This is a genomic window from Massilia sp. 01N417 (assembly GCF_056399645.1).
Map to the genome: position 1 here is coordinate 1 of NZ_JBFTRS010000017.1, position 110,323 is coordinate 110,323.

Sequence of the window (110,323 nt, forward strand, 5' to 3'; positions counted from 1 at the left end):
CGCCGCGGCGGCGCGGCTCGCGCGCCGGCGCGGCGGCGGCAGGCATGTCGCCCGGCTGCTCGCCCTGGGTCTCCGCCGCCAGCTCGTCGCTGCGCTCCGGCGTGCCGCCATCCAGTGCCGCCGCTTCCGCCGGAATCTGAATCTGCTCGGCTTCCTGCATGCTGCCGAGTGCCTCGATGGCCTGGGCGCTGCGGTAGACATAGGTGCCCGACTTCTCGTCGCGGCCGAACTCGAACAGGCCGCGGGTCTGCGCTTCCTCGAGCAGGTTGCCGAAGGTGCGGAAGCCGTAATAGGTTTCGGAGAAATCCGGACGGCGGCGCTTCAGGGTGTCCTTCAGCAGCGAGGCCCAGATCTTGCCGGCGTCGCCGCGCTCGGAGACCAGGGCGTCGAAGGTCTCGACCACCATCTCCAGGGCCTGCAGCTTGCGCGCCTCCATCTCTTCCTTCTTGCGGTTGCTCTCGTCGGAAGGACGGCGGCCGCCTTGCGATTGCGAAGCGGGCTGGCTCTTGCGCTCGTCGCGCTTGGCGGCGGCGCGGCGCACTTCGCGCACCAGGTCGTCGTAGAAGATGAATTCGTCGCAGTTGGCGACCAGCAGGTCGGAGGTCGAATTCTTGACGCCGACGCCGATCACCTTCTTGGCGTTCTCGCGCAGCTTGGACACCAGCGGCGAAAAGTCGGAGTCGCCGGACACGATCACGAAGGTGTTCACGTGCGACTTGGTGTAGCAGAGGTCGAGCGCGTCCACCACCAGGCGGATGTCCGCCGAATTCTTGCCCGACTGGCGGACGTGGGGAATCTCGATCAGCTCGAAGTTCGCTTCATGCATGGTGGCCTTGAAGCCCTTGTAGCGGTCCCAGTCGCAATAGGCTTTCTTGACCACGATGCTGCCCTTGAGCAGCAGGCGTTCGAGGACGGGCTTGATGTCGAATTTCTCGTAATTCGCATCGCGCACGCCGAGTGCGACGTTCTCGAAGTCGCAGAACACCGCCATGCTGATGTTTTCTGAAGATGAAGCCATGTGTGTTGTTGAATTGTGTTGGTGGACAAGCTATCCGCCGGATTATACGCAACAACAGCAAATCCCCCTCAGCTCGCACGACTGGACAGCAGGCAGGAGGCGTAAGGACTGGTGAAGGGCGTGGCGCGGCCATCCGCTTCCCAGCGCGAACGGGTGATGGAGCCGATGTCGGCGCCGTAGACGTGGATGCTGACCGAGGTGCCGTCGGCCAGGGCATTCGATACGCGATGTATATCACCGATGCTGGGTGATACGAGATCGATATCACCGGCTTCCAGCTCATGCACCTGGCCGGCGACCAGCGGCCCGCCCGGCCGGGCCGGCAGGCTGAACTCCTCGCAGCGCTCCCGCCCCCGCAGCACGCCGACCATGCCCCACACCGTGTGATTGTGGATGGGCGTGCCCTGCCCCGGCCCCCACACCATCGCCGACACCGAGAAGCGCGCTGCCGGATCGAGGTGCAGCAGGTGGATGCGGTAGCTGGCCGGGTCGGGCTCGGTGAGGGCGGCGGGCAGCCAGTCGTCGTGCGCGATCAGGCCGGCCAGCAGGGTGCGGCCGTCGCGGAAGATCGTGGCCTCGCCGGCGCCGCCGTCGACCAGCCCTTCGAGGCCGCCGACGAAGGCCGCCAGCGGATGCGGAAGCCGCGCGTTCACGACAGCCTCTCGATGGTGGCGTGATCGGGCTCGCCGCCGAAGAAGCGGTCGAGGCAGGCCTGGAAGATCGCCTCGTCCGGGGCGACGTCGGCGAACAGGGTCATGCTGGAGTGGAATTTCATGTTGTCGGGCTCGCCGAAGATCTGGTCGACATCGCGATCCTCGTGCATCGCGACCGCGGAGGCGCACTCGCGCAGGCGCTTGCCCAGCACCGGGTGGGCCAGGTAGGCCGCGGCCTCGTCGGCGGAGCGGATCGCGTAGCGCTGCGCCATCTCGCTGCGCCCCAGCCCTTGCAGTTGCGGGAAGATGAACCACATCCAGTGGCTGCGCTTGCGTCCGGCGCGCAGTTCGGCGAGCGCGGTGGCGTAGACGTCGCGCTGGGCGTCCACGAAGCGTTGCAGGTCGTCGTCGGTGTCCATGCTGCTTTCCTCCTCGCGGTCATGCTACTACACTGGCGGCACCATGAAACCCGAACACCTGCAACTCCTCCTCGTCCGCGAAATGCCCTTCGGTAAATACCAGGGCAAGAAGATCGCGGACCTTCCCGGCCACTACCTCGCCTGGTTCGCGCGCGAGGGCTTTCCCCGCGGCGAGCTGGGCGAGCTGCTCGAACTGATGTACGAGATCGATCACAACGCCTTGCGCGGCCTGCTCGACCCATTAAAACGCTGACAATCGAATTTTTCGATCATAAGCCGCAAAACTACTCGTTTTTCTTCCCGATGCGGCCTCGCTATACTGGCTTCCATCGAGAACACACACAGGGAGCAAATCATGATCGAAATTCGCAAAAGTGAAGACCGCGGCGACGCCAACCACGGCTGGCTGAAATCGAAGCACAGCTTTTCCTTCGCCGACTACCACGATCCGCGCCACATGGGCTTCGGCCCGCTGCGCGTGATCAACGAAGACCGCGTCGCCGCCGGCGCCGGCTTCGGCACCCACGGCCACCGCGACATGGAGATCATCTCCTACGTGCTGGACGGCGCGCTGGAGCACAAGGACAGCATGGGCACCGGTTCGGTGCTGCACTACGGCGACGTCCAGCGCATGAGCGCCGGCAGCGGCGTGCGGCACAGCGAGTTCAACGGTTCGAAGACGGAGCCGGTGCACTTCCTGCAGATCTGGATCCAGCCGAGCGTGCAGGGCATCCCGCCGAGCTACGAAGAGAAACACTTCGACCAGGCCGAGAAACTGGGCAGGCTGCGCCTGATCGCCTCCAGCGACGGCCGCGAAGGCTCGGTGCTGATCCACCAGGACGCCTCGCTGTACGCGGCCATCCTGAACGGCGGGGACAAGCTGGAACACGCGCTGCAGCGCGGACGCCTCGGCTACGTGCACGTGATCCGCGGCCAGGTCGAGGTGAACGGCGTGGCCTTGAAAGGCGGCGACGCCGTCAAGATCGGCGACGAGGACAGCATCGGCTTCGCGAACGCCGACGCCGCCGAACTGCTGCTGTTCGACCTGCCGCGCTAAGCCCGGCCTGCCAACGGTAGTCGCACGCAGGCCACACAGCGGCGTCCGGAAAGGACTTGTTGCTCCCGGCTCGGTATAGAATCGAGCCTCAGAGCAACTTTCCTGCCCCTTTCATGAGCGCACAACCCACCGTCCTGGTCGTCGAGGACGACGTCCACATCGCCCACGTCCTCACCTTCATGCTGGAACGCCAGGGCTACCTGGTGACCCACGTCGCCGACGGCCGCGCCGCAAGCGCGCACGTGACCGGCAATCCGGCGCCGGACCTGGTGCTGCTGGACGTGATGCTGCCCTATGTGGACGGGTTCGAGATCGTGGGCCTGATCCGCGCCCAGGCCGGCTGGCAGGAAACCCCGGTCATCATGCTGACCGCCAAGAACACCGAGCGCGATACCGTGCGCGCCCTGGATGCCGGCGCGGACGACTTCATCATCAAGCCCTTCCAGCCCCAGGAACTGCTGGCCCGCCTGCGCCGCTTCCTCAAGACCGCGGCCTGACGGCGCGGCCTTCCGGTGACCCTTCCCACGCTTGCGATCGCGCCCGGCATCGGCGCGCCTTCCGACCCGATCCTGGCGGCGGCCTTCTGGACCGGCATCGCCGCCCTGCTGCTGACCCTCCTGCTCGGCCTGCAGATCGTGCGCCTGCGCGTCTCGCTGCGCGCCCGGGAGCGGCGCCGCGCACGTACGCTGGCGCGCTGGCGGCCGGTGCTGAACGCCGCCATCGTCGGCGACAGCCCGCGGGAGCTGCCGCCCCTGCTCGCCTCCGAACGCCTGCACTTCATCAAGCTGTGGGTGCACCTGCACGCCTCGCTGCGCGGCGAGGCCGGCGCCGCCCTCAACGCCATCGCGCGCCGCCTCGGCCTCGACACCGAAGCGCGCGCGATGCTGGGCCGGCGTGCCCGCACCGAACGCCTGCTGGCGACGCTGATGCTGGGCCACCTGGGCGACCGCGAGGCCTGGCCCCAGCTGCTGCGCCTGGCCGGAATGGACGACCCGACCCTGTCGCTGACCGCGCTGTGGGCGCTGGTGCGGATCGATCCGCAAGCCGCCGCCGAATACCTCACCCCGCTCTTCGTGGAACGCGAGGACTGGGCCATGTCGCACGTGGCCGGCATCCTGCAGCAGGCCGGCACGCCGGTGGCGGCGGTGCTGGCCGGGATGCTGCCGCGCCTCGGCGCCGAGCGCCTGCCGCGCGCCCTGCGCATCGCCGAAGCCCTGCGGGTCGAGCTGCCGGCCACGACCCTGGCCGCCGCGCTGGCCAGCGAGTCCATCGCCGTGGTCACCGCCGCCCTGCGCATCGTCAACACGCCGCTGCTGCAGGACCAGGTGCGCGCCCTGCTGGCGCACGCCGACTGGCAAGTGCGGGTGCAGGCCGCCAAGGCCCTCGGCCGCATCGGCGACCGCAGCGACGTCGAACGCCTGGTGGCCCTGCTGGCCGACCGCGAATGGTGGGTGCGCTACCGCGCCGCCCAGGCCCTGGCCGGGCTGCCCTGGCTGAAGCGCGCCGACCTCGACGCTCTGCGCGCCTCGCTGGAAGACCGCTACGCGGCCGACATGCTGGCCCAGGTGGTGGCCGAGCAGGATGCCGCCGATGCGAAGCAGGCCACGCCGGCCGGCGCGGCAATGGAGGGCGCATGAATACCCACCACCTGCTGATCCAGTTCGTCACCTGGTTCGTGCTGTGCTACTTCATCCTGCTGAACGGCGGCTACCTGCTCCTCAACCTGCTGTCGCTGCGCACCCTGCACCGCAAGGGCCAGGAAGAGATGCTGGACGACCTGCCGCGCGCCTATTCCGGCCTCGAGCCGCCGGTCAGCATCCTGGTGCCGGCGTATAACGAGGAGGCGAGCATCGCCGCCTCGGTGCGCTCGATGCTGCAGCTGACCTATTCCGAATACGAGGTCGTGGTGGTCAACGACGGCTCGAAGGACGGCACCCTGGACGTGCTGAAGCGCGAGTTCGGCCTGCTGCCTTTCCCGGAAGCCTACCGCCGCCAGATTCCGACCAAGGAGATCCGCGCGATCTACCGCTCGACGCGCTTCCCGAACCTGCGCGTGATCGACAAGTTCAACGGCGGCAAGGCCGACTCCCTGAATGCCGGCATCAATGCCGCGCGCTATCCGCTGTTCTGCGGCGTCGACGCCGACTCGGTCCTGCAGCGCGACAGCCTGGAACGCGTGACCCAGCCTTTCCTGCGCGACCCGACCGTGGTCGCCACCGGCGGCACCATCCGCATCGCCAACGGCTGCGAAGTCAGCGGCGGCTTCCTGACGAAAGTAGGCTTGCCGCGCAATCCCTGGGCCCTGTTCCAGGTGGTCGAATACCTGCGCGCCTTCCTGTTCGGGCGCCTCGGCTGGTCGGCCGTGAACGGCATGCTGATCATCTCCGGCGCCTTCGGCGTGTTCCGCAAGGATGCCGTGGTCAGCGTCGGCGGCTACCGCCCCGACACCATCGGCGAGGACATGGAACTGATCGTGCGCCTGCACCGCCTGCTGCGTGCGCGGCGCCAGCCCTACCGCATCGAATTCGTGCCCGACCCCGTGTGCTGGACCGAAGCGCCGGAAGACTTCAAGACCCTGAAGAACCAGCGGATCCGCTGGCAGCGCGGCCTGGCCGAGAGCCTGAACGCCAACTGGGGCCTGATGTTCTCGCGCAACGGCGGCGTGCCCGGCTGGCTGGCCTTCCCGTTCATGCTGCTGTTCGAGTGGCTGGGGCCCCTGGTCGAGGTGGGCGGCTACCTGTTCATGATCGTCTCCTTCCTGACCGGCGACATCTCCTGGCAAGCCTTCTCGACCTTCATGTTCGTGGCGATCGGGCTGGGCATCCTGCTGTCCGCCTCCGGCCTGCTGCTGGAAGAGATGTCCTTCCACATCTACCCGCGCGGCAAGCAGCTGCTGGCCCTGGGCGTGGTGGTGCTGGTCGAGAACCTCGGCTACCGCCAGCTGAACACCTGGTGGCGCCTGGTCGGCCTGTTCCGCTGGGCGATGCAGAAGGAGGCGACCTGGGGCGCCATGGCGCGCAAGGGCAGCTTCGCGGACAAGCCGTGAGCGCGCGCGCCCTGCTGCTGTCCCTGTCCGTGATGAGCGCCCCCGCCCACGCCGCCTGGCTGCACCTGTGCCCGCAAGGCGCCGCAGCGGCCGCCGCGCCGCCGGCCGCGCCATTCGCCGATACTGTCGGCGGCGACGGTGCGCGCCTGCGCTGGCAGGCCGACAGCCAGGCCGAACGCCCCGGCTGCACCAGCACCGCGCTGCCGCCCGGCGCCAGGGTCGAGACCCTGTTCCCGCTCGGCCCCGCCGAAGAGATCGAGCGCACCGTCCTGCTGCACGGCCGCGTGCGCGAAGGCCGCTTCGCCGTCAGCGAGCACGTGCTGCCCTCTTCCCGTCCCGGCGTCCCGAAACCCGGCATCATGCCGCTGCGCGCCAACCTGCTGGAGCGCATGCAGGCGCGCGCCTTCGGGGTCGAGGAGCGGGTCCGCATGAAACTCGAGGGCGGGCGGCTGACGGTCGACTGCGGCGCCGGCACCCGGCCGGCCGGGATCCTGCTCAGCGGTCCCTGGTTCCTGCCGCGCGCCCGCCTGCGCCTGGCGGCCGCGTATGCGGGCGGCGCCGGCTTTTCGCTGCAGGCGGCCGACGGTGCCCGCGCCGCGCGCGAAACCGCATTGAACCTGGGCGAACTGCCCGCGCAGCCGGCCGCCGGCGCGCGGCAAGCCTTCACGCCGGCGCTGCCGGACACCCTGGACCGCGCAAGCTGGAAGCACTTCGTCCTGCAATGTCCGGCCCAGGCCTCCAGCCTGGCGCTGGACTCCCTGTCCATCGAACCCGATCCGGCGCCGGGAGCCCGGCCGGCGGCGCGCTCGACCTGGGTGTGGAAGGCGGCCGACTGGCGCGAGCATGGCGCCGCGCTGCTGGACTGGGCCGCGGCGCAGCGGGTGCGCGAGCTCTTCATCACCGTGCCGTTCAGGAAGGAGGCGGTCCAGGAACCGGCGCGCCTTGCCGCCTTCGTGCGCAGCGCAAGCGCGCGCGGCATCCGCGTGCTGAGCGTGGACGGCGACCCGCACATGGTGCTGCCCGCGCAGCAGCCGGCGCTGGCGCGCATGGTGCACGCTTACACGAGCTACAACGCCGGCGTCGAACCGGCCGCGCGCCTGGCCGGCCTGCAGTTCGACGTCGAGCCCTATCTACTGCCCGAGTACGGCGCCGGCAAGGTCGACTGGGACGCCCGCTACCTGGCGATGGCGCACACCCTGCGCGAGGCGGCCGGCAGCCTGCACCTGGAACTGGTGGTGCCCTTCTGGTGGGATGGCAAGACCGCCCTGCTGGACGGCCTGGCGCCCCTGGCCGACGCCCTCGCCGTGATGGACTACCGCACCGATCCGGCCCAGGTGCGCGAATTCGCCATGCCCTTCCTCGACTGGGGGGCGCGCCATGGCAGGCAGGTGCGCATCGCGCTGGAAGCCGGCGAAATCGCCGCCGAAACCCAGCGCCGCTATGTGCGTACGCGGGCGGGCGAAGCGGCCGACCTGCTGCGCCTGACGGCAGGCGGTCAGCAGGTGCTGGCCCTGCTGCGCGAACCGGTGGCCGCGGCGGCGGGCGCCGAGGGGTTCCGCCTGCAATCGACCCGCGAGATCGACGGCAGCGCCACCAGCTTCCATCGAGATAAACAATCCCTGCTGCGCCTGCTGCCCGCGCTGGAATCCGACTTCAGCGCCTGGGATGAGGCCTTCGGCGGCATCGCCCTGCACGAGCTGCGTTGACCTTGCGTCAAATCATCGCGCGGGTATTTACACCCTGAAAACAACGCTTCCCACTGTTTATAGAACACCATCTTCTTTCCGTGTATTATTAATTTCCGGTAATAAATACAACCCAGATCACGCCAAGGAGAGGCTCATGACGTTCCGGAAAATCAAGCAGGCCTGCATGACGATGGCCCTGGTGCTGGCCTGCCTGCCGGCCACGCAGGCGGTCGCGGGTCCGCTGGACGAAGCCAGGGCGCGCGCCCACCTCGACGCCGTCGCCGCCGGCGACCTCGAGGCCCTGATGAAGGACTATCCCGAGGATGCCTATATGGAGTGGGTCGGCGGACCGCTCGACGGCCGCTACCGCGGCAAGGAAGCGATCCGCGCCGTCTGGCAGAAATTCATCGCGGTCAACGAAGGCAAGCCGCGTCCCGCCACATTCGGCAAGCTGAGCGCCTTCGCCAATCCGAAGGGCGCCTCGGTCCAGCAGCGCGCCGACTACGGCGGCAAGCTGCCGCTCAAGGTCCTGCACGTCCTGACCTACCGCGAAGGCGAACTCACCACCGAACTCTGGCAGATCGCGCCTGCCATGCAGCTCGACCAATAAGGACGCCGATGGTCCTGCGCGCGTCCCTGCCGGCCCTGCTGCTCGTCCTCGGCTTGCCGCTGGGATCGAGCGCGGCCGGCGCCACCCTGGACGCGCGGGTCGCGACGCCGGCCGGCAAGCCGGTGCTCGACGCCGTCGTGGTGCTCGAGCCGCTCGCCGGCGCCGGGCCGGCGGCCAGGAACCGCCCGCATGCCGTGATCGAGCAGCGCGGCGCCGAATTTTCTCCCTGGGTGACGGTCGTCCAGACCGGCACCGCGGTCGACTTCCCGAACAACGACACGGTCCGCCACCACGTCTACTCCTTCTCCCAGCCCAAGCGCTTCGAGATCAAGCTCTATGCCGGCAAGCCGGGCCAGCCGATCACCTTCGACAAACCGGGCGAGGTCGTCATCGGCTGCAATATCCACGACTGGATGGAAGCCTATGTGCTGGTGGTGGAGTCGCCGTATTTCGGCAAGACCGGGCCGGACGGCCAGGTCCGCATCGCCAACCTGCCGGCCGGGCGCTACCGCCTGCAGCTCTGGCATCCGCTGCAAAAGGCGCAGGCGGCCGCCAGCGAGATCGAGCTCGCCGCCGCACCGGCCAGGCTGAACCTGATGCTGGACGCGCGGGCGCGCGAGCCCAAGCCGCACACGGCGGTCGACCAGGACAGTTACTGAAACAAGGGAAGCATCGTTCATGGGTCTCAGCTCGCTCCAGCGCCGCATCGTCCTCGTGTTCGTGGGCCTGCTGGTGCTCGTCATGGGCCTGGTGCTGACCCTGGTGCGCGAGAGCAGCGCGCGCATCGTCGGCAGCGAAGGCAGCAACAGCCTGGTGGTCGGCGCCAAGGTGTTCCAGCGCCTGCTCGACCAGAACCAGCGCCAGCTGGAGACGGCGGCCAGCGTGCTGTCCGCCGACTTCGCCTTCCGCGAAGCGATCGCGACCCAGGACCAGCCCACCATGCGTTCGGTGATCCGCAACCACGGCCAGCGCATCCACGCCCAGGTCATGATGGTGGCCGACACCGACGGCGCGCTGATCGCCAGCTCCCAGCGCGAAACCGCCGCCGGCGATGCCTTCCCCTTCCCCGACCTGCTGGCGGAAGCCGAATCGAGCGGGCGCAGCGCGGGCTTCCGCCAGATGCGCAACGGCCAGCTCTACCAGGTGGTGCTGGTGCCGATCATGGCGCCGCGCCGCATCGCCTGGGTGGCGATGGCTTTCCGGGTCGACGACGGCTGGGCGCGCGACATGGCCGAGGTCACCGGTCTGGCCGTGCACGTGGTGCGCTTCGGCGCGCGCGGCCCGGTCCTGCTGGCCTCGTCCTTCGACGCGAAGCAGCGCGCCGCGCTGAGCCTGAACCGCTTGCCGGCGGCCGGCCAGCAGGCCCTGCTCGACGTCGGCGACGAAACCTGGCGCACCATGCGCCTGCCGCTGGACGGCGCCATGCAGGCCGTGCTGCAGCTGCCGGTATCGTCAGTGGAAGCACCGTTCAGCCAGTTGCTGCAGCGCCTGCTGTGGGTGGTCGGCATCGCGATCCTGGTGTTCGCACTGGGCAGCATCACGCTGGCGCGGCGCATCGTCAAGCCGCTCGAAGAACTGTCGGAGGCCGCGCACCGCATCGCCCAGGGCGACTACGGCCAGGCGCTGCCGGCCCTGCCGCAGGACGAGATCGGCCGGCTGGCCACCAGCTTCGCCCATATGCGCGACGGCATCGCCAGCCGCGAGGAGCGCATCGTGCGCCTGGCCTACGTGGACGGCCTGACCGACCTGCCGAACCGCACCCGCTTCCTCGAGACCTTCGCCCGCCTGCCGGCCGGCAGCTCGCGCGCGGTGGCGGTGCTCAACATCGACCGCTTCGCCATGATCAACAACGCGCTCGGCTACCAGGTCGGCGACCGCCTGTTGCGCGAGGTCGGCGAGCGCATCTCGACGCTGGCGCCGCCGCCGCTGATGGTGGCGCGGCTGTGGGGCGACCACTTCGCCTTCCTGCTCGAGATCGAGACCGAGGATTGCGCACGCGCCTTTGCCGGCGCCGTGCTGGAGCAGCTGCAGGATCCGATCACCTTGGACGGCCAGCGCCTCGACATCGGCGGCAGCATCGGCATCGCCCTGTATCCGCAGGACGGTACGGACGCGGGCACCCTGCTGCGGCGCGCCGAGCTGGCGCTGGCGGCGGCCAAGCGGCGCCGCTCCGGCCTGGCCTTCGCCCACGAGGCGGGCGCGGAGCCGGCGCCGGAGCAGCTGTCCCTGATCGGCGACATGCGCGCCGCGATGGCGAAGGGCGAATTCCTGCTCGCCTACCAGCCCAAGCTGGACCTGGAAAGCGGACGCGTCAATGCCGCCGAAGCCCTGCTGCGCTGGCGCCGTCCGGGCAGCGGCATGGTCCCGCCGGGCAGCTTCATCCCCTTCGCCGAGCAGACCGGCTTCATCCGCGAGATCACGCCCTGGGTGCTGGACGCCGCCATCCGCCAGCTGGCGCAGTGGCAGGCGCAGGGACTGGACATCGCGGTCTCGGCCAACCTGTCGACCCTCGACCTGCTGGATCCGGAACTGCCGCGGCGCGTGAAGGCCCTGCTCGAGTTCCACCGCGTGCCGCCGGCGCGCCTGTGCCTGGAGATCACCGAAAGCGCCCTGATGGACGAGCCGGCGCTGGCCCTGTCCCACCTGAACGCGCTGGCGGCGCTCGGGGTGAAACTCTCGATCGACGACTACGGCGTCGGCCAGGCCTCGCTGGCCTACCTGAAAAGCCTGCCGGTGAACGAACTGAAGCTTGACCGCAGCTTCGTCACCGCGATCGCCGACTCGCCGCGCAACGCCGCCATCGTGAAGTCGACCATCATGCTCAGCCACGCGCTGGGGCTGTCGGTGGTGGCGGAAGGCGTCGAGACCGCCGAGGAGCTGGACTGGCTGCGCGCCAACGGCTGCGACGTCGGCCAGGGCTACCGCATTTCGAAGCCCATCATGGCCGCGGAGCTGGCGGACTGGATGGCCGCATACGATCGGGACACGGGCTTGCGGATCGCCGGCTGATGTCCTGGCGCGGGGTTGGAAGCGTGCATCGACGAGACCCGGCACTGACAAGCAGCTCATGAAAATTCATGATTTTTGGTTAGCATTTTTTTCCGCTCGGCAATAAAATAGATGTTCAGCGCGGGGCTGCCAACAGGATAAAACCATGAATTTACAACTGCCGAACGATATTTACATCAGCGTCCTCGCCGAAATCGATTCCATCCTGAGGACCCTGCACGAAATACAATCCGACAAGCACGTTGCCAAGGCAAAGGAAAAAGCTGTCGAGATCTTCAGCAAGCTCAGCGACGAGCTGAAATCGGATATTCAATCGCTGAGCCAGCACGCCGAATGGGAAACCTTCACCATCGCGTTTTATGGCGAGACCAATGCCGGCAAGTCGACCATCATCGAGACGATGCGCATCCTGCTGCAGGAACCCGGCAAACTGGCGGAACAGCAGGAATTCAGGGCATTGCAGGAAAAATACGGCATCAGCGCGGAACGTCTCGCGGAATTGCGTGCGGCCGTCGAGGAAGCCGACAATACCTGCGCGAGGTGTCAAGGCAGCCTCGACCAGCTGGAGCAGGCATACCAGGAGCGCGCCCAGGGTTTGCGCGACAAATTGCAGGCCTTGCAGCAGGCTATCCGGATTCACAAGGAGCAGGCATCGCTGTGGCAAAAGGTGGTCGATCTCTTCGTCACGCTGCCGGAGCAAAAACAAAGTGCCGCGCTGGAAGCGGAACTGCAAGGGGTGGAAGCGGAACGGCTGCAACAGCAGACGCCGCTGAAACAGGAATACATCGCGGCACAGCAGGCGCATGGCGCCCGCAAACAATCGCTCCAGGAAGCGGAAGCGGCCTTGTCGCACCTGGCCAGCCATGCCGACGGCGCCATCATCGGTGACGGCCACCCCGATTTCACGCTGAAAACGACGTCCTACAAGTTCGACAGTGGAGAAGAGTCGTTTGCCCTCCTCGACATCCCGGGCATCGAGGGCAAGGAACCGAAGGTGCTGGACGCCATCTGGGCCGGCGTCCAGAAGGCGCACGCCGTCTTCTATGTGACGAACAAGGCCGCGGCACCCCAGAAAGGGGACGAAGACCGCCCGGGTACGCTGGAAAAAATCCGGCAGCACCTTGGCGCGCAGACCGAAGTCTGGACCATCTATAACAAACGCGTCACCAATCCGATCCAGCTGGCCCAGGACGAGCTGATCAGCGAAGACGAGCGGGCCAGCCTGCGCGAACTGGATCGCCGGATGGCGGAGGTACTCGCCGACAAATATCGCGGCACGGTGAGCTTGAGCGCGTATCCGGCCTTTCTTGCGGCGTCGACCTGCCTGCTGCCCGACTCGCAAAGCGCCGGCAATAAAACGAAGTTCATGAAAAAACTCAGCCAGCAGGACCTGCTGCGAAAATCCGGGGTATCGGGTTTTCATGAACTGCTGGCCAGGAACCTGGTCAAGGATCACAAGGCCAAGATTACCCGCTCGAATTTCAACAAGGCGAATCTGGTCGTGCGCGCCAGCACCGAGCAGGTGACATCGACCCTGCGGGATTCCTTCAAGCCGCTGGCGAAGGAATTACAAAAGGATGCGGATCAGGCGCAATTGCAACTGGATACCGCCCTTGACGCACTCAAGACCCGGCTGGAATCCCAGGGAGAGAATGCGATCTCCGAGTTTACGAATACGGTGCGCAAGAAGATCTACGACAAGATCGACGGCGATATCGGCAACGATGATTTCAAGGATGCCTTCGAACGCCTGATCAGGCAGCAGCAGACGGTCCTGGTCGACAAGCTGCCAGCGATCATGCAAAACGAAGTCAATAAATTCCAGAAACAGATCGGCGACATCGTCGAGCGCTTCCAGGCTTTCGCCGCCGAGCTGCTCGATGCCTACGGCAACATCCGCATTTCCGGCCTGGGCGGCTCATTCGACCTGAAGATCGACATCGACAATGGCATCAACCTGCCGGGCTTGCTGGGCGCGGTGGTCGGCGGCGTCTTGCTGTTCTGGACGCCCGCCGGCTGGGCCGTCCTGGCAATCGGCGCGGTAACCGTATTGGTGGGCGCCGTGAAGTCGGTGATCGGTTTCTTCAGTGCCGATTACAAGAAATCGCAGCAGCGCAAGACTGCCGACTCCAATCTGGAACGCATTACCGACAAGATGCGCGAATCACTGCGCGAAAGCCTCGGCTCCGCCCTCCCGCAACTGGAACCGAAGGTCGAAGCGCTGAAGGCAGCCCTCGACATGCCTGCCGCCCAGATCGGCGACATCGTCAAGATTCTCGCCCAATCCGAACGTCAACTGAAAAAACTGTCTCACACCATCGAAACCGCAGGGGCCTTGTAATGGATAACACGCTGGACGCGTTTAAAGCACAACAATCGAAATCTCTGGAAGTATTAAGGAAGCTGCAGGAATTCCTGCAGGAAGGCGCACAGGTTGGCGTTCCAATCGATCCCAGCCTGAAACAAAAGCTCGATGGCGCCGTGCAGGCGGTCGCCGGAGAAAAACTGAAGGTCGCGCTGGTCGGTGGCTATTCGGACGGCAAGACCTCGATCGCCGCCGCATGGATGGAAAAGCTGGACAAGTCCACCATGAACATCAGCCATCAGGAGTCGTCCAACGAAGTGCGCATCTACGATGTCGGTTCCGATTTCGTGCTGATCGATACCCCCGGCCTGTTCGGCTTCAAGGAGCAGGTCAATGCGGAAACCAACGCGATCGAGAAGTACAAGGACATCACGAAAAAATACGTCAGCGAAGCGCACCTGATCCTGTATGTGATGGACCCGACCAATCCGATCAAGCAAAGCCACCAAGATGACCTGGCATGGCTATTCCGGACCCTGAACCTGCTGCCGCGGACGGTATTCGTCCTGAGCCGCTTCGACGAAGTAGCGGACGTCGAGGACGAAGCCGAGTACAAGCGGACCCTGGCCATCAAACAGGCCAATGTCGCGGGCCGCCTGACCGAGCTGATCGCGCTGCAGCCGCAGGAGACGGCGGCACTGTCGATCGTCGGTGTGGCCGCCAATCCTTTTGACATGGGCACCGCACACTGGCTCGCCAATCTCGAACAGTTCAAGGCCCTGTCGCATATTGCTTCGCTGCAGGCGGCGACCACGCAAAAAATCGCCGCCAACGGCGGTGCGCTGGCCATCGTGCAGGAAGCCAAGAACAGCGTCATCCGCGACGTGTTGTCGAAACAGCTGCCGGTCGCGATTGCGAATGACGAAAGGATCGCCGTCGAGGTCGACAAGCTCGAGAGCATGAGCACGCGCCTGAGGAAGCAGCTGGTCGGCGCCAAATCCCAGATTACCGATGTGCGCGGCAGCCTGCGTGGGTTCGTCGTGGATTACTTCGCGGACCTGATCCTCCAGGCAAAGGGCGTCAACATGGATACCTTTTCCGATTTCTTCGAGCGCGAAGTCGGGAGCGAAGGCATCATGGTGTCCACGCGCCTGCAGAACGAGTTCGAACGCCAGCTGAAATCCGTGACCCAGGAAATCAGCAACATGAAGATCGGCTTCGATGCCGAGATCAACCATTTCAATTCCACCATCAAGCAATTCGGCAAGCAAGGTCTGGACTACCTGGTCAAGAGCAAGGTCATCAATAACACGACCGTGCTGGCCACGCGCGACGGCGTCGTCACCGCGGCCAAGTACATTGGCCTCGACCTCGGCAAGATGCTGAAATTCAAGCCGTGGGGCGCGACGAATCTTGCGAAAGGCGTCAACGGCGCCCTCGCCGTGGTCGGCCTCGCACTGGAAGCCTGGGACAGCTGGGAGCAGGCCGAGCGTCGCAAGGAATTCCAGAAGGCCATGGTCAAGATGATCGAGAACTTCGAATTGCAGCGCCAGGAGCTGGTCGCGCTGATCGATGGCGAAAAATTCACCGAACAGTTCTTCGCAAGCTACATCGAGCTGCAACGCGATGTCGCGGAAGTCCAGAAGGACGTGGAAGCCCAGCGCGAGCAGCGTTCACGCTTTCGTGCCTGGCGCGAAAGGGGCGAAGCTATCGACGTCGAGTTCGCGGAAGTCGTCAGCTAGATAGCGGCTGGCCGGTGCGTTCGGCCAGGATGCTGTTGAGGCGGTGGCGCTGGTACAGTATCTCGCGCGCCTGGATCTCGATGTCGGTCGCCATGCCCTGGGAGCCGCCATGCGGCTGGTGGATCATGATGCGGGCGTTCGGCAAGGCATAGCGCTTGCCGGTGGCGCTGGCCGCGAGCAGGAAGGAAGCCATGCTGGCGGCGAAGCCCGTGCACAGGGTCGACACGTCCGGCTTGACGAACTGCATCGTGTCGTAGACCGCCATGCCGGCGTACACCGAGCCGCCCGGCGAATTGATGTAGAGCGAGATATCCTTGTCGGGATTGTCCGATTCCAGGAACAGCAACTGGGCGACGATCAGGTTGGCCGACTGCTCGGTCACCTCGCCGACCAGGAAGATCACGCGCTCCTTCAGCAGGCAGGAATAGATGTCGAAGGCCCGTTCGCCGCGCCCGGTCTGTTCGACGACGGTGGGCACCAGCCCGAGTCCCTGTGGAAAATGTGCAGCCATGACGGTCCTTTCGCGCCAGAATGGAATCGAGGCTCGATTCACTGTCCGCCTGACGCCTGCCGAGGGCGCCGCGTGACGGCAATAAAAATATGCCGCCTCCCTGTCACATCCGGGCGGCGCCAGGCGTCAGGCAGCACCAGCACCGCGACAGGAGACCCGCCATGCCCTGCCCTACCGATACCGACGTCCGCCTCTTTGAACAGTTGCGCCCGCGCCTGACGGCGATCAGCCGCCGCATCGTCGGCAGCGAAGCCGAGGCCGAGGACGTCGTGCAGGACTGCTTCCTGAAATGGCATGGCGCCGAGCGTGCAAGCCTGGCGACGCCGGCGGCCTGGCTGACCACCGTCGTGCAGCACCAGTCGATCGACCGCCTGCGCAGGCGCGCCCGGGACGAGGTGGCGGCGCACGCCGCGATGCAACTCATCCCCGCGGCGCCCGTCGCGCTGCCGGAAGACGGCTTGCTGCGGGATGCCGAACTGGCCGGCGCGCTGGCCCGCCTGCTGGCCTGCCTGACGCCGCCCGAGCGCCTGGCGCTGGTGCTGCGCGAAGCCTTCGACTGCGAACATGCGGACATCGCGGCGGCGCTCGGCACGACGGCGGTGAACGCCCGCCAGTACCTGGCCCGCGCGCGCAAGCGCCTGCGCCGCATCGAGGACGGGGTAGCGCCGGACGAAAAGCTGTGCCGTGAACTGGTGCGCCGCTTCCAGGCCGCGATCAACGGCCGGGACCTGCCGGCGATGGCGAGCCTGCTGGCGGCGGAGCAGCCGGTGTCGGTGCGCGAGGCGCCGGCCAACGATGCCTCCTATGCGCGGGCGCTGGCCGCCTGAGTCCCCGACCGCGGCGTCCATTACAATGGGCGCCCGCTTTCATCCGCCGACAATGCCATGACCGCACGTATCCATATCGCCGCCGCCCTGCTCCTGAACGCCGAAGGAAAAACGCTATTGGTGCGCAAGCGCGGCACCGGCGCCTTCATGCAGCCCGGCGGGAAGATCGAAGCGGGCGAGCGTCCCGAAGACGCGCTCGGCAGGGAATTGAAGGAGGAACTGGATATCGATGCCGATATCGCACGGGCGCGCTTTCTCGGACGTTTCAGCGCGCCGGCCGCGAATGAGCCGGGCTTCGAGGTCTGCTGCGAGCTGTATGAAATCCTGGTGGACGCGGCTGTCGTGCCCGCGGCCGAGATCGAGGAGGCGGTCTGGGTCGATGCCGATTCCGCGACGGCGCGCGAACTCGCCCCGCTGACCCGCGATCACGTGCTGCCCCTGTACCGGCAAAGGCTAGCCGAGCGCCCGGGCCTCGATACGGTCGAATAGTCCGGGATAGCGCAGCACGAGATCGTCCTCGTCCACGTCCAGTCCGGCCTGGAAGTCGCTGCCGATCCCTTCGTACAGGACGCGGCCCGGCGCGATGCGGGTATAGGCCTGCCGCGCCCGCGTGCACGCCATCTCGGGAATATGCACGTACGCCACCTCGATCAGCGTGCGCCGAGCGAGCGCGCCGCCGAGGCGGCGCAGGGGCAAGGTATTGGTGAAGCAGCTGGCGGTCAGGTCGACGTCGATGGCGCCGTCGAGCGCTTCGACCGGCTGGCCGGCGCCGTCGGTCCAGCGGCCCTGCCCGTCGCCCAGCAACACCAGCCGCCCGCCGCCGAGGCTTTCCACGCCCAGCCGGCGCACGCGCCAGCCGGCATCGCAGAGGATCTCGTAGCGGACGGCGTAGGGCTCGCCGAAGCGCTCACCGATGATCATCCCTTCCGCGCGCACGCCGGCGTCGTCCACGCGCAGCAGCAGGTGTTCGAGGCCGTCGCCCTCGACGGCCTTCCAGCGGACTACCCGGGGCGGCTCAGGCGAGCGCATAGGCGACGGTCAGTGCGACTTCGCCACCTGCCTGTAAAAGGCTGTCGAGGATCATCGTGTCGGACTCGTTCAAGAAGGGGACCGATGACAACTTAGCACGAACGCATGGCGCGGACACTTAAGCCGTCGTTAAAGCCGGCAGCTCCAGGAAGAAACTGGTCCCCTCGCCTTCCACGCTCTCGAAGCGGATGCGCCCGCCGTGCTCCTCGACGATGGTCTTGCAGATGTTCAGCCCCAGCCCGGTGCCGCCCTTCTGGCGCGAGTCGGCCGAATCGGCCTGGGCGAAGCGCAGGAAGATGCGCTCGCGGAAGGCTGCCGGAATGCCGGCCCCATGGTCGATCACGGCGATCTTCAGCATCCCGCCGGCGCGCTCCAGGCGGGTCAGCACTTCGCCGCCCGGCGCGGAAAACTTGATCGCGTTGGACAGCAGATTGGTCAGCACCTGGGTGAGGCGGTCGCGGTCGACCTCCGCGCGCAGGCCCTGCGCATCGCCGGCCGCCTCGACGGCCAGCCGCACCCCGGCCTGGGAAGCGAAGCTGTCCATCGCCGCCACCGCGCCCTCGACTACCGGCGCCACCGGCTGCGCCTCGAAGCGGTAGTCCATCTGCCCCGCTTCCATCTTCTGGATGTCGAGCACGTCGCCGATCAGGCGCACCAGGCGCTCGGAGCTGGCGCAGGCGACGCCGACCAGGCCTTGCGCATCCGCCGGCAGCTCGCCCGCCATGCCGTCCTTCAGCAGCGACAGCGAGGCGCTGATCGCGGTCAGCGGCGTGCGCAGCTCGTGCGAGACGGTGGAGATGAACTCGTTCTTCATGCGCTCGACCTGCTTGCGCTCCGAGACGTCGTGCAGGAACACGCTGAAGAACACGCCCTCGCCGGTGCCGACCAGGCCGACCGTCATCTCGGCCGTGATCTCGGCGCCGTCGCGCCGCACCAGGTTGCGCTCGACGCGGTGGCCGAGCAGCGCGAGCTCGCCGGTCTCGCGGAAATGCTGGAGGGCCCGCTGCGCGCTGGACCGATGGCGCTCCGGGATCGCCAGCTCGGCCAGCATCCGGCCGACGGCTTCCTGGCGGGTCCAGCCCAGCATGTCCCTGGCGGCCGAGTTCCAGTCGGTGATGCGGCCGTCGAGGTCGACGCTGATGAAGGCGTCCTGGGCGGTCTCGATGATGTTGACGATGCGCTGCTGGCTGGCGCGCACCGTGCTCAGGGCCTGTTCCAGCTCGCGGGTGCGCTGCTCGACCCGCAGTTCGAGGGTGGCGTTCAAGTCTTCCAGCTCGCCCCGCCGCCGGACCAGGTCGGCCACCAGCGCGTTCAGGGTGCCGGACAGGGTCTCGACTTCCTCGTAGCCGCCGCGGCCCGGACTGATGGTCACGGGTTCGCCCTCGCGGATGCCGCGCGCCGAACGCGCCAGCTCGTCCAGCGGGCGGGTGATGCGGCGCGCCACCAGCACGCCGGCCATCGAGCACAGGCCCGCCAGCAGGATGCCGGCGGTCAGGCCGTATTCGCTCAGGCGGCGTACCGGCGCGTAGGCGTCGTCGACGTTCTGGCGCACCAGCACGGTCCAGCCGAGGCCGGGATATTCGGCATAGCCGTGGCCGCGCGCGAAGCCGACCAGGTAGGAAACGCCGTCCGGCCACTTCTCGACCAGGTAGCCGTCCTCCTTCTGAAGCTGCGCCGACCGCAGGCTGTCCAGCGACAGGGTCTTGCCCTGCCAGCCCTCGGGACCGAGCAGGACCACGCCCTTGGCGTCGACGATCAGTGCCTCGACCTGGCGCCGCGCGGCGATCGGCGCGATCACCGAGCGCTCGACGTCGCGCGCCCATTGCCAGGACAGGTGCACGCCCAGCACGCCCTCGGCGCGGCCGGCATCGTCCCGCACCGGAAAGGCGACGTCGACGAAGCGCCAGGGTTCCTGCTGCTGCGGCAGGAACTTGGCCAGCAGCACGGCCTCGTGCACGTCGCCGGCGTGCACGCCCTCCAGGGCGTTGGCGAACCACGGACGCTTCGATACGTCCGCCCCCTCCAGCAGGCCCCTGGCCGCCACCTGTACCTTGCCGTCCATGCCGGCCACGCCGATCCAGCTGTAGTAGCCGTAGCTGTCCTGGAGCTGGTTCAGGGTCTCGCGGCGCCGCGTCAAGGGGGTCTCCGGGCGCAGGCCGCGGCGCTGCGCCAGCAGGTGCACTTCGCGATAGCGTTCGTACATGCCGCGCTCGAGCTTGTCGGAGGTCTGCAGCGCCAGCTCGGCCAGGCTGTGGCCGATGTTGGACTTGACCTGTTCGGTATTCCTGCGTTCGATGACGGTGACGAGCAGCACCGACAGGGCCACGGTCAGCAGGGTGAAGGCGAGCGCCAGCCAGGCGCCCAGGCGGCGCGGCAGCAGATTGCGGGGAAAGGAGCGTGAGGACGGCATCGGGATCATCGGGGAAAAGGCCGCCGCCAGCGTAGCACACGATGATGCCCTACGGACACAATGTGAACGTGGGTAAACATCCGGCGCCACACGGCCATGTCGGATTTCCGCTAAACTTCAGGTTTAGTTGCGAATAAACCGCAGGTTTATTTTTGCTAAACCTTAGGTTGATCGCATCAATCGTTATCGCTTCAGGAACCAGCCATGCAAGACAACGCCGCCGCTTCGTCCAACCTCGTCGACTACGTCACGTCGTGCACCCTGCCGACGCCGTGGGCGCAGTTCACGCTGCACGCCTTCGTCGAGCATGCCACCGGCAAGGAACACCTGGCGATGACGCTGGGCGACCTGTCCACGAGTGAAGCGCCGCTGATGCGCATCCACTCGGAGTGCCTGACCGGCGACGTGATGTTCTCGCAACGCTGCGATTGCGGCGCCCAGCTCGAAGGCGCGCTGAAGAAGATCGCCGCCGAAGGCCGCGGCATCCTGCTCTACCTGCGCCAGGAAGGCCGCGGCATCGGCCTGGTGAACAAGATCCGCGCCTACCGCCTGCAGGAAGCCGGCGCCGACACGGTCGAAGCCAACCTGCAGCTGGGCTTCCACGCCGACGCCCGCAACTACGAACTGGTGCAGCCGATGCTGGCCCACTTCGGCATCGAGGCGGTGCGCCTGATGACCAACAACCCGCGCAAGATCGACGCCCTGACCAAGCTCGGCTTCGACGTCGCCGAACGCGTGCCGCTGCTGGTGAACCGTAATGCCTTCAATAACAGCTACCTGAATACCAAGCAGGCGAAGCTGGGGCATATGATGACGCCGGCGGCCGAGCCGGTTCTCGACGGCGAACTGTAAACGTCGTTCCCGCCTTCGCGGGAACGGCGGCTAGCTAGCGCTAGCCGCCCCCATCTTCTGGCAAGATGAACTCCAGTCATCTTGCCAGCGACGAATGGAATGCGCCCGCTCCCGCTTGTCACCCTCTTGTGCCTGCTCTGCGCCATTGCCGGCGCCGCGCCCGTTGCGCAGAAGAGCGCTTCGACGGGCGCCGCCGCCAAGCAGGCGCCGCAACCGCCGCTGGTGATCCCTCCCGCCACGCCGCCCGCCACCACGCCGCCCGCGCCCCTTCCCGGCGAAACCGACGAAACCGCGGCCCTGCCGCCGCCCTCCACCGCCGCCCAGGACCTGTACTCGGCCGCCAAGTCCGACCTGCTGCAGATCCGCATGCTGCTGAAGAACGGCCGCAGCCAGTCCTCGGTCGGCTCGGGCTTCCTGGTCGGCACCGGAAGGCTGGTGCTGACGAATTACCACGTGGTGTCGCAGATGGCGCTCGACCCCGACGTCTATATCGGCGAGTACGTCGATACCGACGGCAAGACCGGCCCGGTCGAGCTGCTGGCGGTCGACGTGCTGCACGACCTGGCGGTGGTGCGCGTGAACCGCGACGGCACCGGCTTCTTCCAGGTGCCCGATCATCCGGTCAGGCTGACCCAGGGCCAGTATCTGTACTCGCTGGGGAATCCCCTCGACCTCGGCTTCGCGATCTCGGAGGGCGCCTACAACGGCGTGGTCACGCGCAGCTTCTACGACCAGCTGATCTTCACGGGGCCGATCAACTCCGGCATGAGCGGCGGCCCCAGCGTGACGGCGTCCGGCACCGTGGCCGGGATCAACGTCTCGAAGCGCCGCGACGGCGAGTCGGTCAGCTTCCTGGTGCCGGTGCGCTTCGCCCAGGAGCTGCTGCGCAAGGTCGCCGCGCAGCCGCACCCGCCGAAAGACTTCAATCCGCTGATCGCCCAGCAGCTGCTGGCCCACCAGCGCGAGATGATCGACCGCCTGCTGGCCGAGCCGCTGTCGATCAAGACCATGGGCCCCTACCACGTGCCGGTGCGCGAATCGCAGCAGCTGCGCTGCTGGGGGCGCACCAACTTCCGCCTCGAAGCCGAATTCAGCGGCGATTCCGTCAGCTGCGCGATGGAGGTGGCGGTCTACGTCTCCGATTCCCAGCAGACCGGGCATGTGTCGATGTCCCACCTCTACCTGCGTTCGGCCGGCATGCATCCGCTGCAGTTCGCGGCGCTGGCCAGCACCCGCTTCCGGGTCGACCGCATCGGCGCCTCGCGCGACGTGCGCCTGACCCGCCCGTCCTGCACCGAGCAGTTCGTGCACACGGCCAGCCTACCGCTGCGCGCCGTCACCTGCGTGCGCGCCTACCGCAAGTTCGCCGGGCTGTACAACTTCACCCTGCTCACCGCCAGCACCGACGACGGCCAGGCCAGCCTGCAGAGCCGCCTCGACCTGGCCGGCGTCTCCTACGAGAACGGCATGCGCGCCACCCGCGCCTTCCTGTCCTCGCTGGGACGGACCCAGCCGCGGAAGCCGGCGCGATGAGCGGCCCCTGGTATATCGAAACCCTGGCGCGCAACGGCGACGTGCTGCAGCGCCACTGCGTGGACGCGCTGCCGATCCGGATCGGCCGCGGCTACGATAACGAGCTGATTCTCGACGACGACTACGTGGCCGCCAGCCACGCGCGCATCGAACTGGACGATGCCGGGCGCCTGGTGCTGCGCGACCTCGGCAGCAGGAACGGCCTGAACCATCGCGGCAAGCGGCTGCAGGAGGTGGTGCTGTCCGAGGATACCGTGGTGCGCATCGGCCATACCTCGCTGCGGGTGCGGGCGGCGAGTTTTCCGGTGGCACCGGAACTCGAGGATCGCACCTTCCACCGCTGGGAGGGCGCGCTGCCCGGCAGCGCCGGCATCCTGCTGGCCGGCGCCTGCGCCCTGTTCGCGCGCTGGCTCAGCGACACCCAATACTTCGAATTCGCGCGCTATTTCGAGGCGCTGGCATGGGGCGTCGGCGCGGCCCTGCTGTGGGCCGGCATGTGGGCCTTCGCCAACCGCCTGTTCGGGCGCCATGCGCGCCTGGGCCGCCACCTGTTCGTGTTCGGCTGCGGGCTGACCGCGCTGAGCCTGCTGGCGATGCTGTTCGCCAGCGCCGCCTATGCCTTCTCGGCCGAGTTCTTCACCCGCTATGCCTCGCACGCGGCGACCTTGCTGGTGGCCGGCATGCTCTATTTCCACCTGTGCACCGTCAATCCGCAGAACCGGCTGCGCTACCGCTGGATCGCCGCCGGCCTGGCGGTGCTGGGCTCCGGCCTGATCCTGACCTACAACCTGCAGCGCACCGGACGCCTGTCGGACGAGCTCTACATGGCGGTGCTGATGCCGCCCGGGCTGCGGGTCAGCCGCGACCACGGCATCGACGAATTCATGCGCGAGGTCGAAGGCATGAAGGCGCCGCTCGACCGCAGCCGCGGACGCAAGCCGGGAGAAGACGAACTGGAAAATTAATTCCAGTATCCTGGATTTTGACAATCAGGCAAGGATGGCAGATGATTTCGGCATGCTGATTCCTCGCCGCAATCTCGTCTTCGTCCTGGCCTGGACCCTGTTCTGGGTCCTGATGGTGCTGGTGGCCGTCCAGGACTTCCAGCGCAACGAACACAGCCCCGAGCTGTGGAAGCCGGTGTTGTGGGAAGGTTCGTCCGCACTGGTGGCGACCGTCCTGATACTCCTGCAGCTGCGCTTCAGCCGCCGCGACGACGAGCTGCTCGGCAGTCCCGGGCGCTGGTTCGCGCGCCAGGCGCTATGGCTGCCGGTGTGGTGGATCGTCTTCACGCCCTTCGCCTTCGGCATCCGCCACGCCGTGTACGCGCTGATGGGCGACACCTACTACCATGATCCGTGGCCGCGCCTGTTCGTCTACGAGTCGATGAAGATCTCGATCTTCGCCGGCCTGTTCACGGCGGTACGCTTCGGCATCAAGTCCTACCTGGCCCTGGTCGAAGCCGAGCTGCGCGCGCAGCGGGCGATCGCCCTCCAGCAGCAGGCCCAGCTGCAGCGCCTGGCCCAGCAGATGCAGCCCCACTTCCTGTTCAATGCGCTGAATACGGTGTCGTCGCTGATGCACGTTGACGTCGACAAGGCCGACGCCACCCTCCAGCAACTGGCGGAGATGCTGCGCGCCACCCTCGCCCTCGGCGAGGCGCACGAGGCGCCGCTGCGGGCCGAGCTGGCGATCGCACAGAGCTATGCCGGCGTGATGGCGGAGCGCTTTGCCGGCCGGGTCGAGATCGGCTGGCGCATCGACGATGCCCTGCTGGCCCAGCCGCTGCCGGTGATGAGCCTGCAGCCGCTGCTGGAAAACGTGTTCAAGCACACGGTCGAAAAGCGCCGCGGCCTGACCCGCATCGAGGTCTCGGCCCAGCGCGAGCAGGATGCGCTGGTGCTGCGGGTGGACGACGACGGCCGCCTCGGCGCGCCTGCCGCGGCGGGCGGCGGCATCGGCCTGTCCAACCTGCGGGCCCGGCTGGCAGCGCTGTACGGCACGCGCGCTTCGCTGGACCTGGCCGCCCGCGACGGCGGCGGGGTACGCGCCGAGCTGAGGGTGCCATGCTGAGGTTCGCATGCGCATCCTGATCGTCGACGACGAAAAGCCGGCGCGCGACAAGCTGCGCCGCCTGCTGGCCCAGGAAGCGGGCATTGCCGCGATCGAGGAAGCGCCGGACGGCTTCGACGCCCTGGGACGCATCGAGGCCTTCAAACCGGATGCCCTGTTCCTCGACATCGCCATGCCCGAGCTGTCCGGCATCGAACTGGCAGCCTCGCTGCCGGAACCGGCACCGGCCATCGTCTTCGTGACCGCCTACGACGAGTATGCGCTGCGCGCCTTCGACGCCGGCGCCATCGACTACCTGCTCAAGCCCTACGATGCGGCCCGCCTGGCGCGCGCCGTACGGCGCCTGCGGGAACGCATCGCCGCGCCAAGGGCCCAGGCCTTGCCGGCCCTGCCCTTGCAACAACTACTGGTATCGGAGCGCGGCGCCACGCGCGTGGTACCGGTGGCCGAGATCGGCTGGATCGAAAGTGCGGACAACTACGTGGCGCTGCACACGCCGTCCGGCAGCCCGCTGCTGCGCCAGACCCTGGCCGGCCTGGCCGAACGGCTGGAGCCGGCCTTCCTGCGCTGCCACCGGCGCGCCGCCGTTCAGCTGGCGTGGATCGAGCGGGTGGTTCCGCTCGACAAGGGAGATTGCGAACTGGTGCTGCGCGGCGGCGCCCGCGTGCCCTGCAGCCGCCAGTACCGCGCCGCCGTGATGGAAAGGCTGGGCGCGGTGACTGGGGCCTGCACCGGGGGCTAATCCCGCTCAGTGCGTCGTTGCGCCGCGCTGGGTCTGGCTGCCGCCCTGGGCGCCGGGCTGGACATGCTGCTGGCTACCCGGGGCATTGCCCGGCCCGCCCTGGCCGCCGGCGCCGGCCTGGGATGAGGAAGCGGCGCCGTTGCCCACGTGCGTGAAGGGATCGGAGAACTGGCGCACGGTTTCCTGCTGGGCGCGCAGGCCGCGCTCGGTCTGCTCGGTGGCGTCGCGCGCCACCTCGTCGGCCAGGGCGCGCGCGGTACGGGTGGTATTCTGGACGTGCTGCTCGGTTACCCGTGCCAGTTCGACCTGGGCGTCGGCCGCCAGGCGGGTAATGTGCTGCTGGTAGGCGCGCAGCTTGTCGCTGGTCGGCTGGGCGCGCGATGTGGCGGCGCTCAGCAGCTCGGTCTGGCGGTCGGCGCTGAGCATATGCTTGCCGGCCAGCGTGGTTTCCTCGATCATGGTCTGCATCAGCTGGATGTTCAGGTCGCACATCTGCTGGAAGGAGCGGAACAGCGACTTCGACATATCGTTCAGGAATGCGGTCTGGGCGTCGACGTGGGTTTTCACTGCCGGGGCGACGGTTTGCGGAAATGGATACATGCCTTGCCTCGCTTTCAGGTTGAGTGGTTTGAAAAGTCTGAAGCTAGAAGACTAAAGACGCGGCGGCATCCGCGTTTGATTTGAACTAAACGTGCCGGACTTGAATTCAGGAGGACGAGCCCGGCCCGGCCTGGGGCTTGGAAGCCGGCAACTCCTTGCCGCAATCTTTGCAGAAACGGGCGCCCGCTTCGTGGCCGCTGCTGCCGCAGGCCTCGCATGTGCGCGTCGCCAGCAGGCGCGCCGGCCCCATCCTGCGGTCGCCGCGGCGCGCCGAGATCTCGGCCGTCACGATGCCGGTCGGCACCGCCAGGATGCCCCAGCCCAGCAGCATCATGAAGGAAGCGATCGCCTTGCCCAGCTGGGTATGCGGTGTGATGTCGCCGTAGCCGACCGTGGTCATGGTCACGGTGGCCCAGTACATCGCCACCGGAATGCTGGTGTAGCCGTTCTTCGGCCCCTCGACCACGTACATGACGGTGCCGAGGATCAGGATCGCCATCAGCACCACCGACAGGAAGACCAGGATCTTGCGGCGGCTGGCGGACAGCGCCTCGCCCAGGCGCGTGTACTCCTCGATGTAGAGCGTCAGCTTGAAGATGCGGAAGACACGCAGCAGGCGCAGGATGCGGATGTCGAGGAAGAGATTGCTGCCCGGCAGCAGCAGCGAGAAATAGGTCGGCAGCACGGCCAGCAGGTCGATCACGCCGTAGAACCCGGCCGCATAGCGCCAGGGCCGCTGCACGCAGACGAGGCGCGCCAGGTACTCGACGCTGAACAGCAGGGTGAAGGCCCACTCGACCAGGTTCAGGCTGTGGCCGTACTCGCGGTGCAGGCCCGGCACGCTGTCCAGCACCACGGCCAGGATGCTGAGCATGATCGCGAACACCAGCGCAATGTCGAAGCGGCGCCCGGCGGCGGTGTCGGCCTCGAAGATGACGTCGAACATGCGCCGCCGCAGGCCGGACGGCGGCTTGCCGTAGGAATCCGGAACCTGCGAGACGTAGGGCTTGTCGGCGCGCTGTTCCGGCGTCACTTTGAGGGCGGCCCCTTCAGCTCGATCATGTTCCCTTCCGGGTCGTGCAGGTAGATCGAAGGCCCTTCGCCTTCGGCGCCGAAGCGCGATTCGACGGGGCCGGCCTCGACCCCGTGCGCCGCCAGGTGGGCGCGGATCGCGGCTTCGTCGAAGGGCTCGACGCGGAAGCAGATGTGGTCGACGTTGCGCCCTTCGCGCCCCGGCGCGGCGCCGCCCATGCGGCCCAGTTTGCCGTCCACCGGGACCAGGTCCAGCATGGCGCTGCCGGCGCGCAGCTGCACCAGGCCGATATCAATCTGGCGCCGCACTTCGCGACAGCCGAGCACCTCGCCGTAGAAGCGCTGCACGCGCGCCAGGTCGACCACGCGCAGCACCACGTGGTCGATCTCGCGGATCGCGATCGGGCCCTTCGTCTCCATGTCAGTCGGCATGGCGCTCGACCCAGGTGGCGAAGCATTCCATGAACTGCTGCAGGAAGCCGTGCAGCGATTCGTCGGTGAGCTTGTCGCCGTCGAACTTGTTGCCGATGCCGCCGATATAGGCCTCCGGCTGCTGCATGCAGGGCATGTTGAGGAACACCAGGGACTGGCGCAAGGCGTGGTTGGCGCCGAAGCCGCCCATCGCTCCTGGCGAATTGCTGACCACGGCGCAGGGCTTGCCGTTCCAGGCCGCCTTGCCATAGGGGCGCGAGCCGACGTCGATGGCATTCTTCAGCACCGCGGGCAGCGAGCGGTTGTACTCGGGCGTACAGAACAGCACGCCGTCGGCCTCGCGGATGCGGTCGCGGAACTCGGTCCAGGCCGGCGGCGGCGCCTCGGTCTCGTCATCCTGGTTGTACATCGGAAGCTGGGAGATGTCGACGATCTCCAGCTCCAGCGTGGGCGGGGCCGCCAGCATCAGGCTCTTGGCGAGCTTGCGGGTGAACGATTCCTTGCGCAGGCTGCCTACCAGTACTGCGATCTTTCGCGTTGCCATGGGGTTCCTTTGTGCGGATGAACGATGCTATACGGTACACGAGTGTAAGGACTTTTGCATCCGCACGGCACGTTCCCCGGTTCAGGGCGCCAGGCGCAGCACCGCGTTCTCGCTCATCACGTAGACGGTACCATCGGCGTCCGCCGCAAGCGCATCCACCGGACCGAGGCTGCCCGGCATGCCGAGCCGGACTCCGGACCATTCCGTGCTGCCGGCGACGACGCTTTCGGCGCCGGCGGGCGTGATCCGGCTCACGATGTACGGCGTGCTCTGGTTGCCGGCCGCGCCGCCGAAGGCTTCGGCCACATACAGGTTGCCGGCGCGGTCGACGGTGATCGCCGTGGGCGTCCTGGCGACGCTGCCGGCCGGCGCGGCGCGCACCAGCGTCGGCTTGCCGTCCCTGCCGATCCGGCTCACGGCGCCGCCGGCCCTGGCGACCCAGACGTTGCCGTCCTTGTCGGCATACCACGCCCTGCCCGCGTAGACGCCCTCGGGGAGAGTGACGACGCTGCCCTCCGCGCCGATCCTGCGCTGCACGACCTGTGGACCCAGCGCTTCGGTGGCGGGGTTGTGGTAGACCTGGTCTTCGAGGTAGACATTGCCCAGGCCGTCCATGATCAGCTTGTTCGGCGCGAAGAAGGTGGCACTGGCGCCAAGCCCGTCGACCAGGGTCTTCGAGCCGCCAGCCTGCCCGGCGAGGAGATGCGCGACGCCGCCGGCGTCGATGCGGCTGACGACGCCGTTCGACACGGCCAGCCTGCTGCCGTCGACGGCCAGGCCGGCGCCGTAGTACACGGTCCCCTCGACGGCACCCTGCGGTTGCGGCAGGGTGCTGACGCTGCCCGTGCGGCTCACCTTGCGGATGCGGTCGCTCTCTCCCACGAAGACATTGCCCTGGGCATCGGCCACGAGTTCGTAGGCAGGCTCATGGAAACCGCGCGGCGGCGGGATCAGCACGGAAGCCAGACCGAAGCGCGCAGCCCCGCCTTCGCCGTCGACATTGGCGATGTTGGCGGCGCGACCGGCCAGGGTGCTGACCTCCGCTGCCGGCGTAATGCGGCGGATCGTCTGGTTGCCGACCTTCCCGCCGGCGTAGGCGTAGCTGGTATCGCCGACGTACAGGTTGCCGGCGCCATCGGCCACCAGGTTGCTCAGGATCCCCTGGGGAGCCATGCAGAAGCGCGCCGTATCGCCCTTGCCGTCGCTGCTGCCGAAGCTGCCCGTCTTGCCGGCGAAGTCGGTCACGGCGCCGTCCGTGCCGACGCGGCGGATGCTGCAGCCGCCGCTTCTGTCGGCCACGTAGACGTTGCCGGCGGCGTCGGCGGCGATGCCGCCGGCCTCGATGAAATACGCGGGAGCGGACTGGCCGGCGGCCCTGACATCCGGCGTCGTCACCTCGCCGGCCGGCGACACCTTCCGCAAGCGCCCGATGTCGAGCACATGGATGTTGCCTGCGCGGTCGACCGCGACCTTCGACGGTCCCCTGAAATGGGCCGCCGCCCCGCTGCCGTCGGCCATGTCGTCACTGGTCCCCGGGGTGCCGGCCAGGGTCGTCACGACGCCGGCGGGCGTGACCTTGCGCAAGGTGGTGTTGCCGGTATCGGCAACGACCAGGTTGCCGGCGCCGTCGATCGCCATGCCGGCCGCTCGCCCGAAGCGTGCATTCGCGCCGCTGCCGTCGGCGTAACCCGGCAGGAGCGAGCCGGCCAGCAGGCTGCGCTCCCCCGCCGGGGTGGTCTTGTAGACGGCCGTCTCGCTCAGCTCGTAGCGATTGCCCGCGCCGTCGAATACCATCGCGACCACGTCCTGCGGCAAGGATTGTCCCTTGAGGGTCGCGACCGCGCCGGTAGCGATGTCCACGGTCCGCAGCGCCCGGCTGTCGGCAACATACAACAGGCCGGCAGGACCCATGGCAATGATGTTGGGATTCTGGAAGCGTCCATCCGTGCCGTCGAGGTTGCCCGGGCCGCCCGTCGCGCCGGCCAGCAGGCTCAGGCCCCTGGCCGCCTGGACCGGGGCGGGACCCGGCGCGGGGCTGCCGCTGCCGCTGCCGCCACCGCCACCGCCGCCGCAGGCCGTCAGGGCAAGCGTGAGCGCGAACAGCGCCGAACGGGTATGCAGACGCAGCATGGGGACTCCTCGATGAGTTTGTTCCGAATCCCCGAGCATATCAGCGCGAGGTGGCGGCAAAACTCAAGGAATGTCACCCAGGGCGATTCAGGCGGCACGCGCCTGCCGCTGCGGCACCGACCACATCTTGAAAGCGCGCTCGATCAGCAAGGTCTCCCGGGTATCCAGCACGCTGTCCGCATGGACGATGTCGAGCATGGCCTTCATGACCGACATCCGCAGGGCCGTATCCTGGAGTTCGCCCAGCAGGGCGTCGAGCAGGTGGACGTCGATCTCGACCTCTTCGCTGCAGCGCCGGGCGGCGGTCGCGAGCAGGTCTTCGCAAAGCTCGCGCACCACGCCGTCGAAATCGTCTTCGGCGATTCCCACCTGCTGCAGGATGCCCGAGCGGTGCATGGCCTTCAGTTCCGAGGGCGCCATGTGGCCGTCGACGATCATGGTCAGGGCCAGCAGCCTGGAAATCGCCTTCGGACTGTCGGTGGGATAGGAACGCATGGTTGAGACTCCTCAAATAATGGAGCCATCAGACTAACGCCTTATCGCCAAAACTAAAACCGAAGAAATATTGATGTATATTCAGGTTTTTTCGAAGTCAAATCCGCCGGCGCCGATATTCGTCAAGGAAGGACTCGGTTTCGCGCGTGGTCAGCACCTTGACCGCATCGCCATGATGGGCGTACAGGTAAGGCGCGCCGCCCATGCGGTCGGTCAGCTTGGCGCGGATCAGGAAGCGGGTCCCGACCGGGTAGAGCTCGGGGTCGCGCAGCGCGCGCGAGCAATGCACCCGCGTCGAGGTCGCGTAGGCCTGCCCCGCCATCGGCCGGATGTGCAGCGCCCCGGTGCGCGGGTCCATCGCCGATTCGACCGCGACCTCGCGGTAGGCCCAGGGATCGCGCGCCATCTCAGGCCTTCGCCGCGGCCGCGGCGACGCTATGCACGGCCGCCTCGCGGATCGGCAGGTTGACGAGGGCGGCGGCCAGCGCCAGCAGGATGTCGGCGTACCACATCCAGGAGTAATCGCCGAACTCGACGAAGGCCAGTCCGCCCAGCCAGGCACCGAAGAAGCCGCCGATCTGGTGCGACAGCAGGGTCAGGCCGAACAGGGTGGACAGGTAGCGCATGCCGAACAGCTTGCCGACCAGGCCGGCCGTCGGCGGCACCGTCGCCAGCCACGAGAAGCCGAGCGCCGCCGCGAAGATGTAGAAGGTCAGCGCAGTCTTCGGCGCCAGCAGGTAGAGGCCGATGATGACGGCGCGCCCGCCATAGATCGCGGCCAGCAGCCACTTCATGCGGTAGCGCTGGCCCAGCGCCCCGGCGACCAGCGAACCGGCGATGTTGAACAGGCCGATCAGACCCAGTGCGGTGGCGGACACGCCGGCCGGCAGGCCGCACAGCGCGACCTCGCCCGGCAGGTGGGTGACCAGGAAGGCGATGTGGAAGCCGCAGGTGAAGAAGCCGGCGTGCAGGCAGAGATAGCTCTTGTCGCGCATGGCTTCGCGCACCTGGCGGCCCAGCGAGGTCTCGTCGACGGCGGCGCCGGCTTTTGCGCCCGGTGCCGGCGCGCGCCCGCGCACGAGGGCGGCCAGCGGAATGGTCAGCAAGGTGGTGGCGGCCAGCGAGATCATCGCCACCACCCAGCCGCTGGCCTGGATCACGAGCTGCACCAGCGGCGAGAACACGAACTGGCCGAAGGAGCCGCCCGCATTGATGAAGCCGGCGGCGAAGGGCCGGCGCTCGGGCGGCAGGCGCTGGGCGGTGGCGCCGATCAGGATCGAGAAACTGCCGGCCCCCGCCCCGGCCGCCGACAGCACGCCCAGGGTCAGCATCAGTCCCCACTCCGAGGACACGAAGGGCGTGGCGGCCAGGCCCGCGGCCAGCATCACGCCGCCCAGCACGATCACGCGCGCCGGGCCCCATTTGTCGGCCACGGCGCCGAAGATCGGCTGCGAAGCGCCCCACATGAACTGGCCGACCGCCATCGCCAGGCTGATCGAGGCGACGCCAAGGCCGGTGGAGGTGTTGATCGGGGAAAGGAAGAGACCGGTGGTCAGGCGCGCCGCCATCGTGATCATCAGGATCGCACTGGCGGACAGGATGAGCAGCCACGCGGCGCGCGGCGTCATCGGGGTCTGGCTGGTCATCTCGGCTCCCTTGTTGTCGTTTGGATTCGACAGTGTCGCATGATGCGATGGAAGCTGCAGAGGATGCCCTGGAAATGTCATGCCGGGCAATGCCCGGCACGACGATCACATCTTGACCAGCAAAGCCGTAGCCTGCGCCGCCATCCCCTCTTCCCGCCCCAGGAATCCGAGCTTCTCGTTGGTCTTGGCCTTGATGTTGACCTGCTGCGGCGACACGCCCAGGTCCTCTGCAATGCGCGAGACCATCTGCGGGATGTGCGGCGCCATTTTCGGTTGCTGGGCGATGATGGTGGCGTCGATGTTGCCGATGGTGTAGCCGGTGGCGAGCACGCGCGAGGCCACTTCGCGCAGCAGGGTGCGCGAATCGGCGCCGGCGAACATCGGATCGGTGTCCGGGAAGTGCTTGCCGATGTCGCCGAGGGCGGCGGCGCCCAGCAGGGAATCGATGATCGCGTGCAGCAGCACGTCGGCATCCGAATGGCCCAGCAGGCCGAGCCGGTGCGGGATGGTGACGCCGCCGACGATCAGCTTGCGGCCCTCGACCAGGGCGTGGCAGTCATAGCCGGTCCCGATACGGAACGGCGGAGTTGGGTTATACGATGCAAGAGCCATGGTGTTCACACGAGTTCAGGTTGGGACACTGCCAGGTACAGCTCGGCAATCCGGATATCGTCCGGCAGCGTCACTTTCAGGTTGCGGGGATGCCCTTCGACCAACTTGGGGGTCAATCCCAGCGCTTCAACCGCACTGGCGTCATCGGTAATCGTATTTGGATCGGCAGCGGCGGCCAGCGCCTCGCGCAGCAGCTGGAAGCGGAACATCTGCGGGGTCTGGGCCAGCCACAGGCCGTTGCGCGGGATGGTGCCGCAGGCTTCGCCGTCGATGCAGCGCTTGACCGTGTCGACCACCGGCAGGCCCAGCAGGCCGCCGACCGGGTGCTCGCCGGTACTCGTGATCAGCTTCTCGATCAGCTCGGCGGTCAGGCCCGGGCGGGCGGCGTCATGCACCAGCACCCAGTCGGTCGGCGCCAGGGTGTTGGCCAGCACGGCCAGGCCGTTGCGCACCGACTCCATGCGGCTCGCGCCACCGCAGCGCAGGACGGTCACGCCATGGCTCGGGGCAACCGCATCGATATACGGGTCGTCCGGGCTCACCACGACGAAGGTATGGGCGATCAGGTCGCTCGACAGGAAGGCGTCGAGGGTATGCCGCAGCATCGGCTTGCCGCCGATCTTGATGTACTGCTTGGGGTTGCCCGCGCCCATGCGGGCGCCGACGCCCGCGGCGGGAATTAAGGCAAAGTAACGTGGTGCTTGAGTCATTTATGAGCTTGTTGATGAAGGCGATCGTCTTGTCGATCCAATAAGAGACTGTACCTCACCTTGGCAAACTTTGCTGAGACGCGCGTACTCGCGCGGGCTGTCGATGCCTGCCTGCAGCGCCCTGGCCTTGCCCATCTCGCGCTTGATGAAAGGCATCCAGCGCCCGTCCAGTTCAGCCTGCACGCGGGCCAGGGCCTGGCCGTGCAAGGCATACACGGGACGGCCGTCGAAACGCCGCCCGAGCGTTTCGCGTACCCTGCCTTCCACTTTCGGCAGGTAATCGACGTAGGCCTTGAGATGACGCATTTCGTGCGCAAGTATCTCGCGATATGCACAAGTGCCCGGGGCGAACTCGCTGCCCACGTAGATCACGATCGGCAGGTAGGACAGGCTCACGCCGACCTGGGGCAGCAGGCATTCCTCGCCGGTGTCCGGGTCGCTGACGATGGCGCCTTCGACGCTGATCGCGACCCGCGACTCGGCGCGGGTCAGGCCCAGCACGTAGTCGCCCACGCGTTCCGGCTTGATCCGGGTGAGGCTGCGGTAGGACAGGCTGCTGTCGACCCGGTAGCCGTCGTCGTGGGCCTCGACGCTGACGCCGGGGCGCCGCACTTCGCTGTCCAGCCCCAGTTGCCGGGCTTCGCAGCGCGCCTCGAAAGGCGTGCGCGCCGCCGCGTCACCGGCCGCGAACAGGATGAGCAACGGCAGGCACAGCGGCAGGCACGGCGCCAGTCTCGCCATCTCAGGTAGGTGTCCAGGTGCCGGCGGCGTATTTCTCCAGCCAGAAGGTACCGATGATGGTTTTCACGTCCGTGATCTCGCCCTTGCGCACCATTTCCAGCAGCTCGGGAATGGTGGCGGTGAAGAGTTCGATGAATTCACCCTCGTCCAGCTTGGCCGTGCCCTCGGTCAGGCCGCGCGCCAGGAAGATCTCGAGATGCTCGTCCGAATAGGCGATCGCGTTGTGGATGGTGCAGACGAAGTTCCACTCGGTGGCCGTGTAGCCGGTCTCTTCTTCGAGCTCGCGCTTGGCGCACGCCAGCGCTTCTTCGCCCGGGTCGATCTTCCCGGCCGGGAATTCGATGAAGACGCGGTCGTTCGGGTAGCGGTACTGGCGCTCCAGCAGCACGCGGCCGTCGGCCAGCAGCGGCAGGATCACGACGGCGCCGGGATGGCGGATGAACTCGCGCTTGCTTTCAGAACCGTCGGGCAGCCTGATGCGGTCGCGGGAGACTTTGAGGAAGTGGCCATCGTAGGCGAGCTCGCCATCGATGCGGGTTTCTCTCAGGTGGGAATCCATGGTTGATGCTCCGGTGATGCTTGATTGGTCGGCAAGCACCGGCGCCATGGACGCGGGTGCTCAGCTGCGGCGCTTGCGCAGGTAACGGGCGACGAAACCGGGGAAGGCCAGCACGACGAACATGCAGCCCGAGATTGCATAGAATTCCCAGGTTTGCGGAAAGGTATTGCCGATCCGGGATTCCAGCACATGGGCGAGTCCGCCGACGACGAAGTATAAGACAAACAACTCGAGAAGGCGCACGACGAAGAATTTCGTGTGCGCCCTGCCCTGCGCGGGCTTCATGGGAATGAAGCCGAACACGCTCTCGTTCAGGAAAGGCAGGTTGGCGAACGCGATCGCGACCGCGATCACCAACCAGGTTGCCAGGGACAGGTCCACAGGCGCTTACGAACCCAGGGTCTGGGTCATGGCGTTGAGGCAGGCGCTCAGCAGGCCGTTCGGCATCACGCCCAGCAGCACCACCAGCACGCCGTTCAGCGACAGGGCCACGCGCATGTCGAGCGGGGTCGAGATCGGCGAAGCGTCCACCACCTCGTCGAACCAGATGGTCTTGACGACGCGCAGGTAGTAGAAGGCGCCGATCAGCGAGAACAGCACGGCGACGATCGCCAGCCAGTACTGGCCGTTGGCCACGACCGACTGCAGGACTGCCCACTTGGCCATGAAGCCCATCATCGGCGGCACGCCGGCCAGCGAGAACATCAGCAGGGTCATGATGACCGCGTACCACGGGCTGCGCTTGGCCAGGCCCTTGAAGTCGGCGATTTCTTCCGCTTCGAAGCCCGAACGCGCCAGCATCATCACCAGGCCGAAAGTGCCGAGGGTGGTCAGCACGTAGGTGATGCTGTAGTACATGGCGGCGCTGTAGGCCGGGGCCGCGTTGGCGGCGCTGCCGTTGTTGACACCGGCCATCATGGCCAGCAGCACGAAGCCGAGCTGGGCGATGGTCGAGTAGGCCAGCATACGCTTGATGTTCGACTGCGCGATCGCGGTCAGGTTACCCACGGCCAGCGACAGCACGGCCAGCACCAGCAGCATCTGCTGCCAGTCGACCGCCATCGGCAGCAGGCCTTCGACCAGGATGCGGATCATCATCGCGAACGAAGCCAGCTTCGGCGCGGCGCCCAGCAGCAGGGTCACGGCGGTCGGCGAGCCCTGGTAGACGTCCGGCACCCACATGTGGAAGGGAACGGCGCCCAGCTTGAAGGCCATGCCGGCAACGATGAAGACCAGGCCGAACACCAGGATGGTGTGGTTGGCGGCGCCGGCGGCGGTCAGCTTGGCGATGGTGGTGATGTCCAGCGAACCGGTGGCACCGTAGACCATCGAGATACCGTAGAGCATGAAGCCCGAGGCCAGCGAACCCAGGATGAAGTACTTCATCGCGGCTTCGGTCGAGGTCGCGTGATCGCGGCGCAGCGCCACCAGGGCGTACAGCGACAGCGACATCATTTCCAGGCCAAGGTAGATCGGCAGCATGTTATTACCGGAGATCATGATCATCTGGCCCAGCATGGTGAACAGCGCGAGCACGTAGAACTCGCCGCCCATGTTACCGGACATCATGCCGCGGTCGCCGGTGTACTGGCGCGAGTACACCAGGGTGATGCCGACGGCCAGGTAGGTGAACAGCTTCAGCAGGTTCGCCATCGGATCCGACACGAACATGTTGAAGAAGGTGTAGGTCGTGGTGCCGGCGCTGAAGTCGGTCCAGGTGATCGCCGCGCAGCCCACCAGGGTGAGCAGCGACAGGATGTAGGTCAGGTTGCGCTTCCCTTCCTTCAGGAACATGTCGATCAGGAGGATCGCACAGGCGGCAATCACCAGGAAGATTTCCGCGGCGAGCGGCGCCATGTTGATGGACGCCACCGATACAGTGTTGTTAATCATCGGATTCATATCGTTGTAATTTCCTGCTCAATGCATCGGCAGCTTGCTGACCGACACGTGCTGCAGCAGGTCGGCCACCGACACTTGCAGCGAATCGGTGAACGGTGCCGGATACAGGCCCATGTAGATGGTCAGGATCGCCAGCACGCCCAGCATGAAGAACTCACGGCCGTTCAGGTCGGTCAGTTCGGCCACGTGCTTGTTGCCGATCTTGCCGAACACGACGCGCTTGACCATCCACAGCGAGTAGGCTGCGCCCAGGATCAGGGCGGTGGCGGCCAGCAGGCCGGTCCAGAAGTTGAACTGGACGGCGCCCAGGATGACCATGAATTCGCCCACGAAGCCCGAGGTCGCCGGCAGGCCGCAGTTGGCCATCGCGAACAGGACCGAGAAGGCGGCGAACTTCGGCATGCGGTTCACGACGCCGCCGTAGTCGGCGATTTCACGCGAGTGCATGCGGTCGTACAGCACGCCGATGCACAGGAACATGGCGCCCGACACGAAGCCGTGCGAGATCATCTGCACGATACCGCCCTGCACGCCGATCTCGTTGAAGATGAAGAAGCCGAGGGTGACGAAGCCCATGTGGGCGATCGACGAGTAAGCGACCAGCTTCTTCATGTCCTTCTGGACCATGGCGACCAGGCCGATGTAGATCACGGCGGTCAGCGACAGCACGATGATCAGCGGGGCCAGGTAGTGCGAGGCGTCCGGTGCGATCGGCAGCGAGAATCGCAGGAAGCCGTAGCCGCCCAGCTTCAGCATGATCGCGGCCAGCACCACGGAACCGCCGGTCGGGGCTTCCACGTGGGCGTCCGGCAGCCAGGTGTGGACCGGGAACATCGGCACCTTGACGGCGAAGGCCATCAGGAAGGCCAGGAAGATCAGGACCTGTTCCTTCATGTCCAGCGGCAACTGGTGCCATGCCAGGATGTCGAACGAACCGCCCGACTTGTTGTACAGGTAGATGATCGCGATCAGGGTCAGCAGCGAACCGAAGAAGGTGTACAGGAAGAACTTGAATGCCGCGTACACCCGGTTCGGGCCGCCGAACACGCCGATGATGATGTACATCGGGATCAGGGTGGCTTCGAAGAAGAAGTAGAACAGCAGGCCGTCCAGCGAGACGAACACGCCGATCATCAGGCCCGACAGCATCAGGAAGGAACCCATGTACTGGGCCACGCGTTCCTCGATCACCTGCCATGCGGAGATGACGACGATGATGGTGATGAAGGCGGTCAGCGGCACGAACCAGAGGCTCAGGCCGTCGATGCCCAGGTAGTACTGGATGTTGAAGCGCGCGATCCAGGCCGCCTTCTCGACGAACTGGGGACCGTGGGCGGTATTGCTGAAGCTCGACATCAGCGGGATGGTCGGCAGGAAGCTGACCACCGCGCCGATCAGCGACAGCACGCGGGTGAAGCCCGCCTTGCTGTCACGGCCGACGGCCAGCACGATCATGCCGAAGATGATCGGTAGCCAGACCGACAGGCTCAGGTACGGAGGAAATGTGGAAATCGTGGACTGCATCTTGTTTTTCTCTCTGTTTAAGCGCGCCAGAACGGGAAGAAGTACAGCAGCGTACCCAGCACGCCCAGGATCATCACGAACGCGTAGTGGTAGATATAACCGGTCTGGAACGTGCGGACGACGGTCGAGAACCAGCCCACCAGCTTGGCGGAACCGTTGACGACCAGGCCGTCGATCAGCACGCGGTCACCCACCTGCCACAGGGCCTTGCCCACGCCGCGGGCGCCACCGGCGAACACCACCTCGTTGAACTTGTCCATGTAGTACTTGTTGTCCAGCAGGGTGTGGATCGGGCGCAGTTTGTCGTAGAACCAGGCCGGCACGCGCGGATTGATCATGTAGCAGTAGTAGGCGGCAACCACGCCGGCCAGCGCCAGCCAGAACGGCAGCGAGGTGAAGCCGTGCAGGGCCATCTGCAGCGGGCCGTGGAATTCTTCGGCCAGCTTTTCCATCGCCGGGTGACGCTCGGCGTTGATCGTGATGACCTTGTCGAAGAAGCCGCCGTACAGCATCGGCTTGATCGCGAAGAAACCGATGATGACCGACGGGATCGCCAGCAGGATCAGCGGCAGGGTCACCACCAGCGGCGACTCGTGCGGCTTCTGGCCCGGGGCCAGGCCGTGGTGGCCGTGATCGTCTTCCTCTTCTTCCTCGTGGTGGGCGGTGGCTTCGTGCAGCGCGGTCGGATCCTTGCCTTCCGCACTGTGGTTGTCGGCGTGGTGGGCATGGTCGTCGTGGTGGTCATGCGCATGGGCCTTGCCGAAACGTTCTTCGCCGTGGAACACCAGGAAGTACATGCGGAAGGAGTAGAAGGCGGTGATGAACACGCCGGCGATGACCGCGAAGTAGGCGAAGCCCGAACCCCACAGGTGGGACTCGTGCACGGCCTCGATGATCGAGTCCTTCGAATAGAAACCGGCGAAGAACGGGGTACCGATCAGGGCCAGCGAACCGAGCAGCGAAGTGATCCAGGTGATCGGCATGTACTTGCGCAGGCCGCCCATGTTGCGCATGTCCTGGTCGTGGTGCATGCCGATGATGACCGAACCGGCGCCGAGGAACAGCAGGGCCTTGAAGAAGGCGTGGGTCATCAGGTGGAACACGGCCACGTTATAGGCCGACACGCCCAGCGCGACGGTCATGTAGCCCAGCTGGGAAAGCGTGGAATACGCAACGACGCGCTTGATGTCGTTCTGGATGATGCCCAGGAAGCCCATGAACAGCGCGGTGATCGAACCGATGACGATGATGAAGGACAGCGCAGTGTCCGACAGCTCGAACAGCGGCGACATGCGCGACACCATGAAGATACCGGCGGTAACCATGGTGGCGGCGTGGATCAGCGCCGAGATCGGGGTCGGGCCTTCCATCGAGTCCGGCAGCCAGACGTGCAGCGGGAACTGCGCCGACTTGCCCATCGCGCCGATGAACAGGCAGATGCAGGCGGCGGTCAGCAGCGGCCAGCCGAGGCCGGGCACGGTCATGCCGGCCAGGTCGTGGGCCTTGGCGAAGGTTTCGCCGTAGTTCATCGTGCCGGTGGCGGCCAGCAGCAGGCCGATGCCGAGGATGAAGCCGAAGTCACCGACGCGGTTGACCAGGAAGGCCTTCATGTTCGCGAAGATGGCGGTCGGACGGGTGTACCAGAAGCCGATCAGCAGATACGAGACCAGGCCCACCGCTTCCCAGCCGAAGAACAGCTGCAGGAAGTTGTTCGACATGACCAGCATCAGCATCGAGAAGGTGAACAGCGAGATGTACGAGAAGAAGCGGTTGTAGCCTTCGTCCTCGGCCATGTAGCCGATCGTGTAGATGTGGACCATCAGCGACACCGAGGTCACCACGCACATCATCATTGCCGACAGCGCGTCGATCTGGAAACCGACCGTCATCTTCATGCTGCCGATGGTCATCCAGGTGTAGACGTCGCCGTTGAAGGTCGCGCCGCCGAGGACGTCCATCAGGGTCATGATCGAGATGACCATGGCGATGAACACGCCGGCGATGGTCGCGGTATGCGACACCTTGCGACCGACCACGTTCCCGAAGAACTTGGTGCCGAGCAGGCCGGCGATCGCCGAGCCCGCGAGCGGTGCGAGTGGCACCGCCAGCAAGAGGTTAGGGTTAATTGGCCCCGTCATTTTCTATAGCCTTATGTCTTGTTTATCGAGGAGTTCACAGACCAAACCGCTTAGCCCTTCAGGCTGTCGAGGTCTTCCACGTTGATCGTGTCCAGGTTACGGAACAGGACCACCAGGATCGCCAGGCCGATCGCCGATTCGGCGGCCGCGACAGTCAGGATGAAGAACACGAAGATCTGGCCTGCCGCGTCTCCCAGATAATGCGAGAAGGCGACGAAGTTCAGGTTCACTGCCAGCAGCATCAGTTCGATGGCCATCAGCAGGATGATGATGTTCTTACGGTTCAGGAAAATACCGACCACCGAGATCGCGAACAGGATCGCGCCCAGGATCAGGTAGTGAGCGAGCGACAGAGTCATGGAGCCTCCTTCTTGGCTTCTGCGGCGGCCACTGCGGCTGCATCGATCGCCTTCTGGTTCACCGTCTGCATCTTGACGATGCGCAGACGGTCGTTACGCTTGACGCTGACGGCCAGGGCCGGGTCGATGGCCTTGGTGTCCTTGCGCTTGCGCAGGGTCAGCGCCACGGCGGCGATGATCGCGACCAGCAGGATCAGGCCGGCGATCTCGAAACCGTAGATGTACTGGGTATAGATCAGCTTGCCCAATTCCTTGGTGCCGCCGATGTGGCCGACGGCGGACTCGAGCGGCGCTTCCGAGGTGCCCAGGAAGCCGCGCCACAGGACGGCGGCCATCTCCAGCACGACCAGCGCGCCGATGCCCGAGGCCAGGGGCAGGTAGCCCCAGAAGCCTTCGCGCATGCGGTCGACGTTAATGTCGAGCATCATGACGACGAACAGGAACAGCACCATGACGGCGCCGACGTAGACCAGCACCAGCACGATGGCCAGGAACTCGGCCTTCAGCAGCATCCAGATGCCGGCAGCGTTGAAGAACGCGAGCACCAGGAACAGCGCGGCGTGAACCGGGTTCTTGGCGGTAATGACGCGCAGCCCGGCGATGACCATGATCGCCGAGAACACGTAGAAAAGAACAGTTGTGAATTCCATGACTTACGCAGGAGCCCTCTTGTTATTAGCGCGATTAACGATATTTGGCATCGGCGGCGCGTGCGGCGGCGATGTCATTCTCGTAGCGGTCACCCACGGCCAGGAGCATTTCCTTGGTGTAGTACAGGTCGCCACGCTTTTCGCCGTGGTATTCCAGCACCTGGGTTTCGACGATCGAATCGACCGGGCAGGATTCTTCGCAGAAGCCGCAGAAGATGCACTTGGTCAGGTCGATGTCGTAGCGCGTGGTGCGGCGGGTGCCGTCCTCGCGCTGCGCCGATTCGATCGTGATCGCCATTGCCGGGCACACCGCTTCGCACAGCTTGCAGGCGATGCAGCGCTCTTCCCCGTTGGGGTAGCGGCGCAGCGCGTGCAGGCCGCGGAACCGCGGCGAGATCGGGGTCTTTTCTTCCGGGTACTGCACGGTGATCTTGCGCGACAGCGCATACTTACCGGTCAGGGCCAGGCCCTTGAATAGCTCGGTCAGCATCAGGCTGCCGAAAAAGTCTTTTACTCGAGTCATTTCAGCGCTTCCTTACTTCCAAATGTTCCAAGGCGTCTGCATCACGGCAGCGACCAGGACCAGCCATACCAGAGTCAGCGGGATGAACACTTTCCAGCCCAGGCGCATGATCTGGTCATAGCGGTAACGCGGGAAGGTACCGCGGACCCAGATGAACAGCGACACGACCAGGAAGGCTTTCGCGAACAGCCAGAAGAAGCCGCCCAGCGCGCCGAACTCCAGGAAGGAGAACGGTGCCGCCCAGCCGCCCAGGAACATGATCGACGCCAGCGTGGCCACCAGGATCATGTTGGCGTATTCGGCCAGCATGAACATCGCGTAGGACATGCCCGAGTACTCGACCATGTGGCCGGCCACGATTTCCGATTCGCCTTCCACCACGTCGAAGGGGTGGCGGTTGCACTCGGCCAGGCCGGAAGTGAGGTAGATGACGAACAGCGGCAGCAGCGGCAGCCAGTTCCACGACAGGAAGCTCAGGCCCATGCCGGCGAAGTGGCCGCGGGTCTGGGCGCCGACGATGTCGGAGAAGTTCAGCGAACCGGACACCATCAGGATCACGACCATCACGAAACCCATCGGGATCTCGTAGGAGATCATCTGGGCCGAGGCGCGCATCGCGCCCATGAACGAGTACTTCGAGTTCGAGGCCCAGCCGGCGATGATGATGCCGTACACCTCCATCGAAGTGATCGCCAGCAGCAGCAGCAGGCCGGCGTTGACGTTGGCCAGAGCGGCTTGCGGACCGAAGGGAATCACCGCCCACGCGGCCAGCGCCGGCATGATGGTCATGATCGGACCGATCACGAACAGCGACGAGTTGGCCTTGGCCGGGATGACGATTTCCTTGAGCAGCAGCTTGACGCCGTCGGCGAGCGGCTGCAGCAATCCGATCGGGCCGACGCGGTTCGGGCCGACGCGGATCTGGATCCAGCCGATCAGCTTGCGCTCCCACAGCGTCAGGTAAGCCACCAGGCCCATCAGCGGGGCAACGATGACGACGATCTTGAGCAGCGTCCAGGCAAAGGTCCAGACAGTCGGACCTACCAGGCTTTCGCCGCCTGCGTAGAAACTATTGAGTACATCAGGCATCGACATTTTTATTAAGCCTTTTCAATCGAAATCGGACCGAACATGGCGCCCAGCGACGAGGTCAGCTGGTGAGCCGCGGCCACGCGCACGACGTTCGCCGGCAGGCGCACATCGACGGCGGCGACCAGGGTCGCACTGCCCTCCCCTTGCTGCACGGTGACCATGTCGCCGGCCTGCACGCCCAGCACTTCGGCCAGCTTGGCCGAGATGGTGGCCAGCGGTGCCTGGGCGTCGGCGGTGCGCAGCAGCGGTTCCGAACGGCGCGCGATGGCGTCGGCGAAGTAGATCGGCACGTCGGCCAGGCGCTCCAGCTTCAGCTCGCCGTCCTTGACGTCGGCATACTTGGCCGGCACCGGCGCCAGCTTGGCGACGTTGTTCAGCCTGGCCGACAGGTCGACGTCCTTGCCGCCCAGCGCTTCGTCGCGGATCGACTCCGAGTTCTCGTAGTCGAAGCCCGACAGGCCCAGCAGGTTGCCCAGCACGCGCAGCACTTTCCAGGCCGGGCGGGTCTCGCCCAGCGGCTTGACGGTGCCGTTGAAGCTCTGTGCGCGGCCTTCGCAGTTGACGAAGGTACCGGCGGTCTCGCTGAACGGCGAGATCGGCAGCAGCACGTCGGCGTAGTCCATGCCGTGCTTGAAGGCCGACATCGCGACGACCATCTCGGCGCCCTGCAGGGCCTTGATGGCTTGCTGCGGGTTGGCGGCGTCCAGTTCCGGCTCGGCGTTCAGCAGCACATAGGCTTTCTTCGGCTGGGCGAACAGGTTCGCGGCATTGTTCGAGATAGCGTTCACGAGGTAGCCGCCGACGGTGTTGGCGGCGTCGACGAAGTAGCCGAACTTGGCGCCGGTCTGCTCGGCGATCCACTGGGCCACGGCGTGCAGCTTCGAGGCTTCCGGATGCTGCATGGCGGCGTTACCCAGCAGGACGGCGCCCGGCAGGTCCGCGGCGTTTTCCACGACCAGGGTGGCGGCGATGGCCTTCACGGCAGCCGACACTTCGATGCCTTCGAAACCGGCCGGGGCCTGGACACCCTTGGCGGCGGCGACAGCAACGGCGATTTCCGACAGCGCAGCCAGCCAGTCCGACGGCGCGGCAATGATGCGGCCGTGGGTCGGGATCAGGTTGTCGTCGTCCGAACCGTGGACGATCGACAGCTTGGCGCCCGACTTGACGGCGGCGCGCAGGCGGGTCGCGGCCAGCGGGTGGTCCTTGCGCAGGAAGGAACCGACGACCAGCACGCGCTTGAGCGTCGACAGTTCGGCGATCGGCATGCCCAGGTGCGGCACAAAGTTGGAACCAGCGGCGCCGTCCAGGGTAAAGTCGGTCTGGCGCAGGCGGAAGTCGACGTTCTCGATGCCGAAGCCGCGCATGGCTTTCTGCAGCAGGAACAGTTCTTCGACGGTCGAGTGCGGGGTCGCGACGGCGGCGATGTTGTCGGCGCCATGCTCGTGACGGATGTTACGCAGGCCGTGGGCGACGTACTCGAGGGCGGTCTGCCAGTCGGTGTCGATCCACTTGCCGTCCTGCTTGATCATCGGGTTGACCAGGCGCTCGGCGTTGTCCAGCGATTCGTAGGCGAAGCGGTCCTTGTCCGACAGCCAGCACTCGTTGATGTTCTCGTTTTCCAGCGGCAGCACGCGCATCACCTTGCCGCCCTTGACCTGGACGATCAGGTTGGTGCCCAGCGAGTCGTGCGGCGACACCGAACGGCGGCGCTGCAGTTCCCACGGACGCGCCGAGTAGCGGAACGGCTTCGAGGTCAGCGCGCCGACCGGGCACAGGTCGATCATGTTGCCCGACACTTCGGAGTCGACGGTCTTGCCGACGAAGGTGGTGATCTCCGAGTGCTCGCCGCGGCCGACCATGCCGAATTCCATCACGCCGGCCACTTCCTGGCCGAAGCGCACGCAACGGGTGCACTGGATGCAGCGGCTCATCTCTTCCATCGAGATCAGCGGACCGGCTTCCTTCGGAGTCACGACGCGCTTTTCTTCGCTGTAGCGCGAGCCGCTCTTGCCGTAGCCGACGGCCAGGTCCTGCAGCTGGCATTCGCCGCCCTGGTCGCAGATCGGGCAATCCAGCGGGTGGTTAATCAGCAGGAATTCCATCACGGACTTCTGTGCCTGCACCGCCTTGTCGCTGTGGGTGCGCACGATCATGCCGGGCGAAACCGGGGTCGCGCAAGCCGGCATCGGCTTCGGCGCCTTCTCGACTTCCACCAGGCACATGCGGCAGTTCGCTGCGATCGACAGTTTCTTGTGATAGCAGAAGTGCGGGATATAGGTTCCCAGTTTGTTCGCGGCGTCCATCACCATGGAACCTGGTGGGACTTCTACTTTCTTGCCGTCTAATTCAATTTCAACCATTTGATCGTTACCTGACCTGGTTTAAAGGTATGCGGGCACGAGGCAGTGCTTGTGCTCGATGTGATATTCGAATTCCTCGCGGAAGTTCTTGATCATCGCTTCCACCGGCATCGCCGCGGCGTCGCCCAGCGCGCAGATGGTGCGGCCCTTGATGTTGAAGGCGATGTTGTTCAGCAGATCCATGTCTTCCGGACGGCCCTGGCCGTGCTCGATACGGTGGACCATGCGGTACATCCAGCCGGTGCCTTCACGGCACGGGGTGCACTGGCCGCACGATTCCTCGTAGTAGAAGTAGGACAGGCGCAGCAGCGACTTGACCATGCAGCGGGTCTCGTCCATGACGATCACGGCGCCCGAACCCAGCATCGAACCGGCCTTGGCGATCGAGTCGTAGTCCAGGTCGGTGTCCATCATGACGTCGCCGCGGATCACCGGAGCGGACGAACCGCCGGGGATGACGGCCTTGATCTTCTTGCCTCCGCGCATGCCGCCGGCCAGCTCCATCAGCTTGGCGAACGGGGTGCCCAGCGGGACTTCGTAGTTGCCCGGACGCTCGACGTCGCCCGAGATGGAGAAGATCTTGGTGCCGCCGTTGTTCGGCTTGCCGAGGCCCATGTAGTTCTCGGCGCCCATGTTCAGGATGAACGGAACGGCTGCGAAGGTCTCGGTGTTGTTGATGGTGGTCGGCTTGCCGTACAGGCCGAACGAGGCCGGGAACGGCGGCTTGAAGCGCGGCTGGCCCTTCTTGCCTTCCAGCGACTCCAGCAGCGCGGTTTCTTCGCCGCAGATGTAGGCGCCGTAGCCGTGGTGGGCGTGCAGCTGGAACGAGAACTGCGAACCCATGATGTTATCGCCCAGGAAGCCGGCGGCGCGCGCCTCTTCCAGCGCCTCTTCGAAGCGCAGGTATTCCTGGAAGATCTCGCCGTGGATGTAGTTGTAGCCCACGGTGATGCCCATCGCGTAGGCGCCGATGGCCATGCCTTCGATCAGCGCGTGCGGGTTGTAGCGGATGATGTCGCGGTCCTTGAACGTGCCCGGCTCGCCTTCGTCGGTGTTGCAGACGAGGTATTTCTGGCCCGGGAACTGGCGCGGCATGAAGCTCCACTTCAGGCCGGTCGGGAAACCCGCGCCGCCGCGGCCGCGCAGGCCGGAAGTCTTCAGGTCGGCAATGATCTGCTCGGGGGTGATGCCCTCTTCCAGGATCTTGCGCAGGGCCGAGTAGCCGCCACGCTTGACGTAGTCGGCCAGGTGCCAGTTGTCGCCGTTCAGATCCTTCAGGATCAGCGGATTGATGTGGCGGTCGTGCAGGCTGGTCATTTGTTCAGTTCCTCCAGCAGGGCGTCGATCTTCTCGTCGCTCATGAACGAGCACATGCGGTGGTTATTCACCAGCATGACGGGGGCGTCGCCGCAGGCGCCCATGCACTCGCCTTCCAGCAGGGTGAACTGGCCGTCTTCGGTGGTGCCGCGGTAGTCGATGCCCAGGGCATCCTTGATGCGCTGGCCGGCGCGCTCGCCGCCCGACAGGGCGCAAGGCAGGTTGGTGCACACGGTGATCTTGTGCTTGCCGACCGGCTTCAGGTTGTACATGTTGTAGAAAGTCGCGACTTCTTGCACGGCGATGGCGGGCATGCCGATGTAGTCGGCGATTTCCTGCATCGTTTCAGGCGCCAGCCATCCCTTTTCGACTTGTGCGTGGGCCAGCGCGGCCATCACGGCCGATTGACGCTGGTCGGCCGGGTATTTCGCCAGCTCGCGGTCAATTTTTTGTAAGCACTGCTCAGATAACATTTTTTCTCTTCCTTATCGACCGGATCAGCGGTCAATCGAACCGAACACGATGTCCTGCGTACCGATGATGGTCACGGCGTCGGCAATCATGTGGCCGCGCGCCATTTCATCCAGGCTCTGCAGGTGCACATAGTCCGGGGTACGGATCTTCAGGCGGTACGGCTTGTTGGCGCCGTCCGACACGATGTAGATGCCGAACTCGCCCTTCGGATGCTCGATGCCGGTGTAGACCTCGCCCGGCGGCACGTGGAAGCCTTCGGAGAACAGCTTGAAGTGGTGGATCAGCGATTCCATGTTCGACTTCATGTCGACGCGCGACGGCGGCGCGATCTTGTTATTGTCGATCATGACCGGACCCGGGTTCGCCTTCAGCCAGGCGACGCACTGCTTGACGATGCGGTTCGACTGGCGCAGCTCTTCGACGCGGACCAGGTAGCGGTCGTAGGAGTCGCCGTTGGTGCCGACCGGGACGTCGAATTCCACCTTGTCGTAGGCGGCGTACGGCTGGACCTTGCGCAGGTCCCAGGCGATGCCCGAGCCGCGCAGCATCGGGCCCGAGAAGCCCATGCCCTTCGCGTCTTCCGGGGTCACCACGCCGATGCCGACGGTACGCTGTTTCCAGATACGGTTGTCGGTCAGCAGGGTCTCGTATTCATCGACATAGCCGTCGAAGCGCTTGGTGAAGCCTTCGATGAAGTCGAGCACCGAACCCTGGCGGATTTCGTTCAGCTCGTCCACGGCGCGCTGGTTGCGCACCAGCGACGGCTTGTGCTTCGGCATTTCGTCCGGCAGGTCGCGGTACACGCCGCCCGGGCGGTAGTAGGCCGCATGCATGCGCGCGCCCGACACCGCTTCATAGACGTCGAACAGGTCTTCGCGGTCGCGGAAGGCGTACAGGAAGGGACCCATGGCGCCGATGTCCAGCGCGTGCGCGCCCAGCCACATCAGGTGGTTCAGGATGCGGGTGATCTCGTCGAACATGGTGCGGATGTACTGCGCGCGGATCGGGGCTTCGATGCCCAGCAGCTTCTCGATCGCCAGCACGTAGCCGTGCTCGTTGCACATCATCGACACGTAGTCGAGGCGGTCCATGTACGGCACCGACTGCAGGTAGGTGCGGGTTTCCGCCAGCTTCTCGGTGCCGCGGTGCAGCAGGCCGATGTGCGGGTCGGCGCGCTGGATGACCTCGCCGTCCAGTTCCAGCACGAGGCGCAGCACGCCGTGCGCTGCCGGGTGCTGCGGACCAAAGTTCAGGGTGTAATTCTTAAGCTCAGCCATTATTTCATCCCGTAGGTTTCTTCGCGGATCACGCGCGGAATGTTTTCACGCGGCTCGATCGTCACGGGTTGGTAGATCACGCGCTTCTGCTCGGGGTCGTAGCGCATCTCGACGTAACCCGAAATCGGGAAGTCCTTGCGGAACGGGTGGCCGATGAAGCCATAGTCGGTCAGGATGCGGCGCAGGTCGCCGTGACCTTCGAACAGGATGCCGTACAGGTCGAACGCTTCGCGCTCGAACCAGTTGGCGTTGCGCCAGATGCCGGTGATCGACTGGACCAGGGGCATTTCGTCGTCCGGGCAGAACACGCGGACGCGCACGCGCCAGTTGTGCTCGATCGACAGCAGGTGCACCACCACCGCGAAGCGCAGGCCATCCCAGGTGCCTTCGCCATAGTTCAGGTAGTCGACGCCGCAGAGGTCGATCATTTCTTCGAACGCGAGCGATTTATCGTCGCGCAGGGTCTGCATCGCCGACAGGTAGTCGGCGGCCTTGACTACCACGGTTACTTCGCCGAGAGCCGACGAAATGGCGGCGCGCTCGCCGAGCGCATTCTTCAGGGCGAGCTCAAGGACTTCGAGTTTTGTCGTCATGGTGTTAGCTGCTTGGTTTTATCGCGCGATGGTGTTGGTGCGCTTGATCTTGTTCTGGAGCTGGATGATGCCGTACAGCAGGGCTTCAGCGGTCGGAGGGCAGCCCGGGACGTAGACGTCGACCGGCACGATGCGGTCGCAGCCGCGGACGACCGAATAGGAGTAGTGGTAGTAGCCGCCGCCGTTGGCGCAGGAACCCATCGAGATGACCCAGCGCGGCTCGGCCATCTGGTCGTAGACCTTGCGCAGTGCCGGCGCCATCTTGTTGCACAGGGTGCCGGCGACGATCATCACGTCGGACTGGCGCGGGGACGGGCGGAACACAACACCGAAGCGGTCGAGGTCGTAACGGGCGGCGCCCGCGTGCATCATTTCGACCGCGCAGCATGCGAGACCGAACGTCATCGGCCACATCGAACCGGTACGGGCCCAGTTGATCAGCTTATCGGCTGTGGTGGTAACAAAACCTTCGTTTAAAACGCCTTCAATAGCCATGGCTTATTCCCAATCAAGGGCACCTTTCTTCCAGATGTACCAGAAACCGACAACGAATTCGGCGATGAAGACCATCATCGTGACGAACGCCGGCCAGCCCAGGTCGCGAATCGAGACGCCCCATGGGAAGAAGAATGCCGTTTCCAGATCAAACAAAATAAACAGGATCGCGACCAGGTAGTACCGGACGTCGAATTTCATGCGCGCATCTTCGAATGCTTCGAAACCGCATTCGTACGGCGACAGCTTGGCAGCGTCGGGACGGTGCGGCGCAATGATGCGGCCGAGGACTTGCGGAGCGACGCCAACGCCGATACCGACAAGAAGGAACAAAAGGACGGGGAAGTAATTCTCGAGGTTCACAGCAGAAAAGCCTTATTGAACGATCGGTTGATAAAACACTGCATTTGTCTGCAGCACCGCATCGCGCAATCCTGGCTTTTTGCCTACCACCAGGATCGTACGACCGAAGACCCTGGGATGTTTTCCAGGATCCTCAGAGATCCTCGTAAAAAAGCCAGCTAGTGCAGGAGCGGAGCCCGTGCGCCCTAGCTGGCTTCTGTATCTTGGTGCCGACGGCGAGACTCGAACTCGCACAGCTTGCGCCACTACCCCCTCAAGATAGCGTGTCTACCAATTTCACCACGTCGGCTGGAGACCAGTATTCTACCCTGCCTTAGCACCTTCTTCAATGCTCAAATTGCGCTAGCACAAGGAATTTTACTGTTTTTTCTCTACTGCATTTTCGCTGTATTCACAGCCTGGCGGGTCGAGAAGCCGCCAGGGCTTGCTGGCGGAAAGAACCCACCGATACTACACCACCCCGCGCAAGCCTGCACGGAGCGGTCCGCTTTTGCCGGGCGGACCGGAAGCCTGCTTATTTGGATGGAGCCGGGGCCGGCGCGGCCGCCGGGACGTCCTGGGTCGCGGCCGGCGCCGGAGTAGCCGGAGCCGGTGCCGTGTTCGGCACGGCATTGCCGGCATTGTTTGCAGGCGCAGTCGCCGGAACGGTCGCGTGTTCCATCACCCCGCCGCCGATGCTGGCTGCCGGACGGTTGGTACCGAAGTAGGCCAGGGTCAGGGTCGAGGCGAAGAAGATCGCTGCGGCCACTGCGGTCGACTTCGACAGGAAGTTGGACGAGCCGCTGGCGCCGAACAGGCTGCCGGACGCGCCGGAGCCGAAGGCGGCGCCCATGTCGGCGCCCTTACCGTGCTGGACGAGCACGAGACCGATGATGGCCAGCGCGGACACGACCTGCAGAACAACGATCAGATTGAACAACACGTTCATTATTATTCCATTCCAAGGTTAACTACGTTGCAAATTCTATTCTGGCGGCATGCTCAGGTCGCGTGAATAATAGCCAGAAAATCCTGCGCCTTCAACGCCGCCCCGCCAATCAGTCCGCCGTCGATGTCGGGCTGGGACAGCAGTTCGCGCGCATTCTCCGGCTTCATGCTGCCGCCGTACAGGATGGCCACGCCATCCGCCGCATCGCCGTTACGTACCCGCAATTGCTCGCGCAGCCGCGCATGCACTTCCTGCGCCATGTCCGGCGTCGCGGTCCTGCCGGTACCGATCGCCCACACGGGTTCGTAGGCAACCACGATCTTCGCCACCGCTTCAGCCGGCAGCAGTTCCAGCACCGCATCGAGCTGGGCGCCGACCACGTCGAAGGTCTGCCCCGCTTCGCGCTGCTCCAGCGTTTCGCCGACGCAGACGATCGGGATCAACCCCTCCTTCAGCGCCGCCTGCGCCTTGCGCGCCACCAGTTCGCTGCTCTCGCCATGGTAGGCGCGGCGCTCCGAGTGGCCGACGATCACGTAGCGGCAGGCGAAGTCGGACAGCATCTTCGCGCACACTTCGCCCGTATAGGCGCCGCCTTCATATGCGGACACATCCTGCGCACCCCAGGCGATGGCACTGCCTGCAAGCGTGTCTTCGCACTGTTGCAGATAGGGTGCCGGCACGCACACGGCGACCGCCGCCTTCGCATCGCCGAGTCCCGCGGCGATATCCGCCAACAAGGCCGCATTGACCACACGGCTGCCGTTCATCTTCCAGTTACCTACGATGAGCTTGGGCCGCATCAAAACCTCACGGTCAAATAACCCGCTATTTTAGCGGTCGTTGAATGGACGGTCAAACGAAGGCTGACCAAATGCTTGTCATTCATGGTGTTTTCCAAAGTTGTGGGTATTCGTTTCCTCGGTGGCGGGCGCCAGGTCAGGCGGGCGCCACCTGCAGCATGATCTTGCCGACGTGGGCGCTGCTCTCCATCAGGGCATGGGCCTGGGCGGCCTGCTCGAGCGGGAAGCTGCGGTGGATCACCGGCCTGATCTTGCCGGCCTCGATCAGCGGCCAGACGCGTTCGCGCAACTCGCGTGCGATCCGGGCCTTGAAGGCCACCGGGCGCGGACGCAGGGTCGAGCCGGTAATCGTCAGCCGGCGGCGCAGCACCTGGCCGAGGTCGACCTCGGTGCGCGCGCCGCCCAGCAGCGCGATCAGGGCGATGCGGCCGTCGTCGGCCAGGCAGGCGATCTCGCGCTTGATGTAGTCGCCGCCGACCATGTCGAGCACGACGTCGACGCCCTTCCCGCCGGTCAGTTCCTTGACCACGGCCGAGAAATCCTCGGTTTTATAGTTGACGGCGCGCTCGGCGCCGAGCTGCTCGCAGGCGCGGCATTTGTCTTCGCTGCCGGCGGTGGCGAACACGCGATGGCCCATGGCGGTCGCGAGCTGGATCGCGGTGACGCCGATGCCCGAACTGCCCCCCTGCACCAGCAGGGTCTCGCCCGGCTGCAGGGCGGCGCGCTGGAACACATTGCTCCAGACGGTAAAGAAGGTTTCGGGCAGCGAGGCCGCTTCCAGCGGACTCAGTCCCTTCGGCACCGGCAGGCATTGCTCGAGCGGGGCCGCGCAGTATTCGGCATAGCCGCCGCCCTGCACCAGGGCGCACACCAGGTCGCCCTTCCTGAAGCCGCTGTCGCCGAGTTCGCCGTCGACGATCTCGCCGGCCACTTCGAGGCCAGGCAGGTCGGATGCGCCGGGCGGCACCGGATACTGGCCGAGGCGCTGAAACACGTCGGGACGGTTGACGCCGGCCGCGATCACGCGGATCAGGATTTCGCCGGCCTTCAGCACGGGCAGCGGACGCTCGCAGGGTTGCAGCACCTCGGGCGAGCCGGGCTGGGTAATTTCGATAGCGCGCATGGGAGACTCCTGTGCGGATAGGCCTGTTAAACAAGTGGCAATTGTACGCCACCGGCAAGCTGCGACCAAGCGAACTGCCGCCCGGAAATTGCTGATACCGTTATCATTGCGCAACTTAATGCTCAGGCGCGGCGAGAATGCAACGCGGGTTGGCGCCAGCTCAAGGAAAGCCACGGAGCGTCGAGCTGTCCGTGCAGTCGATAGAGGATAGACCTCGGTAAACAACGTCGTCCCCGCGAAGGCGGGGACCCAAGCCTGCAAGCGTTTCGACAGCGCTCGCAGAACTCGGGTCCCCGCCTGCGCGGGGACGACGGGGTGCTACTACTTGGTGCTGCTGCTAATTACTTCTTGTTGTCATTCTTGTGGCTCTGCGAGCCAGCCTTCGCATGCTGCTCGGACGAGCCGCCGCGGGTGCCGCCGCCGCTGCCACCGCTGCCGCCGCCGCTCTGCTGGCTGCCGCCGCCCTGGCTCTGCTGGCTGCCGTCGTTCTTGTGGCTCATGGAGCCGGCACGGCGGGCTTCTTCCGAGTTGAACTCGTGGGCATTGCCCGAAGCGTGTGCTGCCTTGCCGCCTTCCGAAGCGATTTCACGCTGTTTCTGCGGATCCATCGATGCGAAGCCGCGGTTGCTGGTGTCGCTCTGGTTGTTGCCCTTGTTGCCGCCGCCTTGATTGTTCGATGCCATGGTTGCCTCCGATAATAGTGGGTTATGCACCAGCCCGTTCGAAAACTGGCTGAGACGAGTACATGGTAGACACCATGCACCTGCCCGCCCACCACGAAAGCCCCATGGCTTTGTAGGATCAGGCCTTCAAGCTACGTCAGTCTGGTCTTTGCACCAGAAAGCAACTCAGGAATTGTTGCTGCCGGTTCTGGACTGGGTCGGCAAGGGGGTGCCGGGCTTCCAGTTGCGCGACAGCGCCTGCGCTTCCTCGACCTGCTCCTGAGTCATCTGGCGCGCGATCAGGGCGCGCTGCTCGGTGGCGCTGCGGTGGCCGTTGGCGGCCGCCAGGTTCCACAGCATGTAGGCGATGACGAGGTCCTGGGGCATGCCGGCCACGTGGTAGCGGTACATCAGGCCGAGCGCGTGCTGGGCGTCCGGGTGGCCCTGCTCGGCGGCCTTGCGGAACCAGGTCACCGCCAGCTTCTGGTCCACGGGCACCGCGTTGCCGGTGTAGTACATCGCACCGATCACGTACTGGGCGTCGGCCTTGCCCTGCTGGGCCGCCTTGTAGTGCCAGGCGAAGGCCTGCTTGTAGTCGCGCTGCACGCCGCGGCCCATGTAGTACATCAGGCCCAGCAAATGCTGCGCATCCGCGTCGCCCGCCTTGGCGAGCGGCGTGATTTCCTTCAACGCCAGCGCATAGTTGCGGGCGTTGTAGGCGTTGGCGCCTTCCGTGAAGCCTGCCATCGCACTGCTGTGCAGCCCCAGGGCCAGCAGGATGGCAACGATGTGTTTTCTCATTGTCTCGTTCGGAACGGTATTCTTATTGTATTGTTGTCCTACTTCCAGCTCACCTTGCCCAGGCCGTCGACCGCCACCTTGCGGTTCAGGGGCTTGCCGTACACCGTCACCGAGCCCATGCCGGACAGGTTCAGGCTGGCGTTCTGGTGCGCCGTGACGCTGGCGTTGCCGAGGCCGGACAGGTCGACGTTGACGCTGTCGGCGACGAATTCCTTCGCATCCAGGCTGCCCAGGCCACCGAGGTCGGCCTTCAGCCACCTGGCGCGCCCGTTCAGGGTCACGAAACCGGCGCCGCGCAGGTTCAGGTCGACGCCCTCGCCGTTCAGGCTGGTCAGGTTCATGCTGCCGATGCCACCCAGGCTGGCCGTCACCATCCTGTAGTTACAGGAGATGCGCATCGATCCGGCGCCATCCAGGCTCAGTTCCAGCTCGTCGCCGGAGAAGCCGGAGACGTCGGTCGAGCCCAGGCTCTCGGAACTCACCTCGCGCAGCGCCGGCAGGGTCAGCTCGGCGTGCAGGGAACCGAGGCGCACGCGGCCGTGGATGTCGGTATCGATGTTCAGCGTGTCGCCGCTCTGCACCGTCACGGTCTTGGCCAGCCAGCGCGGATCGCCGCTCAGGGTCAGGGTGGCCGTGCTGCCCTGCCTGATCCGCAGGTCGACCGCGCCGTCGAGCTTCACGCGCACCACGCGCGCATCGATGGGGCGGGTCTCGGTGGCGACCTCGGGCGCTGCCTGTGCTACACCGAAACAGGCAACAATACCCGCGGCCGCCATGCCGAGCTTAAAAACCTTGTTCATCCAGTTCTCCGAATCCATGTTCTTGTTGCGCAAGCGTACCGCGCTCGATGAAATTGTGCCACTTCGACAATTTTCAAGTTGGCATCACACATGGTCAGAGTAAAGGCCCGGCGCGTCCATGCCCACGGGATTGCGACGAACTGCAGAAAGCGAGGCCCGAGCGACACGATGGCGGGCATGACATGCAGACCGGAGACGCGGCGGAACCGGTCATTATGCGCCGCCCCGCCGCGAAAAACTGTACGCATTTGTCATCGAATCGTCTCCGCATTTAGTTGCCACCCAAACAAAAAGTTACTTATTTGCATGACATTGCGTTAATATGGGCCGCTGCCTGGATACGATCCGGACAGAAAGACGCAGTTTCGAGTTCAGCCCAAACCAGAGGTTATCAATGCGCATGCGCCTATTACCCGCCCTGCTGGCCGGGGTGTCGCTGTCGCTGTCCGCGTACGCCGCGAACAGCGACCAGTGGACCCTGCCGGTCAACGTCAAGAAGCTCGACAACGGCCTGACGGTCGTCGTCTCCGAAGACCACAGCTCGCCGACCGTCGGCGTATCGGTCGTCTACCACGTCGGCATGCGCCTGGAGCCGCGCAACCGCACCGGCTTCGCCCACCTGTTCGAACACCTGATGTTCCAGGGCACGCCGAATTCGCCGAAGGGCGTGTTCGACCGCACCATCACCGGCGGCGGCGGCCGCAACAACGGCTCGACCCGTCCGGACTTCACCAACTACATCGAGACCGCGCCGGTGTCCTCGCTCGAGCCCATCCTGTGGCTGGAAGCGGACCGCATGAAGACCCTCGACTTCAACCCGGCCACGCTGAAGAACCAGCAGGACGTGGTGAAGGAAGAGATCCGCGTGAACGTGAAGAACCAGCCTTACGGCGGCTTCAACTGGATCGACATCAGCAAGCTGGCCTTCAACAAGTGGGAGAACAACCACGACGGCTACGGCAGCTTCGAAGACCTCGAAGGCGCCAGCCTGGACGACGTGCGCGGCTTCCACCGCGACTACTACGGCCCGAACAACGCGGTGCTGGCGATCGCCGGCGACGTCACGCCGGCCCAGGGCTTCGCGCTGGCCCAGAAATACTTCGGCGGCATCGCCAGGCGCCCGACCCCGAAAGCCACCGACTTCTCGGAAGGCCTGAACACCCAGGAAAAACGCATCGAGCAGAGCGACGCCCTGGCCCAGGTGCCGGCCGTGGCCGCCGCCTGGAAAGTACCGGCCCGCGGCACGGCCGACCAGGCCCCGATGGCCGTACTGGCCGAACTGCTGGCCGGCGGCGACGCCTCGCTGTTCTACCAGGGCATGGTGAAGGGCCGCGAGATCGCGCTGAACATCTCCGGCGGCTTCGGCCTGACCGGGCCGTTCGAGTACGACGGCCCGACCCTGTTCACCGTCACCGGCCTGTACAAGCCGAACAGCAGCGCCGACGCCATGCTGGCCGCCATGGACGAGGAGATCGCCAAGGTCGCCAGGGATGGCGTCGACGAAGCCACCCTGAAGCGCGTCAAGACCAGCATGCTGGCCGACTGGAACAACGGTCTCGAAAACATCCTGAGCCGCGCCGACACCCTGGCCAAGCTGCAGACCCTGTGGGGCGACGCCAACGTGGTCAACAAGGTGCCGGGCTGGATCGAAGGCGTGACGTCGAAGGATGTCCAGCGCGTTGCCGCCACCTACCTGGTGAAGGCCAACCGCACCGTGATCGACCGCCGGCCGGTGGCGAAGCCCGCACCGGCGGCCGCGCCGCAGCCGGCCAACAAGGCCGTCACCACCCCGGCCCCAACCGACAAGAAATAAGGAGAGCACGATGAAAAAACTGATGCTCATTTCCGCCATCTCGATGGCGTTTGCAAGCCCGGCCTTCGCCGCCGACGCCGCCGCCCCGGCCAGGCCGGCCGGCATGCCCGCCTACGCCAAGGACAAACCGCTGCCCTCGCCGCACATCGCCAAGAAGACCCTGGCCAACGGCCTGCAGGTCTGGGTGGTGCCGCGCAACGGCGTGCCGCGCGTCGACATGGTGCTGGCCGTGCGCGGCGCCGGCTTCATCGCCGACGATGCCGCCCACCCGGGCTTCGCCAACATGATGGCGGGCCTGCTGAACGAAGGCACCGCCAGGCACGATTCGCGCGCCATCGCCGAACTGGCCCAGGGCCTGGGCGGCTCGGTTGGCGGCGGCGCCAGCGCCGACGGCATCACCGTCAGCGCCAACGCCCTGGCTTCGCAGGCCGGTCCCATGATGCAGCTGCTGGCCGAAGTCGCCCGCACGCCATCCTTCCCGGCCAAGGAAGTGGCGCTGGCCAAAGCCAACGCGCTGCAGTCCCTGCGCGTACAGGAAACCCAGCCGCGCTTCCGCGCCGAGCGCGCCGTCAACCGCGCGGTATTCGGCGAGCACCCCTACGGCCACACCACGCCGACCGTCGAAGGCATCAATTCGGTCGACGAGGCGCTGCTGCGCACCGAGCACGCCAAGCGCTTCCGTCCCGACCAGGCGCTGCTGGTGATCACGGGCCGCATCAAGGAAGCCGACGCCATGAAGCTGGCCCAGCAAGCCTTCGGCGACTGGAAGGCCGAAGGCCCGGCCCCGGCGGCAAGCGCAAAAGCGCCGGATGCCGCCAAGCCGGTCCACATCCTGCTGGAACGTCCGGGCAGCGTGCAGTCGACCATCCGCGTGGCCGGCTCCGGCATCGCCGCCACCGCCGGCGACCAGGTGCCGCTGCGCCTGGCCAGCACCATCCTCGGCGGCGGCTTCTCGAGCCGCGTCAACATCAACCTGCGCGAGGAAAAGGGCTACACCTACGGCGCCTCGGCCGGCGCGCGCATGATGCGCGAAGGCGGCAGCATCGTCGGCGGCGCCGACGTGCGCAACGAAGTCACCGGCGCGGCCCTGACCGAGTACTTCAACGAGTACAAGCGCATCGGCGGCGAGCTGATCTCGCCGCAGGAAATGGAGATGCACAAGCGCTACGTGGCCGGCGGCTACGTGCTGTCCAACCAGATGCAGCGCGCGGTGGCCGCCACCCTGGCGATGAACTGGCTGGTCGGCCTGCCGCCCGAGTTCCTGTCCCAGTACGTGCCGCTGATCCAGAAGGTCACGCCGGAACAGGTGCGCGACGTCTCGAAGAAGTACTTCGCCCCGGAAAACCAGTCGATCGTGGTGGTCGGCGACAGCAAGTCCGTGGGTGAGCAGCTGAAGGCCTTCGGCGACTTCACCGTCACCGACAAGTGATGGGCCGCTGAGCCGTCGCAAGGACGAGCAAAAGCCTCCCGGGTGCGAGCCCGGGAGGCTTTTTTCATCCGCGGATCACTTCTTGGCCGACTGCTTGCTGCCGCCGCTCGACGACTGCCTGGTCTCGCCGTGCTCGGCGCGCTGCTTGTTGACGATGCGCGAGGCGACTTCTTCCTCGCGGCCGGGATAGCGGTGTTCCTTCTTGAACTCGGTCTCGAGCTTCTTGTACTCGCGCTCGCGTTTCGGGCTGGCTCCCTTGGGCATGATGGCCTCCGTGTGGCAGGTTGATGCCGCCAGAATAGTCCCGCGATGCGCGCAGTTCGGTGCGATGACGAACGTAACGCGCGGGCACGTTCAATCAGCCTTGCAAGGCCTTTTCGAGGTCGTCCAGCTCCGCCGGTTTCACCAGGTGCGCATCGAAACCCGCCTCCTGCGCCTTGCGGCGGTCTTCCGGCGAACCGTAGCCGGTGTGGGCCACCAGCCGGATCGACTTCAGCGCCGGGTGCTGCTTGAGCATGCGCGCCACCTCGTAGCCGTCGACCGTCGGCAGGCCGATGTCGAGCACGATCACGTCCGGGCGCAGCGCCGAAGCCAGCTCGACGATGCCGGTGGCGTCGGCCGTGGTATGGGCTTCGTAGCCCATCTCGGCCAGCAGGAAGGCCATCATCTCCATGGCGTCGACATTATCGTCGACCAGCAGCACGCGGCGGCCCTTCTGCACCGCCTGCCCGCCCTCCTCCGCGGCCGGCGCGGCCTGTTCCGGCATCGAGGTGCGCAGCACCGGCAGCTCGACCGTGAAGGTGCTGCCCATGCCGATCCCGGGGCTGCTGGCCGTCAGGCGTCCGCCGTGCATCTCGAGCAGGCGCGAGACCAGCGACAGGCCGATCCCCAGCCCTTCCGGCGCGCGGTCCGGCGGCACGGCGGCCTGGGCGAACATGCCGAAGATGCGCGGCAGGTTGTCGTCGGCGATGCCGATGCCGTTGTCCTGCACCGCGATGCGCACGGTATCGCCGTCCAGCTGGACCTCGACGTGGATCAGGCCGCCCTTGGGCGTGAACTTGGCGGCGTTGTGCAGCAGGTTGCCCATCGACTGGGCCAGGCGCACCGGATCGCCCGAGACCCAGATCTGGCGCTCGGGCTGGGCCACCTCGAGGCGGTGCTCGCGCGCCGCGATCAGCGGGCCGGCGGTCTCGATCGCCTGCGCGATCACGCCCTTGATGTCGACTTCTTCCTTGCGCAGCGCGATCTTGCCTTCCGAGATACGCGCCACGTCCAGCAGATCGTCGACCAGGTGGGCCAGGTGGTCGACCTGGCGCGTGATGACTTCGCGCGCGCGCGCCTGGCGCTCGGCCGCGCCGGCGCCGGTGGAACCCAGCAGCGCGGCCGCATTGCGGATCGGCGACAAGGGATTGCGCAGCTCGTGCGCCAGGGTCGCCAGGAATTCGTTCTTGTTGCTGTCGGCCGCGCGCAGCAGGCTTTCCATCTCCTTGCGCCGTGTGATGTCGCTGGTGACGCGCGCCACGCGGTAGACCTGGTCGCGGGCGTCGCGCACCGGGAACAGGCGGTCGCGCACCCAGCGCAGCGAACCGTCTTCCGGCATGATGCGGAATTCGGCCTCGTAATGCGGCTTGTGCTGCAGGCCGCGCCACAGGCCATCGATATGGCCGCGGTCGTCGGGATGCACGGCGTCCATCCAGCTGCCCGGCTCGCGTTCCAGCGACTCGATGCTGCGGCCCCAGATCGCCGGATAGGCCGGGCTCACGTATTCGAGCACCCCCTCGGGCACCGAGAACATCCAGAACACGTCCTCGATATTGTCGGTCAGCTGGCGGAAGCGCTCCTCGCTGTCGCGCAGTGCGCTCTGGGTGCGGCGCATGCGCAGCAGCGCGTTGACGTTGGCGATCAGCTCGTCGGCTTCGATCGGCGCCGCCAGGTAGTTGTCGGCGCCGCCCTCCAGGCCGCGGATCTTGTCGGCGCGCCCGGTCAGCGCGGCAGAGGTCTGCAGCACCAGCACCATGGCGCTGTCGGGGTCGACCTTGATGCGGCGGCAAACCTCGATGCCGTTGATGTCGGGGAGCTTGACGTCCAGCAGGACCAGCGCAATCCCGCCGCGCTTGACGGCCGCCAGCGCGTCGGTGCCGTTGGTGGCTTCGACGACCTCGAAGCCGGCGCTCTGCAGGATCCGCGTCTTGGCGTAGCGGGCGCCGTCGTTGTCGTCGACATTCAGGATCAGGGTGGAGTTCGTCATCGTCTATCCATCTATGTGCGGGAAGCGCCACGGCAGTACCAGGCTGAAGGTGGATCCCTCGCCGACCCGGCTTTCCACTTCGACCCTACCGCCGAGCAGTTCGGCCAGCTTGCGGCACAGCGGCAGGCCGAGGCCCGTGCCCTTGCTGCGGCGTTGCAGCGGGTGTTCGATCTGGCTGAATTCCTCGAAGATCAGCTGCAGGTTGTCCGGGCCGATGCCGATCCCGGTGTCGGTCACCGCGAAGGTGATGGTATCGCGTTCCAGGTCCCGGACCGCGCGTACGCGGACCTCTCCCTGTTCCGTGAACTTGAGGGCGTTCGAGATGAAGTTGCGCAGCACCTGGGCAATCTTGCCCTCGTCCGATTCGAAGGGTTCGTCGAAGTCCGGTGTCTCGAATACCAGCTCGACCCTGGACTCGTCGACCAGCGGCCGCAGCATGCCCTTGAGCGCGCGGAACAGGTTGTCCGCCACCACCGGCGCCAGCAGCAATTCGACCTTGCCGGCCTCGATCTTGGCCAGGTCGAGCAGGTCGTTGACCAGCTCGGACAGGTCGTTGGCGGCCTTCTCGATGAACCTCACCTGGCGTTCCTGTTCCGGCGTCAGGTCGCCGTCCAGGCGGGCCAGCAGCAGCTGGGACAGGGCGCGGATCGAGGACAGCGGCGTACGCAGCTCGTGGCTGGTGTTCGACAGGAAGCGCGACTTCATTTCGTCGGCCTTGCGCAGGCGCTCGGCCTTGTCCTCGATCTCGGCGTACAGCGCGACGATGCCGCGGTTGGTGTCCTCCAGCTCGCGGGTCAGCTCGAGCAGGTCTTCCTGGCGCTCGCGCAGCTCGGCCAGCGTGGCCACCAGTTCCTGGTTCTGCTGGTGCACCTCGAGGTAGCTGTTGGCGACCGGACTGTCCTTGGCGAGCTGGGCGCCCAGCTCCGCCAGCCGGGCCGCGTCGACCCAGGCCTGGGCCGGCAATGCCTTGCTCATCGTGACGATCGGGACGCCCTGCGCGTCCGTCTCGATCGCGCATTCGTCCATCAGGCGGTGCGCCGTCACCACGGCGTCGTCCGGCAGGTCCGCGCCGACGGCGGCAGCGCCGGCCGCGATCGTCATCTCGAGACTCTGGCGGCTGCCACGGTAAGCCACCTGGAACGAGGCGCGCCCGCCGAACGCGATCTGGCAGGCGCCGCGCGCCACTTCCGATATGGCGGTGGCGATGCGCACCTGGTCCTGCTGCGAAAAGCCGAGCAGTGCCGACAGCTGGCGCGCGCGCTGGCGCACCAGCACCACGTCCTGGTCGGCGGACAGGCTGACGCTGAGGATGCGCTGGGTACTCATGTGTGTTCTCCCCGGCGCCGGCCGACCAGCACCATGGCGTCGTCGCGGCGGCGGATGAAGTCGCGCATCAGAATGCCGGCCACCAGCGCCGGCGTGCGCGCGTAGAGGCCGGGATAGTCGTTCAGGTCCCACTGGGTCTGCACACCGTCCGAATGCAGGATCACGATCGCACCCGGCGGGCAGTCGGCCGCGAACTCCTGCACCTTGCGCATATTGGCGCCGACGATGCCGTTGTGCGATACCAGCGCGCGCCGCGCGGCGCCGTCGTGGACCACGCAGCTGACGTTGCCGATGCCGGCGAAGCGCACGTCGTTGCCGCTGTAGTCGATGCGCGCCACCGACAGCGCCGCGCCGCGCGTGATGCGCAGCGCCTCGTGGGCCGTGTGCAGCACCTCGGACGGCGCCGAGGATGGCCGGCGTTCGAGGGCATGCACGGCCGCGCGCGCGGCCTTGGCGGCTTCCGGACCGTGGCCCAGGCCGTCGACCCCGAGCAGGGTGGCGCCGTCGGGGTCGCAGCTCACGGCCCAGCCGTCGCCGCAGGCTTCCTCGCCGCTCATCGGCACGCACAGCGCGCCGACCTCGACCCCGCAGGGACGCGGCGGCGGACTGCCGCGCCACAGGCGCATGAAGAAGGCGGCGCCGCGGCCGGGCATCGACCAGACGTCGAACTCGTCCGACTGGCGCTGCAGCGCGCCCAGGCCGGTGCCGGCCGTGCCGGCGGTGGACACGCCGTCGCGCAAGCTGCTGGAAAAGTCGTGGATGCCGGGACCGTCGTCGACCGCCAGCACGTCGATGCCGGCCATCTCCACGCCCGACTGCGCGCGCATGAGGTAGAGGGTGCCCTCGCCCGCATGCTTGAGGATATTGGTACCGGCCTCGGTGACCACGATCGCCAGCCGGCCGGCCTGGACCTCGTCGAAGGCCAGCTCGTCGGCCAGCTTCTGGCCTGCGCGGCGGGCGGCGGCGATGTCACTGGCGTGGTTGATCGGGAAGACGAGCTGCGGTAACAGTGAACTGATCAGCGTTTCCATTTGACGACAGACACTGCGGTGCCCTCTCCTGCGCGGGAATCGATTGCGAACTCGTCGACCAGGCGTTTCGAACCGCCCAGTCCGAGGCCCAGGCCGCCGCCGGTCGTGAAACCGTCGCGCAGCGCCTGGTCGAGGTCGGGAATGCCCGGCCCATTATCCACGAAGATCAGGCCGATCCCAAGCTTGAAACCGTCTTCCAGCGCGTCGAGGTGGACTTCGCCGCCACCGCCGTACTTGATCGTGTTGCGCGCCAGTTCGCTGGCGGCCGTCACCAGCTTGGTCTGGTCGACCAGCGACAGCGCGATCGCCACCGCGCGCTCGCGCACCTGCTTGCGCAAGCCCACCACGTCCTCGTCGGATCGCAGCGGAAGCGTGGTGCGCGCGGTACGCAGCCGGCTGTCGCGCTCCAGGAGCGCGGTCTCGAAAGTCACTGCGTGATTGAGAGCTGCGCTCATCAAAAGTGCGTCTTTCCTAACAGGGTCATGCCCTTTTCCACGTTGAGTGCCGTCTTCACGCCGTGCAGGGTCAGGCCCAGCTCCACCAGCGTGATCGCCACCGCCGGCTGCATGCCGACCACCACGGTCTGGGCGTCCAGCACGCGCGCCATCGCGGCGGTATTGCTGATCATGCGTCCGATGAAGGAGTCGACCAGGTCCAGCGCCGAGATGTCGATCAGCACGCCCTTCGCATTATCGCGCACGATGCGCTCGGTCAGGTCGTCCTGCAAGGTCATCGCGAGGCGGTCATGCATGTCGACCTGGATCGTCACCAGCAGCAGGTCGCCCATGCGGAGAATCGGGATGCGTTCCATGGGGATCTCAGCCCTTCTTCACGATCGAGGTGCCGGTGCGCTCGAGCGCCACCACGAAGGCGTCCGCCAGGCTGGCCTTGGTGGTCACGTCTTCCAGGTTGACGCCGAGGTGGACGATGGTCTGGGCGATCTGCGGGCGGATGCCGCTGATGATGCAGTCGGCGCCCATCAGGCGGGCCGCGGCGATGGTCTTCATCAGGTGCTGGGCGACCAGGGTGTCGACGGTCGGCACGCCGGTGATGTCGATGATCGCGATGGCGGCGCCGGTGTCGACGATCTTCTGCAGGATGTTTTCCATGACCACCTGGGTGCGCGCCGAATCCAGGGTGCCGATCAGCGGCAGCGCCAGGATGCCGTTCCACAGCTTGACCACCGGGGTCGACAGCTCCAGCAGTTCCTGCTGCTGGCGCACGATGATCTGGTCGCGGGCACGCTGGAACACCTCGATGGTGTACAGGCCGAATTTGTCGAGCAGCGAGCTGATGGTCCAGGAAGCGTTGGCCAGGGCCGCCGGGTCGTTGGCGAAGCCCGCGTTCAGGCGTGCGAACAGCGGCTGCTTGAGCGAAAAAATAAAGGTTGCGGTCTCGCTCGGGGTCGAGCCGTTCTTGGCGCGGGAGGCGGAGATCTCGGCCAGCAGGTCGCGCACCTCGTCCCAGGAACGATGCTCGATATTGTTCAGCTCGCCGCCGCGGGTGGCGTTGCTGAAGGCGGTCAGGAATTGCTGGCAGTGCCTGCGCAGCTGCTCTTTCGAGACCACGTTGGAGCGGACCGTCAGCGCTTCCAGCTGCGCCATCCACTCGGCCCCGATCTCGGCCTCGTGTTCCTGGATGAGCTGGCTGATGCGGGTCGCGTAGTCCTGGGTGGTCATCATTGGTTCCTTTGGTTTTGGAAGGTGAGTAAGGCCCTTTGGATGTTGTAACTAGGGCCATTCTGTTAAATAAATGACTAACTATACCATTCCTTGCCTTCACGACACGACACGATTGCGTACCGAATCGGGTGGCGCGCCCGAGGGTGCTACAGTCGAGCGTGCCTGACGATACGAGCGGCTTCTGCAGGCCTTATTTTTTCAATCGGACAATATAGATGAGCCTACAAAATCTGCTGGAAATCGGCAGCCTCGACGAGGCCAGCCCCAATCGCGAGAATATCCAGCGCCTGCTGGCGGCGGCCGAGCGCAACCTGGACGATGCCGGCGTCACCGCCATCAGCAACGAAAACCGCTTCGACGCCGCCTACAAGTGCGTCATGCAATGCGCCATCGCCGGCCTGCTGGCGAACGGCTACCGCACCTCGACCAGCAAGCCCGGACATCACCAGACCGCGATCCAGTCCCTGCCGGTCGCCATCGGCCTCGACCAGGGCATCATGGTAGAACTCGACGATCTGCGGCAGCTGCGCAACTGCGACGACTACGAAGGCGCTCCCGTCAGCGCCGGCGCGGTCGAGGACGCCCGGGCGCAGGCGAAGGCGCTGCTCGCGCACCTCAAGAGCTGGCTCGGGACGCATCATCCGGAACTGGCTTGAACATATGAAAAAACCGCCAGGCTCACGCACTGGCGGTTTTCATGTGGCAGGCCGCCGGAGCGGCCGGGAGAGCACGCAGATTACTGCGCCGCACCCGCCGCCGCGTCATCCGCGGCAGCAGCCTTCATCGACAGCTTCAGACGGCCGCGCTCGTCGGTCTCGAGGACCTTCACGCGCACTTGCTGGCCTTCCTTCAGGTAGTCGGCCACGGCGTTGACGCGCTCGTTGGCGATCTGCGAGATGTGCAGCAGGCCGTCCTTGCCCGGCATGACCTGCACGATGGCGCCGAAGTCCAGCAGCTTCAGCACGGTGCCGTCGTAGGTCTTGCCCACTTCGACCGATGCGGTCAGCTCTTCGATGCGGCGCTTGGCTTCCTGGCCGGCGGCGGCGTCGACCGACGCGATGGTCACGATGCCTTCGTCGGTGATGTCGATCTGGGTGCCGGTTTCTTCGGTCAGCGCGCGGATCACTGCGCCGCCCTTGCCGATCACGTCACGGATCTTTTCCGGGTTGATGCGGATGGTGATCAGGCGCGGTGCGAAGTCCGACAGCTCGGTCTTCACGGTCGGCATGGCCTTCTGCATCTCGGCCAGGATGTGCTGGCGGCCGTCCTTGGCTTGCGCCAGCGCCACCTGCATGATTTCCTTGGTGATGCCCTGGATCTTGATGTCCATCTGCAGCGCGGTGATGCCGTTGGCGGTACCGGCCACCTTGAAGTCCATGTCGCCCAGGTGGTCTTCATCGCCCAGGATGTCGGTCAGGACTGCGAACTTGCCGCCTTCCTTGATCAGGCCCATGGCGATGCCGGCCACGTGGGCCTTCATCGGCACGCCGGCGTCCATCAGCGCCAGGCAGCCGCCGCAGACGGATGCCATCGACGACGAACCGTTCGACTCGGTGATTTCCGAGACCAGGCGCACCGAGTAGCTGAACTCTTCCGGCGACGGCAGTGCGGCGACCAGCGCGCGCTTGGCCAGGCGGCCGTGGCCGATTTCGCGGCGCTTCGGGGTGCCAACACGGCCGGTTTCGCCGGTGGCGAACGGAGGCATGTTGTAGTGCATCATGAAGTCGTCGGTGTACTCGCCCATCAGCGCGTCGATCTTCTGGCTGTCGCGGCCGGTGCCGAGGGTGGCGATCACCAGCGCCTGGGTTTCACCGCGGGTGAACAGGGCCGAACCGTGGGTACGCGGCAGGACGCTGGTGCGGATCGAGATCGGACGCACGGTGCGGGTGTCGCGGCCGTCGATACGCGGCTCGCCGTCCAGGATCTGCGAACGCACGACCTTGGCTTCCATGTCGAACAGGATGTTGCCGACTTCGGCCGCATCGGCTTCGATGCCCTGCTCCGCCAGACCGGCCATCACTTCGCCCGACAGCGACTTCAGCTTCTGCTGGCGCGCCGATTTTTCGCGGGTCTGGTAGGCGTCGCGGACCTTGGCTTCAGCCAGCTGGGCCACTTGTGCGATCAGGGTTTCGTTCTTCGGTGCCGGCGCCCACTCGACTTCCGGCTTGCCGCCTTCTTCGACCAGGGCGTGGATGGCGTCGATCACGGCCTTCATCTGCTCGTGGCCGTAGACGACCGCGCCCAGCATGATTTCTTCCGACAGTTGCTGGGCTTCGGATTCGACCATCAGCACGGCGTGTTCGGTACCGGCGACGACCAGGTCCATCTGCGAGGTCTTCAGCTGGGTGGTGGTCGGGTTCAGGATGTACTGGCCGTTGGCGTAGCCGACGCGGGCGGCGCCGATCGGGCCGCTGAACGGGATGCCGGCCACGCACAGGGCGGCCGAGGCGCCGATCATCGACGGGATGTCCGGATCGATCTCGGGATTCACGGACAGCACGTGGATGATGACCTGGACTTCGTTCAGGTAACCTTCCGGGAACAGCGGGCGGATCGGACGGTCGATCAGGCGCGACGTCAGGGTCTCCTTCTCCGACGGACGGCCTTCGCGCTTGAAGAAGCCGCCCGGGATCTTGCCGGCGGCGTAGCTCTTCTCGATGTAGTCGACCGTCAGGGGGAAGAAGTCCTGGCCCGGCTTGGCGTCTTTCTTCGCCACCACGGTTGCCAGGACGACGGTGTCCTCGACCGACACGACGACGGCGCCGGAAGCCTGGCGAGCGATCTCGCCGGTTTCCAGGGTCACGGTATGGTCGCCGTACTGGAAGGTTTTCGTAACTTTGTTAAACATGGGTAATCCCTTTCTATTTGCCGACAGATTTTCAGGCGCTGTCGTTCACCTCACCACGGGCTATCCGGCTTCGATAGCCTTTACTGCAAGTCAGTTGGCGTTTCGCCAAAAGAAAAAACAAAATGCCTGCGGCAGCCGAACTGACGCAGGCATTTCGTGATCAAGCCGATTGGCTCAATGCGCAGATTACTTACGCAGACCGAGCTTGGCGATCAGATCGCGGTAACGGTTCAGGTCTTTGTTCTTCAGGTAAGCCAGCAGGCTCTTACGACGGTTGACCATCATGATCAGGCCGCGGCGCGAGTGGTGGTCTTTCTTGTGTTCCTTGAAGTGGCCGTTCAGTTCGTTGATGCGTGCGGTCAGCAGTGCAACCTGGACTTCCGGGGAGCCGGTGTCTTTGTCGCCACGTGCGTTGTCCGCGATGATGGCGGCCTTGTTGATGTGTTCTACGGTCATGATGTTACCTTTCACATGCGGTGCAAGAGTCGGAACCCAGCGCACCGTGAGTTGTTAAGAAACCTGGCTTCGAAAGCCAAGACCGGGAAGTATAGGGGAAAAAGTCGGGTGAAGCCAGAAATTCTTCGGCTTCGCTATACAATGTCGGGGACCGGCATTGCCGTTTTGGCATGCCTCACGGACTTTGAATGCATACACCGATGACGAAAACCCTCACAACCGCCGCCACCCTCGCACTGATCCTGTCGCTCTCCGCCTGCGCCCCGATGATCCGCCGGACGCCCGCCGTCGGCGCGCCACTGGCCGAAGTCACGGCCAAGCTCGGCAAGCCGGATGCCGTCTACCCCGACCCGGCCGGCGGCCAGGTGCTCGAATACCGCGGCCAGCCGATGGGCCAGTTCCAGCACATGGCGCGCATCGGCGCCGACGGCAAGCTGATCTCCTACGAGCAGGTGCTCACCAGCGAGAACTTCGACAGGATCGAGGTCGGCCGCTGGAACCGCGACGACGTCCTGCGCAACTTCGGCCGCCCGGCCGAGGTCGTGCGCTCGCGCCTGGAGGAAGGCGAGATCTGGTCCTATCGCTACAAGGAAAAAGGCGTATGGAACTCGGTGATGAACGTGGACTTCAATGCGCGCGGCACGGTGCTGCGCGTGTTCAACAGCCCGGACCCGCTGCTCGACGACCGCTACAAGGGTCTGTGAGCGCCGGCAGCACTTTTTACGAGGAGGCTGGCAATGAACCATCCGATCAGGACGATCACGCTGGCGGCGGCGCTCGCATTCTCCCTGTCCGCCTGCGCCCCGCTGTTCCGCCAGCCGCCGCCCGCCGGCGCGCCGCTGGCCGAGGTCACGGCCGCGCTGGGCCAGCCTGCCGCCAGCTACCCGGAACCGGACGGCGGCCAGGTGCTGGAGTACCGCGGCCAGCCGATGGGCCAGTTCCAGCACATGGCGCGCATCGGGCCGGACGGCCGCCTGCTCTCCTACGAGCAGGTGCTGACCAGCGAGAATTTCGCCAGGGTAAAGGTCGACCAATGGACCAAGGACGACATCCTGCGCAACTTCGGCCGCCCGGCCGAGATCTCGCGTGTCGCCTTCCACAACTACGAAGTCTGGTCCTACCGCTACAAGGAGGCCGGCGTGTGGAATTCGATGATGAACGTCCACTTCGACGAGCAAGGTGTCGTGCGGCAGATGCTGAACGGGCCGGATCCGATGTACGACGACCGCTTCCGGCACCGCTGAGTTCTTAAGGCCGCGTTAAGCGGACGGTGAGGATGTGTGACAAAGTGGCCCGCCGCGGCCGCTATACTTTTTCTGCATGAACCTTGCCTACAACACAGCCGCCACCGACCGCCGCCTGGGGCTGCTGCTGACAGCCTTCGTGCACCTGGCGCTCCTTGTCGGCTGGCAGGCCTTGCGCACGCTGCCGGCGCCAGCCCGCCAGGACGATGAGACGCGCAGCCGCACCGTGTGGATTCCGTTGCCGAGACCGCGGCCGGCGACGGCGCCGGCACTGAAGGACGAGGACGCCGCGCCGCGCAAGGAAGCGCCCGCACGACATCCCCGTCCCGCCGCCCCCGCCGCCCCCGCCATCACCGTGCCGCCCTTGCCGGCAAACCCGCCGGCCGCGGCGCCGGCAGACAAGCCAGCGCCGCCATCCGGCACGAGCGCCGAGGCGCCATCCCAGCCCGCCGCAACGAAGCCGGGCGCCGAACAGATCATGGAACGCGCCAGGCGCGACATCGGCGGCATCGACAAGGCGCTGCGCAAGGAAAACCGGCCGTATATCGGCGCCCCGCTGGACAGTCCGCAGATCCGCATGCGCAGGAAGATGGAAGAAGCGGCCGCGCTGGCGCCCGGCAGGATCTGGGAAGCGCCGAAGGTGGAATCGCTGGTCAACGATACCGGCGACGGCGCACGCCGCTCGCGCGTCATCACCGGCAACGGCACCTACTGCATCACGGAACGCTCGCCCGCCACCAGCATCGACATGATCGAAAAGCACGGCAAGCAGCGGATTACCAGCTGCCCGCAGCACGAGCAGCCGGCGACGCAGCAGGAGTGGCGCACGCTGCGGGACTAGGCCGGCAGGCCAAGCTTACTCGTCGTCGAAATCCTCGGCCAGGTTCTTCCAGCCGCGGCTCTTGGCGAAGGCGGCGAACTCCTCCGGCGCCTCGAGCACGATCAGGCGGCTTTCCTGCAGGCCGGGATCGCTGAGGCCGAAGTCCGGCCCCTTGTAGCCGACCGCGCGCAGGCGGTCGACGATCTGGCGCAGCAGCACCGGATCCTTGTGGGCCCCCGGCTCGAGCTGGGCCTTGAACTCCACGTACACGTCGATGATCCCGTAACCCTCGTCGAAGATGCGGATCGCCTTCACGTCGAGGGTACGGCCGTTGCCGTCCTTGGCCTGGAAAGGGCCGGACAGCTCAATGTCGGAATCGGTAGTCATGGCTTCAGCATACCATCGGACGCCCGGATCAGCGCCGCTCGCTCGGATCGATCGGCTCTTCCTCGGTCTGCACGATGCTGACCGGCTTGCCCTTGGCCAGGCGCCACAGGTACACGGCATAGCCGGACAGGCCGTACAGCACGAACAGCGGCCACAGCACCTTGGGCGGGTCGATCGCCAGCAGGGCCAGTCCCAGCGCCACCAGGAACACCACGATGAAGGGCACCGACTTGCGGAAATTGACGTCCTTGAAGCTGTAGAAGGGCACATTGGTGACCATGGTGAGGCCGGCGAACAAGGCGATGCACCAGGAGATCCAGTCGGCCTGGCGCGGACTGATGTTGATCTCGGGATCGGTCATCATCATCACGAAGCCGACCACCAGGGCCGCCGCGGCCGGGCTGGGCAGGCCCTGGAAGAAGCGCTTGTCGACGACTTCGATATTGGTATTGAAGCGGGCCAGGCGCAGCGCGGCGCCGGCGCAGTAGACGAAAGCGGCGATCCAGCCCAGCTTGCCCAGGCCGCGCAGCGACCATTCGTAGATCACCAGGGCCGGCGCGGCGCCGAAGGACACCATGTCGGACAGCGAATCGTACTGGGCGCCGAATTCCGACTGGGTGTTCGTCAGGCGCGCCACGCGGCCGTCCAGGCCGTCGAGGACCATGGCGATGAACACGGCCCAGCAGGCCTGGTCGAAGCGCTGGTTCATCGCCATTACGATGGCGTAGAAACCGCCGAACAGGGCGGCGGTCGTGAAGGCGTTCGGCAGCAGGTAGATGCCGCGCCGCGGACGCGCCACCGCGTCCATCTTGCGCGGAGCGCGGCTGAAGCGGCTGAAACGGCCGAAGCGTGAGGTCTTGGGTGCGCCGCTCTTTCTGCGGCGTGGGAGTGTTGGCATAAGTATTGTTATTCGGTAACAGCGCGCGCGGGCGCGGACCACGCCATTATATGGCCGCGCACGGGTGTTAGCGAACCGATACGCTTACCGGAATTTCACCTTGCCCACCAGGCGCATCTGCAGACGGGTCTCGCCCGGCTCGAAGCTGGGCTCCGGCATGTCGGCGGCTTCCGCGTGCTTGGCGCGCATCATCGCCATCGGCGCGGCGGCGACGTCGCCCTGCCCGCCCACGTAATTGCCGCTGCCTTCGAAGTCGACGGTGTCGATCACGGCGTCGTTGACGTTGCGTCCCATCGCACGCGCGATCGAAGCGACGCGCTCGTTCAGGTTGCGGTAGGTGGCGGCGATGCGCTCGTCGTCCAGCTTACGGGTCAGTTCCGGGCTCAGGTGATAGTCGATGTTGGTAATGCCCAGCACCTTCTGGGCCGCGGCGGCGGTCTTCGGCAGGTTGTCGAGGTTGCGGGTCTTCACTTCCAGGTACTGGCCGACGCGCCAGCCGATCGGCACGCGGCGCGCCGCCTGCTGGTTGGCCATCGGACGCGGCGTGTCCGGCACTTCCGGGTACACCGGATAGCTGTAGTAATTGACGGTCTTGAGCTCCGCACGCGGATCCTCGCGGCGCACGATCTCGGTGCCCTGCTTCATCTTCTGGTTCACGCGGGCGGTGGCGGCGGCGCGGTCCTTGTCCTGCTCTTCGACCGAGAAGGTGACGGTGGCTTCGTCATTGGCATGACGGACTTCGCCGTAGGCGGGGACGATGACCAGGGTGCCGCTGGTGGTCGCGACCATGGCGGGTGCGCTTTGGGCCTGGGCGTTCAGGGCCGGGACGCTTGCCAGTGCGATGCTGATGGCGAGGATGAGGGGGGACGGACGCATTGTTGTTCTCCTGATTGGTTACAGGCGGAACGATAGCGTGTTTTGGGGCGGGTGCGTATTTATGTAATGGAATATTGCAAACGGTTGCAATTCATTACTGTCGTTGATGCAAACATTACCGTCATTCCCGCTTTCGCGGGAATGACGTAAGCGGCCGAGCTTAGTTCTTCGACTGATCCACCAGCTTGTTCTTGGCAATCCACGGCATCATCGCGCGCAGCTTGCTGCCCACCTGCTCGATCTGGTGCTCGGCGTTCAGGCGGCGGCGCGAGATCAGGGTCGGGGCGCCGGCCTTGTTCTCGAGGATGAAGGACTTGGCATACTCGCCGGTCTGGATGTCCTTCAGGCACTGGCGCATCGCGTTCTTGGTGTCTTCGGTCACGATGCGCGGGCCGGTCACGTATTCGCCGTATTCCGCGTTGTTCGAGATCGAGTAGTTCATGTTGGCGATGCCGCCTTCGTAGATCAGGTCGACGATCAGCTTCAGCTCGTGCAGGCACTCGAAATAGGCCATTTCCGGCGCGTAGCCGGCTTCGGTCAGGGTCTCGAAACCGGCCTTGATCAGCTCGACGGCGCCGCCGCACAGCACGGCCTGCTCGCCGAACAGGTCGGTCTCGGTCTCTTCGCGGAAGTTGGTCTCGATGATGCCGGCACGGCCGCCGCCGTTGGCCATCGCATACGACAGCGCGATGTCGCGCGCCGCGCCCGATTTATCCTGGTAGACGGCGACCAGGTGCGGCACGCCGCCACCCTGGGTGTAGGTGCCGCGCACGGTGTGGCCCGGGGCCTTCGGTGCGACCATGATCACGTCGAGGTCGGCGCGCGGCACCACCTGCCCATAATGCACGTTGAAGCCGTGGGCGAAGGCCAGCACGGCGCCCTGCTTGGCGTTCGGCTCGACGTTTTCCTTGTAGACCTGGGCGATGTTCTCGTCCGGCAGCAGGATCATGATGACGTCGGCGGCCTTGACTGCCTCGTTGACTTCGGCGACCTTCAGGCCGGCCTGCTCGACCTTGGTCCAGGAAGCGCCGCCGCGGCGCAGGCCGACGGTGACGTTGACGCCGGATTCCGACAGGTTCTGGGCGTGGGCGTGACCTTGCGAGCCGTAGCCGATGATGGCGACGTTCTTGCCTTTGATGAGGGAGAGGTCGCAGTCTTTGTCGTAGAAAACTTTCATTTTTGTGTCCTGTGTTTTGGTGTGTGGTGTGTGGTGCGTGGGCACGGGGTGCCCACGCTACCGCAGGGTGGGCGGCCTCCGCCCACGCCTTGACGTTCAAACTTTCAAAATCCGCTCGCCGCGGCCGATGCCGGAACCGCCGGTACGCACGGTCTCGAGGATGGAAGCGCGGTCGATGGCGTCGATGAAGGCGTCGAGTTTGCTCTTGGCGCCGGTCAGCTCGATCGTGTAGGTCTTCTCGGTCACGTCGATGATGCGGCCGCGGAAGATGTCGGCGGTGCGCTTCATCTCTTCGCGCTCCTTGCCGACCGCCCTCACCTTGATCAGCATGAGCTCGCGCTCGATGTGCTGGCCTTCGGTCAGGTCGACCACCTTCACCACCTCGATCAGGCGGTTCAGGTGCTTGGTGATCTGCTCGATGATGTCGTCGGAGCCGGTGGTCACGATGGTCATGCGCGACAGCGTCGGATCTTCGGTCGGCGCCACGGTCAGCGTCTCGATGTTGTAGCCGCGTGCGGAGAACAGGCCGACCACGCGCGACAGGGCGCCCGCTTCGTTCTCGAGCAGGACGGAAATAATGTGGCGCATTACAGGTCCTCCGAACTCAGCAGCATTTCCGACAAACCCTTGCCCGTCTTGACCATCGGCCAGACGTTCTCGCTGCGGTCGGTGATGAAGTTCATGAACACCAGGCGGTCCTTCATGGCAAAGGCGTCGCGCAGGGCTCCTTCGACGTCGCCCGGCTTCTCGATGCGCATGCCGACGTGGCCATAGGCCTCGGCGAGCTTCTCGAAATCCGGCAGCGCATCCATGTACGACTCGGCATAGCGCGAGTTGTAGTCGAGTTCCTGCCACTGGCGCACCATGCCCAGGAAGCGGTTGTTCAGGAGGATGATCTTTGGCGTCAGGTGGTACTGCTTGCAGGTCGCCAGTTCCTGGATGTTCATCTGGATCGAGCCTTCGCCGGTGATGCAGGCGACGGTGGAACCGGGGTTCGCCATCTGCACGCCCATCGCGTACGGCAGGCCCACGCCCATGGTGCCGAGACCGCCCGAGTTGATCCAGCGGCGCGGCTGGTTGAACGGGTAGTACTGGGCAGCCCACATCTGGTGCTGGCCGACGTCGGAGGTGACGAAGGCGTCGCCGCCGGTCACCTGCCACAGGGTCTCGACCACCGATTGCGGCTTGATGACCTCGTCGGACGGCGTGTAGCGCAGGCATTCGCGCGAGCGCCATTCGCCGATCTGGCCCCACCACTTCTGCAGCGCCTGTTCGTTCGGCCGGCCCGCGCCCGGGGTCTGCTCGGCGGCGTCGAGCTGGGACAGCAGCTCGACCAGCACGTCCTTGACGTTGCCGACGATGGGAATGTCGACCTTCACCCGCTTCGAGATCGAGGACGGGTCGATGTCGATGTGGATGATCTTGCGCGGGTTGCTGGCGAAGTGTTTCGGGTTGCCGATCACGCGGTCGTCGAAGCGGGCGCCGATCGCGATCAGGACGTCGCAATGCTGCATCGCCATGTTCGCTTCATAGGTGCCGTGCATGCCCGGCATGCCGACGAAGTGGCCGCTGGAGGCGCGGTAGGCGCCCAGGCCCATCAGCGTATTGGTGACCGGATAGCCGAGCTTGTCGACCAGGCGGTTCAGCTCGTTCGAGGCGTTCGCCAGGATCACGCCGCCGCCGGTGTAGATCATCGGGCGCTCGGCGGACAGCAGCAGCTGCACGGCCTTGCGGATCTGGCCCGCATGGCCCTTGTCGACCGGCTTGTACGAGCGCATCTCGATCTCGCGAGGATACTCGTACAGGGCCTTCTGCATGCTGATGTCCTTCGGGATATCGACCAGCACGGGACCGGGACGGCCGGTACGGGCGATATAGAAGGCCTTCTTGATCGTCGAGGCGACGTCGCGCACGTCCTTGACGAGGAAGTTGTGCTTGACCACCGGCCGGGTGATGCCGACCGTGTCGCATTCCTGGAACGCGTCCTGGCCGATCGCGTGGGTCGGCACCTGGCCGGAAATCACCACCATCGGGATCGAGTCCATATAGGCGGTCGAGAGGCCGGTGACGGCATTCGTGACGCCCGGACCGGACGTGACGAGGGCCACGCCGACCTGGTTCGAACTGCGCGAATAGGCGTCGGCCGCATGGATGGCCGCCTGTTCGTGGCGTACCAGGATGTGCTGGAATTTGTCCTGCTTGAAGATGGCGTCGTAGATATACAGGACCGCGCCGCCCGGATAGCCGAAGACGTGTTTCACGCCCTCCTCCGCCAGACAACGGACCAGTATCTCAGCGCCCGTGATGGGAACTGCCGAATCGTGACTCATTACGTTTCCTTTCAAGACCCATAGGGAGATTGATCGGATGCTCGTTCCTGACGAGATACGTGTCACGCAACAGTGCTCATGCTTCCCTTCTTCCTGCGGTCACGTCGATCTTTCAGCCACCCGTAGATGACTTACGAACCGGCGCTGGGCGCAAACTCGTTCAGCGTGAGTTTCTGTGTGCGGAATGCGTGTCTCTCGCGCTTTTGGCGCGGGTTGGAGCAAACTGCCTACATGTGAAAGCGCGTCATGCGGGAGCGGCCTTGTGTGCCGGTCCTGCCTGACCGTGGGCTTCGGGGTTGCAAAGCGTTAGTTACATTACTGCGTTGCACCATTCTGGTCAAGTTAAAAAAGGATTTTATTTTTCGAAATGTTTATGTGGACGCGCGCGTGAAACGTTGCCGTGCTGACGTCAACCCTCCCGCACCCGGCAATACAAGCGAGCCCGGCATGACCAGTTGCTGACTTGTCTTGAAAAGACGCCACGCAATGAGTTTATGCGATGCACATTGCGTCGATCATTCCTTTGCTGGCGATCTATCGTGTGCCCCGACGCAATCGGAATCGAGCAGAAGTAGCACTCGTTTGTCATGCCAGCATTACAGCTTTTATGTGAAGCCAAAGATGACAGATCCATTGCGTCGCTTGAAAGATCCCACAATCAATGAGGACGGTAGCCTCAGTGTGCGCACGGTCCTGACACCGACCAGTTTCAAAACCCGCGGCCTGGTGTACAAAGGTTCGAACAAGGTTGTTCCAGTCATATTTATTCCAGGAACGATGGGAACGAATCTGCGTGTCAGGCGCGATGTGAAGCTGCCGCCGGCTTACCCGCTCAAGCCGGGAGAGCCGGCCTGGCGGCCGCCGAACAATGATGCGGCTGCTTTGCTGTATGCGAGCGACTGGAAGAAGCGAAGCCCGAGAGTGCGCCAGCTCATCCTGCATCCAGACCAACTGGAAGTCGACGACACGGGCGACCTGGACATCCCGCACTGCCATCTCGAGCAGAGCGTCATGCGCGAGCGCGGCTGGGGCGAGATCTTCAACGGTTCGTACGGCAACCTGCTGTTCGAACTGCAGAGTCACCTTGAAATGACCTTCCGCTTCGACGCGCTCAACCAGCGGCACATCCGGACCCGCTGGAAGGAAGTCATGCAGGCCATGCAGAGCGAGCCGCTGCGCCGCTGGGGCGTGCGCTCGGTAGCGCCATTGACGGAAAGCGAACTCGAAAAATATGCCGGGTACCAGTACCCGATCTACGCCTGCGGCTACAACTGGCTGCAGTCGTGCGGGGAATCGGCCAGGCGTCTCGAGCGGCGGATCGACGAGATCATCACGTGGTGGCGGACCCGCAAGCATGCATGCGAGAAGGTGATCCTCGTTACCCACTCGATGGGCGGCCTGGTCGGACGTGCCTGCGCCAAGCGCATTCCGGACAAGATCCTGGGTGTGATCCACGGCGTCATGCCGGCCCTGGGTGCGCCCCTGGTCTACCGCCGCCTGGCATGCGGCACGGAGTGCGACAACCCGGCGAACGATGGAATCGACAACTACAAGGCCGGCAAATTCGCCGACATCGCCGGCAGGCGGCCCGAGGATACGACGCCTGTGTTGTCGGTTGCGCCGGGTGCGCTGGAACTGTTGCCCAACAAACTTTACCCACGGCCCTGGCTGCACGTGCGGGTGGCCCGGCATCCTGCCCCCGGCGCGCGGCGAGAGAACCCCACTGATTGCCTGAGCCTGCCGAACGAATCGCAGCCGAATCCTTACGATCTCTACCGCGACACGACATCATGGTACAGGCTGATCAATCCTGCCCTGGCCAACCCTGCCGATCTGTACCAGGACTTGTCTGGCGGTGTTGGAAAAAGAGTCAGTGACGCCATCGACACCGCAGAAAAATTTCACGACTGGCTCGCGGATTACTACCATCCCACAAGCTTTGCCTTTTACGGCGCCGACAAGGCACATCCTGCATATGGCCGGATCCGCTGGGTGGCCCATGAGCCGTCCAACGGGTCGCATGGACCAGTGACGGTGTCGAATATTCGGACAGCAAATTATCTGGCCCATGCGCCGGACGGTGCCCGGACCGTACAGGTCGAAGGCAAACGCCCCCTCACCTTCTCGGTCGAGCGACAGGAATCGGCCGGCGACGACACGGTAGCGCAACAGTCTGGCGCAGGCCCGGACGGCAAGGTCCGCCAGTTGTTCGCCACCCAGGGCTACCGCCACCAGGAAAGCTACAAGAATCACGACGCCGTCCTGTTGACCTGCTATTGCATCGCCAAAGTCGTCCAGGAACTCGGAAAGAATGGATAAAGCGGACAACAAGACGCATCCATTGATCGGTGTCCTGGCGGCACTCTACGGGATTTATCTTCTTTACGGCATAGGGAATGCAATGATGGACCGCTATTCTGTGGCAAAACTGACGCAACAGATGAAGACAGCCTGCGTCGGCAGGTTCCTGATCGATCTGCCGCAGTCCATGGATTTTTCCTACAGTCGCGCATACATAAAAGGATTCTGGGTAAGCGCCCAGGTGGAAACCCGGCAGCAGTTTGAAGCGCGGGTCCTGGCAAGACAAAAAGAAATCGAAGCCGAGCCAAATGCGCTTGGCCAGAAGAATCTGGAGGCCGCAGAGGATTATCAAAACAATGGCTTTACCGGGAAGCTCTTCCGTTTTGGGCGAGATTTGACGAAAGGCGAAGAAAACGGCAAACCGGCGGACTGGATCAACGTAAAACTGGAAGGCTACGTTCACGCCAAGGGAACGAGCTTTGACTTCATCGCCGATGGTTACGACCCCAGCAAGATCGGTAAGCTCCCAATTCTTCTCGACAAGCTCCGCTTGGTTCCGGCGAATGAGATACCCATTGCCGCCGGATTCTGCCTTGGTCCCGGCATGTTGCTGGACCCTTTACCGGCTGACTACACCGAAGGCGTGGCGATGTTTGCCGGCTTCAAGGATCATCCGGATCTGGCCCTGGCCTTGAATACCCGCGCAGGAACACAACCGGACAAGGAGGGACGCCTCGAGCGCGATTCCGCTGTCGATGCGGAAATGCCCTTGTGGCAGAAGCCGCTCATGAACAAATTAAGAAAGGGCAAGCGAAACATCAACGGGATCGAAGGCGATGAGGTGGCAGAAAAATGGACTGAACTGAATTTTGTAAATACCTTCGGTTTCAACTGGGAAGTGAACGGCACAAGCGACAACGTCTTCGTCCCCTTCATGCACCTGGAAATGTCGACCGGCCATCCCGTCAATGCTGGCGCGCGTCCGGTCAACAGCTTCCTGGGCGAAGAAGCGCTGACTCAGTTATGGGACAAGATTTCGTCCAGCGTCCGGGTGCGTCCCACCAGCGCCGCGCCGGCGACCAAAGGCACGCCCCTGGCAAGCGGGCCAGGCAAGGCCCCATGATCGTGGCGCCCCTTGCAGGCTCTCACATGTAGCTGCTTCTCGTGCCGTCTCCCTAGGCGATCCCGTTCATGCCGAACGCGCGGCATCCCGGCCGCTCGCGCAGGCGCGCCGCATACGCCGCGATGGCGGGATAATCGGGGCGCGCCATCGGCGTCATCAGCCAGCGGTTGGTGGACAGTCCCAGCACCACGTCGGCCAGCGTGAAATCCGGGCCGGCGGCAAAGGCGCCGGTCTTGTCGAGCTGGCGTTCGAGGATGCCCATGTGCCGGTTCCATTGCGCGATGCCGGCCTCGACCTGGGCCGTATCGGCATGGGCCGGGCTGTTGCGCACCAGGGCCATGAAAGCATAGCGCCAGGCGTTGTTGAGATCGGTCGCCTGCCAGTCCATCCACTGCTCGACCCTGGCCCGCGCCGCCGGTTCCGCCGGCAGCAGCGCCCCGTTCCTGCCGTAGTGACCGGCCAGGTAGCGGCAGATCGTGTTCGATTCCCACAGGACCAGGTCTGCATCGACGATCACCGGCACCATGGCATTCGGGTTCATGGCGAGGAATTCCGCCTGCTGGGTGGACTGGAAACCGCTGCCCCAGTCTTCGCGGACGAATGGCAGATCCAGTTCGGCACAGGTCCACAAGACCTTGCGAACATTGATCGAGCTTGCCTTACCCAGGACGCGCAGTGTGTTCATTCTTCTATTTTACAGTGCGCTCAGCCGTATTTTTTGCTAGCATTCGAAGGTTTTCCGACCCTTCATCGCATGGCCACTGACAAAGAACTAAACGACTTCCTCGAGAGTGTCGAGCGGCGCGCCTTCAAGCAGGCTGCGTACGCGGTCCGCAAGGACGAGGCAGCGCTGGACATCGTTCAGGACGCCATGATCAAGCTGGCCGAGAAATACGGCGACAAGCCGCTGGCCGAACTGCCGATGCTGTTCCAGCGCATCCTGCAGAACACCATCCTCGATTATTTCCGCCGCGAGAAGGTCCGCAACACCTGGATCAGTCTCTTCGGAAGCCTCGGGCGGCGGGACGAGGACGATGAAGACTTTGATATACTCGCCTCTTACGAGGCCGAGGAAGGGACCGCCGCCGCCGAGTCGAGCGCGGACCAGGTCGAACGCGCGGAAACCCTGCGCCTGATCGACGAAGAGATACAAAAGCTCCCGGCGCGTCAACGGGAAGCCTTCCTCATGCGTTACTGGCAGGACATGGACGTGGCCGAAACGGCCGAAGCGATGGGGTGCTCCGAGGGCAGTGTCAAAACACATTGTTCTCGCGCTACGCACGCCCTGCAGAAAGCCCTGGGGGCCAAGGGAATTAAACTATGAACACCGACGACATCAACCTGGCGTACAAAATCCGCCACGCGCTGAACGAAAACCTCGATAACCTGCCGGCCTCGACCACCGATCGGCTGGCGGCTGCACGCGCCCTTGCCCTGTCGCGCAAGAAGGCCGACGCGCAGGCGCCGGTTCGCGTCCAGGAGAAGCGTCCGCTGTTCGATGTCCGCTCGCTGTTCTCGATGCAATGGGTGGCGCGCGCCGCCGTGGTCGCCCCGCTGCTGGCGATGGTGGCCGGCATGGTCGGCGTCTACCACGTCGAGCGCGAGCAGCGCGTGGCCGAGCTGGCCGACCTGGACGCCGCCGTGCTGTCCGACGACCTGCCGCTCACCGCCTACACCGACCACGGCTTCAACGCCTACCTGGCCCAGCAACAGCAGCAAGCGCCGCAACGCGCACAGTAAGGCCCAGCTTTGATGACGGCAAACAAGGGTAAAGTCGCTGCCGCCGGCGCCGCCGCCGCATTCGCCGCCATCGTGCTGCTGTTCAGCCAGCAGCACGAGCGGTTCGGCACGGCGGACGCGGGCAACGCGACGCCTGCGACCGGCGCCACCGCCCATCCCGCCAAGCCCGAGACGGTCAACACCCACAAGACCGGCGACAAGCCGCTGTGGCGTTCGCTGACCCCGGCCCAGCAGGTGGCATTGCAACCGCTTCAGGGCGAATGGGACCAAATGGACAGCGTGCGCAAGCAGAAATGGCTGCAGCTGGCCAACCGCTTTTCCAGCATGAAACCGGAAGAGCAGCAGCGCGTCCATGATCGCATGCGCGAATGGGCCAAGCTCACGCCTGCCCAGCGCGAACTGGCGCGCGAAACCTATGCGCGTGCGCGCAAGATCGCGCCCGAACAGAAGACCGCGAGCTGGGAAAGCTACCAGCAACTGCCCGAAGACCAGAAGAAGAAACTGGCCGCCTCGGCCGCCGGTCGCAAGTCGACCTCGGTGGTGCCGAGCCAGACCAGCGGCAAGGCCGTGGCGCCGCTCGGCCAGGGCGCGACCTCCTGCCCTGCCGGCACCGTCAAGAACGCCGTCTCCGCGACCCCGCCCTGCGTGGCGGTGCCGGCGACGCCGCCGCAGCCGGTGCCCGCACCGGTGACGCCGCAACCGGCCCAGCCCGCCCAGCCGGCCAATCCGCCCCAGCAGGAAAAGCCGGTGCCGGCCAACTGGGGCATTACTCCGAACAACGCCTGAGTCCAGCTTCGAGCCCGATCCGATGAGCGACACCGCCAGCAGCACCCCGACCGTCAAGCGCCGCCTGATCGTCATGGTCTACGAGACCTTCCTCCTGCTGGCCGTCGAGATGCTGGCCGTCGCCCTCTACCTGCTCGTCACGCGCAACAGCCACGCGCCGCTGGCCCAGCACGGCCTCAAGCTCTTCCTGTTCCTGGTGACCGGCGCCTACTTCGTCTGGTGCTGGACCGACAGCGGCCATACGCTGGCGATGAAGACCTGGCGCCTGCGCCTCACCAGCGCCGGCCATGCCCGCGTGCCGCTGCGTACCGCCGTGCTGCGCTACCTGCTGGCCTGGGGCTGGTTCCTGCCGGCGCTGGTGGTCTGCGCCGCCTTCGGCCTGCACAGCAAGACCGACATCTCGGCCGCGCTCGCCGTCGGCGTCGTCGCCTGGGCCCTCACGGCTTTCCTCGACAAGGATCGCCAGTTCCTGCACGACCGCCTGGCCGGCACCCGCCTGGTGCAGCTGCCGAAGGCGAACGCCAAGCCGGCCGCCGATGCGGCCCAGGCCGCGGGCGCTTAAAACTTCTCGCTGTCTTTCAAATAGCGCCACTGCCCCAGCGGGAGGCTGCTGAGCGCCACGCGGCCGATGCGCAGGCGGCGCAATGCCGTTACCTGCAGGCCCACTGCCCCGCACAGGGCCTCGATCTGGCCCGGCACGATGCCCTTGCCGGCGAAGCGCAGCCGCGCCTCGCTCTGCCAGCTGGCCTTGATCGGCGCGTTCGGGCGGCCGCCCCTGTTCAGGCGCGCCAGGCCGTCCTCGGCGATGGCGCCGCTGACCTCGGCCACGTATTCCTGTTCGATGCGGTCGCCGTCTTCGCCCAGCTTGCGCAGCACGCGCCAATCCTGGCTGAACACGACCAGGCCGCTGGCCATGGCTTCCAGCGGCATCGCCGGGGTCAGCTTGGTGAGGTGGCGCTTGAGCACGCGCTGGCCCTTCCCGGCGTCGAACACGGTGTCCAGCTGCAGGGAATCCAGCGCCGCCTTGCCGTGCAGGCCGGCCGGCTTGTGCAGCAGGATGGTGACCGGCGGCGGCTCGACCGGCGTCGCGCCCGGCAGCAGGTCGACCTGCTGGGCGGGCGTGACGCGGGTGGCCGGGTCGTCGACCGTTTCACCGTCGACGCTGACCCAGCCGCCGGCGATGTAGCGCTCGGCCTCCCCGCGCGAGCAGGCAAGGATTTCGGCCACGCGCTTGGCGAGGCGGATGCCTTCTTCTTCGCTCATCGGAAGAAGTCCTTGAAGGCGGCGATGGTCTTTTGCACGTCTTCCTTGCTGATGTCCAGGTGGGTCACCAGGCGGGTGTGGGCGCCGATCGAGGCGCGGATGCCGTTACGCGCGAGGTGCTCGCGCAGCCCGGCCACGGCGGCTTCCGGAATCTCGACGTAGAAGATATTGGTCTGCGGCGCGGTGACGCGCAGTTGCTCGATCCCGGCCAGGCCGCTCGAGAGGTCGGCGGCATTCTGGTGGTCGTCCGCCAGGCGCTCGACGTTGTGCTCGAGCGCGTACTGGGCCGCGGCGGCGATCACGCCGGCCTGGCGCATGCCGCCGCCCAGCATCTTGCGCCAGCGCTTGCCCTGCTCGATGAAGGCCTTTGGGCCCAGCAGCACCGAGCCGACCGGCGCGCCCAGGCCCTTCGACAGGCAGACCGAGACGGTGTCGAAGCCTTCCACGGCGGCGCGCAGGCTGATGCCGTTCTTGACGGCGGCATTGCAGACGCGGGCGCCGTCCAGGTGGGTGGCGAGGCCCTTGTCGTGGGCCAGCCTGGTTGCGGCGAGCACGTAATCCTGGGGCAGCACGCGGCCGCCGATGGTGTTCTCCAGCGCCAGCAGGCGCGTGCGCGCGAAGTGCAGGTCGTCCGGCTTGATGTAGGCCGCGATGTCGGCCAAGGCGATCGAGCCGTCCGGCTGGTTGGCGATCGGCTGCGGCTGGATACTGCCCAGCACCGCGGCGCCGCCGCCTTCGTACTTGTAGGTGTGCGCCTCCTGGCCGACCAGGTATTCGTCGCCGCGGCCGCAGTGGGTCATCAGCGCGATCAGGTTGGTCTGGGTGCCCGAGGCTGCGAACAGGCCGGCCTCGTAGCCGAACAGCTCGGCCGCGAAGTCCTGCAGGCGGTTGACGGTCGGATCGTCGGCGTACACGTCGTCGCCGACCGGGGCGGCGGCCATGGCGGCGCGCATGCTTGCTCCCGGTTGGGTGACGGTGTCGCTGCGCAGGTCGATCCAGTGTTCGTGTCGGTCGCTCATGAGTCTCTGGCTATCAGTCGTTGGTGGAGACGGCGGGTTCGCCGGAATAGAAGCGCTGGGCCATCTCTTCCAGGCCCACTTCGGCCAGCACCTGCTGCAGGCGCTCGGCGGGCCGCTTGCGCGGCAGGTTTTTATACGTGGCGACGATCAGCTCGTTCTTCATCGAGTGCTCCCAGCCCACCAGCTCCGTCACCGTCACCTGGTAGCCGTGCGCCTCCAGCTGCAGGCAGCGCAGCACGTTGGTGATCTGGCTGCCGAATTCGCGGGTGTGGATCGGGTGGCGCCAGATCTCGGTCAGCGCGCTGCGGCCCAGGTCCTTGCCCTTGTTCTTGCGCAGCACGGACGCCACTTCGGCCTGGCAGCAGGGCACCAGCACGATGTGCCTGGCCTTCTTCTTCAACGCGAAGTCGATCGCGTCGTCGGTCGCCGTATTACAGGCGTGCAGCGCGGTGACCACGTCGATGGTCGCCGGCAGCTTGCTCGATTCGGTCGACTCGGCCACCGACAGGTTCAGGAAGGACATGCCCTCGAAGCCCAGGCGCGTCGCCAGCTCGGTGGATTTCTGCACCAGCTCCTCGCGGGTCTCGATGCCGTAGATGTGGCCGCCCTCTCCCGCCGCCTTGCCCTTGAACAGCAGGTCGTACAGGATGAAGCCGAGGTAAGACTTGCCGGCGCCGTGGTCGACCAGGCTCACGCCGTGCTTGCTCTCGCCCTGCGCAGCGGCGCCCTGCTTTTCCAGCACGTCGTCGACCAGCGGCTCGATGAACTGGACCAGGTGGTAGACCTGCTTGAGCTTGCGGCGGCTGTCCTGATTCAGCTTGCCGTCGCGGGTAAGGATGTGCAGCTCCTTGAGCAGTTCGATCGACTGCCCGGGCTTGACCTCGGGAAGGAGTTCATACACGGTCGGCGCCGGTTTCTTGGCTGCGCCGTCTTTTTTACTTTGCTTCATCTATCCAGGCCGTTTGTATGGCTTCCAGCACGCGTTCGCCGCCGCGCGCGTGGTCGTCGTCGAAGCCTTCCAGCCCGACGATCCAGTTGTGCAGGTCCACGAAGCGCACCGAGCTCGGGTCGACATCCGGGTACTTCTCGTACAAGGCCTCGGCGATGGCGGTGACGTCGGTCCACTTCATGGCAATCTCCAGTTCAGGCGATCAGTGATTCTCGGCGGCGTGGTTGATCGTGTATTTCGGGATCTCGACCACCAGGTCCTCATCGGCGATGATGGCCTGGCAGGACAGGCGCGAATTCGGCTCCAGGCCCCAGGCCTTGTCCAGCATGTCCTCTTCCTTTTCTTCCTGCTCGTTCAGCGAGTCGAAACCTTCGCGCACGATCACGTGGCAGGTGGTGCAGGCGCACACGCGGTCGCAGGCGTGCTCGATCTCGATGTCGTTTTCCAGCAGCGTGTCGCAGATCGACTTGCCGCTCTGGCCGTCGAGCACGGCGCCTTCGGGGCAGAAGACGGGATGGGGGAGGATGACGATTTGTGGCACTTCTTTTACCTCGTTTGTTTTATTGCTTAACGTGGGCACGGGGTGCCCACGCTCCATCAGACCTGATCCAGCGTTTTACCAGCCAGCACCTTGCGCACGCTCTTGTCCATGCGTCGTGCAGCGAATTCCTCGGTGCCGTGAGCCAGCGCCTGCACCGCCTCGTGCAGCTTGTTCTGGCGCTCGTCGACGCCGAGCGCCTCGTCGGCCGAGCGGGCCAGCGCGTCGCGCACGCCCTGCTCCAGGCTGGCGACCGCGGCGCGTTCGTCGTCGTCCAGCAGGTCGGCATCGGCTTCCAGCGCCGACTGGGTGGCCAGCAGGATGCGCTCGGCCTCGACCTGTTCTTCGCGCAGCGCGCGCGCCACCATGTCGACTTGCGCCGAGTTGTACGAATCCTGCAGCATGCGCGCGACTTCGTCATCGCCCAGGCCGTAGGACGGCTTGACGGTGATGTGCGCCTCGACGCCTGAGCGGGTCTCGCGCGCCGACACCGACAGCAGGCCATCGGCATCGACCTGGTAGGTCACGCGGATGCGCGCCGCGCCGGCCGCCATCGGCGGAATGCCGCGCAGCTCGAAGCGCGCCAGCGAACGGCAGTCGGACACCAGCTCGCGCTCGCCCTGCACCACGTGCACGGCGAGGGCCGTCTGGCCATCCTTGAAGGTCGTGAACTCCTGCGCGCGGGCACAGGGAATCGTCGAGTTGCGCGGGATGATCTTCTCGACCAGGCCGCCCATGGTCTCGATACCCAGCGACAGCGGGATCACGTCCAGCAGCAGCCAGTCGTCGCCCGCCGCGCGGTTACCGGCCAGCAGGTTCGCCTGGATCGCGGCGCCCAGCGCCACCACCTTGTCCGGGTCGATGTTTGCGTGCGGGATGGTCTTGAAGAAGTCGCCCACCGCGCGCCGCACATGCGGCATGCGGGTCGCGCCGCCCACCATCACCACGCCGTCGACGTCTTCGACGCTGACGTTCGCATCGCGCATGGCCTTGCGCACCGCGTTCATGGTCTTGGCGATCAGCGGCTGGGTGATCTCGGCGAAGGTCTTCGCGCTCACCAATACCTGCACGATCTCGCCCGACTTCAGGATCGCCTCGACAGTCGTCTCTTCGTTGGTCGACAGCAGTTCCTTGGCCTGGCGCGCCTTGACCATCAGGGTCGCGGTGTCTTCGTCCGACAGCGGCGCGAGGCCGGCCTGCTGGGTGATGTGGCAGAACAGGCGCTGGTCGAAGTCGTCGCCGCCCAGGGCCGAATCGCCGCCGGTCGACAGCACTTCGAACACGCCTTTCGAGAGCTTGAGGATCGAGATGTCGAAGGTGCCGCCGCCCAGGTCGTAGACCGCGAACACGCCTTCCTTGCCGTGGTCCAGGCCATAGGCGATGGCGGCCGCGGTCGGCTCGGACAGCAGGCGCAGCACGTTCAGGCCGGCCAACTGGGCCGCATCCTTGGTTGCCTGGCGCTGGGCGTCGTCGAAATAGGCCGGCACGGTGATCACGGCGCCGACCAGTTCGTCGCCGAGGGCGTCTTCGGCGGTCTGGCGCAGGGTCGCCAGGATCTGCGCCGAGACTTCCACCGGGCTTTTCACGCCGGCCACGGTCTTGATCTTGACCATGCCGTGACCGCTCTCGCGGTCACCATCGACGAAGTCGTACGGCAGGTTCTCGACGTGCGCGATGTCCTTCAGGCCGCGGCCCATGAAGCGCTTCACGGAGACGATGGTGTTCTTCGGATCGGTGGTGCGGGCCGCCATCGCTTTGTAGCCGATGTTGGCGTGGCCGTTCGGCAGGTAGCGCACGATCGATGGCAGCAGCGCGCGGCCGTCTTCGTCGCTCAGCACTTCGGGAATGCTGGAGCGGACGGTGGCGACGAGGGAGTTGGTGGTGCCCAGATCGATGCCCACCGCCAGCCGGTGCTGGTGCGGTGCGGTCGACATGCCGGGTTCGGAAATCTGCAGTAGTGCCATGGTCGTGTTACCTGTTTGTTTTTATGTACCGCGCTGCGCTGGCCTGCCGGGCCACTTGGTGGGCACGGTGTGCCCACCCTACGACCCGCGACGTTTGCGGTAGGGTGGGCACACCGTGCCCACGTTATGATTCGAGCGCCTCGAAGGCATAATGCAATTCGTCGGCGAATTTATCGAGGAACATCAGCGCGCGCACGCCCTGCGCGGCCTGGGCGTAGTCGCCGGCGTCGAGCAGCTTGCCGACCTGGGCCAGCCGGCTCTTCTTCTCGCTGCGTACCTGGGCATCCAGCTCGTCCAGCGCCTCGGCATCCTTGCTTGCTCTCGCATCGCCGAGGGCCTCGCGCAATTCCATCTGCTGCATCAGGAAGTCCATCGGCATCGCCGTGTTGGACTCGGTCTGCAGGTCGACGCCGTTCAGCTCGCACAGGTAGCGCGCGCGCAGCATCGGCTTGCGCAGGGTCTGGTAAGCCTCGTTGGCGCGGGTCGCCCACTGCATCGCGACGCGCTTCTCGGCATCGCTGGCGTTGACGAAGCGGTCCGGGTGGACGCGGCCCTGGACTTCGCGGTAGGCCGCATCCAGGGCGTCCATGTCGACGTCGAACCTGGCCGGGAGTTGGAACAGCTCGAAGTGGTTCTGCATCGCGGGTCTGCTTGCCTCAGATGCGGAAGGATTCGCCGCAGCCGCAGTTGTCCTTGACGTTCGGGTTATTGAAGCGGAAGCCTTCGTTCAGGCCTTCGCGCGCGAAGTCCAGTTCGGTGCCGTCGATGTAGGGCAGGCTCTTCGGATCGACGAAGACCTTCACGCCATGCGATTCGAAGATGTTGTCTTCATTCGCCGGCTCGTCGACGTACTCCAGCTTGTAGGCCAGGCCGGAGCAGCCGGTCGTGCGCACACCGAAACGCAAGCCGACGCCCTTGCCCCGGCGTTCGAGGTAACGGGTGATGTGCTTCGCGGCTTTTTCGGTCAGGGTGATTGCCATATCGAGTTTCTCCAGCTTGATTCGTTGCTACGGTTTGCTGCACGTAGGGTAGGCTCGACGAGCCCACGCACGACGTTCGCGCGTTATCGGCGTCACACGTGGACACGATGTGCCCACCCTACGAATTACGCCGCTTTTTCTTCGGCTGCGTGCTTGTGCTTATAATCGGCCACGGCGGCCTTGATCGCATCCTCCGCCAGGATCGAGCAATGGATCTTCACCGGCGGCAGCGCCAGTTCTTCGGCGATCTGGGTGTTCTTGATGGCCAGCGCTTCGTCCAGCGACTTGCCCTTCACCCATTCGGTCACCAGCGAGCTCGAAGCGATCGCCGAACCGCAGCCGTAGGTCTTGAACTTCGCGTCTTCGATCACGCCGGCTTCGTTGACCTTGATCTGCAGCTTCATCACGTCGCCGCAGGCCGGGGCCCCGACCATGCCGGTGCCGACGTCGTCGGAGTTCTTGTCGAACGAGCCGACGTTGCGCGGGTTTTCGTAGTGGTCCAGAACTTTGTCCGAGTATGCCATGTCAGTGCTCCTTGAATTCGTATGCGTAAATTAGTGGGCGGCCCACTGGATCGTGTTCAGGTCGATGCCATCCTTGTGCATCTCCCACAGCGGCGACAGTTCGCGCAGCTTGCCGACTTTTTCCTTCAGCAGCTTGACGGCGAAGTCGATGTCTTCCTCGGTCGTGAAGCGGCCGATGGTGAAGCGGATCGAGCTGTGTGCCAGTTCGTCGCTGCGGCCCAGTGCGCGCAGCACGTAGGACGGTTCCAGCGAAGCCGAGGTGCAGGCCGAGCCCGACGACACCGCCAGGTCCTTGACCGCCATGATCAGCGATTCGCCTTCGACGAAGTTGAAGGACACGTTCAGGTTGTGCGGCACGCGGTGTTCCATGTCGCCGTTGATGTAGACCTCTTCGATCTCCATCAGGCCCTTGGCCAGGCGGTCGCGCAGCGCCTTGATGCGTGCGAGTTCGCTGTCCATCTCTTCCTTGGCGATGCGGAAGGCTTCGCCCATGCCGACGATCTGGTGCGGCGCCAGGGTGCCCGAACGCAGGCCGCGCTCGTGGCCGCCGCCGTGCATCTGCGCTTCCAGGCGCACGCGCGGCTTGCGGCGCACGTACAGGGCGCCGATGCCTTTCGGACCGTAGGTCTTGTGCGCGGAAAAGCTCATCAGGTCGACCTTCAGCTCTTCCAGGTTGATCTCGACCTTGCCGGTGGCTTGCGCGGCGTCGCTGTGGAAGATGATGCCCTTCTTGCGGCACAGTTCACCGATTTCCTTGATCGGCTGGATCACGCCGATCTCGTTATTCACCAGCATGACGGAAACGATGATGGTGTCCGGACGGATCGCGGCTTCCAGTTGCTCGATCGAGACCAGGCCGTTGTCCTGCGGCTCCAGGTAGGTCGCCTCGAAACCGACGCGCTCCAGTTCGCGCACGGTGTCCAGCACGGCCTTGTGTTCGGTCTTGACGGTGATGATGTGCTTGCCCTTGCTCTTGTAGAACTGGGCGGCGCCCTTCAGGGCCAGGTTGTTCGATTCGGTCGCGCCCGAGGTCCAGATGATCTCGCGCGGATCGGCGCCGACCAGGGCGGCGACATCGGCGCGCGCTTTCTCGACGGCCGCTTCGGCGCTCCAGCCGTAGGCGTGGCTGCGCGAGGCCGGATTACCGAACTGCTCGCGCAGGAACGGGATCATGGCGTCGGCGACGCGCGGATCGATCGGCGTGGTCGCCGAATAGTCCATGTAGATCGGGAAATGCGGTGCAGTCTGGAAGCTCTGCTCGATTTTTTTGTCCAGGGGCGCGTTCATCAGTTCACTCCAATATGCTTTGCTTCGGTATTGTCCGGCGACGCGTGGCGGTGCATTACCACCACGTTCTGTTCCTTCGATTCTTTTTGTTTCTGCTGCTCGACCAGGTCATGCAGGGTGACCGAATCGAGGTAGTCGACCATCTTCGCGTTCAGCGTGGCCCAGAGTTCATGGGTCATGCAGCGCGTGCCGCTGGCGGCATCGGCGCCGTGGCAGTTTTCTTTGCCGCCGCACTGGGTCGCATCGAGCGGCTCGTCGACGGCGATGATGATGTCGGCCACGGTCACCTTGTCGGCGCTGCGCGCCAGGCTGTAGCCGCCGCCCGGGCCGCGCACCGACTCGACGATCTCGTGCCGGCGCAGCTTGCCGAACAGCTGCTCCAGATAGGACAGCGAAATGGCCTGGCGCTGGCTGATGCCCGACAGCGTGACGGGACCATTACCCTGGCGCAGGGCAAGATCGATCATCGCGGTAACAGCAAAACGGCCTTTGGTGGTCAGACGCATCACAACCCCGGGTTGGTATCCAAACAGTGTTAAAATCTTGCTTCTCTTCAACGCCTCAAGTTCGCTTCCCGCGTTAGCAAGAACAAAAACCTGATTAGTTGATTGATTTAGTCAAGTATAGCGCATTCGGCAGGCTTTGTCTTGGCACCCCCAAAACCGCCCCACCCCCAAAAATTCGGGGTCAGAGCACTTTTTCTGACAAAGGCTCTCAGGCAATCCCGCCTCGTGCTCCAGGCACTTCCCACCTGATACCGGCGCAAGCGCGCAACAGCAGTTCGACGGAACAATTGTTCGAAAAAGTGCTCTGACCCCGAATTAGGGGTGCAGCAGCTGCATCGGGCCGAACAGCTTGTGCATGCCTTGGTGGCCGATGAAGCTCAGGTTGTAGGGGTGCTCGGCGTGGATCTGGGGGAAGCCTTCGGTTTCCGGTACTTTCTTCAGTTGCTCGGCGATCTTGCCCCACAGGACCAGGGTCGGCTTCGACTCGCACTGCCCCAGTGCGGCGAAGACGGCGCGCTGGAACGGTAGCCAGGCGCGGGCGTCAGCCACCGGGGCGACGTGCTTGCGGAAGACCAGCGAGGCGTTCAGCAGCAGGAAGCCCTGCGCGACCAGCTTGTCCTGCAGCTGCGGCAGCGTCTGGATGAATGCCCCTTCGCGGGCCGCCCTGGCGATCGGCGCCAGGGCCGCGCCGCCGGTGTCGTCGATGTTCAGCCGGCCGTCGGCCACCAGCAGCATCTTCATGAAGTTGCGCAGCGAGGTCGCGCGGTTGACCGGCTTCGACAGGCCGGTATCGGACCACAGCTCGCCCACCGCCCCGTCCATGAAACACACGCCGGTCGCGCTTTCCGGGCGCGGATACGGCCCCTCCCCCACCAGCACGTAGCGCACCTGCGCCAGCGGCAGGGAAAACGCCGCGAACAGCCGGCCGCCGTTCGGCAGGTAGTCGTCGCCGGCGAGCGCCGGCAGGTAGGCCGGATCGGCTTCCATCATGGCGCGCAGGCCGGCTTCCAGGTGCGGCCGCCACGACGGGTCGGCAAGGTCGAGGGCAGCGAGGATGGGTGCGGGGATGGGTGCGGGGACGGCGGTATGCGGCATGGCTGGCCTGGCAAGCTGAAAAGGGCTCAGATTGTAGCTTTTTTTTACCGGCTGTTCCGCGCGTCAAAGTGGCGTCCGGGTTTCGCAAATCGGTGCATCATCGGCAGCATTTCGCAACCCGAGGAGAACTCCATGCAAACGATCCAGGATGTGATGACCCGCGACGTGCAAAGCATCTCGCCGCAGGAAACGATACAGCGCGCCGCCCAGATGATGGATGAGCTGAACGTCGGCTCGATCCCGGTGCTCGACGGCCAGAAGCTGGTCGGCATGATCACCGACCGCGACATCACCGTGCGCGCCACCGCCGCCGGCCAGGCGCCGGGCAGCACCCGCGTCGGCGACGTGATGAGCACCGACGTGCGCACCTGCTCGCCGGACCAGACCGTCGACGAAGTGCTGGGCCAGATGGGCGACGTGCAGATCCGCCGCGTGCCGGTGGTCGACCAGGCCTCGCACGAGGTGATCGGGATCGTGTCGTTGGGGGATATGGCGACCAAGCACTCGGCCGGCATCGATCACGCCCTGGAAGAGGTGTCGAGGCCGTCGGCGCCGGACCGCTCGAGAGCCGGATCGCAGACCCGGCACTGAGCCGTCGATCGCCGGCCGGTGCGGGATTACTCCGCGTCCGGCTGGTTCGAAGGATGCGCCGCCACGAAGGCGGGAATCTCCGCGCACAGCGCATTGATGCGCGAGATGTTCGGATAGATCGAGACATCGATGCCGTTGCGCTGCGCATTGAAGACCTGCGGCACCAGGAAGCAGTCGGCGATGGTCGGCTTGTGGCCATGGCATAGCGGGCCGGCGCTGGGGTCGCGCGCCAGGTGTTTTTCGAGCACCTCGAGGCCGCTCACCAGCCAGTGGCGGTACCACTCGTTCTTCTGCTCTTCGGACAAGCCGAGATCGTGCTTCAGGTAGCGCAGCACGCGCAGGTTGTTCACGGGATGGATGTCGCAGGCGATGATCTGGGCCAGTTCGCGCACCCGGGCCCGCTCGGTGGCGTCCTTCGGCATGATCGGCATCTTCGGATGGGCGTCTTCGAGGTACTCGAGGATGGCCATCGATTGCGTCAGCGTGATGTAGTCGTCCTGGAACGCCGGCACCAGGCCGCTCGGATTGATGGCGCGGTACTGCTCCTGCAGCTGTTCGCCGCCGCCGCGCAGCAGATGCACCGGGATAGCATCGTACTGCAGCCCCTTCAGATTCAGCGCGATACGCACCCTGTAGGCGGCCGAGCTGCGAAAATAGGTATAGAGCTTCATTCCTTCCTCCCGTGATAGTGGGCGACCTCCTGGTCGATCGCCCCGAAAATGCTCGCGCCGGCCGCATCCTGCATCTCGATGCGGACCGTGTCGCCAAAGCGCAGGAACGACGTCTGCGGCGCGCCCTGTTCGATCGTTTCATACATGCGCAGCTCGGCCAGGCAGCAGTAGCCGACACCGCCGTTGGCGATGCTCGAGCCGTGCAGGCCGCCCTGCTTGTTCGACACCGTGCCGGAGCCGATGATGCTGCCGGCCGCCAGCTCGCGCGTCTTCGCGGCATGCGCGACCAGCTGGGCAAAGCTGAAGGTCATGTCCTCGCCCGCGTTCGGGCGGCCGAAGGGCTGGCCGTTCAGGGTCACCAGCAGCGGCAGGCACAGTTTGCTGTCGCGCCAGGCCTCGCCCAGCTCGTCCGGCGTCACGGCCACCGGCGAAAAGGCGCTGGCCGGCTTCGACTGGAAGAAGCCGAAGCCCTTTTCCAGCTCCTTCGGGATCAGGTTGCGCAGCGAGACGTCGTTCACCAGCATCACCAGGCGGATCGCCTGCGCCGCCTGCGCCAGGCTCGCGCCCATCGGCACGTCGCCGGTGACGACCGCAACTTCGGCTTCCAGGTCGACGCCCCAGTCCTCGGACAGCACCGCGATCGGATCGCAGGGGCCGACGAAGGAGTCGGAGCCGCCCTGGTACATCAGCGGATCGTTGTAGAAGGACGGCGGCACCTCGGCGCCGCGGGCCTTGCGCACCAGCTCGACGTGGTTGATGTAGGCCGAGCCGTCGGCCCACTGGTAGGCGCGCGGCAGCGGCGATGCGCATTCCTCTTCCAGGAACGAGACGGCGTCCCGGGCCGTGCCCTGGTTCAGGGCTTCGTACACCTGCTGCAGTCGCGGGGCAACGCGCTCCCAGTCGTCCAGCGCGGCCTGCAGGGTGGGGGCGATGCCGGGAACGGCCTGGCAGGTGACGAGATCACGGCTGACGACGACCAGAGTGCCGTCGCGACCGCCGGCTTTCAGAGTGGCAAATTTCATGAGATTCCTCAGCGACAAATATTGCCGTAATTAAAAATGAAAACGTACTATCATACAAACAATATTTTTCGGCCTATTTATCGGACTATCTGATGAATCCCACCCTACGCCAGATGCGTGCCTTCGTCGCCGTGGCCAAGACTGGTAACTTTACGCTTGCTGCTCAATACATGCACGTGACACAGTCAGCTTTGTCCGGTTTGATCAAGGAACTGGAACAAACACTTGGCGCGAGGGTGATTGATCGCAGTACGCGTCGAATCGCACTGACGGAAATGGGCAAGGAGCTCTACCCCCTATTCAGCCAGATGATCGACGATCTCGACCGTGCGCTTGCTAACGTTGCGGATCATACACAACTCAGGAAGGGTATCGTACGGGTTGCCGCGCCCCAGCTGATGGCCTGCACCCTGCTGCCCCAGGCGATTGCCGCCTGGCGTGTGCGCCACCCAGAAATCAAGGTCAGCCTGGCCGACAGCGGAGTCGAACAGGTCGGCGCGCGGGTGCTGTCCGGCGAGGTCGATTGCGGCATCGGCCCCGAGCGCGACGACACCCCGGAACTCGAAGCGCGGCCGCTGCTCGAGATGCCTTTCGAGGCGGTGCTGCCGCCCGGCCATCCGCTCGAGAGCCGCGAGCAGCTGGCCTGGAACGACCTGGCCGGCTATCCCTTCATTTCGCTGCGCGGCCAGTTCACCGAGCGCCTGCTGGCGGACATGGGCGAGTCCCTGCGCGAAGCGACCCTGAAGCCCGAGCACGAAGTGACCTTCATGACGACCGCGCTGGCGATGGTGGCGGCCGGCCTCGGCGTGACGATCTGCATGCCCTATGCCTCGGCGCTGGTGCGGCGCCACGGCCTGCTGACCCGGCCGCTGGCCGAGCCGGTGCTGACGCGCCGCTTCTTCATCTATACGCGCGGACAGCGCTCGCTGTCGCCGGCCGCCGAAGCCTTCGTCGCCTTCTTCCTCGATTACGTCGGCGAGGGCTTGCCCCGGTAAGCGCTAGAATAGCGGGATGTCCCATAACACCATCGACATCAACCGGGCCATGAAGCGCTTCGACAGCCACGCCAGCGTGTGGCTGTTCGGCTATGGCTCGCTGATCTTCAAGGCCGACTTCCCCTTCATCGAACGTCGTCCGGCCCACATCGCCGGCTGGACCCGGCGCTTCTGGCAAGGCTCGCACGACCACCGCGGCACCGAGACGGCGCCCGGCCGCGTCGTGACCCTGGTGCCGGAAGCCGGCGCGCTCTGCCACGGCATGGCCTACCTGGTCACGCCGGAGGAATTCGCCCACCTCGACTACCGCGAAAAGAACGGCTACCTGCGCCTGGCGACAAGCATCCATTTCGAGGACGGCGGCGCGGCCGAGGGCCTGGTCTACATCGCGACGCAGGAGAACGCGGCCTATCTGGGCCCGGCCAGCGAACGCGAGATCGCGCGCCAGATCGCCGGCGCGCGCGGACCGAGCGGCCCCAACAGCGAGTACCTGCTGGAGCTGGCCAAAGCCCTGCGCGAGCTGGGCAAGCCCGACGAACACGTGTTCGAGATCGAGCGCCACCTGGAAGCCTTCCAGGGCTGATCCTGCGCCCCGGTTTCGGCGCCTGTGGTCTAATCGCCGCATGCAATCAGCACCGACACCGCCGCCGTCAAGCGCCGAACTCGACGAGGACACCCTCGCCTTCGTGCGCCGGGTATTCGGCTTCGCCCGCGCCGGCGAAGCCGCCGAACTCGCCACCCTGCTGGACCAGGGCCTGCCGCCGAACCTGCGCAACGAGCGCGGCGACAGCCTGCTGATGCTGGCCTGCTACCACGGCCACCACGATGCCGCCAGGGTCCTGCTGGAGCACGGCGCCGATCCGGAGATCATGAACGATGCCGGCCAGGCCCCGCTGCACGGCGCCGCCTTCAAGGGGGATCTGCGCATCGCCGCCCTGCTGCTCGACCATGGCGCCGAGGTCGACGCCGCCGGCCCGAACGGCAAGACGGCGCTGATGTTCGCCGCCATGTTCAACCGCACCGACATCGCCCGCCTGCTGCTGGCGCGCGGCGCCGATCCCTTCCGCCTGGACGCCGACGGCAATGCCATGCTCGACGCGGCGCGCAAGATGGGGGCGGTGGACACCATGGAGCTGATGGCCGCGGTCACCAACGAACGCTAGCGCTGATCAGGCGGCAGGCATCGGACAGATGCGGTCGCGCCCGCCCTGCTTGGCCTCGTACAGCATGGCGTCCGCCCGCAGGAACAGCGCGTTTTCCGTCTGGCAGGCCGGATAGGCAGCCATCCCGCCGCTGAAGGAAAAGCGCCGCACGTCGCCCGGACGCACCTCGAAAGGCAGCAGACCGAAGGCCTGGCGCATCGCATTCAGCCGGTGCCAGCCGCGCTCCGGCGTGCAATCCCAGAACACGATCACGAATTCCTCGCCGCCGAAACGGCTGAGCAGGTCGCGCTCGCCCAAGTGGGACGCCAGGCAGACCGCCAGGCGCTTGATGACGATGTCGCCAAAATAATGGCCCCAGGTATCGTTGATGGTCTTGAACTTGTCGATGTCGATCACGCCGAAGGCCAGCGGGCACGCCTCGCGCGCCGCCTGGCGGATCAGTTCCTGGGCCTTCTTCTGCAGGCCGACCTTGTTCAGCAGGCCGGTCGCGCGGTCCTTGCTGATCAGGTCCTTGCTGATGCGGATCTTGCTGGCCCGGTTGACCAGCTGGGCGCACAGCAGCGCAGGGTCGCCGGCCGGCAGCACCGCGTCGAAGCCGTTCGCCAGGGCACGCTGCATCAGGGCGGCGTCCGGCTGGCGCTGCAGCAGGACGATCTCGCGCACCGGGTCGGCTTCGATGTTTTTCTTGAGTACGCGCGCCAGAGAATCGGTGCGCGCGAACTCGGCATCGCCGACCAGCACCAGGTCGGGCTGCAGCTCGCGCACCCGCAGGTGCAGGGTCTGGGCCTGGTCGTGCGGGATCAGCTCGATGCGCGCCTGGCGCAGGCAATCTTCGTCGACTCCGCCGGCTTCGCCCAGGTGGAGCAGACGCACCAGCTCGCCGCGCTTCTGCTGGACGAAGAGATTGAACAGCTTGTCGACCAGCACGTCGTTGGCGATCGGCTTTTCGGCATAGGCCAGGCAGTGGGAGTCGACCAGTTTTTGCTGCAGCAGGTAGCGGCCGCCCTGGCGCGAGCTCTGCAGGTAGACGTATTCGCGCCCCGGCGGCAGGCGCTGCAGCAGCTCGCCGAGCATCAGGGTCTTGCGGCTGTCCTGCATGTCGGCCTGCATATTGTGCAGGGCGTCGAGGTCGATCACGAACAGGCCGTTGCCGGCATCGCACTCCACCGCCGCCACGAACTCGCTGACTTCGCTGAAGAAAGCCATGTCAAAGTCGTATTTGTGGGCGTGAAGCCGCAACTCGGCAGCGTTGTCCTTGATGAAGAAATTCTGCGACAACAACAGCGCACGGTATTTGTAGAGCGGGACGTTGCTTGGCATTGGGCGAAGGTCGGCGGTTGCATGAATTGCATTTCAAACATACCGCGAACTGGCCCGGCTTGCTGCAAAAAGAGAAACTTTTTTTACTGCAAGTATCCACGCATGGCGCGGCAACAACAACTGGTTTATGCGTGGTGGGTAGATGTTGTCTGGCTGAGGTATTTCGGCTTGACCTCGGCGGACAGGTGCACGTGGCGCGCACCGGCGCGCAGCCCGGCGCCGAGGATGGCTTTGAGGAAGCGGCTTAGACCACACCCTCGATCACCCGGCGCACCTGCAGCGCGCGTTCCTCGACACTGCCGCTCACCAGGGTATAGGGAATGCCGCGCGCCGCCAGGTCCTTCAGGACCAGCTGGTGGATGCGCCCGCGCCAGGCTTCGTTCTCGCGCGCGGCCTGCTCCTCATAGGGAATGTCGTCGGCGCAGACGAAGGTATGGGCGTAGCGCTCGCGGCATTCGTCGGCGCAGCGCAGCAGCTCGGGCGGGACCGGCTCGCTGACCTGGCCGAACTCCAGGCCCAGCAGCAAGGTAGTCAGGGCGTTCGTATCGACGAACAGGTAGCGCCTGGCGTAGGGCATCTGCTCGTCCTCGGCCTCGCGGTGGCGCAGGGCGATGTCGACATAATCGCCGGCATCCAGCTGGCCTTCCTTGTCTTCCCAGATGTAGCGGCCGATCTCGGGCACGGCGACGCTGCCGTACTGGCGCGCCAGGTATTCGCACAAGGTCGACTTGCCGGTCGATTCCGCACCGACGAATACCACCCGCCTGATCCGGCCTGCTGCGCTGCCCTGCTCTTCCATATGAATCCCGTGATCGTAGTGAATTACTTGCATCCCAGAAAGATGCGAGGCGCCATCCTAACTCAAAACAGGTCCATCTGCGGGCTCGCCCTGGTCTTCCCGCCCTGCGTCTTGCCGCCTGCCTCGCCCGCCGGCGCGCCGCCGAACAGGTCGAGCTGGGTGACTTCCTCGTCGCGGCGCTGGCAGGCCGCGGCCGAGGGCACCACCAGCGGGCGGCGGAACTGGGTGCCGTCCATCTTGCTGAAGCGGCCATTGAAGCCGTCCATGCCGAGCCGCTTGACGGCCTTGGTGAAGCGCTGGCGGATCAGGTCGGCCCACACGCCTTCGCCCGTCATGCGCTTGCCGAAATCGCTATCGTATTCCTTGCCGCCGCGCATATCTTTCATGCGATTCAGGACACGTTGAGCCCGGTCTGGAAAATGAGCGTACAACCATTGATGAAACAGCGGGTTGACTTCCCACGGCATGCGCAGCACGACATAGTGGGCGCCGACCGCGCCGGCATCCCTGGCGGCCTCGAGGATGCGCTCGATCTCCGGTTCCGTGATGAAGGGAATGATGGGCGCCACGCTGACGCTGACCGGGATGCCGGCTTCGGTGAGCGTGCGGATCGCGCGCAGGCGGCGTGCCGGCGCGGCCGCGCGCGGCTCGAGGGTGCGCGCGATCTCGCCATCGAGGGTCGTGATCGTGATCGCGGCCGCCGCCAGGCCCTTCTCCGCCATCGGCGCGATCAGGTCGATGTCGCGCTCGATCAGCGCCGACTTGGTGATCAGCCCATAGGGGTGGTTGCACTCGGCCAGCACCTGCAGCACTTCGCGGGTGATGCCGCGTTCGCGCTCGCAGGGTTGATAGGCGTCCGTGTTGACGCCGATGGCAATGCTTTCGGGCACGTAGCCGGGACGGGCCAGTTCGCGGCGCAGCAGGTCGGCCGCATTCACCTTGGCGAAGATGCGGCTTTCGAAGTCGAGGCCGGGCGACAGGCCGAGATAGCTGTGCGAGGGACGTGCGAAGCAATAGATGCAGCCGTGCTCGCATCCCCGGTAGGGATTCAGCGAGACATTGAAGGGAATGTCCGGCGATGCATTGCGGGTCAGGATGGTTTTGGCGAACTCATCCGTGACGATGGTCTTCGGCGCGGCCGGTCCTTCATCCTTCAGCCCCGGGACCGTCCAGCCGTCGTCGAAACGCTCGCGGCCGTGGACTTCGTAACGGCCCTGGAGGTTCGACACGGCGCCACGGCCCTTGTGCGGCGCGAGCGGCCGCGGGGGGATCATGACCTGGCCTTGCAATTCCACGTCTTCTGCCCAAGCTTGTTGGCGATTCACTATGGCGCTCCCGAGTACTGTATGGATATACAGTATCGTACACCCGCTTTACTGTTGGTTCAAGCGCGAAATAGACGGGATTGTTGTTCCACAAACCGATCGAATCCGTCGAGCAAGGAACTGTAGTGTCCGGGCCGGTTTTCAAGGCGGGACAGCGCATGCACGGCCGCTTCCAGCGACGACAACTGGTCCGGCGCATGGGCCTTGCGAATCCGATAAGCCGAGGGCGGGAGTTCCTGCAGGGCCAGGCGCGGCAGGCCCTGCAGCGCAGGGTTCAGGTAGAGCATCTTGCGGCTCTTGCGCCAGGTGGCGTCGAGCAGCACCAGGCGCAGCGCCTCCGGCTGCGCCAGCCCGGTGGGATCGAGCGGCGGCGGCGCCGGCAGGCCGAGCGCGGCTTCGCCGGGAGTGTGCGGGTACAGCAGCAGCGGCCGGCGTCCGCCCGCATGCAGCGCCGCCTCCAGTTCGGCGGCGGGAAAAGCCTCGCCGACCAGCAGCCGGCTCGACGGCAGGGACAGGTGCAGCAGCCGCGCGCTGTTCTTGGCGTGATGCACCTCGAGCGGATGTTGCAGGACCAGCAGCTCGACGCGGCTGGCGAGCGGCGTCGCGAAGCCGCAGATGCAGGCGCTCTGCGCGCGCAGGCAGGCGGCGCAGGTGGCGCGCCGGGAAGCTGGAGAGGTCATGGGCGGCGATTGTACTCTCCGCCCGTCCGACGAAAAATCAAAAACTGCCGCCCACCCGCTCCCCGCGCGGCGGCATATTGTCCGGCACCGGTACCGGCGGATCGTCCTTGCGCAGGGGCTTGAGCGCCCCGCTCCACCGCACCACCTGGTCGAGCATGGTCTCGACCGCGCGCTCGTGGTGCTCGGCCGGGTTGAAGGTCGTGAAATTCTCGAAGTCGGTGAACAGCGACAGCATCACCTGGGCGCGCACGTCGGCCACCATCAGCTCGCCCATCACCAGGCGCAGGTTCTCGATCGCGCGCGCGCCGCCCGCGCTGCCGTAGCCGACGAAGCCGGCCGCCTTGTTGTTCCACTCCTTGTACAGGTAGTCGATGGCGTTCTTCAGCGCGCCGGACGTCCCATGGTTGTACTCCGGCGTGACGAACACGAAGCCGTCGAACTCGGCGATCTTCGCCGCCCAGGCCTTCGTATGCGGCTGCGAATACTGGCCCATCGACGGCGGCACCGGCTCGTCCAGCAGCGGCAGACCGAAGTCCGCGATGTCGACCAGTTCGAAGGCGGCGTCGCCGCGCGTGGCAGCGCATTCCATCACCCAGCGCGCCACGTCGAGCGCCTTGCGGCCGGGCCGGGTGCTGCCCACGATGATTCCCACATTGATCATGCTCCCCTCCATCCATACGGTTGATGATTCATGGTGCCACGCGCCAGCCTCCCCCCAGCGCCCGGTACAGGTCCACGTGCGCCGCCAGCCAGCTGGCGCGCAGCTGCAGCACGGCGGTTTCGGCGCTGAAGGCGTTGCGCTGGGCATCCAGCTCTTCCAGGTAGGAGGAATAGCCGTTGCGGTAGCGGTTGTGGGCGATGCGCAGGGCCTCGGCGGTGGCCACCCGGCGCGCCTCGGTCTGGTCGAGCTGCTCGCGCAGGCGCTGCACCGCCGCCAGCGCGTTCTCGGTCTCGGCGAAGGCATTGCGCACCACCGATTCGTAGGCGAACACGGCGCGGTCGCGCAGCGAGGCCGAGATCTCGGCCTGGGCGCGCAGGCGGCCGGCGTCGAACAGCGGCGCCAGCACGCTGCCGCCCACGCTCCACAGGGTGGTGCCGCCGCCCAGCAGGCCGGGCAGGTCGTGCGCATAGCTGCCCACCGAGGCCGTCAGGCGCAGCGAGGGCAGCATCTGGTCGCGCGCGGCGGCCAGGCTGGCGTCGGCGGCGGCGATGGTCGCTTCCGCCTGGGCGATGTCGGGCCGGCGCCGCAGCAGTTCGGACGGCAGGCCCGGCGCGATGCCCGGCGCCCGCAGCGCGGCCAGGCCGGCGCCGCGCGCCACCGGTCCCGGGTTGGCGCCGGCCAGCAGGGCCAGGGCATTCTCCTGCTGGGTGATCGAGCGTTCCAGCTGGGGCACCACGGCGGCGGTGGCGCGGTACTCGGCCTCGGCCTGGGACAGCTCCAGGCGCGAGCTGTAGCCGACCTCGAACTGGCGCTTCGCCAGCGCCAGCGACTGCTCGCGCGAGGCCAGGGTCTGCCTCGCCAGCGCCAGCTGGGCATCCAGGCCGCGCAGGTTCAGGTAGCCGGACGCGGTACTGGCCGCCACCGACAGCGCGGTCGCCTCGGCCGCCGCCTGCTGGGCCGCGTAATCGAAGCGCGCCGCCCGGGTCGCGGCCTCCAGCCGGCCCCAGGGATCGAACTCGTAGGCCGCCTGCACATTGCCGGTGACGCTGGTGGTCTCGATCGGCGTGCCGAAGGGGCCGATACTGCGCGCCCGGGTCGGCCCCACGCCGACCGACAGGTTCGGGGCCAGGGCCGAGCGCGCCACCTGGATGCGGGCCTGGTATTCCTGCAGGCGCGAGCGCGCGGTGCGGAGGTCGCCGTTGCGCGCCAGCGCCTGGGCCACCAGGGCGTCCAGCGCCGGGTCGCCGAAGGCCCGCCACCATTCCTGCTCGACGGCGGCGTTCGGCCCCACCTGCAAGGGCGTGCGCCAGGCCGCCGGCACCTCCAGCGAGGGCGCCGGCCGGTCCTGCACCGGGATGCGGCAGCCGGCCAGCAGCAGGATCGCCGCGCCGAAGGCGAACGATGCACGCACTGCCCGCCTCATCGCTGCTGCCCTTTCGGCGCGGCGGCGGGGGCGCCGGTATCGATGCTGGCCACCACCGACATGCCAGGCCGCAGGCGCGCCGCCAGTTCCTGGTTGGGGTCGATGCTGATCCGCACCGGGATGCGCTGGGCGATCTTGACGAAGTTGCCGGTCGCGTTGTCCGGCGTGATCACCGAGAACTCGGAGCCGGTGGCCGGCGAGATCTGCTCGACGTGGCCGCGCATCTTCGCGTGGTTGAGGGCGTCGACGGTGAAGGCGACAGGCTGGCCCAGGCGCACGTCGGCCATCTGCGTTTCCTTCATGTTGGCCACCACCCACATGGTCTGCGGCACCAGGGCGGTCAATTGGGCGCCGGCGTTGACGAAGGCGCCCAGGCGCACCGTCACCTGGCCGAGCTGGCCGTCGCGCGGGGCCAGGATGCGGGTGTTGGCGAGGTCGATCTCGGCCAGGCGCACGGCCGCCTCGGCGTTGGCCACCGCCGCTTCCAGCGAGGCGCGGTTGACGTCCACGGTCTTCAGGTTCTGGCGCGAGATCTCGAGCGCGGCGCGCGACTGCGCGGCCTGCGCCACCGCCTGGGCGTGGGCGGCGCGGGCGGCGTCGCGCTCGCGCGCCGACAGCGAACCGTCGGCGGCCAGTTCCTCGACCCGGCGCAGGTCGGCCTGGGCGCGCTGGGCCTGGGCCGCCGCATTCGCCACCGCCGCCTGGTTCTGGGAGATGGTGGCGCGCGCACTCTGCTGGTTCTGGGCGAAGTTGGCGAGCGCCGCGCGCTGGCTCGCCAGCTGGGCGCGCGCCTGCTCCAGGCGCTGGTTGTAGATGCGGTCGTCGATGCGCATCAGCAGCTGGCCCTGGCGCACATGCTGGAAGTCCTGGACGTCGACCTCGACGATGTAGCCGGACAGCTGCGGGCTGATGATGGTCACCTGCCCGCGCACGGTGGCGTTCTCGGTGCTCTGGATGGTGCTGCGGAAAGGCGGCAGGTCCCAGGCGTACAGCACGATCAGCACACCGATCAGGGCGATCAGCGCGAACAGGGCGCCGCTGACGATCACGTGGCGGTTCGATTTCTCCTGGGTAGGGCTGCTGGTGGTCTCGGCCATGGCGTTGTCGTCTTCAAATGATCATATCGGGCGGATGGTGCCGTCGGCGGTCGGCTCGGGCGGCTCGCCGGCGGCGTTGGCGATCGGCGAGTCGGTCGCATTGTCGGGCGCAGTGGGCGGCGGCGGCGGCGCGGCGGCGTGCGGCGGCACCATGTAGGTCAGCCACAACGCGCGTCCGAAGATCCAGGCGGCCAGCAGCGCGGCGAGGATGGAGATCGCCAGGAACACGTCGTTGTAGGCGAGGATGTTGGCTTCGCGGGTGGCGGTCTGGCTCAGCACCGCAATGCCTTGCCGGGTGCGCGAGGAGGGATCGGCCAGCACCCGTCCATAGGCCGCCGCACCCTGCTGGATGCGGGCCGCCACCAGCGGATCGAGGCTGCTGAGCTCATCGGCCAGGTTCGAGGAATGGAATTTTTCGCGCATCACCTGCCAGGTGCCGAGCAAGGCGGAGCCGAGCAGGCCGCCGAGGTTCTGGGTCAGGCCGAACAGCACCGAGAAGGTGATCAGGTTGGCCGGATTCGTGATCACCGTACCCAGCAGGGTGAGCAGCAGCGGTCCGAGGAAGAACACGCCGCCGAAGGCCAGCAGGCCCTGGCTGACGTACATCTCTTCCGGCCGCGTCAGGCTGGTCGCGTGCGAGTCGATCCAGGCCCCCATGGCCATGATCAGGAGGGCAACCACCTGGGGCGCCATCAGGTGCCTGGGGTTGTAGACCAGCGCCGACATGCCGATGCCGAGCAGGGTGCAGGCCAGCACCACCAGGAACAGGGTCTGCAGCTGGTCGTTGTTCAGGCCGACCATGCGCAGGAAGCCGACCGCGCCGATGCTCTGCTCGGAGAGCACCACGCGCACCAGCACCATCGCGATGAACAGGCGCGCGATCATGCCGTTGGTCAGCCAGCGCAGGTTCAGCAGCGGGTTCTTGCGGTTGTGCTCGACGGCGACGGCCGCCAGCAGCAGGACGATAGCCACCGCCAGCGCCACGCCGACCCAGGGCTCCTGGGTCCACCACAGTACCCGTCCGAAGGTGAGGGCCGCGCACAGCAGCGCCATGCCGGGCGCGAACAGCGCGAAGGTGAGGAAATCGGTCGGCCGGAAGGCACGGAAGCGGTCGCCCGGCGGCAGCTTGAGCCACAGCACGGCGCCCAGGGTGACCAGGGTCAGGCCCAGCTCGAACAGGTAGAGGCCGCGCCACTCGGCCACTTCCAGCAGCCGGGTCGAGAACAGGTAGGCGATCGGTTGCGCCAGCTGCGAGATGCCGGTCGAGATGATGATGCCGCGCGGCCGCCACTCCTTCCTGAAGGACTGCAGCGTGTAGTACAGGCCCAGGGTGGACAGCGCGGCGCCGACCATGCCGTGCGCCGCCCGCACCGCGATCGCCGAGCCGAGGTCGTTCACGAACAGGTGGGCGAAGGTCACCAGCGCATACAGCACCAGGAAGAATTCGGTGAAGGCGCGCAGGCCGAACTGCTGGCGGAACTTCACCAGCAGCAAGTTCATCGAGACATTGGTCATGACGTAGGCGGTCGGCAGCCAGTTGGTCTCGGCGGCAAAGGCGCCCAACGCGCCCTGCAGGTTGACCAGGTTGACCGTCACCAGAGCATTGCCGAGGCCGCCGGTCAGGGTGACCAGGGTGCCGACCAGGAAATAGGCGATGCGACGCGGCGTGGAATGCCTGGGGAAGGACGGACCGCCCGGCATGGTCGGCCGTTCGTCCGGGTGCCATTCGCGCGGCGCATATTTATCGCTCATGCACTCTCCAGCACCTGCTGCCACTGCTCGAGCACGTTCACGGCCATCGCCACCTCGCCGGGGTTGAGATGCGCCAGCGCCTCGCGCCGCATGGCGTCGGCGTGTTCCCTGAGCTTGTCTTCCATCTCCCGGCCCTCCTGCGTGAGCACGACCAGCTTGACCCGCCGGTCCTGCTGGCTCGGAACCCGCTCGATCAGCCCGGCGGCGGTCAGGCGGTCGATGGTCGTGACGAGGGTCGCGCCATCGACGCCGAGCTGCTGCGCCAGCGCCGTCTGCGAGGGTCCTGGCGCCTCGTGCTCGCCGACGCCGCGTCGAAGCTCCGCCAGCGCGGCGATCGCGCTCCAGCCGGCCACCGTCAGGCCGTAAGGCTTCAACTGGCGTTCCAGCGCCTTGTTCCATGCGCGTCCGCCGCCTTGCAGCGCCTGGGTGAACAGTTCGCCGAGGCGGTCGTTAAGCCGTTCATCGAAAGTAACCATGGGGCCACCCAATCGTTGGACATTCTAATTATCTGCCTATTCTGACAAATCTGGCCACACACAAAGATTTAATGCGCGAATTGGTTATTCGGATATTGCTCTGAGAAATTACAGTGCTTAGAATCAATTTATTCCCCTAAGCAATTGGTTCTTGCCGGATGCATCCGTAAGGCCGCCGTTCCAGAGTTTTCCATGTTTAGAGTACGCGCTTCTGTTCGCCACCTTACCTCCGCGCTGATCATCGGCCTGGCCATGCTGCCTGGATTTTCCGTCGAGCAGGAGTTGCAACTCGACTACCGGATCAACGAGCACATCATCCTGATCCCGGCCGGCAAGAATCACCAGGCGCGTCTGGAAACGACGGTGTTCTCGCCGAACGGTCCGGGCCCCTTCCCCCTGATCATCATCAACCACGGCAAGGATCCGGGCCACCCGAACCTGCAGCCGCGCGACCGCTTCTATCACATGGCCCATGCCTTCGTTTCGCGCGGCTACGCGGTGATGGTGCCGATGCGCCAGGGCTTCGCCAACTCGACCGGCCGCTACCGCGACCGCGGCTGCGACATGACGGCCAACGGCTACATCCAGGCCGAGGACATCCGGGACACCCTGGAATACGCCCGCGAGCAGAAGTGGATCGACGCCGACCGCATCGTGGTGGCCGGCCAGTCCTACGGCGGCCTCGCGACCATGGCGCTGGGCACCCAGGAACTGCCGGGCGTGCGCGGCCTGATCAATTTTGCCGGCGGCCTGCGCGACGACAGCAACGGCTGCGGCTGGCGCTCGGCCCTGGTCTCGGCCTTTGCCGAATACGGTTCGCAGAACAAGATTCCGAGTCTGTGGATGTACGGCCAGAACGATTCGCTGTTCGGCCCGGAACTGGTGGCGCGCATGCACGACGCCTTCGAGCAGGCCGGCGGCAAGGCCCAGCTGGTCGAGTACGCGCCGTTCAAGCGCGATGCGCACGGCATGCTGGCCAGCCGCGACGGCGAGAAAGTCTGGCTGGCCGACACCATGCAGTTCCTGGACCGCGTCGGCATGCCGACCAAGGTGCTCTACAAGGTGCCCGAGCCGCCGATGCCGCAGGCGACCAATTTCGCCAGCATCGAGGACGTCGAGGCCGTGCCTTTCCTCAGCGAGAACGGCAAGCGCGCCTATGCGGAATACCTGACCAAGATGACCCCGCGCGCCTTCGCGGTGTCGCCGAGCGGCGCCTGGTGCTGGGCCGAGGAAGGCGAAGCGCCGGAAGCGCGCGCCCTGGCCACCTGCTCGGCCAAGAGCGACAAGCCGTGCCGCCTGTACTCCGTCGACGAGCACGTGGTGTGGAATCCGGACCTGGCCGAGAAGGCCGCGGTGACGGCGTCGAATACGCCGGTGCCGGCGACGGATGGCGCCGGGACGGCGCAGTTGGGTGGGACTGCGGCAGTGACCAACTGATTTCCTGACCGTCATTCCCCGCACTGGCTTACGTCGTCCCCGCGCAGGCGGGGATCCAAGTTCTGCGTGCGCTAACGAAACGCAAACAAACTTGGGTCCCCGCCTTCGTGGGGAAGACGGGTCAAATCTCCGGGCCTGGATTTGGTACCGCGCAAACCCCGTGCCCGATACCAATTCGACAATGTAGCGTCCGCCACCCACGAGGGGAGAGCTACATGCAGTCGTTCAACACATCAAGCGCCCGAGCGCTGCTGGCCCTGGCCTGCCTGCTGGGCAGTGCAACGGCCGGGGCCGCCAACAACCATCCCGTCGTACTGGTGCACGGCTTCCTCGGCTTCGGGCCGGATACCTTTCCCGGCAGCAGCTTCCTGTACTGGGGCGGCTACCGCGACATCGCGGCCCGCATGCAGCGCCACAAGGGCCCGCATACGGTCTATACGGCAGGCGTCGGCGCGATCAGTTCGAACTGGGACCGCGCCGCCGAGCTGTACGCCCAGATCAAGGGCGGCTGCGTCGACTACGGCGCCACCCACGTCGCCCGCTACGGCTATCCCGGCCAGCCGCAAAAGCCGGCCGGCAAGTGCTGGGCCGCCGATCCGGACAACAATCCGCACAACTATCCCCTCGCCTTCCATCCGCAATGGGATGCGGCGCACCCGATCCACCTGATCGGCCACAGCCAGGGCGGCACCACGATCCGCGCCCTGGTCCAGCTGCTGGAACACGGGTCGCCCGACGGCGACGAAGGCGGCGGCGAGCTCTACCGTGGTGGCAAGACCGGCTGGGTGACGAGCGTGGTGACGATCTCGGCGCCGCACAACGGCACCACCTTGCGCGATGCCGTACTGGACGTCCTGCCTGCGCTCGAAAATGCGCTGCGCAGCCCGCTGCGCGACATCCTCGACAAGCGCCTGGCGCACTGGGAGCTGGCACCGGACGGCGCGCGCGAGTTCAACCGCTGGGCGCAGACCTCTCCCTCGGTCTACTGGTTTTCGCTGGGGACGCGGGCGACGGTGGCGGGCGCCTGGTGCTGCAACGGCAGCGACCGCGTGCTGGCGCCGATCCAGAGCAGCCGGTTCCAGTATCCGCGCGACGACATGATCCCCTATTTCAAGCTGTTCGCGGGCGAGTTCATCGCCGGTTCGCCGGCGCAGCCGGGCATGGGTTCCTACACCCAGTCGGCGCCCGGGAGAGTGCGGATCGACGGCAGCTGGTTCGCCAGCGACGGCGTGGTCAACACGGTGAGCATGCGCGCGCCTGCCGGCCATCCGGTGCGCGACTACGACGGCCGGGCCGTGCGCGGCAGCTGGAACTACCTCGGCACCTACGACGGCTACGACCACTTCGACATCCTGAACTGGCCGAACCCGGGACCGTCGGCGGATCCGGTCTACGACCGCATCTGCGACATCGTCTTCGGCCTGGAGTGACGCGCCACGCGTGGGCACACCGTGCCCACGACTCAGGCGGGCAGCTCGCGCCCCCAGCGCTGCAGCTGTTCGACGGTGGCGGTGACGCCGCCGCACACGATCACCAGCACGCGCTCGCAAGCCGCGAGCATCGCGCCGGCGCGATAGGCCAGCGCCAGCGAGGCCCCGCAGGCCGGCTCCACCACGACACGGTGGTCGTCCATGAAGCGCAGGCAGGCCTCGACCGCCTCGCGGTCGCTCACCACCACCGGCTCGACCGGGCGGCGGCGCGCCAGCTCGAAAGCCTGTTCCGACACCTTGCGCGCGCCCAGCGAAGTGGCGATGCTGGTGATGGCCGGCAGCTCGATGCGCTCCCCGGCCCGCAGCGAGCGCGCATAGGAATCGGCGCCTTCGGTCTCGACTGCCATGACCGGCACCGCATCCCAGCCATGGCGCCGCAAGCCTTCGGCCACGCCGCACAGCAGGCCGCCACCGCCCACCGACAGCACCACCGCATCGGGAACCAGGCCGGCGCGCGCCACCTCGTCGATCATGCTCGCATGGCCTTCCCACAGCAGCGGGTCGTCGAAGGGGTGGATGAAGGCGTCGGTAGCGCCCAGCATCGCTTGCGCCAGCGCGTTCGCTTCCTGGAAGGAGGCCCCATGGACGACGATCTCGGCGCCCTCGCGCGCGATCAGCTCGCGCGCCCTGGCGCTGGCCGTCTCCGGCACCACCACCGTCACCGGCAGGCCGAGCCGGCGTCCGGCGTGGGCGGCGGCAATGCCGGCATTTCCGCCCGAGGACGAGACGAAGCGCCGCGCCCCGCGCAGCGCGTACTGCTCGCAGGCGTGGCCGATGCCGCGCAGCTTGAACGAGCCGGAAGGCTGCAGCGCCTCCATCTTCAGCCACACGGACTGGCCGGGCCGGGTGGCCATGGCGCCCGAGGCCAGCAGCGGCGTCTCGATATGCAGGACCATCGCCGCGCCCGCTCCGCCTACATCGCCGTGCGCAGGGTGCGCGCCAGGTCGGACAGCCGGTAGGGCTTGTTGACGAAGGCGTAGTCGTTCAGGTCCTGGCCATGGCGCTGCTTCAGCGCCGGCAGCGGATAGCCGGAGGCCAGCATGATCTTGGTGCCGGGATAGTGGCTGCGCGTGTAGCCGGCCAGTTCGAGGCCGTCCATCCCGTTCGGCATGACGACGTCGGTGAACAGGATGTCGACGTCGAGCTGCTCCAGCATGTCGATCGCCTCGCGGCCGCTGGACGCCGTCACCACGTCGTAGCCCATGCTGGTGAACAGCGAGGCGGCGACGTCCATCAGGTCCGGCTCGTCCTCGACGATCAGCACGCGCTCGACGTGGGAACGCTTGTCCTCGTGGGCCTCGGACACCACCGCCGGCAGGTAGATCGAGATCGTGGTGCCCTCGCCGGGCTTGCTTTCGATGACCACGTCGCCGTCCGACTGCTTGATGAAGCCGTAGACCTGGGACAGGCCCAGGCCGGTGCCCTTGCCCACTTCCTTGGTGGTGAAGAAGGGTTCGAAGGCGCGCCGCACCACGTCGGGGGGCATGCCGGTGCCAGTATCGCTGACCGAGATCCGCACGTAGTCGCCGGCAGCCAGGCTGCCCGCCTCGTGGTGGCCGAGCGTCACGTTGC

General features: G+C 65.8%; 116 protein-coding genes, 1 tRNA gene and 2 pseudogenes (1 of these 119 cut by a window edge). 38 read left to right on the forward strand and 81 right to left on the reverse strand.

Annotation, left to right across the window (positions count from 1 at the left end; genetic code table 11):
- The 3 genes from AC1DOQ_RS17735 to AC1DOQ_RS17745 all read right to left on the reverse strand — a co-directional run.
- Positions 1-1,018: NYN domain-containing protein (locus AC1DOQ_RS17735; RefSeq protein WP_477367041.1), on the reverse strand; the 1,018-nt coding region annotated here is incomplete at its 3' end.
- Between the two features lie 68 nt (positions 1,019-1,086).
- On the reverse strand, positions 1,087-1,671 hold the full coding sequence (locus AC1DOQ_RS17740) for a cysteine dioxygenase family protein (RefSeq protein ID WP_477367044.1): 585 nt from the start codon (positions 1,669-1,671) through the stop codon (positions 1,087-1,089).
- Positions 1,668-2,090 (reverse strand): DUF1810 domain-containing protein, encoded by a 423-nt coding sequence (locus AC1DOQ_RS17745; RefSeq protein WP_477367047.1) that lies wholly within the window; start codon positions 2,088-2,090, stop codon positions 1,668-1,670. The genes AC1DOQ_RS17740 and AC1DOQ_RS17745 overlap by 4 nt, the downstream gene beginning before the upstream one ends.
- A gap of 43 nt (positions 2,091-2,133) precedes the next feature.
- Here AC1DOQ_RS17745 and AC1DOQ_RS17750 point away from each other — a divergent pair, with 43 nt between their 5' ends.
- From AC1DOQ_RS17750 to AC1DOQ_RS17800, 11 genes are all read left to right on the forward strand, one after another.
- On the forward strand, positions 2,134-2,343 hold the full coding sequence (locus AC1DOQ_RS17750) for a DUF3820 family protein (RefSeq protein ID WP_442121751.1): 210 nt from the start codon (positions 2,134-2,136) through the stop codon (positions 2,341-2,343).
- A gap of 102 nt (positions 2,344-2,445) precedes the next feature.
- Positions 2,446-3,147, forward strand: a complete 702-nt coding sequence (locus AC1DOQ_RS17755; RefSeq protein WP_477367050.1) for a pirin family protein — start codon at positions 2,446-2,448, stop codon at positions 3,145-3,147.
- 113 nt (positions 3,148-3,260) lie between these two features.
- Positions 3,261-3,644: a response regulator transcription factor gene (locus AC1DOQ_RS17760; protein ID WP_477367053.1), complete on the forward strand. Its 384-nt coding sequence runs from the start codon at positions 3,261-3,263 to the stop codon at positions 3,642-3,644.
- Positions 3,645-3,659: 15 nt separating this feature from the next.
- On the forward strand, positions 3,660-4,784 hold the full coding sequence (locus tag AC1DOQ_RS17765) for a HEAT repeat domain-containing protein (RefSeq protein ID WP_477367056.1): 1,125 nt from the start codon (positions 3,660-3,662) through the stop codon (positions 4,782-4,784).
- Positions 4,781-6,193, forward strand: coding sequence for a glycosyltransferase family 2 protein (locus AC1DOQ_RS17770; protein WP_477367059.1), 1,413 nt, complete (start codon positions 4,781-4,783; stop codon positions 6,191-6,193). The genes AC1DOQ_RS17765 and AC1DOQ_RS17770 overlap by 4 nt, the downstream gene beginning before the upstream one ends.
- Entirely contained in the window at positions 6,190-7,899 is a 1,710-nt protein-coding gene (locus AC1DOQ_RS17775; RefSeq protein ID WP_477367062.1) for a hypothetical protein, read from the forward strand. Before AC1DOQ_RS17770 ends, AC1DOQ_RS17775 begins: the two co-directional genes overlap by 4 nt.
- 136 nt (positions 7,900-8,035) lie before the next feature.
- Positions 8,036-8,491 (forward strand): nuclear transport factor 2 family protein, encoded by a 456-nt coding sequence (locus AC1DOQ_RS17780; RefSeq protein ID WP_477367065.1) that lies wholly within the window; start codon positions 8,036-8,038, stop codon positions 8,489-8,491.
- 8 nt (positions 8,492-8,499) lie between these two features.
- Positions 8,500-9,150 (forward strand): methylamine utilization protein, encoded by a 651-nt coding sequence (locus AC1DOQ_RS17785; RefSeq protein ID WP_477367068.1) that lies wholly within the window; start codon positions 8,500-8,502, stop codon positions 9,148-9,150.
- A 19-nt stretch (positions 9,151-9,169) separates the two neighbouring features.
- Positions 9,170-11,500, forward strand: coding sequence for a putative bifunctional diguanylate cyclase/phosphodiesterase (locus AC1DOQ_RS17790; RefSeq protein WP_477367071.1), 2,331 nt, complete (start codon positions 9,170-9,172; stop codon positions 11,498-11,500).
- 145 nt (positions 11,501-11,645) lie between these two features.
- A complete protein-coding gene (locus tag AC1DOQ_RS17795; RefSeq protein ID WP_477367074.1) occupies positions 11,646-13,841 on the forward strand; it encodes a hypothetical protein in 2,196 nt (731 codons plus the stop codon).
- Positions 13,841-15,547 (forward strand): LeoA/HP0731 family dynamin-like GTPase, encoded by a 1,707-nt coding sequence (locus tag AC1DOQ_RS17800; protein ID WP_477367077.1) that lies wholly within the window; start codon positions 13,841-13,843, stop codon positions 15,545-15,547. The genes AC1DOQ_RS17795 and AC1DOQ_RS17800 overlap by 1 nt, the downstream gene beginning before the upstream one ends.
- Position 15,548: 1 nt before the next feature.
- On the opposite strand, the pseudogene AC1DOQ_RS17805 reads toward AC1DOQ_RS17800, so the two are convergent.
- Positions 15,549-16,058: pseudogene (locus AC1DOQ_RS17805) on the reverse strand (ATP-dependent Clp protease proteolytic subunit); the annotation flags it as partial.
- A gap of 161 nt (positions 16,059-16,219) precedes the next feature.
- On the opposite strand from AC1DOQ_RS17805, the gene AC1DOQ_RS17810 reads away from it, so the two are divergent.
- Both AC1DOQ_RS17810 and AC1DOQ_RS17815 read left to right on the forward strand, forming a co-directional pair.
- On the forward strand, positions 16,220-16,885 hold the full coding sequence (locus AC1DOQ_RS17810; protein WP_477367080.1) for a sigma-70 family RNA polymerase sigma factor: 666 nt from the start codon (positions 16,220-16,222) through the stop codon (positions 16,883-16,885).
- Between the two features lie 57 nt (positions 16,886-16,942).
- A complete protein-coding gene (locus AC1DOQ_RS17815; protein ID WP_477367083.1) occupies positions 16,943-17,374 on the forward strand; it encodes an NUDIX hydrolase in 432 nt (143 codons plus the stop codon).
- On the opposite strand, the gene AC1DOQ_RS17820 is transcribed toward AC1DOQ_RS17815, so the two are convergent.
- Together AC1DOQ_RS17820 and AC1DOQ_RS17825 are read right to left on the reverse strand one after the other, a co-directional pair.
- Positions 17,339-17,914, reverse strand: coding sequence for a putative glycolipid-binding domain-containing protein (locus AC1DOQ_RS17820; protein WP_477367085.1), 576 nt, complete (start codon positions 17,912-17,914; stop codon positions 17,339-17,341). The genes AC1DOQ_RS17815 and AC1DOQ_RS17820 overlap by 36 nt on opposite strands.
- Positions 17,915-18,032: 118 nt before the next feature.
- On the reverse strand, positions 18,033-20,324 hold the full coding sequence (locus AC1DOQ_RS17825; RefSeq protein WP_477367088.1) for a sensor histidine kinase: 2,292 nt from the start codon (positions 20,322-20,324) through the stop codon (positions 18,033-18,035).
- A gap of 204 nt (positions 20,325-20,528) precedes the next feature.
- Here AC1DOQ_RS17825 and ribA point away from each other — a divergent pair, with 204 nt between their 5' ends.
- From ribA to AC1DOQ_RS17850, 5 genes are all read left to right on the forward strand, one after another.
- Positions 20,529-21,176 (forward strand): GTP cyclohydrolase II, encoded by a 648-nt coding sequence (gene ribA / locus AC1DOQ_RS17830; RefSeq protein ID WP_477367091.1) that lies wholly within the window; start codon positions 20,529-20,531, stop codon positions 21,174-21,176.
- Between the two features lie 99 nt (positions 21,177-21,275).
- Positions 21,276-22,709, forward strand: coding sequence for a S1 family peptidase (locus AC1DOQ_RS17835; protein WP_477367093.1), 1,434 nt, complete (start codon positions 21,276-21,278; stop codon positions 22,707-22,709).
- Entirely contained in the window at positions 22,706-23,674 is a 969-nt protein-coding gene (locus tag AC1DOQ_RS17840; RefSeq protein ID WP_477367096.1) for an FHA domain-containing protein, read from the forward strand. Before AC1DOQ_RS17835 ends, AC1DOQ_RS17840 begins: the two co-directional genes overlap by 4 nt.
- 52 nt (positions 23,675-23,726) lie before the next feature.
- Positions 23,727-24,782 (forward strand): sensor histidine kinase, encoded by a 1,056-nt coding sequence (locus AC1DOQ_RS17845; RefSeq protein WP_477367099.1) that lies wholly within the window; start codon positions 23,727-23,729, stop codon positions 24,780-24,782.
- Positions 24,783-24,789: 7 nt separating this feature from the next.
- Positions 24,790-25,524 (forward strand): LytR/AlgR family response regulator transcription factor, encoded by a 735-nt coding sequence (locus AC1DOQ_RS17850; protein ID WP_477367102.1) that lies wholly within the window; start codon positions 24,790-24,792, stop codon positions 25,522-25,524.
- A 6-nt stretch (positions 25,525-25,530) separates the two neighbouring features.
- On the opposite strand, the gene AC1DOQ_RS17855 is transcribed toward AC1DOQ_RS17850, so the two are convergent.
- The 34 genes from AC1DOQ_RS17855 to AC1DOQ_RS18020 form a co-directional block, all read right to left on the reverse strand.
- The gene (locus tag AC1DOQ_RS17855; protein WP_477367105.1) at positions 25,531-26,124 is read right to left on the reverse strand and encodes a phasin family protein; all 594 of its coding nucleotides are present in this window, start codon (positions 26,122-26,124) and stop codon (positions 25,531-25,533) included.
- A 106-nt stretch (positions 26,125-26,230) separates the two neighbouring features.
- Positions 26,231-27,070, reverse strand: a complete 840-nt coding sequence (locus AC1DOQ_RS17860; protein WP_477367419.1) for an ion transporter — start codon at positions 27,068-27,070, stop codon at positions 26,231-26,233.
- 83 nt (positions 27,071-27,153) lie between these two features.
- Entirely contained in the window at positions 27,154-27,588 is a 435-nt protein-coding gene (locus AC1DOQ_RS17865) for a VOC family protein (protein WP_477367107.1), read from the reverse strand.
- Positions 27,578-28,132 (reverse strand): NADPH-dependent FMN reductase, encoded by a 555-nt coding sequence (locus tag AC1DOQ_RS17870; RefSeq protein WP_477367110.1) that lies wholly within the window; start codon positions 28,130-28,132, stop codon positions 27,578-27,580. The genes AC1DOQ_RS17865 and AC1DOQ_RS17870 overlap by 11 nt, the downstream gene beginning before the upstream one ends.
- Before the next feature lie 81 nt (positions 28,133-28,213).
- Positions 28,214-30,262 (reverse strand): NHL repeat-containing protein, encoded by a 2,049-nt coding sequence (locus AC1DOQ_RS17875; protein ID WP_477367113.1) that lies wholly within the window; start codon positions 30,260-30,262, stop codon positions 28,214-28,216.
- An 87-nt stretch (positions 30,263-30,349) separates the two neighbouring features.
- Positions 30,350-30,757, reverse strand: coding sequence for a tellurite resistance TerB family protein (locus AC1DOQ_RS17880; protein WP_477367116.1), 408 nt, complete (start codon positions 30,755-30,757; stop codon positions 30,350-30,352).
- Positions 30,758-30,854: 97 nt separating this feature from the next.
- Positions 30,855-31,163, reverse strand: a complete 309-nt coding sequence (locus AC1DOQ_RS17885; RefSeq protein ID WP_477367119.1) for a hypothetical protein — start codon at positions 31,161-31,163, stop codon at positions 30,855-30,857.
- Between the two features lies 1 nt (position 31,164).
- On the reverse strand, positions 31,165-32,403 hold the full coding sequence (locus tag AC1DOQ_RS17890; protein ID WP_477367122.1) for an MFS transporter: 1,239 nt from the start codon (positions 32,401-32,403) through the stop codon (positions 31,165-31,167).
- 105 nt (positions 32,404-32,508) lie between these two features.
- Positions 32,509-33,015 (reverse strand): 2-C-methyl-D-erythritol 2,4-cyclodiphosphate synthase, encoded by a 507-nt coding sequence (gene ispF / locus AC1DOQ_RS17895; protein WP_477367125.1) that lies wholly within the window; start codon positions 33,013-33,015, stop codon positions 32,509-32,511.
- A gap of 5 nt (positions 33,016-33,020) precedes the next feature.
- Positions 33,021-33,725, reverse strand: coding sequence for a 2-C-methyl-D-erythritol 4-phosphate cytidylyltransferase (ispD, locus tag AC1DOQ_RS17900; protein WP_477367128.1), 705 nt, complete (start codon positions 33,723-33,725; stop codon positions 33,021-33,023).
- Positions 33,726-34,466: a hypothetical protein gene (locus AC1DOQ_RS17905; protein ID WP_477367131.1), complete on the reverse strand. Its 741-nt coding sequence runs from the start codon at positions 34,464-34,466 to the stop codon at positions 33,726-33,728.
- Position 34,467: 1 nt separating this feature from the next.
- The gene (locus tag AC1DOQ_RS17910; RefSeq protein WP_477367134.1) at positions 34,468-35,025 is read right to left on the reverse strand and encodes an NUDIX domain-containing protein; all 558 of its coding nucleotides are present in this window, start codon (positions 35,023-35,025) and stop codon (positions 34,468-34,470) included.
- A 60-nt stretch (positions 35,026-35,085) separates the two neighbouring features.
- A complete protein-coding gene (locus AC1DOQ_RS17915; RefSeq protein ID WP_477367137.1) occupies positions 35,086-35,406 on the reverse strand; it encodes a DUF2818 family protein in 321 nt (106 codons plus the stop codon).
- 6 nt (positions 35,407-35,412) lie between these two features.
- On the reverse strand, positions 35,413-36,918 hold the full coding sequence (nuoN, locus tag AC1DOQ_RS17920) for an NADH-quinone oxidoreductase subunit NuoN (RefSeq protein ID WP_477367140.1): 1,506 nt from the start codon (positions 36,916-36,918) through the stop codon (positions 35,413-35,415).
- A gap of 27 nt (positions 36,919-36,945) precedes the next feature.
- Positions 36,946-38,451, reverse strand: coding sequence for an NADH-quinone oxidoreductase subunit M (locus AC1DOQ_RS17925; protein ID WP_477367143.1), 1,506 nt, complete (start codon positions 38,449-38,451; stop codon positions 36,946-36,948).
- A 17-nt stretch (positions 38,452-38,468) separates the two neighbouring features.
- Positions 38,469-40,589, reverse strand: a complete 2,121-nt coding sequence (nuoL, locus tag AC1DOQ_RS17930; protein WP_477367146.1) for an NADH-quinone oxidoreductase subunit L — start codon at positions 40,587-40,589, stop codon at positions 38,469-38,471.
- A 50-nt stretch (positions 40,590-40,639) separates the two neighbouring features.
- A complete protein-coding gene (gene nuoK / locus AC1DOQ_RS17935) occupies positions 40,640-40,948 on the reverse strand; it encodes an NADH-quinone oxidoreductase subunit NuoK (RefSeq protein ID WP_036168632.1) in 309 nt (102 codons plus the stop codon).
- Positions 40,945-41,598: an NADH-quinone oxidoreductase subunit J gene (locus AC1DOQ_RS17940; protein ID WP_477367149.1), complete on the reverse strand. Its 654-nt coding sequence runs from the start codon at positions 41,596-41,598 to the stop codon at positions 40,945-40,947. Before AC1DOQ_RS17940 ends, nuoK begins: the two co-directional genes overlap by 4 nt.
- Before the next feature lie 34 nt (positions 41,599-41,632).
- Positions 41,633-42,121 carry an NADH-quinone oxidoreductase subunit NuoI gene (nuoI, locus tag AC1DOQ_RS17945; protein WP_047826271.1) on the reverse strand — a complete coding sequence of 163 codons (489 nt, stop codon included), beginning with the start codon at positions 42,119-42,121 and terminating at the stop codon, positions 41,633-41,635.
- A 12-nt stretch (positions 42,122-42,133) separates the two neighbouring features.
- The gene (gene nuoH, locus AC1DOQ_RS17950; RefSeq protein WP_477367153.1) at positions 42,134-43,216 is read right to left on the reverse strand and encodes an NADH-quinone oxidoreductase subunit NuoH; all 1,083 of its coding nucleotides are present in this window, start codon (positions 43,214-43,216) and stop codon (positions 42,134-42,136) included.
- A 5-nt stretch (positions 43,217-43,221) separates the two neighbouring features.
- Positions 43,222-45,576, reverse strand: coding sequence for an NADH-quinone oxidoreductase subunit NuoG (nuoG, locus tag AC1DOQ_RS17955; RefSeq protein WP_477367156.1), 2,355 nt, complete (start codon positions 45,574-45,576; stop codon positions 43,222-43,224).
- Between the two features lie 21 nt (positions 45,577-45,597).
- Positions 45,598-46,893 (reverse strand): NADH-quinone oxidoreductase subunit NuoF, encoded by a 1,296-nt coding sequence (gene nuoF, locus AC1DOQ_RS17960; RefSeq protein ID WP_477367159.1) that lies wholly within the window; start codon positions 46,891-46,893, stop codon positions 45,598-45,600.
- Positions 46,890-47,366, reverse strand: coding sequence for an NADH-quinone oxidoreductase subunit NuoE (gene nuoE, locus AC1DOQ_RS17965; protein ID WP_442121789.1), 477 nt, complete (start codon positions 47,364-47,366; stop codon positions 46,890-46,892). Before nuoE ends, nuoF begins: the two co-directional genes overlap by 4 nt.
- A 24-nt stretch (positions 47,367-47,390) precedes the next feature.
- Positions 47,391-48,644 (reverse strand): NADH-quinone oxidoreductase subunit D, encoded by a 1,254-nt coding sequence (locus AC1DOQ_RS17970; protein WP_477367162.1) that lies wholly within the window; start codon positions 48,642-48,644, stop codon positions 47,391-47,393.
- Positions 48,644-49,237 (reverse strand): NADH-quinone oxidoreductase subunit C, encoded by a 594-nt coding sequence (locus AC1DOQ_RS17975; RefSeq protein ID WP_477367165.1) that lies wholly within the window; start codon positions 49,235-49,237, stop codon positions 48,644-48,646. Before AC1DOQ_RS17975 ends, AC1DOQ_RS17970 begins: the two co-directional genes overlap by 1 nt.
- An 18-nt stretch (positions 49,238-49,255) precedes the next feature.
- A complete protein-coding gene (locus tag AC1DOQ_RS17980) occupies positions 49,256-49,732 on the reverse strand; it encodes a NuoB/complex I 20 kDa subunit family protein (RefSeq protein WP_135190173.1) in 477 nt (158 codons plus the stop codon).
- Between the two features lie 3 nt (positions 49,733-49,735).
- Positions 49,736-50,095 (reverse strand): NADH-quinone oxidoreductase subunit A, encoded by a 360-nt coding sequence (locus AC1DOQ_RS17985; RefSeq protein ID WP_442121792.1) that lies wholly within the window; start codon positions 50,093-50,095, stop codon positions 49,736-49,738.
- A 204-nt stretch (positions 50,096-50,299) separates the two neighbouring features.
- A tRNA-Leu gene (locus AC1DOQ_RS17990) sits at positions 50,300-50,384 on the reverse strand.
- Positions 50,385-50,609: 225 nt separating this feature from the next.
- On the reverse strand, positions 50,610-51,023 hold the full coding sequence (gene secG, locus AC1DOQ_RS17995) for a preprotein translocase subunit SecG (RefSeq protein ID WP_477367168.1): 414 nt from the start codon (positions 51,021-51,023) through the stop codon (positions 50,610-50,612).
- Between the two features lie 53 nt (positions 51,024-51,076).
- Positions 51,077-51,823 carry a triose-phosphate isomerase gene (gene tpiA, locus AC1DOQ_RS18000; RefSeq protein WP_477367171.1) on the reverse strand — a complete coding sequence of 249 codons (747 nt, stop codon included), beginning with the start codon at positions 51,821-51,823 and terminating at the stop codon, positions 51,077-51,079.
- 136 nt (positions 51,824-51,959) lie between these two features.
- Positions 51,960-52,946 carry an NAD(P)H-quinone oxidoreductase gene (locus AC1DOQ_RS18005; protein ID WP_477367174.1) on the reverse strand — a complete coding sequence of 329 codons (987 nt, stop codon included), beginning with the start codon at positions 52,944-52,946 and terminating at the stop codon, positions 51,960-51,962.
- Positions 52,947-53,287: 341 nt separating this feature from the next.
- On the reverse strand, positions 53,288-53,629 hold the full coding sequence (locus tag AC1DOQ_RS18010) for a KGG domain-containing protein (RefSeq protein ID WP_477367177.1): 342 nt from the start codon (positions 53,627-53,629) through the stop codon (positions 53,288-53,290).
- 165 nt (positions 53,630-53,794) lie between these two features.
- Positions 53,795-54,409 (reverse strand): tetratricopeptide repeat protein, encoded by a 615-nt coding sequence (locus AC1DOQ_RS18015; RefSeq protein ID WP_477367180.1) that lies wholly within the window; start codon positions 54,407-54,409, stop codon positions 53,795-53,797.
- Positions 54,410-54,447: 38 nt separating this feature from the next.
- A complete protein-coding gene (locus tag AC1DOQ_RS18020; protein ID WP_477367183.1) occupies positions 54,448-55,209 on the reverse strand; it encodes a GIN domain-containing protein in 762 nt (253 codons plus the stop codon).
- A gap of 400 nt (positions 55,210-55,609) precedes the next feature.
- On the opposite strand from AC1DOQ_RS18020, the gene AC1DOQ_RS18025 reads away from it, so the two are divergent.
- The gene (locus AC1DOQ_RS18025; protein ID WP_477367186.1) at positions 55,610-57,022 is read left to right on the forward strand and encodes a M16 family metallopeptidase; all 1,413 of its coding nucleotides are present in this window, start codon (positions 55,610-55,612) and stop codon (positions 57,020-57,022) included.
- Between the two features lie 10 nt (positions 57,023-57,032).
- Entirely contained in the window at positions 57,033-58,451 is a 1,419-nt protein-coding gene (locus AC1DOQ_RS18030) for a M16 family metallopeptidase (protein WP_477367189.1), read from the forward strand.
- A gap of 75 nt (positions 58,452-58,526) precedes the next feature.
- Here the strand turns inward: AC1DOQ_RS18030 and AC1DOQ_RS18035 are convergent, their stop codons facing one another.
- From AC1DOQ_RS18035 to AC1DOQ_RS18065, 7 genes are all read right to left on the reverse strand, one after another.
- Complete coding sequence (locus AC1DOQ_RS18035; protein ID WP_477367192.1) at positions 58,527-58,715, reverse strand: hypothetical protein; 189 nt, start codon at positions 58,713-58,715, stop codon at positions 58,527-58,529.
- Between the two features lie 94 nt (positions 58,716-58,809).
- A complete protein-coding gene (locus AC1DOQ_RS18040; protein WP_477367194.1) occupies positions 58,810-60,699 on the reverse strand; it encodes a hybrid sensor histidine kinase/response regulator in 1,890 nt (629 codons plus the stop codon).
- 3 nt (positions 60,700-60,702) lie between these two features.
- Positions 60,703-62,025 (reverse strand): ATP-binding protein, encoded by a 1,323-nt coding sequence (locus tag AC1DOQ_RS18045; protein ID WP_477367197.1) that lies wholly within the window; start codon positions 62,023-62,025, stop codon positions 60,703-60,705.
- The gene (locus AC1DOQ_RS18050; protein ID WP_477367199.1) at positions 62,022-63,056 is read right to left on the reverse strand and encodes a SpoIIE family protein phosphatase; all 1,035 of its coding nucleotides are present in this window, start codon (positions 63,054-63,056) and stop codon (positions 62,022-62,024) included. The genes AC1DOQ_RS18045 and AC1DOQ_RS18050 overlap by 4 nt, the downstream gene beginning before the upstream one ends.
- On the reverse strand, positions 63,044-63,511 hold the full coding sequence (locus AC1DOQ_RS18055) for an anti-sigma regulatory factor (RefSeq protein WP_442121804.1): 468 nt from the start codon (positions 63,509-63,511) through the stop codon (positions 63,044-63,046). Before AC1DOQ_RS18055 ends, AC1DOQ_RS18050 begins: the two co-directional genes overlap by 13 nt.
- The gene (locus AC1DOQ_RS18060) at positions 63,511-63,867 is read right to left on the reverse strand and encodes an STAS domain-containing protein (RefSeq protein WP_230029853.1); all 357 of its coding nucleotides are present in this window, start codon (positions 63,865-63,867) and stop codon (positions 63,511-63,513) included. The genes AC1DOQ_RS18055 and AC1DOQ_RS18060 overlap by 1 nt, the downstream gene beginning before the upstream one ends.
- Positions 63,868-63,874: 7 nt before the next feature.
- Positions 63,875-64,735, reverse strand: coding sequence for an STAS domain-containing protein (locus tag AC1DOQ_RS18065; RefSeq protein WP_477367422.1), 861 nt, complete (start codon positions 64,733-64,735; stop codon positions 63,875-63,877).
- A gap of 218 nt (positions 64,736-64,953) precedes the next feature.
- Between AC1DOQ_RS18065 and AC1DOQ_RS18070 the strand changes: the two genes are divergently transcribed.
- Positions 64,954-65,394, forward strand: coding sequence for a DNA-binding protein (locus AC1DOQ_RS18070; protein WP_477367202.1), 441 nt, complete (start codon positions 64,954-64,956; stop codon positions 65,392-65,394).
- 80 nt (positions 65,395-65,474) lie between these two features.
- On the opposite strand, the gene pnp is transcribed toward AC1DOQ_RS18070, so the two are convergent.
- Together pnp and rpsO are read right to left on the reverse strand one after the other, a co-directional pair.
- Positions 65,475-67,586, reverse strand: a complete 2,112-nt coding sequence (pnp, locus tag AC1DOQ_RS18075) for a polyribonucleotide nucleotidyltransferase (RefSeq protein ID WP_477367205.1) — start codon at positions 67,584-67,586, stop codon at positions 65,475-65,477.
- A 186-nt stretch (positions 67,587-67,772) separates the two neighbouring features.
- A complete protein-coding gene (gene rpsO / locus AC1DOQ_RS18080) occupies positions 67,773-68,042 on the reverse strand; it encodes a 30S ribosomal protein S15 (protein ID WP_477367208.1) in 270 nt (89 codons plus the stop codon).
- A 200-nt stretch (positions 68,043-68,242) separates the two neighbouring features.
- Here rpsO and AC1DOQ_RS18085 point away from each other — a divergent pair, with 200 nt between their 5' ends.
- From AC1DOQ_RS18085 to AC1DOQ_RS18095, 3 genes are all read left to right on the forward strand, one after another.
- Entirely contained in the window at positions 68,243-68,746 is a 504-nt protein-coding gene (locus AC1DOQ_RS18085) for a hypothetical protein (RefSeq protein ID WP_477367211.1), read from the forward strand.
- A gap of 33 nt (positions 68,747-68,779) precedes the next feature.
- Entirely contained in the window at positions 68,780-69,286 is a 507-nt protein-coding gene (locus AC1DOQ_RS18090) for a hypothetical protein (RefSeq protein ID WP_477367214.1), read from the forward strand.
- Positions 69,287-69,362: 76 nt separating this feature from the next.
- On the forward strand, positions 69,363-70,127 hold the full coding sequence (locus AC1DOQ_RS18095; protein WP_477367217.1) for a hypothetical protein: 765 nt from the start codon (positions 69,363-69,365) through the stop codon (positions 70,125-70,127).
- A 15-nt stretch (positions 70,128-70,142) separates the two neighbouring features.
- Here the strand turns inward: AC1DOQ_RS18095 and AC1DOQ_RS18100 are convergent, their stop codons facing one another.
- The 6 genes from AC1DOQ_RS18100 to AC1DOQ_RS18125 form a co-directional block, all read right to left on the reverse strand.
- Complete coding sequence (locus tag AC1DOQ_RS18100; RefSeq protein ID WP_477250967.1) at positions 70,143-70,493, reverse strand: hypothetical protein; 351 nt, start codon at positions 70,491-70,493, stop codon at positions 70,143-70,145.
- A 28-nt stretch (positions 70,494-70,521) separates the two neighbouring features.
- Positions 70,522-71,391 carry a CDP-diacylglycerol--serine O-phosphatidyltransferase gene (gene pssA, locus AC1DOQ_RS18105; protein WP_477367220.1) on the reverse strand — a complete coding sequence of 290 codons (870 nt, stop codon included), beginning with the start codon at positions 71,389-71,391 and terminating at the stop codon, positions 70,522-70,524.
- Positions 71,392-71,475: 84 nt separating this feature from the next.
- Entirely contained in the window at positions 71,476-72,267 is a 792-nt protein-coding gene (locus tag AC1DOQ_RS18110; RefSeq protein ID WP_477367223.1) for an SIMPL domain-containing protein, read from the reverse strand.
- A gap of 160 nt (positions 72,268-72,427) precedes the next feature.
- Positions 72,428-73,444: a ketol-acid reductoisomerase gene (gene ilvC / locus AC1DOQ_RS18115; RefSeq protein ID WP_047826307.1), complete on the reverse strand. Its 1,017-nt coding sequence runs from the start codon at positions 73,442-73,444 to the stop codon at positions 72,428-72,430.
- Positions 73,445-73,540: 96 nt separating this feature from the next.
- Positions 73,541-74,032 carry an acetolactate synthase small subunit gene (ilvN, locus tag AC1DOQ_RS18120; RefSeq protein ID WP_442121815.1) on the reverse strand — a complete coding sequence of 164 codons (492 nt, stop codon included), beginning with the start codon at positions 74,030-74,032 and terminating at the stop codon, positions 73,541-73,543.
- Positions 74,032-75,774: an acetolactate synthase 3 catalytic subunit gene (locus AC1DOQ_RS18125; protein WP_477367226.1), complete on the reverse strand. Its 1,743-nt coding sequence runs from the start codon at positions 75,772-75,774 to the stop codon at positions 74,032-74,034. The genes ilvN and AC1DOQ_RS18125 overlap by 1 nt, the downstream gene beginning before the upstream one ends.
- Before the next feature lie 621 nt (positions 75,775-76,395).
- On the opposite strand from AC1DOQ_RS18125, the gene AC1DOQ_RS18130 reads away from it, so the two are divergent.
- A complete protein-coding gene (locus AC1DOQ_RS18130) occupies positions 76,396-78,093 on the forward strand; it encodes an esterase/lipase family protein (protein WP_477367229.1) in 1,698 nt (565 codons plus the stop codon).
- On the forward strand, positions 78,086-79,198 hold the full coding sequence (locus AC1DOQ_RS18135; RefSeq protein WP_477367232.1) for a T6SS immunity protein Tli4 family protein: 1,113 nt from the start codon (positions 78,086-78,088) through the stop codon (positions 79,196-79,198). The genes AC1DOQ_RS18130 and AC1DOQ_RS18135 overlap by 8 nt, the downstream gene beginning before the upstream one ends.
- 52 nt (positions 79,199-79,250) lie before the next feature.
- Here the strand turns inward: AC1DOQ_RS18135 and AC1DOQ_RS18140 are convergent, their stop codons facing one another.
- Positions 79,251-79,883, reverse strand: a complete 633-nt coding sequence (locus tag AC1DOQ_RS18140) for a glutathione S-transferase family protein (protein ID WP_477367235.1) — start codon at positions 79,881-79,883, stop codon at positions 79,251-79,253.
- A gap of 69 nt (positions 79,884-79,952) precedes the next feature.
- Here AC1DOQ_RS18140 and AC1DOQ_RS18145 point away from each other — a divergent pair, with 69 nt between their 5' ends.
- Genes AC1DOQ_RS18145 through AC1DOQ_RS18160 form a run of 4 tightly spaced genes read left to right on the forward strand, consistent with a single transcriptional unit; the run spans position 79,953 to position 82,286 of the window.
- Positions 79,953-80,522, forward strand: coding sequence for an RNA polymerase sigma factor (locus AC1DOQ_RS18145; protein ID WP_442121821.1), 570 nt, complete (start codon positions 79,953-79,955; stop codon positions 80,520-80,522).
- A complete protein-coding gene (locus AC1DOQ_RS18150; RefSeq protein ID WP_477367238.1) occupies positions 80,519-80,938 on the forward strand; it encodes a DUF3619 family protein in 420 nt (139 codons plus the stop codon). Before AC1DOQ_RS18145 ends, AC1DOQ_RS18150 begins: the two co-directional genes overlap by 4 nt.
- A gap of 12 nt (positions 80,939-80,950) precedes the next feature.
- Positions 80,951-81,724, forward strand: a complete 774-nt coding sequence (locus tag AC1DOQ_RS18155; RefSeq protein ID WP_477367241.1) for a DUF3106 domain-containing protein — start codon at positions 80,951-80,953, stop codon at positions 81,722-81,724.
- A gap of 22 nt (positions 81,725-81,746) precedes the next feature.
- Complete coding sequence (locus AC1DOQ_RS18160; RefSeq protein WP_477367244.1) at positions 81,747-82,286, forward strand: RDD family protein; 540 nt, start codon at positions 81,747-81,749, stop codon at positions 82,284-82,286.
- On the opposite strand, the gene AC1DOQ_RS18165 is transcribed toward AC1DOQ_RS18160, so the two are convergent.
- The 12 genes from AC1DOQ_RS18165 to AC1DOQ_RS18220 form a co-directional block, all read right to left on the reverse strand.
- Positions 82,283-82,987: an RNA pseudouridine synthase gene (locus tag AC1DOQ_RS18165; RefSeq protein WP_477367247.1), complete on the reverse strand. Its 705-nt coding sequence runs from the start codon at positions 82,985-82,987 to the stop codon at positions 82,283-82,285. The genes AC1DOQ_RS18160 and AC1DOQ_RS18165 overlap by 4 nt on opposite strands.
- Complete coding sequence (gene ltaE, locus AC1DOQ_RS18170; protein ID WP_477367249.1) at positions 82,984-84,006, reverse strand: low-specificity L-threonine aldolase; 1,023 nt, start codon at positions 84,004-84,006, stop codon at positions 82,984-82,986. Before ltaE ends, AC1DOQ_RS18165 begins: the two co-directional genes overlap by 4 nt.
- Before the next feature lie 13 nt (positions 84,007-84,019).
- A complete protein-coding gene (locus tag AC1DOQ_RS18175) occupies positions 84,020-84,955 on the reverse strand; it encodes a class I SAM-dependent methyltransferase (RefSeq protein ID WP_477367252.1) in 936 nt (311 codons plus the stop codon).
- Complete coding sequence (gene iscX, locus AC1DOQ_RS18180) at positions 84,942-85,136, reverse strand: Fe-S cluster assembly protein IscX (RefSeq protein ID WP_477367255.1); 195 nt, start codon at positions 85,134-85,136, stop codon at positions 84,942-84,944. Before iscX ends, AC1DOQ_RS18175 begins: the two co-directional genes overlap by 14 nt.
- Before the next feature lie 21 nt (positions 85,137-85,157).
- On the reverse strand, positions 85,158-85,496 hold the full coding sequence (gene fdx, locus AC1DOQ_RS18185) for an ISC system 2Fe-2S type ferredoxin (protein ID WP_036230756.1): 339 nt from the start codon (positions 85,494-85,496) through the stop codon (positions 85,158-85,160).
- Between the two features lie 56 nt (positions 85,497-85,552).
- Positions 85,553-87,457 carry a Fe-S protein assembly chaperone HscA gene (hscA, locus tag AC1DOQ_RS18190; RefSeq protein ID WP_477367259.1) on the reverse strand — a complete coding sequence of 635 codons (1,905 nt, stop codon included), beginning with the start codon at positions 87,455-87,457 and terminating at the stop codon, positions 85,553-85,555.
- Between the two features lie 124 nt (positions 87,458-87,581).
- Entirely contained in the window at positions 87,582-88,097 is a 516-nt protein-coding gene (hscB, locus tag AC1DOQ_RS18195) for a Fe-S protein assembly co-chaperone HscB (RefSeq protein ID WP_477367262.1), read from the reverse strand.
- Positions 88,098-88,113: 16 nt separating this feature from the next.
- Entirely contained in the window at positions 88,114-88,437 is a 324-nt protein-coding gene (gene iscA, locus AC1DOQ_RS18200; RefSeq protein ID WP_477367265.1) for an iron-sulfur cluster assembly protein IscA, read from the reverse strand.
- Positions 88,438-88,562: 125 nt separating this feature from the next.
- Complete coding sequence (gene iscU, locus AC1DOQ_RS18205; protein ID WP_477367267.1) at positions 88,563-88,961, reverse strand: Fe-S cluster assembly scaffold IscU; 399 nt, start codon at positions 88,959-88,961, stop codon at positions 88,563-88,565.
- Between the two features lie 30 nt (positions 88,962-88,991).
- A complete protein-coding gene (locus AC1DOQ_RS18210; protein ID WP_477367270.1) occupies positions 88,992-90,248 on the reverse strand; it encodes an IscS subfamily cysteine desulfurase in 1,257 nt (418 codons plus the stop codon).
- Positions 90,248-90,754, reverse strand: a complete 507-nt coding sequence (iscR, locus tag AC1DOQ_RS18215; protein WP_442121833.1) for a Fe-S cluster assembly transcriptional regulator IscR — start codon at positions 90,752-90,754, stop codon at positions 90,248-90,250. Before iscR ends, AC1DOQ_RS18210 begins: the two co-directional genes overlap by 1 nt.
- Positions 90,755-91,069: 315 nt before the next feature.
- A complete protein-coding gene (locus tag AC1DOQ_RS18220) occupies positions 91,070-91,849 on the reverse strand; it encodes a uracil-DNA glycosylase family protein (RefSeq protein ID WP_477367273.1) in 780 nt (259 codons plus the stop codon).
- Positions 91,850-91,981: 132 nt separating this feature from the next.
- Here AC1DOQ_RS18220 and AC1DOQ_RS18225 point away from each other — a divergent pair, with 132 nt between their 5' ends.
- The gene (locus AC1DOQ_RS18225; protein ID WP_477367275.1) at positions 91,982-92,440 is read left to right on the forward strand and encodes a CBS domain-containing protein; all 459 of its coding nucleotides are present in this window, start codon (positions 91,982-91,984) and stop codon (positions 92,438-92,440) included.
- A 26-nt stretch (positions 92,441-92,466) separates the two neighbouring features.
- Here AC1DOQ_RS18225 and maiA read toward each other — a convergent pair whose 3' ends face one another.
- Both maiA and AC1DOQ_RS18235 read right to left on the reverse strand, forming a co-directional pair.
- A complete protein-coding gene (gene maiA, locus AC1DOQ_RS18230; RefSeq protein WP_477367278.1) occupies positions 92,467-93,111 on the reverse strand; it encodes a maleylacetoacetate isomerase in 645 nt (214 codons plus the stop codon).
- Complete coding sequence (locus tag AC1DOQ_RS18235; protein WP_477367281.1) at positions 93,108-94,133, reverse strand: fumarylacetoacetate hydrolase family protein; 1,026 nt, start codon at positions 94,131-94,133, stop codon at positions 93,108-93,110. Before AC1DOQ_RS18235 ends, maiA begins: the two co-directional genes overlap by 4 nt.
- A gap of 113 nt (positions 94,134-94,246) precedes the next feature.
- Between AC1DOQ_RS18235 and AC1DOQ_RS18240 the strand changes: the two are divergent.
- The 4 genes and pseudogenes from AC1DOQ_RS18240 to AC1DOQ_RS18255 all read left to right on the forward strand — a co-directional run.
- Positions 94,247-94,402 (forward strand): annotated as a pseudogene (locus tag AC1DOQ_RS18240) (helix-turn-helix domain-containing protein); the annotation flags it as partial.
- Positions 94,403-94,441: 39 nt separating this feature from the next.
- Positions 94,442-95,128, forward strand: a complete 687-nt coding sequence (locus tag AC1DOQ_RS18245; protein ID WP_477367425.1) for a LysR substrate-binding domain-containing protein — start codon at positions 94,442-94,444, stop codon at positions 95,126-95,128.
- Between the two features lie 16 nt (positions 95,129-95,144).
- On the forward strand, positions 95,145-95,711 hold the full coding sequence (locus AC1DOQ_RS18250) for a gamma-glutamylcyclotransferase (protein ID WP_477367284.1): 567 nt from the start codon (positions 95,145-95,147) through the stop codon (positions 95,709-95,711).
- A 40-nt stretch (positions 95,712-95,751) separates the two neighbouring features.
- Entirely contained in the window at positions 95,752-96,291 is a 540-nt protein-coding gene (locus AC1DOQ_RS18255; RefSeq protein ID WP_477367287.1) for an ankyrin repeat domain-containing protein, read from the forward strand.
- Positions 96,292-96,297: 6 nt separating this feature from the next.
- Here the strand turns inward: AC1DOQ_RS18255 and AC1DOQ_RS18260 are convergent, their stop codons facing one another.
- Positions 96,298-97,611, reverse strand: a complete 1,314-nt coding sequence (locus AC1DOQ_RS18260; RefSeq protein ID WP_477367290.1) for a GGDEF domain-containing protein — start codon at positions 97,609-97,611, stop codon at positions 96,298-96,300.
- Here AC1DOQ_RS18260 and AC1DOQ_RS18265 point away from each other — a divergent pair.
- On the forward strand, positions 97,605-97,859 hold the full coding sequence (locus AC1DOQ_RS18265) for a hypothetical protein (RefSeq protein ID WP_477367293.1): 255 nt from the start codon (positions 97,605-97,607) through the stop codon (positions 97,857-97,859). The two genes, AC1DOQ_RS18260 and AC1DOQ_RS18265, sit on opposite strands and share 7 nt — an antisense overlap.
- Here the strand turns inward: AC1DOQ_RS18265 and AC1DOQ_RS18270 are convergent.
- The 8 genes from AC1DOQ_RS18270 to AC1DOQ_RS18305 form a co-directional block, all read right to left on the reverse strand.
- Positions 97,856-98,410 carry an AAA family ATPase gene (locus AC1DOQ_RS18270; protein ID WP_477367296.1) on the reverse strand — a complete coding sequence of 185 codons (555 nt, stop codon included), beginning with the start codon at positions 98,408-98,410 and terminating at the stop codon, positions 97,856-97,858. The genes AC1DOQ_RS18265 and AC1DOQ_RS18270 overlap by 4 nt on opposite strands.
- 62 nt (positions 98,411-98,472) lie before the next feature.
- The gene (locus tag AC1DOQ_RS18275) at positions 98,473-99,684 is read right to left on the reverse strand and encodes a PA0069 family radical SAM protein (RefSeq protein ID WP_477367299.1); all 1,212 of its coding nucleotides are present in this window, start codon (positions 99,682-99,684) and stop codon (positions 98,473-98,475) included.
- 110 nt (positions 99,685-99,794) lie between these two features.
- Complete coding sequence (locus AC1DOQ_RS18280) at positions 99,795-100,415, reverse strand: tRNA-uridine aminocarboxypropyltransferase (protein WP_477367302.1); 621 nt, start codon at positions 100,413-100,415, stop codon at positions 99,795-99,797.
- Positions 100,416-100,452: 37 nt separating this feature from the next.
- Positions 100,453-101,076 carry an NADPH-dependent FMN reductase gene (locus AC1DOQ_RS18285; protein ID WP_477367305.1) on the reverse strand — a complete coding sequence of 208 codons (624 nt, stop codon included), beginning with the start codon at positions 101,074-101,076 and terminating at the stop codon, positions 100,453-100,455.
- Between the two features lie 28 nt (positions 101,077-101,104).
- Positions 101,105-102,487 carry an efflux transporter outer membrane subunit gene (locus tag AC1DOQ_RS18290; RefSeq protein WP_477367308.1) on the reverse strand — a complete coding sequence of 461 codons (1,383 nt, stop codon included), beginning with the start codon at positions 102,485-102,487 and terminating at the stop codon, positions 101,105-101,107.
- Positions 102,488-102,495: 8 nt separating this feature from the next.
- Entirely contained in the window at positions 102,496-103,596 is a 1,101-nt protein-coding gene (locus AC1DOQ_RS18295; RefSeq protein ID WP_477367311.1) for an HlyD family secretion protein, read from the reverse strand.
- A 21-nt stretch (positions 103,597-103,617) separates the two neighbouring features.
- Positions 103,618-105,348, reverse strand: coding sequence for an MFS transporter (locus AC1DOQ_RS18300; RefSeq protein ID WP_477367314.1), 1,731 nt, complete (start codon positions 105,346-105,348; stop codon positions 103,618-103,620).
- A complete protein-coding gene (locus AC1DOQ_RS18305) occupies positions 105,345-105,824 on the reverse strand; it encodes a MarR family winged helix-turn-helix transcriptional regulator (protein ID WP_442121848.1) in 480 nt (159 codons plus the stop codon). The genes AC1DOQ_RS18300 and AC1DOQ_RS18305 overlap by 4 nt, the downstream gene beginning before the upstream one ends.
- Positions 105,825-106,016: 192 nt before the next feature.
- Here AC1DOQ_RS18305 and AC1DOQ_RS18310 point away from each other — a divergent pair, with 192 nt between their 5' ends.
- Positions 106,017-107,261, forward strand: coding sequence for a dienelactone hydrolase family protein (locus AC1DOQ_RS18310; protein WP_477367317.1), 1,245 nt, complete (start codon positions 106,017-106,019; stop codon positions 107,259-107,261).
- A gap of 215 nt (positions 107,262-107,476) precedes the next feature.
- Complete coding sequence (locus AC1DOQ_RS18315; RefSeq protein WP_477367320.1) at positions 107,477-108,691, forward strand: esterase/lipase family protein; 1,215 nt, start codon at positions 107,477-107,479, stop codon at positions 108,689-108,691.
- Between the two features lie 32 nt (positions 108,692-108,723).
- On the opposite strand, the gene AC1DOQ_RS18320 is transcribed toward AC1DOQ_RS18315, so the two are convergent.
- Together AC1DOQ_RS18320 and AC1DOQ_RS18325 are read right to left on the reverse strand one after the other, a co-directional pair.
- Positions 108,724-109,647 (reverse strand): pyridoxal-phosphate dependent enzyme, encoded by a 924-nt coding sequence (locus AC1DOQ_RS18320; RefSeq protein ID WP_477367322.1) that lies wholly within the window; start codon positions 109,645-109,647, stop codon positions 108,724-108,726.
- A gap of 17 nt (positions 109,648-109,664) precedes the next feature.
- On the reverse strand, positions 109,665-110,323 hold the 3' end of the coding sequence (locus AC1DOQ_RS18325) for a hybrid sensor histidine kinase/response regulator (RefSeq protein ID WP_477367325.1). Its footprint extends 1,252 nt past the window's final position; 659 of the gene's 1,911 nt are visible here — the last part of the coding sequence; its start codon lies off the right edge, out of view — the gene reads right to left on this strand; the stop codon is at positions 109,665-109,667.

Coding starts and splice junctions, on each gene's coding strand:
- AC1DOQ_RS18250 (WP_477367284.1), top strand. CDS start 95,145: ATGTCCCATAACACCATCGACATCAACCGGGCCATGAAGCGCTTCGAC.
- AC1DOQ_RS17865 (WP_477367107.1), bottom strand. CDS start 27,588: ATGCCGACTGACATGGAGACGAAGGGCCCGATCGCGATCCGCGAGATC.
- AC1DOQ_RS18050 (WP_477367199.1), bottom strand. CDS start 63,056: ATGGAAACGCTGATCAGTTCACTGTTACCGCAGCTCGTCTTCCCGATC.
- nuoI (WP_047826271.1), bottom strand. CDS start 42,121: ATGACTCGAGTAAAAGACTTTTTCGGCAGCCTGATGCTGACCGAGCTA.
- rpsO (WP_477367208.1), bottom strand. CDS start 68,042: ATGACCGTAGAACACATCAACAAGGCCGCCATCATCGCGGACAACGCA.
- AC1DOQ_RS18045 (WP_477367197.1), bottom strand. CDS start 62,025: ATGAGTACCCAGCGCATCCTCAGCGTCAGCCTGTCCGCCGACCAGGAC.
- AC1DOQ_RS18155 (WP_477367241.1), top strand. CDS start 80,951: ATGACGGCAAACAAGGGTAAAGTCGCTGCCGCCGGCGCCGCCGCCGCA.
- AC1DOQ_RS18295 (WP_477367311.1), bottom strand. CDS start 103,596: ATGGCCGAGACCACCAGCAGCCCTACCCAGGAGAAATCGAACCGCCAC.
- AC1DOQ_RS18275 (WP_477367299.1), bottom strand. CDS start 99,684: ATGATCCCCCCGCGGCCGCTCGCGCCGCACAAGGGCCGTGGCGCCGTG.
- AC1DOQ_RS18010 (WP_477367177.1), bottom strand. CDS start 53,629: ATGGCATCGAACAATCAAGGCGGCGGCAACAAGGGCAACAACCAGAGC.
- AC1DOQ_RS17840 (WP_477367096.1), top strand. CDS start 22,706: ATGAGCGGCCCCTGGTATATCGAAACCCTGGCGCGCAACGGCGACGTG.
- AC1DOQ_RS18060 (WP_230029853.1), bottom strand. CDS start 63,867: ATGGAACGCATCCCGATTCTCCGCATGGGCGACCTGCTGCTGGTGACG.
- AC1DOQ_RS18260 (WP_477367290.1), bottom strand. CDS start 97,611: ATGCCAAGCAACGTCCCGCTCTACAAATACCGTGCGCTGTTGTTGTCG.
- AC1DOQ_RS17845 (WP_477367099.1), top strand. CDS start 23,727: ATGCTGATTCCTCGCCGCAATCTCGTCTTCGTCCTGGCCTGGACCCTG.
- AC1DOQ_RS17760 (WP_477367053.1), top strand. CDS start 3,261: ATGAGCGCACAACCCACCGTCCTGGTCGTCGAGGACGACGTCCACATC.
- AC1DOQ_RS18225 (WP_477367275.1), top strand. CDS start 91,982: ATGCAAACGATCCAGGATGTGATGACCCGCGACGTGCAAAGCATCTCG.
- AC1DOQ_RS18025 (WP_477367186.1), top strand. CDS start 55,610: ATGCGCCTATTACCCGCCCTGCTGGCCGGGGTGTCGCTGTCGCTGTCC.
- AC1DOQ_RS18310 (WP_477367317.1), top strand. CDS start 106,017: ATGTTTAGAGTACGCGCTTCTGTTCGCCACCTTACCTCCGCGCTGATC.
- AC1DOQ_RS18070 (WP_477367202.1), top strand. CDS start 64,954: ATGAGCCTACAAAATCTGCTGGAAATCGGCAGCCTCGACGAGGCCAGC.
- AC1DOQ_RS17750 (WP_442121751.1), top strand. CDS start 2,134: ATGAAACCCGAACACCTGCAACTCCTCCTCGTCCGCGAAATGCCCTTC.
- AC1DOQ_RS17800 (WP_477367077.1), top strand. CDS start 13,841: ATGGATAACACGCTGGACGCGTTTAAAGCACAACAATCGAAATCTCTG.
- nuoN (WP_477367140.1), bottom strand. CDS start 36,918: ATGATTAACAACACTGTATCGGTGGCGTCCATCAACATGGCGCCGCTC.
- AC1DOQ_RS18140 (WP_477367235.1), bottom strand. CDS start 79,883: ATGAACACACTGCGCGTCCTGGGTAAGGCAAGCTCGATCAATGTTCGC.
- AC1DOQ_RS18135 (WP_477367232.1), top strand. CDS start 78,086: ATGGATAAAGCGGACAACAAGACGCATCCATTGATCGGTGTCCTGGCG.
- AC1DOQ_RS18055 (WP_442121804.1), bottom strand. CDS start 63,511: ATGAGCGCAGCTCTCAATCACGCAGTGACTTTCGAGACCGCGCTCCTG.
- AC1DOQ_RS17755 (WP_477367050.1), top strand. CDS start 2,446: ATGATCGAAATTCGCAAAAGTGAAGACCGCGGCGACGCCAACCACGGC.
- AC1DOQ_RS17925 (WP_477367143.1), bottom strand. CDS start 38,451: ATGCAGTCCACGATTTCCACATTTCCTCCGTACCTGAGCCTGTCGGTC.
- ilvC (WP_047826307.1), bottom strand. CDS start 73,444: ATGAAAGTTTTCTACGACAAAGACTGCGACCTCTCCCTCATCAAAGGC.
- pnp (WP_477367205.1), bottom strand. CDS start 67,586: ATGTTTAACAAAGTTACGAAAACCTTCCAGTACGGCGACCATACCGTG.
- AC1DOQ_RS18035 (WP_477367192.1), bottom strand. CDS start 58,715: ATGCCCAAGGGAGCCAGCCCGAAACGCGAGCGCGAGTACAAGAAGCTC.
- AC1DOQ_RS18005 (WP_477367174.1), bottom strand. CDS start 52,946: ATGCGCGCTATCGAAATTACCCAGCCCGGCTCGCCCGAGGTGCTGCAA.
- AC1DOQ_RS17745 (WP_477367047.1), bottom strand. CDS start 2,090: ATGGACACCGACGACGACCTGCAACGCTTCGTGGACGCCCAGCGCGAC.
- AC1DOQ_RS18145 (WP_442121821.1), top strand. CDS start 79,953: ATGGCCACTGACAAAGAACTAAACGACTTCCTCGAGAGTGTCGAGCGG.
- ltaE (WP_477367249.1), bottom strand. CDS start 84,006: ATGAGCGACCGACACGAACACTGGATCGACCTGCGCAGCGACACCGTC.
- AC1DOQ_RS18235 (WP_477367281.1), bottom strand. CDS start 94,133: ATGAAATTTGCCACTCTGAAAGCCGGCGGTCGCGACGGCACTCTGGTC.
- AC1DOQ_RS17780 (WP_477367065.1), top strand. CDS start 8,036: ATGACGTTCCGGAAAATCAAGCAGGCCTGCATGACGATGGCCCTGGTG.
- AC1DOQ_RS18110 (WP_477367223.1), bottom strand. CDS start 72,267: ATGCGTCCGTCCCCCCTCATCCTCGCCATCAGCATCGCACTGGCAAGC.
- AC1DOQ_RS18220 (WP_477367273.1), bottom strand. CDS start 91,849: ATGCCGCATACCGCCGTCCCCGCACCCATCCCCGCACCCATCCTCGCT.
- AC1DOQ_RS18125 (WP_477367226.1), bottom strand. CDS start 75,774: ATGAGTCACGATTCGGCAGTTCCCATCACGGGCGCTGAGATACTGGTC.
- AC1DOQ_RS17885 (WP_477367119.1), bottom strand. CDS start 31,163: ATGGCGCGCGATCCCTGGGCCTACCGCGAGGTCGCGGTCGAATCGGCG.
- AC1DOQ_RS18280 (WP_477367302.1), bottom strand. CDS start 100,415: ATGACCTCTCCAGCTTCCCGGCGCGCCACCTGCGCCGCCTGCCTGCGC.
- AC1DOQ_RS18175 (WP_477367252.1), bottom strand. CDS start 84,955: ATGAAGCAAAGTAAAAAAGACGGCGCAGCCAAGAAACCGGCGCCGACC.
- AC1DOQ_RS17975 (WP_477367165.1), bottom strand. CDS start 49,237: ATGACGACAAAACTCGAAGTCCTTGAGCTCGCCCTGAAGAATGCGCTC.
- AC1DOQ_RS18320 (WP_477367322.1), bottom strand. CDS start 109,647: ATGGTCCTGCATATCGAGACGCCGCTGCTGGCCTCGGGCGCCATGGCC.
- iscA (WP_477367265.1), bottom strand. CDS start 88,437: ATGGCAATCACCCTGACCGAAAAAGCCGCGAAGCACATCACCCGTTAC.
- AC1DOQ_RS17825 (WP_477367088.1), bottom strand. CDS start 20,324: ATGCCGTCCTCACGCTCCTTTCCCCGCAATCTGCTGCCGCGCCGCCTG.
- AC1DOQ_RS17980 (WP_135190173.1), bottom strand. CDS start 49,732: ATGGCTATTGAAGGCGTTTTAAACGAAGGTTTTGTTACCACCACAGCC.
- AC1DOQ_RS18160 (WP_477367244.1), top strand. CDS start 81,747: ATGAGCGACACCGCCAGCAGCACCCCGACCGTCAAGCGCCGCCTGATC.
- AC1DOQ_RS18085 (WP_477367211.1), top strand. CDS start 68,243: ATGACGAAAACCCTCACAACCGCCGCCACCCTCGCACTGATCCTGTCG.
- AC1DOQ_RS18065 (WP_477367422.1), bottom strand. CDS start 64,735: ATGACCACCCAGGACTACGCGACCCGCATCAGCCAGCTCATCCAGGAA.
- AC1DOQ_RS17860 (WP_477367419.1), bottom strand. CDS start 27,070: ATGTTCGACGTCATCTTCGAGGCCGACACCGCCGCCGGGCGCCGCTTC.
- AC1DOQ_RS18300 (WP_477367314.1), bottom strand. CDS start 105,348: ATGAGCGATAAATATGCGCCGCGCGAATGGCACCCGGACGAACGGCCG.
- ilvN (WP_442121815.1), bottom strand. CDS start 74,032: ATGCGCCACATTATTTCCGTCCTGCTCGAGAACGAAGCGGGCGCCCTG.
- AC1DOQ_RS17815 (WP_477367083.1), top strand. CDS start 16,943: ATGACCGCACGTATCCATATCGCCGCCGCCCTGCTCCTGAACGCCGAA.
- AC1DOQ_RS18285 (WP_477367305.1), bottom strand. CDS start 101,076: ATGATCAATGTGGGAATCATCGTGGGCAGCACCCGGCCCGGCCGCAAG.
- AC1DOQ_RS18315 (WP_477367320.1), top strand. CDS start 107,477: ATGCAGTCGTTCAACACATCAAGCGCCCGAGCGCTGCTGGCCCTGGCC.
- AC1DOQ_RS17910 (WP_477367134.1), bottom strand. CDS start 35,025: ATGGATTCCCACCTGAGAGAAACCCGCATCGATGGCGAGCTCGCCTAC.
- AC1DOQ_RS17870 (WP_477367110.1), bottom strand. CDS start 28,132: ATGGCAACGCGAAAGATCGCAGTACTGGTAGGCAGCCTGCGCAAGGAA.
- AC1DOQ_RS18100 (WP_477250967.1), bottom strand. CDS start 70,493: ATGACTACCGATTCCGACATTGAGCTGTCCGGCCCTTTCCAGGCCAAG.
- AC1DOQ_RS17810 (WP_477367080.1), top strand. CDS start 16,220: ATGCCCTGCCCTACCGATACCGACGTCCGCCTCTTTGAACAGTTGCGC.
- iscR (WP_442121833.1), bottom strand. CDS start 90,754: ATGCGTCTGACCACCAAAGGCCGTTTTGCTGTTACCGCGATGATCGAT.
- AC1DOQ_RS17940 (WP_477367149.1), bottom strand. CDS start 41,598: ATGGAATTCACAACTGTTCTTTTCTACGTGTTCTCGGCGATCATGGTC.
- secG (WP_477367168.1), bottom strand. CDS start 51,023: ATGAACGTGTTGTTCAATCTGATCGTTGTTCTGCAGGTCGTGTCCGCG.
- AC1DOQ_RS17855 (WP_477367105.1), bottom strand. CDS start 26,124: ATGTATCCATTTCCGCAAACCGTCGCCCCGGCAGTGAAAACCCACGTC.
- AC1DOQ_RS17970 (WP_477367162.1), bottom strand. CDS start 48,644: ATGGCTGAGCTTAAGAATTACACCCTGAACTTTGGTCCGCAGCACCCG.
- AC1DOQ_RS17875 (WP_477367113.1), bottom strand. CDS start 30,262: ATGCTGCGTCTGCATACCCGTTCGGCGCTGTTCGCGCTCACGCTTGCC.
- iscX (WP_477367255.1), bottom strand. CDS start 85,136: ATGAAGTGGACCGACGTCACCGCCATCGCCGAGGCCTTGTACGAGAAG.
- AC1DOQ_RS18090 (WP_477367214.1), top strand. CDS start 68,780: ATGAACCATCCGATCAGGACGATCACGCTGGCGGCGGCGCTCGCATTC.
- AC1DOQ_RS18040 (WP_477367194.1), bottom strand. CDS start 60,699: ATGACGAACTCCACCCTGATCCTGAATGTCGACGACAACGACGGCGCC.
- AC1DOQ_RS18150 (WP_477367238.1), top strand. CDS start 80,519: ATGAACACCGACGACATCAACCTGGCGTACAAAATCCGCCACGCGCTG.
- AC1DOQ_RS18210 (WP_477367270.1), bottom strand. CDS start 90,248: ATGAACGCGCCCCTGGACAAAAAAATCGAGCAGAGCTTCCAGACTGCA.
- AC1DOQ_RS18270 (WP_477367296.1), bottom strand. CDS start 98,410: ATGGAAGAGCAGGGCAGCGCAGCAGGCCGGATCAGGCGGGTGGTATTC.
- AC1DOQ_RS17835 (WP_477367093.1), top strand. CDS start 21,276: ATGCGCCCGCTCCCGCTTGTCACCCTCTTGTGCCTGCTCTGCGCCATT.
- nuoH (WP_477367153.1), bottom strand. CDS start 43,216: ATGTCGATGCCTGATGTACTCAATAGTTTCTACGCAGGCGGCGAAAGC.
- AC1DOQ_RS18015 (WP_477367180.1), bottom strand. CDS start 54,409: ATGAGAAAACACATCGTTGCCATCCTGCTGGCCCTGGGGCTGCACAGC.
- nuoK (WP_036168632.1), bottom strand. CDS start 40,948: ATGACTCTGTCGCTCGCTCACTACCTGATCCTGGGCGCGATCCTGTTC.
- AC1DOQ_RS18305 (WP_442121848.1), bottom strand. CDS start 105,824: ATGGTTACTTTCGATGAACGGCTTAACGACCGCCTCGGCGAACTGTTC.
- hscA (WP_477367259.1), bottom strand. CDS start 87,457: ATGGCACTACTGCAGATTTCCGAACCCGGCATGTCGACCGCACCGCAC.
- AC1DOQ_RS18130 (WP_477367229.1), top strand. CDS start 76,396: ATGACAGATCCATTGCGTCGCTTGAAAGATCCCACAATCAATGAGGAC.
- AC1DOQ_RS17795 (WP_477367074.1), top strand. CDS start 11,646: ATGAATTTACAACTGCCGAACGATATTTACATCAGCGTCCTCGCCGAA.
- AC1DOQ_RS17770 (WP_477367059.1), top strand. CDS start 4,781: ATGAATACCCACCACCTGCTGATCCAGTTCGTCACCTGGTTCGTGCTG.
- AC1DOQ_RS17785 (WP_477367068.1), top strand. CDS start 8,500: ATGGTCCTGCGCGCGTCCCTGCCGGCCCTGCTGCTCGTCCTCGGCTTG.
- AC1DOQ_RS17790 (WP_477367071.1), top strand. CDS start 9,170: ATGGGTCTCAGCTCGCTCCAGCGCCGCATCGTCCTCGTGTTCGTGGGC.
- AC1DOQ_RS17905 (WP_477367131.1), bottom strand. CDS start 34,466: ATGGCGAGACTGGCGCCGTGCCTGCCGCTGTGCCTGCCGTTGCTCATC.
- AC1DOQ_RS17850 (WP_477367102.1), top strand. CDS start 24,790: ATGCGCATCCTGATCGTCGACGACGAAAAGCCGGCGCGCGACAAGCTG.
- maiA (WP_477367278.1), bottom strand. CDS start 93,111: ATGAAGCTCTATACCTATTTTCGCAGCTCGGCCGCCTACAGGGTGCGT.
- AC1DOQ_RS17880 (WP_477367116.1), bottom strand. CDS start 30,757: ATGCGTTCCTATCCCACCGACAGTCCGAAGGCGATTTCCAGGCTGCTG.
- AC1DOQ_RS18255 (WP_477367287.1), top strand. CDS start 95,752: ATGCAATCAGCACCGACACCGCCGCCGTCAAGCGCCGAACTCGACGAG.
- AC1DOQ_RS17890 (WP_477367122.1), bottom strand. CDS start 32,403: ATGACCAGCCAGACCCCGATGACGCCGCGCGCCGCGTGGCTGCTCATC.
- AC1DOQ_RS18245 (WP_477367425.1), top strand. CDS start 94,442: ATGATCGACGATCTCGACCGTGCGCTTGCTAACGTTGCGGATCATACA.
- AC1DOQ_RS18095 (WP_477367217.1), top strand. CDS start 69,363: ATGAACCTTGCCTACAACACAGCCGCCACCGACCGCCGCCTGGGGCTG.
- pssA (WP_477367220.1), bottom strand. CDS start 71,391: ATGCCAACACTCCCACGCCGCAGAAAGAGCGGCGCACCCAAGACCTCA.
- nuoF (WP_477367159.1), bottom strand. CDS start 46,893: ATGACCAGCCTGCACGACCGCCACATCAATCCGCTGATCCTGAAGGAT.
- nuoE (WP_442121789.1), bottom strand. CDS start 47,366: ATGTTATCTGAGCAGTGCTTACAAAAAATTGACCGCGAGCTGGCGAAA.
- ribA (WP_477367091.1), top strand. CDS start 20,529: ATGCAAGACAACGCCGCCGCTTCGTCCAACCTCGTCGACTACGTCACG.
- AC1DOQ_RS18030 (WP_477367189.1), top strand. CDS start 57,033: ATGAAAAAACTGATGCTCATTTCCGCCATCTCGATGGCGTTTGCAAGC.
- ispD (WP_477367128.1), bottom strand. CDS start 33,725: ATGACTCAAGCACCACGTTACTTTGCCTTAATTCCCGCCGCGGGCGTC.
- nuoL (WP_477367146.1), bottom strand. CDS start 40,589: ATGACGGGGCCAATTAACCCTAACCTCTTGCTGGCGGTGCCACTCGCA.
- AC1DOQ_RS17820 (WP_477367085.1), bottom strand. CDS start 17,914: ATGCGCTCGCCTGAGCCGCCCCGGGTAGTCCGCTGGAAGGCCGTCGAG.
- hscB (WP_477367262.1), bottom strand. CDS start 88,097: ATGCAGAACCACTTCGAGCTGTTCCAACTCCCGGCCAGGTTCGACGTC.
- ispF (WP_477367125.1), bottom strand. CDS start 33,015: ATGGCTCTTGCATCGTATAACCCAACTCCGCCGTTCCGTATCGGGACC.
- AC1DOQ_RS18020 (WP_477367183.1), bottom strand. CDS start 55,209: ATGAACAAGGTTTTTAAGCTCGGCATGGCGGCCGCGGGTATTGTTGCC.
- tpiA (WP_477367171.1), bottom strand. CDS start 51,823: ATGCGGCCCAAGCTCATCGTAGGTAACTGGAAGATGAACGGCAGCCGT.
- nuoG (WP_477367156.1), bottom strand. CDS start 45,576: ATGGTTGAAATTGAATTAGACGGCAAGAAAGTAGAAGTCCCACCAGGT.
- iscU (WP_477367267.1), bottom strand. CDS start 88,961: ATGGCATACTCGGACAAAGTTCTGGACCACTACGAAAACCCGCGCAAC.
- AC1DOQ_RS18165 (WP_477367247.1), bottom strand. CDS start 82,987: ATGAGCGAAGAAGAAGGCATCCGCCTCGCCAAGCGCGTGGCCGAAATC.